The following is a 115,343-nucleotide window of genomic DNA, read 5'->3' as shown; positions in this document are numbered from 1 at the left end:
TTGAGCACGCCACGGCTGCGCTTCCATTTCATCGGGCCAGAACTCTTTTTGTCTGGTAATTAATCCGTCAGTCACAGTATGAAAAGTAACAGCCCGTGCTTTTTGTACGCCATCCGTAATGGAGACATCTGTTACCACGGTATCGCCTTCGCAAACAACAGAGTGGATATCAAACTGCCAGCGACCATTGGCCGGATAATAACTGTTGATGGCGGTAAAATTTTCACGCCCTAAAGTCAACTCACCCGATTGCGGCCAATAGCCTTCAAAATCAGGGCTTAACCGCTCTGCCGCTTTGGCAAAGTCGTTAGATTGCATCGCTTGCCAGAAGGCAAGTACCACTTGTTTTGAGTTCATTATGTTTCTGCCGGAAAAATTTATTGAATAGGGTAACTTCGGAAAATGCTGATCATGCTCAGCGTGGGTTAAAATCCTGACGGTAAACGCATATTTCTCTTTGCTGGTCCAGTTTCTTAATCTGTCTATTTTCTATATAGGGGATATTTAGCTTATTTATAACCGACTGTGACTGATTGTTTTCCACCAGATGCCAAACCTCGATTGCCGTCATATCAAGCTGACTACGGCAAAACTCGATAAGCCCGTGAGCGGCCTCGGTTGCAAATCCTTTTCCCCAGAACTCTACTCCAAGCCAGTAACCTAGAACACCGCAGCCATCCGGCTGCATCACCATACCAACGGCACCGATAACCTCATCGCTGCCCTTCTTTGTAATCCCGTACACTACTTCTTTTCTGTCGGAAAACAGTGAAGCGTGGCTGCTGATCCAGTCTGTTGCCACCGACTCTTCGTAAGGGTATGGGATATTAGCGGTCATATCAGAAACCCGCTTATCCCCTGCTAACTCAGCAACGCGTTTGCTGTCACTTAAATAGAAAGGCCTTAGTAGCAACCTTTCAGTTTCTATTTTCTCTTGCTTCATTTAAGTTTCAAACCAATCTATTACCTATTGATTTACAAAATAAATTACAGAGAAAAAGAAATCAAATGCATATACTCAACTTGTGGCTGATACTGTGGTGCACAATGGCTTAATTTCCATAAACCTGAAAAGCAGCTCGCATTAACTGCATATGAATGGGCACCAGATCCTGATGCCGCTGGCGGTATCCACCACCAACCACACAGGCTATGGGAAGCTGAGTGTTTTTTGCCAGCTCAAACATAAAAACATCACGTTGAAAAATACCTTCTGTAGAGATATGCAGGTAGCCAAGTTCATCCTCTTTATGGATATCAACGCCGGCGTCATAAAGGATCATATCCGGCTGATAAAGGTTAACCGCTATCTCAACAACAGAACGGAATGTCTGCAAAAACTCGTTATCTCCGGTTTCTCTTGCTAAAGGTACATCCAGATCCGAATCCGGCTTTCGGGCCGGAAAGTTTTTATCACAATAAAAAGAGAGCGTGGTAATATCCGGCTCATTTTTGCACAGTGTTGCCGTACCATCGCCATGATGAACATCACTATCGACAATCAATACCCGTTCAATGCCTTCCAGGGTTAATGCCCGCTTAGCCGCTAATACCAGATCATTGATCAGACAAAAGCCGCTGCCAAAATCGTAATGAGCATGGTGATAACCGCCACTCAGATGTATGGCCACACCATATTTCACAGCCTGATGAACGGTTTCACAACTACCGCCTGCGGATGTCAGTGTCCGTTTTATCAGTTGTTCACTCCACGGAAAACCAATCCGCCGCATTTTAACGGCCGCAAGTTCCCCCTTAATCAACAAACGAAGGTACTCTTCACAATGTACTGTTTTTACTTCGTTCTCTGAAAGCGGCTCAGGCTGAACATATCCGAAATTCCCGTTCCAGCCGCTACAGCTTTCCCTCTCCTGTTCAATAGCCTGATACAGCATACGATACTTATTGATCGGGTAACGATGCCCGTCAGGAAGCGGCAGTTGAGAATATATCGGGTGATAAATCAGCGGAATCATACGGGTCACTTTTTCCATTACATGCTGTCATGCTATCAGCAAAGAGAAAAACCGCCCATAAAAAACAGGAGCTACCCTAGGGGCAACTCCTGCTAAATTGAGTAGTGGCAAGCTTATTTATACTTTAAAGAAAGCCAACTCATTCTTCTGGGTTTCTGCCAATTGTGACAACTCAGCAGAGGCTTGCAACGTTTCATCAATACCGCCTACATTCTTCTGTACCAGATCGAAGGCTAGTGTGGTGTTCTGAGATATGTCTTCAGTTACGCTGAACTGCTCCTGAGAAGCCGTTGCCACCAGCGTATTAATCTCAGAAATAGATTCAACAGCACGGGCAATATCTTCAAATGACGACTTAACATTATCAGCAAGCTGTACCGACTCTTCGATCAGCTCTACATTCTGAGTCATATTGTTCTGGGCACGTTCGGACTGCTTCTGCAGCTTCTCAATGCTCTCCTGAATGCTGACTGTCGACTCTTGTGTTTTCGACGCAAGACTACGCACTTCATCGGCTACCACAGCAAAGCCGCGGCCATGTTCACCGGCTCGGGCCGCTTCAATAGCAGCGTTTAGCGCCAACAGGTTAGTTTGCTCTGAAATAGAGTTAATCACTTCCGTAACAGAGCCAATCTCTAAAGCAAACTGACGCAGTTCATCAACAATAGTGGCACTCTCACTGACCGAGGTACTGATTGAGTCTGTCAGGCCAATATTGCGTTCAAGGGTCAGCTTACCGCTATCGACATTCTCCCTTGCTCCTTTCGCCTGCTCTTCCGCGGCAACGGCTTGCTGGCTTACTTCCTGAGAGGTAGAGGAAAGCTCATTAATGGCAGTAGAAATTTGTTCCATCTGCGATAACTCTTCCTGAGCATTCTGCTTAGTCGTGTTCATAATACCGTTAAGCTCCTGAGAAGCAGAGGTAACACTCTCAGAGATACCATGGGTATTTTTAATCAGCTCAGAAAGTTCGGAAGAGAGCTTAACCAGCGACAAGTAAATACCTGTCTCTTTTCCTGTCTGTTTCAGGTTCTGGGTAAAGTCGCCGTCAGCCATTTTCTCCATCAACTTGGCAATCTCATCCGGGGTACCACCAACCGGCTTAAGCACCAATTTATCCAGCACCAGCAACAAAATACCCAAAGCGACCAATAAGCTTAGCAGCCCGATGCCGCCGGAAGTCAGCAACTGATTGTTGGCACCCTCTTCAATAACTGAATCTCTGATAAAGGTAACGAACTTCCAGCCATTAACATCAAGCTGACTCCAGAAAGCCGTAAACTCGGCATCTTCTCCATTCACTACTGCGGTGTAGCTTAGTTCCGGAGAGGCTGCACTAAACTGCTTGTAAAGAGGGCGCTCGTTATAAATATTCTTACCCAAAAGATCTGAATAAGGCGAAGTCAGAATAGTACCGTCTTCAGCATACAGGAACATATCTTTCCGGTCAGAGAGGTTTCCAAGCAGGGCATCAAGATAAATAGAGGTGATAACGGCAACAGACCCATTCACTTTATAAGCGAGAACAACGATCTCTTTCTGAGTCACTACCGACGTAAAAGGTGCTATAACATAGAAAGTTTTACCGTCATTAAACACAGCTTTGTAATATGAGCGCCCCAAATCTTTCGGGTTAAAACCTTGTTTGACTCCATCCTTATCATAGGTATTACCTTCAATATCAAAAACATACGCACCTTCTATAAACTGCTTTTGGGTACGAAACAGCATCTGCAGTTATGCTGTCGCCGCAACAGAAAGGCCCTCAGGTGTCATATCCTTTTGTGTTACATCAATACCTGATAATACGCTTCGGTAACTATTAAACTTCTCTGTTAAATCAGCTTCAACGGTGGCGTTCTTTTCCATCAGAACCGTTTTGTTTAAGGCGATACTTTCACTCTGAAAGGAGAGAAATCCTATGGAAATTAACGTCGCGATGATAGCGAAGATAATCCCCCCTAAGGTTGCTGATATTCTTAATTTAAATTGGTTCATTATTTGCCCCGACACAAGGTAAAACAGGAAATAATTTTTCCTGATAAATCACTAATACGGTTGCTTAACAACATAGCTTCCGCGGTTTACATTAGCGTAAAAACGACTCTTTAATATGCCCAGTGTATTGAATCAATATACTTCCAGCACAGTCGCAACAAGCCACTGTGCTATTGATAACAAAAACCGGTTCCGGAATATTAATATAACTAAATTAGAGATAAATTGATCTAAACAAATTTTACACATTACTTACCGTAATCTGTTAACTATGGCCAGAATCAACCCACCTACTTTTTACAATAGTGCAAAGCGGCGGATGATACCATTGAGCTGAGAGAATAAGAATGAAATCATGCCATGGCGATGGCACAAAACTAAATAAGAGATGTAATGCACTGACTAACAGTGAGGTTCAAAAGAGTGCCAGTTTTTCTCCTTGGTGGTGATACTGGTAACAGTTTGAATACAGGGCTTATAGCGGGACTTTAGCTGAGATAATTGAACAATTTCGGTAAACCGGAAGGAAAACAGCCTTTCATTATATTGAGCGGCGAGGTACCACACTCCCTGATAGTTAATAAGTTTATAGGGCGCGACCTGCCGGTATTGTGTCGCCTTATAATAAAAAGAAACGCAGTTATTGTTATCAATACATTCAATCAATACCTCGAAAGAACGGCTCTGTTCCCCGATATCTTCAATAACAGGTGACTGAAACATAATTGCAGAAGAATTTTTGCTGGATAGTACGGTATGTTTCAGGTAACGGGTTTCCGGAAACAGGGTTCCCAGCCCCATACTTAATGCTATGGAAAAGAGGTCATTTACGTTCTGTTTGCCTAGTATCCTTGAAGGCAGCGAATAAGCTGAACCATTCCTTTCCAGAGGCAGGTAACCTAACCTTTCATTAAAATCGCGCTGAAGTGTTCTGATTGAAACATTGAACTCTAAAGCAAGCTCATCCAGAAACAGGTGCTCTCCCGTATTGAGACGAGTGAGGATAATGCCCAGCCTTTTGGCCAGTTTGTCGTGTTTATTCTTCATTTCCATATCGCACATAATAGAATATGCGCTCGACAGGATATGTCACTATTCATAAGGCAAATACCTTTTTCAGCCCAATCAGCTCACAAATTACAAATTACTCACCAGAGAAACGACACTTCCTGACATAACACTCCCCTATACTCTTCTGTCAACTTAGATTAATTACTCTAATAAGAACGGAAAAACCCGAATACAGCTGTCAGTTGCTCACCCGACAGGCTGGTAACTATCTGCTTTTTCTTGAGTTTGTCAATTATGCTATTTGGCTATTTTTAGGGAAGTACTATGAAACATCTTGGATTTAAACAGACTTTATTGCTGTCTATACTGCTGCTGACAACACTCTCTGTAGGTACGGTAAGCTACTTTTTTTATCAACAAAGCAGAGACTCTCTTACGGCTGAAATTGACTCCTCCACCCGTATGTACCTTCACCAGCGAGCTATAGAACTGCAAAATTACTTAAACGACAAAGTTCAGGCCGTCGCTAATCTTGGCAGATTATACAGTAAGCAGGATATCAGCGGAGATTTTACTCAACTAACCCACCGCTATGCAGCGGCAGTCAATACGCAAAGTTTTGTTATCGGGCTGGATAGCGGTAAAGGTTATTGGAACCAGACGTCCGACAACTGGCCAAACCATGTATTTAAAGGTGATGTCCGCAGCCAAAGCTGGTATCAGCTAGCAATGCAAAACAGCGGGGTTGCCGTTACCGATCCCTATGGTGATAACCCTAAATGGATGAGTATCGTTCATAAAATCAAAAACGGTATGATCGCAGCCGATTTTGAGCTTACCTTCTTTAACGAGCTAGTGAACACCTCTGATGATATTGAAGGTTCCATGGCCCTGATTATCTCGCAGGACTCGACCATTTTGGCAACCTCATCTCCGGCAATGAAACTGGATACTAAGCTGCGATCGTATTCCGGCTTTGGCAGCCTGCTTGCAGAATCAGTGAATTACAAAGAGTATAAGGTTGATTACCATATCGACGGTAAAGATAAGGTGCTCTACTCAAAGCAGTTTTCTATAGGCGGAAAAAATTGGTATTACCTGATTTCTCTCGATAAAAAGGTGGTGTTCGGCCAGCTTGAAAAGATGAAGAGTAACGCTATGTTACTGACCGCCGGTTTTACCCTTTTAAGTGTTATCGCCGCTTTTTTTATTATTCAGTTTTTGTTCAGGCCGGTTGTTGCTTTGCGGGATACCATTCAGGAGTTATCTAAAGGCAACGGCGACCTTACACAACGCCTTGAGGTCAACTCGAAGGATGAGCTGGGGCAGATTGCCGGAGGCGTTAACGGCTTTATCAGCCACCTGCAACAGCTTATGCTGGAAATAGAAGCTGCCACTATAAAACTTGAGCAGGACGTTACAGCACTGACAGGACAGACACAAAGCAATGCCGAGATCCTCAATCAACATGTTGTTGAAACTGAACAGATAGTCGCTGCCATTGAGGAGATGAACTCTACCGCAGAGACTGTCGCTCACCATGCAGCAGAAACGGCACAGTTCACCTCAGAAGCGGCAACCATGGGTGGAGAATCACTGCAGGTAGTAGGCGATGCCCAGTCCAAAGTGACTTCACTGCAAAGTGAAGTAGAGACCACAGCGAACAGCCTGCACCAGATGAGTGAAGAGACCAAAGGGATCAGCTCAATTCTTAATGTCATTGGTGAAATTGCCGAGCAAACCAATCTTTTGGCACTCAATGCCGCTATTGAAGCAGCAAGAGCCGGTGAACAGGGACGAGGCTTTGCTGTGGTCGCCGATGAGGTAAGAGCCCTTGCCAGCCGGACCCAGACCAGCACAGGTGAAATAGAACATGCTCTGGACAGCCTTCTGGCGGGCAGTAAGTCGGTAACTGATTCCATGGATATCACCAAAGAGACCTGCGACCAGACCTTCAAAAGCACAGAGACCGTTGGAGAACGCATTGACGGCCTGACCAATCATGTTGCTGAAATAAACGACCTCAGTACTCAGATTGCCACCGCGGCAGAAGAACAAAGCAGCGTTACTCAGGAAGTAAGCCGCAATATGTCTTCAATTAACGAGATGGTTAGCCAGCTTCATGTAAATGGCCAGGAAACTCAGACACAAACAGAAAGTATCGCAGTAATCAATAATCAGATCAGCAGCTTAGTAGGCAAGTTCCGCCTGAAATAACGCTTACCTCTCCCCGGCAGCCATCCCAAAAGGAGTTGGGTATGGCTGCCACTCTATGCTATCAATATGTCCGGATTAGTGATTAATCCAATGCTCACAGGCCAGCCCGGCTACCATCATCTCAATATCGAAAGGAACCGGCTGAGGCTGCTTAGTCAGAGACTGAGCATTAAGGGCGATTCTTTCCAGACTCAGGGTCTGTAGCGCAAGACCAAGATCCATAATCTCAATCGGGTTGCCGTCTCCTGCAGACAAGTTGACCAAATTGGCATCCGACAAAACAAATAGCTGCTTATCTTGTCCGGCAAAGGGATAGACAGTAACGTGAGGACGGATTTTCTCAGGTTCGCTACACAATTCAGCCAACTCCGGCAGGTTGATTTCACGCTGGAAATGCCCGGCATTGGCGATAATGGTTTTATCGCGCATCAACTCAAAGTGCTCTTTACGCAATGTATTATCTCGTCCGGTAATGGTCACTACCATATCGGCATCCGGCAGAGCCTCTTCAAGAGTTGAGGTATAAAAACCTTCCATATGCGCCTCTAAACGTGTCAGTACATTACTCTCAACCACGGTAACATGAGCCCCCATTCCACGCAGACGCTGGGCGGTGCCGGAACCACAGTAACCGTAACCGATTACCACCACCTTTTTGCCGTGCAGCATAACGTTGGTGGCACGCATAATTCCGTCGACCACTGAAGAGCCGACACCAAAGCGGTTTTCGATAATTCTCTTGGATAGAGTGTCGTTAATGATCAGCGTGCTCCACTGATCTGAGTTGAAATCCTCTCTCAGACGGTTAGCTCCGGTCGTCGTCTCCTCTGTTGCCCCGATTAACGACTGCTGCAAATGAGTAAACTCAGGGTTGGTAAATACCAGTTCATGCAGATCGGCACCATTATCGGCGATAATATCCGGATTAAAGCTCAGCACATTCTGACAATAGCGCATATGGTCTTCAAAGCTCTCATCGCGACGGGAGAAAACATGTACCCCGTAATCCTTCACCAGTGCCGCCGCGGTTTCATCCTGTGTAGAGCCGGGAGATCCCGTCAGAACCACCTTGGCACCACCTTTAGTCAGTGCCTCCATCCAGACACCTGTCTTAGCTTCTACGTGCAGGCAGATCCCTATGGTTAGTCCGGCAAAAGGTTTCTCCTTCTCCAGCCTTTCTGTCAGGCTGCGCATAATTGGCATATGGGCTCTCGCCCAGTCGATACGTTTGGTCCCTTCCAGCGCTAAGCTAATATCAGCCACATCATATGAGCCGCTTTCCGGAGAGTTGAAAGGTGTTTGTGTCATGGTTATTTCCTCTGCAAGGGTTTTCTGTTGCAGAAAGAATGCGTCAGGTGAGAGCAGGGAAAAACAGAGATAATCGCAAAGAGTGTTTCCCCACAAAAACGATAATGTGATTTATCTCTAAGCAAGGAGTCTATTACTTTGATTTATCTGGCTTCGAATAAGCACGGCTAAAAAGGGGCACATTATGCACACAAAAGAACAAAGTGTTTCCTGAAAAGAACAATCATGGAGTCTGCCTCGCATACTGGCTGAATCAGTGCGGTATAATCGGTGCCTATGCTGGAGGAGGAATTATGAAGAACCTTAACCTGAACCTGTTGGTCACCTTCTATACCGTAGTGAAGTACAACTCTTTTTCACAGGCTGCAGACGAGCTTGTTCTGTCTAAATCTGTGGTCAGTAAACAGATCAGGCAGCTGGAAAATGAACTTCAGTGTACCCTTATCCAGCGCACAACCCGAAGCCTTTCGCTGACTGAGCAGGGGCGCTATCTCTACCAAAGTTACGCCAGAATTATCGACGATATTAAGCATTGTCACGACGTTCTTGACCAGAGTAACGAAACCCTGAGCGGTACCCTGAAAATCCGCCTGCCTATTGTACTGGAACACGATATTGATTTGATGACCAGAGTAAGCCGTTTTGCCCGGCATTATCCGCATCTGGAGCTAGAAGTCACCTATGGCTACACCCTCGAAGATCTGCTCAAGGATGATATTGATGTCGCCTTTCATATCGGCGCTATCCCCGACAGCAGCTACAAATGCCGCAAGATAAAAGACTTAGGCACTCAGGTAGTTGCTTCTCCCGGCTATATCGCCACTCACGGGGAACCCAAACAGCCTTCTGAGCTGAAACAGCACCGCTGTATGAACTACCGCAGTTGTTTAACCAAAGATAAATGGCAGTTTAACTTTTCCGATAATTCTCAGGAGTTTATTGAACTGAAATCTACCATCCGATCCGACTCTGAATCTATGCTGATTGAGATGGCCCGCAACGATGTTGGTATCTCCTGCGCTCTCGACTTTCTGGTTGAGGAGTATATAGCGCGTGGTGAACTGGTCAGCCTGTTAGAGGAATATACCTGGTCGACAGAGCTTTATGTTGTCTATCCAAGTACAACGGTTTCTCCCCATAAAGTCAAAACCTTTATTGATCACTTGCTAAATAGCGAGAAATAAACTGTACAAAACTACACCGTAACAAAAATTAACCAGAGGCACGGAGCAAATACACTCTGTGCCTGACTGGATGCAAGTTTTTGCATTGACCTCAGGCCAGTCTGTTTTCGCAGAAAAGCATCTATCTTGATGACGACTTGAGCATACAAGTCCTGTTACACAATCTACTACCCCTGCATTAGTAAAAAATGATACGCTTCGCGTCCTGAAATTTTTTACTGCTAATTATTAATACAGAGCCATGACCCTTTTCACTGAACTATTTTCATCAACCCTGCCGGTTTTTGCCGCCATATTTCTGGCTGAGATGGGAGATAAAAGTCAGTTAGTCTGTATGGCATTAGCATCCAGGCACAAAACCCGTCCTGTTGCATTCGGTGCTATCGCTGCATTCGGTCTACTTAACCTGTTTGCTGTCACTCTGGGTAGCAACCTATCTCAACTGGTACCCCAACAGTGGGTTACTCTTGCAGCAGCGATACTGTTTATTGTATTCAGTTTGCATTCACTATTCGCAAACCATGAAGAAGAGAGTGCTGGTGATCTTTCCCAACCGATCAAAAAGAGAGGAATTCTGCTCACCACTTTTATAATGATTTTTTTGGCTGAGCTAGGCGATAAAACCCAACTTGCGGTATTCACTATGAGTAGCACCTATTCACCGGTATCGGTTTGGATTGGCTCAACATTGGCGTTGACGGCGACTTCATTACTGGGAATTTACGCTGGCAGGAAATGGCTGGCTAAAGTCAATATTCAGTTGTTACACAAAATCAGCGGCCTGTTTTTTATCGGGCTGGCTTTAGTTTTGCTATCAAAGATCAGCTTTATAGCCTGACCGGAAAAAGTAAGGCCACCAAAATGGCAGCCTTATCCAACTAACAAACCGTTCAGATGATTCCGTCTTTTAATCTATCAGCTTAGTCAGATCACCGTTGTACTCAACGAAGAAGCCAAAGCCAAAGGCGTCAAAGTTATTGTCCTTACCAATTTTCAGCAGATAACTCATACCTTCTCCCTGATAACCGTTTTTGCCGTAGATAATGTCCAGGTTGACTTCGGTGTAATCCTCTTTCGGCGTTTTCAGACGATCTTTCAGGGACAGTTCAGCTAAGTCTGTATCGTGGGCACTGGCAATAACACCCTGAACCCTCCAACCCGGCAGATTAAAGCCATCAAGGTTATAGCCTCCGACAGCAAAATAGGTGCGTTGACCGGCCCGGTCAAACGGGTTAAGTATGGCAACATCCCCCCATACAGCTGTGCCGCCGCCAGCACTGGAATTATCTTGTGTATCAAAGCCGGCAAAGCTTTCATCACCAATCTGGGTTATCCCGGTCAGAATGTCGAAGTTACCATGTTCAACACCGATAGCTGCTTCCCAGACATCGGTTTTATGGTCACTGTTAACCCCTTTACCCTTTTCAAATCCATACTTCACCATGTACTTAATACGGTGTTTCGCATCTTCTGAGGCTTCTCCCCAGCCTAATAGTGAATAAGGAATACCTGAGTAAATTTCGATAATACCGTTACTCAGATAATCTTCAGCGTAAGAGAGTGATGCGCTACTGGTGAAATAGTCGGTAACCGTATGAAAACCAATGTTATAAATCTCATCGTAACTACCGTCCAGATAATCACCTTTGAAGTTGTCTTTCAGGTCATCCTTAAAATCAACGGTTCCCTCGTTGTACTCACTGCTGAAACCGGTGAAGTAGTTAAACCATGGGTTAACCGAACCCCATGACCATTTGTAGTGCCCCTGAACAGAAGCCCCCTGATATACCTGATGCATACCGTAATAAATCTCATCGGGACGGTGCAGCAGATCATAAATAGTCGGGGTAAAGCGACCCGCGACCAACTGAACATGAGCATCTTCTTCCCCCACTTTCAGTCGTAGGTTCGCATTGCCGATTTTTCCGATAAAATTTTCATCGGCATCACGCATATAGTAGTAAGGGTTGTCAGCTCGTTGCGGAATCGTCTGCTGACCAACCACAGGTAAAGTGGCCGTTGCCGTTACAATATTCTCACCAGTCTGATCAAAGATACCAGCTCCCTGTGTCTCCAGCTCTATGGCGAAATGATCAAGTAACCAGCCCGAATGCCAGTTTACCCAGACGGAGGTTCCCGAATCTTTAATACTCATATCTCTTTTTACCTGAGCATCAACAGAGTCTGGTAGCAATCCCGAAATAGGTGCCAGATTAGAGTTCAGAGCCAATAACTCTTGTTTCTTAATCGGAATATTTGCCGTACTTTCACCGGAGATATCGTAGTAGTTTACTTTCCACTTCAAATCTACCGAAGAATCCTGAAAAAACTGTTCGACAGAAGCAAAAGCACTCTGATGTATTAATAATGTAGTTGCGAGAGCAAGAGGCGTTTTTCTAATCATGGTCATAGGTCCTGATTGTTATTTTCATCACAACGAAACGTTGCATTCCTTTTTAGTAAACATGAATCACATTTATATTATTACTTATCGTCATGTACAAAAAGTGAATGAGGTTCACATTAAGAAAGCAACCCTATCAAATACATGAATCAGTTTCACATTATGTGAGCTAGCTACAGATTTCTGTTAAAGAAGAAAGTTATTCAGCAATGAAAAAGGCCTGTTTTCACAGGCCTTAAAGGTAAGATAATCAATGAAGTAGGCTAGAACTACACTTAAAAGTAATCCTGAATTGAACGGCTGATATTCTGAATATAAATATCCCGGTAGTCAGCGACACTCTGCTCACCTTCCTGAAAGCAGATCTGCATAACGGAGCCAAACTGTACGCTCATTAACAGAATAAACTTCTTCAGTTTCTCTCTGTCTTTCGGTTCTGCTACCTGAATTAGCTTCTTATAAATTCTGTCTGTATTTACCTGGCAATCAATCATTGCCAGCTTGTTCAGTTTGGGATCAATAGACTCAAACCAGATTTGACGAAGAGCTGACTCCCTGACATGCAACTGATGAATATCATCAAAGTTTCTCGCCAGCATCACTGCCATAGAATCGACACTTTCAAGATGGGCAAGGTTGTCATCCAGAATGGTATGAATTTGTTCCATGTAATGTTCAGCTAAAGCAATAATAATGGACTGTTTATTTTTGAAGTACTGATAGATTGATCCAGGAGAAGTATTTGCTCTGTGGGCAACTTCAGACACTTTCAGGTTATTAATACCTTTCTCCTCTATAAGTTCTTTCACCACTTGCAGAATAGCCGATACCCGCTCCTTGCTCCGCGCCTGGCTGGGGTTTCTTCGATTTGTTACCTGAGATAAGTCCATATTTGTAATGCTTCTTTTCCGGCTGTCTGAAAACACGTATTCTACTCCCTTGATTGATCTTGGCAAAGCTGCAAAAGATACATTCGTGAACCGTAATCTCCCATAAACCTCACACTCTCAGTTAACTCTGTACCCAGAAACTGGCTCTTCAGCGGTAAACCAAAACTGGCCAGTTGATCTCCGAATAAGCGGTACTCCTCCTGAGTGACGGGGTGTAAAACATGATTCGCGACCACACCGTGCAACACGCCCCTGTCTTTAATACGGATAGGAATATGCTCATTAATCAGGCTGCCGAACTGACGGATATTCTGGAACTGCTCCCTCGACTGAATAAGGTACTCGCACTCCGCATTAAGCATTGGCAGGCGAACCCGTTCAAGCTCACCATTACATGGCTGTTGTGCCTGAAACAGTCCCATTAAGGCTTCGGTCTGTTCAGCATTTATTACTAACCAACCTTCTCCCTGCGGAGTTTCAAGCCGGTAAAACCGGCCAAACTGAAGTAGCTTCCGGTGCTTCTTATAGAAAGCCACCTGCCGTGCAATGACCTGCTGTTCAAACTTGGTCAGTTTAGTCAGATCCAACTGATAACCCAGATTGGCAAAAGCCGCCACATTAAAACGAGTTTCGATAGGGATCTGACGAAGTGCCTGATGAGAAGGACGTCCGGAAACATGAGCACTCATGGTGGAAGGCGGCATAAAATATGAAAAGCCCTTCTGAATCGCTACCCGTGCATGGGCATCAGTGTTATCACTGATCCATGTCTGAGGCATAAAGTAACTCATACCCAAATCAAACCGGTTACCACCACTTGAGCAGTTTTCAAACAAAATATCCGGAAAACTCTGCTGAAGACGAAACAATAAGCGATACAAACCAAGAACATAGCTGTGATAGAGGCTGTGTTGCTGATCCCTGCCCCGAGCCGGTGCATAGACATCACTCAGGTTTCGGTTGTGATCCCATTTAACATAACTGGCCTTAGTGCGGCGGAACAGGTCACTCAATTGTTGATACAGGTAATCGACAACCTCCGGATTGGAGAGATCAAGAACCAGCTGATTACGTCCAAGAGAGGCGACCCGTCCCGGAACTGTCATCGCCCATTCAGGGTGCTGTTTATACAACTGGCTAACAGGAGAGATCATTTCCGGCTCAACCCAGATACCAAACTCCAGCCCTTGCTGACGGATTTTATTTGCCAGCCTTTCTACTCCACCAGTTAGTTTAGTTGCGTGATCGAACCAATCCCCCAGACTGCTACTGTCATCATCCCGCTTGCCAAACCAACCATCATCCAGAACAAATAGCTCAACACCCAGATTCTTCGCCTTACGGGCAAGGGTCTGTAACTTACTGCTATCGAAATCAAAGTAAGTTGCCTCCCAGTTGTTTACCTGAACAGGTCTTGGACACTCTTTCCAGCGCGGCTGAACAACATGATGGTTTACACAATGATGTAAATTACGGCTCATTGCGTTCAGTCCGGAGCCACTGTAAGTCATTACCGCCTCTGGTGCCGAGAAGCACTCCCCCGGTTTAAGCGGCCAGTTGAAATCAAAATCGGAGATGCCCATACTCACTCTTAGTTGCTCGTACGGGGAGCGTTCTAGCTGGGTTTTAAAATTGCCGCTGTATAGCAGGCCAAAGCCGTAACAGCTTCCGTGAAACTCATCGCATTGTTGTGAAACAAGCGCCAGATAAGGGGCATGCTGACTACTACTGACTCCGCGCTTGCTATCCAGAACCAGTAAACCTTTACTGACAGGCTCGCGCTGCACATCACCTTCTGCTATCCATTTTCCGGTAAGGTGCACAACCTCGTGCGCCTGCTGTAAATCCAGATCCAGATTAAAGCTCATCGCCTTGTTCAGCGTCACGTCTGTATCACTTTCATTGTGTACTTCAATGCGACGGCTAATAACATTTGAATCAGAAAAACAGGTGTAATGCAGATCCAGATAAATATCGTGAACCGCCTCCTTCAGGCGGATAATCAGGCTGATATCACCATCTTCTGTGCTATGTGTGGCGGGTAGCCCCTCTGGTTGCGGTTTCTCATCAAGGATTTTATGGGAGTGATAAAGAAAATCGGACACCGTACTGCCGTCAGAACTGAAAGTCAGATGCAGACTGGCATCACGATAATCTCCTTTACCGTTAGTGCTTACCTCAAGCTTCTGAGTCTCTAATGTATAACGGGGATCCTGCTGAGAATATGCCGTTGTTGAACCCAGTAAAGCCTGATACTGGTGATCCAGAACATCCAGATTGCTACGGTGAGACAGCCTTTCGCCGAAGTAAAGATTTAGCAGATGACCAAAATCCGACACCTTCAGAATGTAGCTTGTGGATTCAGTCTGAAGATGAAACAGCTTATTATTGTCGCAGTAATGAATCATCCCTTCACAATGGCTCCGTTAGTAGTTGTTTATCAGTCGCCCCCAGCTCAGAGCTTTCACTCTGAATCATGGATTTCACTTCCTGCTCATCATACTTACGCATAATAAATACCCCACAGAAAGCCAGACAGCCGGCTACCGCCGCAGAGATAGTAACCCCCGTTATGGTGGGCTCCGGTGAGTCGCTACCGGCAAAAGAACCAATAATGATAATGGAAGGGAATAACAGGGCAGTAAATGAAGTGGCCGCTTTATAGGCAAACATATTAGCGCCAAAGAACATCGCCTCACGGTATTGACCCGTCCGCGCTCCGTCAGCCAGCGCCAGATCGGCCACAATTACGTTAGGAATGATGCCCATAATCGCTAACGGAAACGGCATAATCGCCAGTAAACACCAGCCAAAAAGCTCGGGATCAGGAACCGAGGTACATAAAGTAAAGGCGGATAACAACACGCCCTGAATTAATAACGCCAGCCGGAATAGAGATTTTTTAGAATAACTACGGGACAACCGAACCACCACGGGATACAGGGCAAAACTGGCGGCAAAGAGTAGTATCATTACCAGAGAGGCCGTCGACTCCTCTAGCCCCATTAACATGGTGACATAGTAGATTGCACCGACTTCCAGAAAGAAGCGGGCCATAAATGCCAAGCCGTTACTAATAGTAAAGTTTCTGAAGTTACGGCATTTCATCGCCCCTTTAAGGGACGCCAGCATATTCTCATTCTGGTTTATATGTCCGCGACAATCTCTCTTCTCATCAATAATCAGAATCGGTATCAGCATGGCAGCAATACCAAGAACGGAAAAGAGAGAAACGGATAACTGAATAGCCTCCACAGCTGTGTAGCCCATTGACTGCAATGTATCCTTGATTACCCAGATAGTCTGTCCCAGTGCAAAAGCCAGTGCCCACGACACTGAACAGAAGGTTGAAATCATCACTCGCTGATGATCACTTCTGCCAAGCTCTGGGATCAGGGACATATAGGGCACGACATACATGGTGACATTTACTGTCACGATAACGCAGCAAACCACCAGCCAGAGAATATTGAGTGGTGATGCTGTATCTGAAGGTGGAAAGAATATTGCAGCCGACATCAGGCCGGTCGGAACAAAGCTCAGCATCATAAAGAAACGCCTACGTCCAAAACGGCTGGTTGAGCGGTCGCTGAGGCTGGCAATTATCGGATCCGTTACTGCATCAAGTATCCTGTTTAGGGCATACACTAACCCGACAACCGTGACTCCCATAAATACCGGAGAACGACTGATAAATTCCGGAATAGCACTACCCGCTTCTGTCGCAGGCGGATAGTAAAAGTAGGTAATCAGTATGGTGTAAGAGAAAGTAGCCAGACACCAGCCAAAATTTCCCAGCGAAAAGAGCATTAGTTTCCATTTAGAGTTCATCTTATTGTCCTTTATCCGTTGCTCTTTTTCTTGTCATAGGTTTCTGAAGCAGAAGCCTCTGCAATGCCCGACAGTTCAAGCCATCGATAAATATCCTGATAAACCTCTGTGCGGTTTTGCTCTAAAAGCAGCTCATGCCTTGCTTCAGGGTAGAGTTTGACAACAACACTGTTCAGCCCGGCGCGACTAAGGGCACTTGTAAGCGCCTCTGCTCCTTTCCCCATTCGGGAAACAGGGTCGGCATCACCGGAAGCAACGAGGACAGGCAGCTCCTGAGGAATAAGTTTCAGATGAGATAGTTTACTTGACCATGCCAGTGCAGACATAAAATCAACCCAGAATTGAGCAGAGCTACGTCCTCCACAGAAAGGATCCCGGATGTATTTATCTACCTCTGAATCAACCCGGTTTAACCAGTCATACCGGGTTCTCGGCTTAGAAACCCTTAGATTAAAACTGCCGAAGCTCAGTAGTTCCATCAGCCATGAAGGGTGCCTCTTGCCGAACAGTGTCACTTGAGCGGAAGCAATTGCTGACGCCAGCCTGAACAGAGGAGGTTGCCGGTAATCAGAGCCACACAAAATCAGGCCGGACAGTTTTTTTCCGTGCAGAATGGCGTAATGGCGGGCAGCAAAAGAACCCATGCTGTGACCAAGCAGCACTACCGGGCAGGCGTATTGCTCAAGGGAAAAGTCGACCACATTGTCCAGATCACCGAGTAGCTTTATCCAGCCCTGTTCATCATCAAAATGCCCAAGGTGAGAAGTCTCTTCCCCATGGCCTCTGTGGTTCAGTCCCAGTACAACAATATCTTTACTGTTGCAGAACTGAGCAAAAGGATCATACCTGTCGATATGCTCTCCCATTCCATGGCTCAGTACCACCACCAGACGCGGTTGTTGATGCCTGATGCGCCAATGTCGCAGGGCAATCTCTCTGCCAAAACTACCGGCGATCTTCTCTATTGTCTTCATAGCACACTGTCCGAACTTTTGTGAATACACACTCATTTTTAAATGTGAATATAATTCACCTTTTGACTTTCCTGCAACCTCTCTCGCACAATAATGTGAATCGAATTCACATTATTAATACGCAAGGTAGTGACTATGGATCGTTCCAGTACTGTTTTTGGTAATCCGCAAAAGAGTTCAACAATAAACAAAGCAGTAAAAACCAAGGCCAGATACAGAAAAAAGTTTGGCGACGACAGCCTGATAAACTATCCGCTCTCCGCTAAAGCCAACCCGACGCTCCATTCTCACCTTGGAATTGAGAACATAACTATAGAAAACGACAGTTCACATCAGTGGAATCCAAAAGGGATTCTTGTCGGTAATATCCGCATGGGATATGGCCACTACCGCATCTCAATGGCTATCGCCTCTGTTGCTCATCATCTGGGTTACCAGCCTTACTGGTTTGATCTCAATGCTTATCAGGAAACTACCGGCGGTAAAGTCATTGCTCACCTGAACAAGCTCTACTCCCTCGGTTCCCGCCTATCGCAGAAAATCCCTCTGTTTAATAAGCTCTATTGGGAAAAACTCAACAGCGAAGGCTTCCGTAAACTCAGTTATAACGCCGTGGACCAAAAGGTCGCTGAGCTAATGACACCTGTTTATGGCAACCTGCCAAAAGAGATGCCATTTATCGCCACTCATACCTGGCCGGCTCAGGCTGCGGTTCATGCCGGACTGAAAAATGTTATCAATATTGTTCCGGATAACTGGCCTATGGCGCTGCATCTGGCCGAAGGAGCAACACATCTGGTGCAGACACCATCAAGTTATTTCGGCTACCGTATGCTAAAAGGAATGAGTGATAACAAGAAAAACGCTCCAATGCCTGCCGCAGATATTCATTGCGCCGGCCATTTTATCGATCATGAGTTACTAGCAGATCTTGCCGAAGACTGCCGTAAACGTGTCAGCAGGGCAAATGGTCATGAATCCATCAGAGTTCTTCTGACCGTTGGTGGTGCCGGAGCTCAGTTTGGCATCTATAAACAGATCATTTGCCAGATGATGCCTCTGGTTAAAGAGAACAAAGTCTGCCTGTTGATCAATGTTGGTGACTACAAAGAGATCTGGCAGTCATTGTGTAAAGAGATACCGGAGCTGGAACAAGTCTCAAACTGCTTTGATAATAATTGGCAGGGAACGGAAGAGTTTGCCGAAATGGCACGGGACAGTGACATCAGCGGTATTTACGCCTTCCATAATCAGGATATTTACAGTGCGGTATACACTACCAATCTGTTAATGCGGGCAACGGACATTATGGTGACAAAACCAAGTGAACTGGCATTCTATCCAGTCCCCAAGCTGTTGATTAAGCGCGTCGGTGGTCATGAAGCCTATGGAGCTTTAAGGGCTTCAGAGCTGGGCGACGGCACTATTGAGTTCGAGACCGTTGAAGAGGTTGTGCAGATGCTTCATCTGATGCTCGATGACCCGAGCATAGTGGAACAGATGTGCAAAAGCATTCTTGATGCCCAGTCCATCGGTATCTACGACGGTGCTTATAATGCTGTAAAAATGGCAGTTAGCGACCAATAGCGACTATAACTATTGGCCTGAATACTCAGATATCACACCTTAAACTGCTGGAGCTTTCCTGACAGGTGCTGGCTGATTTCATCCAGTGACTGGCAGGTCGCCAGTGTTCTCGATAGCTGAATTGAGGTGTGATTAGAGAGCTCATGTACCTGAGAGATTCTCTGGTTCAATTGTTCTGTCACGCCTCTCTGCTCATTAGCGGAGCCGGTGATCTGGGCATTCATATCAATCACTGTATGCATGGCATTGGTGATAGCACTGAGAGCTTCACTCGCCTGATTTGAGCCTTCAAGAGTTTCATTGCTGACCTCTCTGCTTGACTCCATAACGGTTACTGCTTTATCCGTCATTGAGAGCATTTCATCTATGATATCCCGGATATCAGATGTGCTGCTCTCTACCTTAGCTGCTAGTGCTCGTACTTCATCTGCAACTACGGCAAAACCACGACCGTGCTCTCCGGCTCTTGCTGCTTCAATGGCGGCATTAAGTGCCAGCAGGTTGGTCTGCTCAGAAACGGACTGAATCACGTCCACCACAGAATTTACCGATGTCGATTTATCACTAAGCTGGCCGATAACCTGCACCGCATTTTCTACTTCATCCACCAGGTGAGTAACCGAGTTGACCGCTTCACCAACCACTTTCTGACCAGACTGAGTATGTTGATTCACCTCAAGTGACGCTCCCTCTGCCAGATTGGCATTCTCAGCCACATCCTGCGAGGTGGCATTCATCTCACTCACCGCGGTAGCGATTTGTTCAACTTCACTCTGCTGACTTCGCATTGCCTGATCGCCTTCCTGCATTGCCATCAGCGTTTCACCGGATAAACGGCGAAGCTGCTCCGTTGACTCAGAAATATCCTCTATCAGATGCTGTATCCTGCTGACAAACTGGTTAAACGCCATAGCGATTAATGCCATTTCATCCTTACCGGATACTTCCAGCCTCTGGGTCAGGTCCCCTTCCCCTTCACCGATGTTTTTCATCAGCTTAACAGTTTTATTGATAGGGAGAACAATCACTTTAACAATAATAAAAGTGATGATCAGGGCAGAAAATGCCAAGGCAACCAGGGAGTAAACTATTAGCTTTTCCTGCCAGATGATATTCTGAGATGACTGATGAGCCAGAGCCTGTATCGACTCACTGCTGGCGCTGCTCGACTCACTAATATCCACCTGAAGCTTCAGGTAGCTGTTCAGGGCATCAACCTGACTGGCTTCACTACCAATTCGCTCAGCAAACTTATCCAGCGCTTCTGAAGAAGCCATAATGTTGAGCAAAGCCTCCCGTTTAAGGCGCTCGTCAATATCGCCGACTTCGTCGCTTACTTCCTCAAGAATCGCCAGAGCTTCTTCGTCATATACCTCTTCCGATAACTCATCAATGGTTTCCATCAGTTCACCTAATGTGGCACTGATATCTTCCACTTTTTTACTGATAAGTTTATTACGCTGATTGGCGGTTTTAATACCATCCACTATCTGTAGCATATCTGTATTGATATCAGCCAGTTGTTGACTGCCGCTGTTAGCGCCTTCACTGGCCAACTGAGCACTCTCGGCACTGTCTGTTGCACCAAGAACCACCTGCTCAAAGTCCTTAGTTAACGTAGAGAAGGAAAGCTTAGCGGCAATTCCCACACCGATAAGGGTGATAAACAGAAAGAGACCAATGGCTATCAGTTTTGTTCTTATCAGCATAAGCCCTCCTTGCTCTGGTTAGCTGTAACAATCACTTGCATTACTTCGCCGCTTCCGCCTCATAAAGCTGAACCGCCGCATTCATCTCCTTCAGCAGTGGTAAGTTAAGGCGTGCAATCTGCCCTACCTGCTCTGAACTCATTCCGGCACTACTATGGGCAGCCCCTTCTGCCACCAATGGCTGGAACTCCTGCCATAAGCCGTTAACCACATCTAATTGCTGGCGAATATGCTCCGGTTTAGTTCCGGGCAGATCCAACGTATCGTCACCATCTTTGAGGCCTTTCAGGGTACGATCGAACAGGGAGTAGGTTTCCAGCAGGTTCAGTTTGTTATCTTCGACCTGATAGCCCAAGGCAATCAAAAAGTACTCTTTGCTCATTTTCTGCGACAACATACGCTGCTTACCCGACAAGTTAAGGGTGGCAGCCAGCCCCGGTGCGGATTTCAGACCGGTTTTTTTCGCGTCTTTTTCATATAAACCTACCGCTTTGTTCATCTGCTTCAACAACGGCAGATTCTGTTTGGCAATGCTATCAAGCTGTTGTTCATTCACAGTTTTCGATGCAATGATCTGTTTCACTACCGGATAAAAGCCCGCCCAAATCTCATCCACTTTAGTTAACTGGCGCAAAATACGTTTGCTTTCTGTAGCAGGTAAACCAAGTGAGTTATCTCCGTCTCTCAATCCTTTCAGGGTTTTATCAAACAGAGACGAAGTGGCAGCCAGATTTTTAAGGTTGTTTTCTGCCTCAACCCCTAAAGCAACCAGTGCCACTTCCTTAGACATTTTCTGCGACAACATGCGTTGTTTACCGGAAAGGTTAAGTACCACACCATACTCGGCTGGCGTTGGTGCCGCGTAGGCTGTGGAAATAGTGACTCCCAGAAACGGGACTAAAAGACATAGTTTGCTGACAAAAGACATTATTTTCATAATCTAACCCTGACATTTGGTATATAAATTCCATTTTGAGTATAGAAGTCAGTCGGTTACTTGCATCGCAGATATGAAAAGAACTCCCTATGAAACAGCTAGCTGGTTCACATTTACAGGGATAAAAGGTGAGAAAACAAAACAACTCAGGAAAGAGACCTAAATTAGAGCTTGTAGTAAGTTGTTCCGGGCAAGACACAAGTGCCACTAAACGGTGGCACTTAAGTCTGATGGATAAGCAAAACTAGCTCTGAAACTGTTTTATCAGCCTTTGCAGGCCGTTAAGGTTAACGACCAACTCTTCTGTCCGGCTGACAGATTCACGGGATGAGCTAAGAGTATCGTTCGCCAGCACACGTATATTAGAGACATTACGGCTCACTTCCTGTGTCACGCTGGCCTGCTCTTCAACCGCTACCGCTATCTGGTGGCTATTGTCTGTTACTGCATTCAGTCTTGATGAGATGTTGTTCAGGACTTCTCCGGTTTCATTCGCTCTGGTTAAACACTGCTGCGATAAACTCTCTCCTTTACCCATGATTTCAACAGCATCACCAGCACTGCTTTGCAGCTCTGCAATCATCTGCTGAATCTCATCAGTAGAAGAACGTGTTTTGTTCGCCAGAGAACGAACTTCATCTGCCACTACGGCAAATCCGCGTCCTGCTTCGCCGGCTCGTGCCGCTTCGATAGCCGCATTGAGAGCCAACAAGTTGGTCTGTTCGGAGATATTGCCGATAACATCCAGAATACTCTCTATTTTCTGGCTGCTTTCTGACAACTGGTTAATGACACGTCCGGAGTTAACCAGCTCAACGGAAAGCTGATCAATTACCTCGATAGTTTCTGAAATACTGGCCAGTCCTTTTTCAGACTCCTGTTGAGCCTCATCGGTAACACTGGTGGCTGAGCTGGCGCTGTCGGCCACTTCTCTGATGGAGTGTGATAACTCTTCTACCGCCGTAGCAACCTGTTCAGTATTAGCGAACTGTTCTTCAAGACTCCGTTCAACCCCCTGCATCGACTTAAACTCTTTATCAGCAGAGGCTGCAATACACTCTGCTGTCTCCCCGGTTCTGCCGGCAACCGCTCTTAGCTCAGCCTTTTTCATTATCAGGGCTAACTCTACCGTTGAAAAATCATCAAAGTGGCCGGTGTAGATTTTTTCCATCAATGGATTCGAATAGCTCTGTTCAGCCAGTTGCCGGATATGTCTGAACCGACCCGCCTGCTTAACAGACACAAACAAAAGTGTCCCTCCGGATATAAGGCCGGCAACAGATAGATAGGAAGAAAGCGAAGGCATCATTATTGAGGCAGCAAAAGCCAGCAGCATAACAGCGCAAAGAATAAAGGAGAGTTTGAGATAAGGTATACGAAATGAACTGGCTTTCGATCCCGAGTTTAATTTCTGGTAAGTCTGTTCAGCCCTTTCAATTTGTTCTTTACTCGGCTTACTGCGTACCGATTGATACTCGGTGGTACTACCGTCTTGTGCCTTAATCGGGGTGACAAAGGCTGAGACCCAGTAATGTCCCCCCTCTTTACAACGGTTTTTTACCAACCCCATCCAGCTCTGACCGGATTTAAGGTACTGCCACATCTGAGCAAAAGCAGCTTTAGGCATTTCAGGATGACGGACCACATTATGTGGATTGCCCAGCAAATCCTCTTCTGTGAATTCAGATACATCACAAAAATGAGAATTAGCATAAGTGACTATACTGTCGGGATCCGTTGTGGAAATCAGGTTCAGGTGCTCTGAATAGTTTTTTCCATGCATATCAGTTTTGCTCATCTCTTCCTCCGTTGGCAAACCCAAGGCAAACAAGCTAACTGACAATTTTGTAATTATTATGACGCCAGTATATGTGGTTAAAATTAATACCACAAGGATATAAAAGTCATACATAATATTTCGCTACGTTATATTAGTAACATATTAATAACGCGAACTTTTAATTCTGAATACAAGATAAAAGCAGAAGAAAATGATGCTTAAACGATTAAGAGCCTCTGGATGCAAGACCAGAAATCGATTAAGATTTCAATTAGTACATCAATGTTTTCTAATAATGAATTTCTATGCATTATAAACAAGAAGAGTCGGTAAGAATCGCTATCGAGGACATCCAGTTTGGTATGTTCGTTACTGCGATCGAGAAAAACTCCCTTGTTGTACTAAGCAATCCAGGCAGAGTGACCCAGCAAAAAGGGGTCGATCAACTGATAGCAAGCGGTGTGAAGTTTATCTGGGTAGATAAAAAACTCTCCTCGAGAAAATGCACCATCACACCAGCGATGGAAAAACCAGTTGAGCAGGAATTAACTCCGCCACCTTCTACAAAAAGCCCTCTGCGTAAAAAGCCTAAAGATAAAAAATACCGGGCAGAGAAGCTGATCAACGAAGCAAAAGGGCTGGCTTCTAAGATTCTTCAGGATACCTTTGAAGGTAACCCTATTGATGTAGGCCGGTTAGATAGCTGGGCTGAAGATGTTATTGAGACGGTGCTAATCAACCCGGATGCGATTAAATTTGTTTCTGCTCTCAGAAATAAAGATACCTATCTATTGGAGCACTCAGTCAATGTAGCCTGCCTTCTGGTTACGTTCGGCGAATACCTCAAACTTGACAGAGAGATATTAAAGCAGCTAGCCATTGGCGGCATGTTGCATGATATCGGCAAAACAAAGGTTAAAAGTAAAGTACTCAACAAACCGGGGAAACTCTCTGCTGAAGAATTTGAACATATGAAGCTACATCAGGTTTACGCTTCTGAAATAATTCATCATGTACCCGGGATTACCGAGATAAGTAAAATGGTCTGTCTGATGCACCATGAAAAGCTGGATGGTAAGGGCTACCCACTGGGGTTAAGCGCAGAAGAAATTCCTCTCTATGGCCGGATGAGCAGTATTGTCGATATTTATGACGCCCTGACGGCAGAGCGCTGTTATAAAAGCGGCCTTAGCCCCTCTGATGCCTTTAAGATCCTTCTTAGCATGACGCCTAACCAACTGGATCAGGAACTGGTGTATAAGTTTATTAACTGTATCAGTATTTATCCGGTCGGCTCTCTGGTTCAGCTTAGTGACGGTAAAGTCGGGCTGGTTGAGACGGCGAATAAAAAACAGCCATTAAGCCCGGAAGTAAAATGCTTCTACTCCAATAAATATAACCGCTTTATTGAAGTAACTTCAGTACAGCTGAATCATTCTGATCTGACAATAGAACAAGCCATTGCTCCTGCTTCTCTGGGGATTGATATCTCTCAATATTATTAACTTAAACCAAATAACAAGATGCGCCATAAAGACGCATCTCAAAACAACTGAACCTAACCGACAACTGTTTAAGTGAACAAATAGCTATAGGCAAAACCTGCACCAATCGCCATTCCCAGAATCACCACCAGAAAAGCAGCAATCATCTGATTTTTGAAGATGGCTTTTAGCAAAATAACTTCTGTCAGGCTGGCTCCTGCACTGCCTATTATCAGCGCCATCACCGATCCCAGAGCCATACCCTTCTGAACAAGAGCTGCACTTAAAGGAATGACTGCCTCGGCCCTGATATAGAGCGGAATACCAATCACCGCCGCAACAGGAATGGCATACCAATGTCCTTCACCGGCGTACTTAGCGATTAACTCGGTAGGGATAAAACCATAGATAAACGAACCCAGTGAAATACCCAGTAACAGATAAGGGAATACCTGCTTAAAGTCTTTCCATGTTGACTGCCATACTTTTAGCCAACGGCTGATTGGTTTGGGTTGTTCTAATACCATGGCTGCAGCACCTGCAGAGTTACAGCAACTGATTTCCGCTTCCGCCTTAACTTCAACTGACTCACTAGCAGAAGTACAGCTAACCGTTGCCGGCTCACCACAACTGGTTTTCTTTTCTTCAGGCTTGCTGCCGGAGCAGGAGGAACCACAGGCAGAAGAGTCAGCTTGCGTGTACGCTTCCGGTTTTACATAACGTTCAAAACCGAGCATTTCCAGCACCACGCCCCCGATAACGGAAACAGACAAAGCAACAGCAAAATAGAACAGTGCGACTTTCCAGCCGAAGGTTACAACAAACAAGCCTATAATAACTGGATTTAGTAATGGACTGGCGAACAAGAAAACCATCATAGGGCCAAAACCGGCGCGGGCTCTTAGTAAGCCTTTCAGGAAAGGAATTGTCGAACAAGAGCAAAACGGCGTAATGGATCCAAGAAGGGCAGCAATTATATAGCCTTTGCCATTTTTCGAGCTCAGTATGGATTGAATTTTTTCCGGTGTAATAAACTCTTGCAACATTCCCACAAAGTAGCTGATTAGCAGAAACAGCAGTGTCAGTTCAGCCGCTAAAAAGGCAAACATATTTAATGTTTCTTTCGCCATAGAGAGAATTTCAGGACTCATAATTTACCTCGTTAAATATTTCTATATTTTTCGAATTATAGAAACTTGCGAGATAAGATCAACCATTATTTCGATAAATATCGAAATGATTTTTTAGTTATTTAATTTCAATAAGATAGCCTAATTTGCAGTCACACTGCATTTCCATTAACATCTGCTTAGTCAACCTAAGGTGAGTAGCAAATGAATATTAAGCAAGTGGCAAAAGCACTGAAAGAGCTCGGTCACCCGACCAGGCTAAGCATCTATAAGTGTGTGGTTAAAGCCGGATTTCAGGGCATAGCCGTAGGCGGTGTACAACAAGCACTCAATATTCCCGGTTCTACCCTTTCACACCATATTTCCGGCCTTGCATCTGCCGGTCTTATTTCTCAACGCCGCGAAGGCAGAACGCTTTTTTGTGTGGCCAACTATGAATGTCTTGAACAGGTTATCGGCTTTTTGCAGGATGAATGTTGCGCTGATGAAACTCAAATTGCCAAATAAGGCAGCCCCCGAAAAAGTTTAACTTAATTACACTTTGTCTATACTAAACAGAGTGCTTAGTTAAAACAGACATCTCATTTAATAAAACCGTCAATATACCTAACTGGTCTTATGTTTAATTTCAGATATTTATAATATACTTACCAAGCATTTACCATATTAATAATAATAGTAATAACGTCGTTGGATTCTTAACCACCTCTGAACTGTCACACGAGGAAGATTATGAATTTAACAATCCGAGCCAAGCTCATTCTTATGGTCAGCAGCGCATTGCTCATCTTAGGTGCCTTTTTTGTTGCCGACCTGTTTTTTACCGAAAAAGTAGTCCTCCAAACAGCCAGAGAAAACGTCAATAAGCAAGTATCTCAACTACAGGACAATAACCTTCGCGGTCAGGTTGATACCGTCACCTACTCAATCGCCAACTTATATCAACAAACTCAATTTCAGAATATCAAGGCAACCCTTGCTGATGAGATCAACGTTTTTGCTGATACTGTAGAGAAGATCTATCAATCCTCAGACTTTTTTGAGCAGTCCGAGTCGGCAGTTTTTGCCTTTATTAATAACTATCGCTGGAATAACGGACGCTACCTGTTTGCTTATGATGCTGACTCCATTGTCTACCGTGCCAATGGCGCAAATACGGATATTATCGGAACCAGTGCCGCCGACGCTGAAGATGTAAAAGGCATTTATTATGCTCAGGATATCGTCAGTTCAGCTAAACAGGATAAGGTCGGTTTCTCCAGCTACTACTTTAAAAACCCGGCTACCGGGCAAATTGAAGAAAAACTGACTGCCTCTGTCTTTTTTGCTCCTATGAATCTGGTTATTGCCACAGGTGAGTACCTCACCACTCTTAAACAGGACAAATTGGATGCCGCTCTGGATGCGGTTAAAGCGTCCCATTATGGTAAGAATGGCTATTTCTGGATACAGGATAAAGACGGTGTCATCCTTACTCACCCTAAGAATGAGATCATTGGCCAGACACTGGGCACCACCAGCAAAATTGCCGCTGCTATCAGTGGTAAAGAGGACGCAGTAGTACTGACTCAGTATGAGAATCCGGCCACTAAAAAAACCGAAAACAAAATCAACTACGCCAGAAACATCTTCCCTGACTGGGGATGGACCATTGTGACCGGTGCTTACGAAAGTGACATTATGTCCATTGAAGAGAGCCTGATCAGTTCCACCACCAAAATTTTTGATGAGAAGGTCTATCAGGGCATCGGTATAGGCATAGCCATTATTGTTTTATCTCTGGCTATCACTATCTGGGTAATTAACCGGTTGGTAAACGGACTGGTCGAGCTGAAGCAAAAAATTGACACTCTTTCTACAGGAGAAGCGGATCTCACCTCCAGAGTTGAAATCAAAAATCAGGATGAGCTGGGCGATATCGGTAACTCTGTAAATGACTTTATTATCTACCTGCAGTCCATGATCAAAGAAGTAACGGCGGCCAGTACCCATATTACTGATAGTATTCAGGAGCTGAGTAAGCAATCAGAAACAAGCAATCAGGCACTAATCGCCCACTCAGCGGAGACTGAGCAGGTGGTTACCGCCATCACTGAGATGAGCGCTACCGCTGAAACCGTCGCCCAGAGTGCGGCGGATACCGCTAAAAATACCCAGCAAGCCAATCTTGAAGCCAGCGCTTCTAAAGAGAGTGTCACACAGGCCAGCCTGAGTATGTCTACCCTTATGAGTGAGGTAGATAATGCAGCAAATAACATCCACACCATGAATGACAACACCAAAGAAATTGTTAATGTGTTGGGTGTGATTGGTGATATTGCAGAACAGACAAACCTACTGGCACTAAACGCCGCCATTGAAGCAGCAAGAGCCGGCGAACAAGGGAGAGGGTTTGCTGTAGTAGCCGATGAAGTTCGTGCGCTGGCATCCCGTACTCAAAGCAGCACTCAGGAAATTAATGAACTGCTGGAACGCTTACAGAAAGATGCCGCTCAGGCCGTATCAGCCATGGATGAAACCAAACAGAGTTGTGAACAAACGGCTGAAAATGCCGATCGGGTAGCGGAAGGTCTGGACTCTATGAGTGACTCTATTACGCAGATTAATGATCTCAGCACCCAGATTGCCACCGCTTCAGAAGAGCAAAGCTCGGTAACCGAAGAGGTAAACCGCAACATGACCAACATCCGGGAGATGGTGCTCAACCTGACAGACAACGGTAAAGCGACGCTGGACAGTACCCAAAATCTTGCCGCAGCGAATGACCAATTAAGCTCGCTGGTCGGAAAATTTAAGGTCTAAGTTGAAGCTTTGGCCCGTAACTATCAGTAAATAAAGCCCTGTTAAGGGCTTTATTTATTGGCGCACCACTTTAAACAAAAAGAAGCAAATAAAGCAGTAAGCCAAACAAAACAAAGAAACCAAGCAAAATTACAGTTCACTAATTAGCTCAAACATCACAGTAACCAATAGTTCTTTCACTGTATTTCATAAAAATGCGAGATCACCCTTGAATCTATTCAGTACGCTGTTCGCTTTTTAACCAACTTTCAACTATAACTAATGCCAGTGATACCTATAAAGGAGTATACGAATGAATCATTATGATGATGTCTGTTGCTTAATCACCGGAGAAGAAGCGGCTAAGGGGAGCTATCTTTGTAAAAACTGTAATATCGTGGTTGATATTGATGAAGAAGTCGGCAAGTTACCTACATGCCCATGCTGTGAACAGCAGGTCTTTTACCCTCAGGCTACACATAAAGCCGAGTCACTTGGAGAGCAAGGCTTTATCAATTAATCAGGACAAGGATGATGTTAGATTGTCGATCAATATCTAAAGGAGTATCTAACATCTTTACCCCCGCTGATATCTAATGCTCTATTTCTGCTATTAACTCCCTATTGTAAATACGGCTAAGCAGCTGACCTGCATCTTCAACGCCGCCATGTAACCAGAGTTCTAGCTGATCTGAATCGAACAACAGAGGCATTCTGTGATGGTACTGAGCATATTGACGGTTAGGTTGTGTGGTAAGGGTTACCAGATGACCGCTCTGCTCAAGGGCAATACCAGCCATAAAAAGGGGCTGACTCTCTGGATCTGAAAACAGGTACTTATCTTTTTTCCCCTTTTCCCCTTTCCATTCATACCAACCATTGACAGGGACAATTACCCTCTGGTGGCGAAAAGCAGATTTGAATGTCGGCTTACTGGCAACACTTTCTGCCTGAGCATTAATAATCACCTTTTTAGCCCATTCCGGCTTTATCCCCCAAAGCAGTTCCAACTGGGTAAGTGAGTACCCTTCCGTTCCGATAACCGAAACGTGTTGTGTCGGCCTGAGATCACGGTTAGTCCTTGGATAAAACGTAATTCCCAGTGTCGCACTGACCGCCTGAGCCAGTGGGTCATCAATTACATTTAACCGTCCACACATCACATTAACCTCCCTGTTCACCTCTAAAGAAAGTGTAGTCCAACAGAGCCACCTCTCCAGAGCAATCAGCTACTCAAACTGTATAAGGTTGATGGTTTTTTCATATACGGGAAAGGCCGACAATGCTCAGGAATCTTCTGCCGTTCAGAAGGAATAAGACTATGCTTATAGTAAGGTTCAGCAATGAGGGAAAAACGATGAGCTACCAACATATATTAGTCGCCGTAGACCTGACTGAAGAGAGCCGGATCCTTGTTGAGAAAGCAACTGCTCTGGCAAAAGCACTCAATAGTGAACTTTCTTTGATTCATGTAGAGCAGCGCTTTGGTGAGATCTATCCCGGGCAGGTTACCAATGCAGAAATTATCTCCCATGCATCAGAAAAAGCGATTAAACAGTCCCATCAGGTATTACAAGTTTTTATCGATAACAGTGACTATCCCATCAAGATGAGTCTTGTCGGTGCCGGGGATATTGTTGATGAACTGGAGGATGCTGTACGACTTCACCATGTCGATCTGATTGTATGTGGCCATCATCAGGACTTCTGGCATAGCATTCTTTCTTCAGCCAAGCAGATCCTTAAGTCCAGTCCAATCGATATTCTGATTGTCCCGTTGCCCTAATATCCGTTGAGCATAAGCATTAGGTGGCGCTATCTGCGCCGCCTTCTCGAATTACAAAACAACTTAGGCTAGAATAAAAATTACTGGCATATGCTATTTATTTTTTCTTTAAGTTATTGGCATATGCCAATAATGATCGTATAGTAGCCCCACTGACCTCAGGAGAGAACATGGCACGACCTAAGAAATGCCGCCGGATATGCGGACGCCCTGCACACAGCTGTTTTAAGCCCAATGGCGTTCCCATGAATAAACTTGAAAAAGTAGAACTTCTCTCTGAAGAATTTGAAGCGCTCCGTCTGGCTGACTATCAAAATCTCAGTCAGCAGCAGGCCGCTGATCAAATGGGGGTTTCAAGGCAGACCTTTGGCAACATAGTCAGCAAAGCAAGATACAAGCTGGCCAAAAGTCTGGTGGAAGGAAATGCACTTGTTCTTGAAGAGAAGGAGTCAGAACAATGATCTATGCGATCCCACACTCACGAAACTGTGTCGCAAACCACTTTATGAAAGCGGCAAATTTTTCATTTTACGATGAAGATAACTCACTTATTCATAATATGCACAATCCGGCCGGAGCAGGTAACTCATCCTGTCAGGACAAAAAAGCGCTTATTTCTGCTATCCAGAATATGAATACCGACGCCATTATCGTCAGAAATATTGGCGAACGTGCCCTCGGAAAGCTGCTTAAAGCAGGTATTCGTGTCTATCAACTAGATAGCCAGACACCAGTGACAGAAGCCCTGTCAGGCCCGATGACGGAACTGACACAAGCATCTCAGGGGAGACCCTCCCACAAACATGACAAGAAAGGCGGCTGCTCTGGTGGCTGTGGAAGTGATCACGGCGCAGCTCACCAATGTTGTGGTTCGAAACATCAACATGCTCACGGAAAGCCTTCCGGGTTACATCAGGGCAAAACTATGCGCAGAGCTTTCACTGGGATATCATCAGTAAAGCCCTTTAACACAAACAGGTAGATATTATGACAACACTGCTCATTACCTTTGGCATCTTTATGATCGTTATTTTGCTTATGGCAATCGGCGTCATTCTGAATAAAAAAACCATCAAAGGCAGTTGTGGTGGTTTAAGCAATGTAGGGGTTGATAAAGCGTGCAACTGTGAAGAGACCTGCGATGAACATAAGCTTTATCAGATCTCTGAACCGGGAGAGCAGGACAAATAGTCATATAACCCAAAATATCAACGCGCTAAAGAACACCATCCCTTTAGCGCGTCATTTTCTTCACAAATACCACCACAAACAGCGCCATAGTAAAGCTGCCCAGAAAGGCCTCAAAAGCGGCAATCAGACGGGCAATGCCCGAAGGTGATATATCTCCGTAGCCTAGCGTGGTAAAGGTCACTACACTAAAGTAAACCGCGTTTAGAAACTCAAGGGCGAAGCCGGCAAAGCCAGTTGTTATATCAGGATAAATCGGGTTCTGTGCAGCGGTTCCTAAAAAGAAATAAGCTAGTGCGCAGATAAAAATAAAGGCGAGGGAAAATATCACCACTCTGAGGGGCGACTCTCCGTAACCACAAAAAATATCGACCGCTTTGGATATCCAGCGTTTGTAACTGGTTCTGGGCATTTGGTAGCGACGGTATGTCATCTCTTTTTTAAAGAAGTATCCGGCCGTTTCAAACAACCCCTGTCGCTCACACTGTTTGCGGATATTTCTCGCGACTTCTTCCGCCTCCTGACACAAAGAAATAGACTCTTCCCTGTGCCACTTACTCATGGCCTGCAGTGCCTTACGTTCCTGCTTAAACATATTGCCCCAATCTATGGTTTCTAACCGGGCATTAGTAAGATCGGCACCAAGTAAGTTGCAGTTATCCAGTTTGGCGCAGTGAAGATTGGCGCACACCAGTTTTGTTTTCATTAAAGAAGAGCCACGCAGATCCAAAGCAAAGAAGTGAGCGTCTGTCAGATCGGCACGGTAGAAGTCGGCATTACGGCATTTATAACCAACCCGGCTGCCCCTGTGCACTAAATCTATATCCTGTAGTTTGGTTCTGGCCAATTGAAAGCCATCCAGTGGCTTGCCGTCACGGGCCCACTGCTCTATCTGCTCTTTAATATCATCCTTGCTCTTATCAATCGCTGGATCGTGCCAGTAACAGAGACCAGATTCAGCGGCAGGCTCCTGACACTGCCAGCCATCTTCATTACAAAATGTACAAGTATGCTCTCTGCTCTCTGACATGGGCTACTCCTTCTGCGATACCACTGCACAGTCGCATGTCTGCCCAGAAAATTCGGGGTCAATACTTGAAAAGGCTGAAGATATATTTATGCGACTATTAACTCAATTTTAAGTTTAGAACTAACATCACTGTTTTTTATCTCATTATTGATACTTTAATTAATAAGATTTTCAGACAAATAAAAACCCCGGCAACATCAGCTGCCGGGGTTTCAGTTATGTTCTTATTATGCTGTTACAGGCTCTGCCGCTATTGTTTTTACCCTGCCAATCAAAGGCTTGCCTACCGGAAGCACTTCACGGCCGAACTCATTATTCAGTACCTGAGCCATAGCAAAGTAGATAGCACTTGCTCCGCAGAAAATACCTTCAAATCCAGCAATATGACCGATGTATTCGTCACCGGTAAAGTCACGGATAGCCAGCAGAGCAAACAGAATTGTCAGAGAGGCAAATACTACCTGCTTAGCCGTCGGATAGCACAGTGAACCGATAAACATAAAGCCGGTAAATACGCCCCAAAGTGCCAGATACCATCCCATAAACGGTGCAGGGCTGGCGGCTAAGCCCATTTTCGGCATCACAATCAGACCAACCAGAGTCAACCAGAACAGTCCGTATGAAGTAAAAGCGGTAGTACCGAAAGTATCGCCACGCTTGAAGCACATAATGCCGACAATTACCTGACTCAGGCCGCCATAGAAAATCCCCATCGCAAGGATCATTGAATCGACCGGAAAATATCCTGCGTTGTGAATGTTCAGAAGAATGGTAGTCATTCCAAACCCCATTAGACCTAACGGAGCCGGATTGGCAAGTTTAGTTGACATAGTAGCGACCTTACTCAAATTTAGTTTAAAAACTACAGATAAATTTTAACGAGCGCATGCTAATCGATTACCCACTCAGTTTCAATACCATCAGTTACTATTCACCATGTTTTTTATTGCAATATAAGGTTTACCGTTAAACAAAGGATAAAAAAAAAAACCAGCCCGCAGGCCTGTCTCTTGATCACAAGTCCTGCTCAAGAGACAGAGCGAGTTCGTAGCCTTCAAGGATGGCTTGTAGTTTGAGCCATCCTTCCCAGAGCGTCTTAACTGACGCTCTTCCATTTCTTTTGCTGTCTTTCCAACCGCCAAGTCTTGCGAGGTGTTCATAAGCCCATTTTGCTGTTGGAACCTCCTTTGGAAGTGGTGTCTTTACTCTTTTCAGCCAAAGCAACTTCCATGCTCTTGAGGACAAGATTTTCTCACAACTAACGTCTTCGATTTGCTCATTGGCAAATTTCAATTGGAAAATTCTTACTGCTAAAAACGCATAAATTGTTGCTAACCTATCTAAGTTATCTTTACTTTGTAACCGAAGCTCTTCAACTCCTGTCCCTTCAGTTTTCCAGACCTTGTGATACTCCTCAATCAACCAGCGTTTTTCGTAGTAACCAATAATTTTTAATGCATCTTCTGCACTATTAACTGGCTCATTAGTTAAAATATGCCAATTGAGCCTCTTTTCTCCATCACCGATTTCGGAGCAGCCAACATAGTTGAGAGAAATAGGAGCTCCTTTTTTGTTTGAGGGTGTTTTTAAAGTCACTGCTGCATATTTTACATCCAGAGTGACTTCACGAGCTTTCCGGCCACCCCTTTGAGCTATTTGGATTTGACGTTGCTTCACACTTTGAAGTTCTGATGCAAAGTGATAAAGCTTGTCTGAGCCTTCTTCTATATGACGGCTCATCATCGACCGCACAACAAAACGTTGCTGATTCGCCATTTTATAAATGAGGTAATCGTAGATATCGGCCTCGCGATCGCAAACTGATATTACGTTAACCATCGAGGTACCTAAACGGGCTGCCATATTGCGTGATGCTCTTTCCCATTTATAACCTTCTTTTTCTTCATAAGGTCGTTTCAACCCCTTACGACGGATACCTCGAGTCTTGATATCTCTCGTCCATCGTTGTTGTTCAACTAACCCAATAACGTCGAGAGTTTCAGGAGCAAACAGCAAAATACTATGGGCAAACAACCCCCTATAACGATTACCTTGGTTTACATGTCCTAAGTCCGCTCTAATAGAGCGATGTTTGTAGCTTAAGGTAGTTGTATCTTCTAACGCGAGAAGGAGAGGGTAACGATGAACTTGATCTGCAGTTGCTTTAAAGCCTGCTTCGGCAATATCGTCTGATGAGACATTGTCGTTCCGAATAAATCGGTAAGCGCCCTCCATACTTGCTGGAGAATGAGATGATTTCACTACCGATTTACCTGGATGCTGAGCTAAGTCTGATGCCATTTTTACAAGTCTAGCCGTTCTTCTTGGGTCTCCAAGTTTAGCATGACCAAATTGCTCTTCAGCCCAATCACTATTGCTTTTAATCATCTCAAAACCCTCAACTAAGTCCGTTAAAGATCTGATCGTGAACCAAGAATTAAGTTCAAAAAAAATCCCTCACATTATGCGAGGGACTTCTGTATAAAAGACAGGCCCGCAGGCTGGTTCTGTAATAGGACTTACTTGTGAGAGTTATTCCCACTCAATGGTGGCTGGCGGTTTACCGGAAATATCGTAAACAACCCGGGAAATACCATCTACTTCATTGATAATGCGGTTAGAGACTTTACCAAGGAAGTCATAAGGTAAATGTGCCCAGTGAGCGGTCATAAAGTCGATGGTCTCTACAGCACGTAGTGAAACAACCCAGTCATACTTGCGGCCGTCGCCCATAACACCTACCGACCGTACCGGCAGAAATACAGTAAAGGCCTGAGAAACCTTATGGTACAGATCAGCGTTATGCAGCTCTTCGATAAAGATAGCGTCTGCACGACGAAGTAAATCACAATACTCTTTCTTGATTTCACCAAGAACCCTTACACCCAGACCCGGCCCCGGGAATGGATGACGGTAAAGCATATTGTATGGAAGACCAAGTTCCAGACCAATCTTACGTACTTCATCTTTAAACAGTTCGCGTAGCGGTTCCACCAGCCCCATTGCCATATCATCAGGCAGGCCACCTACATTGTGGTGCGATTTAATCACATGAGCTTTACCGGTTTTCGATGCCGCTGATTCAATCACATCCGGATAAATGGTGCCCTGAGCCAGCCATTTTGCGTTCTCCAGTTTCTTCGACTCTTCATCGAACACGTCGATAAACACATGACCGATGGTCTTACGCTTAACCTCTGGATCGCTCTGCCCTTTCAGGGCATCAAGAAAACGCTGCTCCGCTTCAACATGAACGATATTCAGGCCGAAATGATCGCCGAACATCTCCATAACTTGCTGGGCTTCATTCAGACGCAGAAGGCCATTATCCACAAATACACAAGTCAGCTTATCGCCTATTGCTTTGTGTACCAGCATAGCAACAACAGAAGAGTCCACACCACCGGAGAGGCCAAGGATCACTTCATCATCGCCTACCTGTTCTTTAATGCGGGCAACAGCATCATCGATGATGGACTGAGAAGTCCATAGCTTCTCGCATCCACAGATATTCAGTACAAAGTTCTCCAGCATTCGCATGCCCTGACGGGTATGAGTTACTTCCGGGTGGAACTGAACACCGTAGAACTTTTTCTCTTCATTGGCCATTGCCGCATATGGGCAGGTATCTGTTTTGGCAATTTTGACAAAGTCGCCTGGGATCTCGACAACTTTATCACCGTGGCTCATCCAGACATCCAACAACGGATTTCCGTCTTCAGCAATAGCATCTTCTATATTACGGAACAGTTCACATTCGCCGACCACTTCGACCTGAGCATAACCAAACTCACGCTCATTGGAACCGGCAACCTTTCCGCCCAACTGCTCAGACATGGTCTGCATGCCGTAACAGACACCGAATACTGGTACACCGGCATCAAATACATATTGAGGTGCTCGTGGCGAGTTTTCTTCCGTTACACTTTCCGGGCCACCGGACAGAATAATTCCGTTAGGGTTGAAATCACGGATATCGGCTTCATCAACATCCCAGCTCCAAAGCTCACAGTAAACACCGATTTCACGTATACGACGTGCGATTAACTGGGTGTACTGAGAACCGAAGTCTAAAATCAAAATTCGTTGGTCATGAATATCTTTTGTCATTTTTTCTCTCTCGAAAACATCCGTAGTGAGTCTTAAGGCTCACTTCTACAATTAGCCCAAGCGGTAGTTTGGCGCTTCTTTGGTAATCTGCACATCATGTACGTGAGACTCTTTCATACCGGCACCGGAGATTCGTACAAACTCTGCCTTAGTACGCATCTCTTCAACGGTAGCGCTACCTGTCAGTCCCATACTTGATCTCAATCCACCCATCTGCTGATGAACAATCTCTTTCAGGCGGCCTTTATAAGCAATACGACCTTCAATACCTTCCGGTACCAGTTTGTCTGCTGCATTGTCGCTCTGGAAGTAACGGTCTGAAGAACCCTGAGACATAGCACCCAGAGAGCCCATACCACGGTAAGATTTGTAAGAACGACCCTGATACAAGATCACTTCACCCGGCGCTTCTTCTGTACCGGCAAACATTGAACCAACCATTACACATGACGCACCAGCGACAATAGCTTTACAGATATCGCCGGAGAAGCGGATACCGCCATCGGCAATAACCGGAATACCGTGTTGGTCTGCAACCTCTACTGCATCAGAAATAGCGGTAATCTGAGGAACACCAACACCCGTTACGATGCGGGTTGTACAAATCGAGCCCGGGCCAATACCCACTTTTACCGCACTAACACCAGCTTCGATAAGCGCTTTCGCACCAGCACCAGTTGCTACATTACCACCAATAATATCTAAATCAGGATAAGCAGCTCTCGTTTCACGGATACGGGTAAGAACCCCTTCAGAGTGACCATGAGAAGAGTCAATCAGCAGAACATCAACACCAGCTTCAACCAATGCAGCAACCCGCTCTTCATTACCGGCACCGGCACCAACCGCTGCCCCGACACGAAGGCGGCCCTGAGCATCTTTACAGGCATTAGGCTTACGTTCAGCTTTATGGAAATCTTTGGCGGTAATCATACCTTTTAACTGAAATGCATCATTCACTACCAGTACTTTTTCCACTCTGGCTCTGTGCATCTCTTCCTGAACCACTTCCGGGCTGGCACCTTCTTTTACTGTTGCCAGTCTCGCTTTCGGTGTCATTACCTTATCCACGGTTTTAGACAGGTCAGTTACAAAACGAACATCACGGCCGGTGATAATACCAACCAGTTCATTGTTCTCAGCAACAACAGGGTATCCGGCAAAGCCGTTCTTTTCTGTCAGGGCAAGTACATCAGCAATGGTCGCTGTTGGCTTAACGGTAACAGGGTGAGAAACCACACCGGCTTCAAAGATCTTAACCCGGCGAACCTGCTCAGCCTGCTGCTCAATAGACATGTTTTTATGAATAAAACCTATGCCGCCTTCCTGTGCCAGAGCAATTGCAAGACGGGCTTCCGTTACGGTATCCATAGACGCTGACAACATAGGAATGTTCAGCTCAATGTTTTTGGTTAACTTGGTACGCAGATCTGCGGTATTAGGAAGTACTGTCGAATGTGCAGGGACGAGTAAAACGTCGTCAAAAGTAAGGGCTTCTTTTGCGATTCGTAGCATTGCAATATCTCTCAACAAATGGTTAAAACAAAAATTCATCCCTGTTTAACTGCTAAAGGATGAATCTTCTGAATGAATCTAATTAAATATTGCAGACGGATTATACGCAGGACGCAATCGGTTAGCTACACATTTTTTTAATTTTAATTTGCATTTCACCCCTTGATATGTATTATATTGCCGCTAATTTCCATACTCACGTCCCAGTGGTTCCCCTCGTGTCGCATACATCCTACTCCATGCAACGAAACGAAAATATTTTTACCGTATCCAGACTCAATGCCGAAGTGCGTCTTTTGCTTGAGAATGAAATGGGTATTGTCTGGCTGGTCGGAGAGCTTTCCAACTTCTCTGCGCCGGTATCCGGCCACTGGTACTTCTCACTTAAAGACAACCGGGCACAAGTAAAGTGTGCCATGTTTCGAGGGAACAACCGCCGGGTCACCTTTAAACCTGCTAACGGTAATCAGGTTTTAGTTAAAGCTCGTCTCTCTTTATATGAACCACGGGGCGACTATCAGCTTATTGTTGAAAGTATGCAGCCTGAGGGAGACGGAAAACTTCAGCAGCAGTTTGATGCACTCAAGATGCAACTGGCAGCAGAAGGCTTATTCGCCCAGTCAGCGAAAAAAAGTCTGCCGGAAAACCCAACTACTGTCGGTGTGGTAACCTCTAAAACTGGTGCGGCACTTTACGATATTCTTGACGTATTAAAACGACGAGACCCAAGCCTGCCGGTGATTGTCTACCCGACTATGGTACAAGGTGATTCAGCTGCCATTGAAATTGCTCAGGCTATCGGCAGAGCCAACACCAGAAATGAGTGTGACGTTTTGATCGTAGGACGTGGCGGCGGTTCTCTGGAAGATCTCTGGTGTTTTAACAATGAAATTGTTGCCAGAACCATTGCCGCAAGCTCCATCCCTGTTATCAGTGCCGTCGGCCACGAAATCGATGTGACTATTGCTGACTTTGTTTCTGATGTGAGAGCGCCGACCCCATCTGCTGCCGCAGAGTTAGTTAGCCGTGATCAAAGCAGTAAAGTGCAGGCTCTCCTGAACAGCAAGTCGCGGCTTCAGAGTTCAGTAAAAGCCTATCTGTCCGAACATCAGCTGCATATGCGCCAGCTTACTCACCAGCTCGACAGGCAACACCCAAGCTATCGTCTGCAAAGACAGAGCCAACAGCTAGATGATCTGGAATCCAGACTAATCAAGCATATGCAAAGTATGCAGAGCGAACGGCAATTAAACCTGCAACAACTCAACCACAAGCTTCAGTTACATTCTCCGGATCAGCTTATTCAGGGTCAGCAACATTATATTGCCCGCCTGCAGCAGAAGATGCTGGACGCAATGGATAAGAAACTACTGACAGAGAGACACAAACTGGCACTAGCAGCTGAAACTCTCGATGCCGTCAGCCCGCTGGCAACCTTAAAACGCGGTTACTCGATTACCCGCACTGACCAAGGCAAAATAGTGAAACATGCAGATCAAGTCACTACAGGTGACCGTCTGATCACCCAGTTAGATTCCGGTACCCTTCATTCAACGGTAGATTAATCCGCAGCATAAAACTCTATTCGTACCCGTGATTTAGACTTTAATTCGTTGCAGTGATTACAGAAGTAACTGGCTGCGCCGCAGGCCTGAAGTTTTTCAAGTAACTGGTCGCACTCAGGACAGAAAGCGATCTTTTTATATTTTGTATTGCAGTCAGAACAAAGGTAACCATCCCGGTCCCATTCCAGCTCAGTAGTACACTGAGGACATAAATTTTGTGTAGACATCTTAACTCCCGAAACCCGAAACAAAACGCCATTATAACCTAATGTATGGCTCTCTAAACTCCTTTACTTGTCAGCTTAAATAGCTTTAGGATCATAGGTAACCTTTCCGTTACAACGGCAGAAAAAGTTATTATTGCAAAAGGACACCCATGATCCTTTTACTCTTTTTGGTTTACTATGATCTTTATAAGATCATCTGCTTTATCTATTTTGATCAGCGATCTGCCCTATTAAGAATATTTATATCACCACAACCCGAAAGCATAAGTTACATATCCTGTTTTTGGATTTTAGACAGTTTATTTATCTATAAACGCAAGTCAAAAACCACAGATCTCAGTATTCTATAAAATCGATCTTATTTTTTAAAAATGCAAATACAATCTATGTAAATTGCTGTTATGTTTCCGCAGATAGAAAAAACCCCGGAGTTTATCGCTAACTCTCCGGGGTAATATTCAAATCATCAGTAAAAGCATTACTTTTTACGATTCTTCATCATACTCATCACACGTTTGCGTTTACGCTCTTGTGACAATGTCAGCTTGCTGCCTTTGCCCTCAAACGGGTTTTCGCTACTCTGGAACTGAATACGGATAGGCGTACCCATAATCTCCAGAGAACGACGGTAGTAGTTCATCAGGTAGCGCTTATAAGAGTCAGGCAGTTCATTAACCTGATTACCGTGAATAACAACGATTGGCGGGTTATAACCACCTGCGTGAGCATACTTAAGCTTAACCCTGCGGCCTCTTACCAGAGGCGGTTGATGGTCATCTGTCGCCATCTTCATAATCCGGGTCAGTACAGAGGTTCCTACACGGGTAGTTGCAGACTTATAAGCTTCCTGCACAGACTCAAACAGATGACCAACACCAGTACCGTGCAGTGCTGAAATAAAGTGAATTCTGGCAAAGTCGACAAAGCCCAGTCTTCTGTCCAGCTCTTTCTTAACATGCTCTTTTACATCGGTATCCAGACCGTCCCACTTGTTAACCGCCAGAACGATTGAGCGACCGGCATTCAGGGCAAAGCCTAACAGGCTCAGATCCTGATCAGAAATATTTTCACGGGCATCGATAACCAGCAGAACGACGTTGGCATCTTCGACCGCTTTAAGAGTTTTAACGACCGAGAACTTCTCTACCGTTTCATTGATACGCTTACGGCGACGCACACCAGCGGTATCAATCAGTACATATTCACGGCCATCTCTTTCCATCGGAATATAGATAGAGTCGCGCGTAGTACCCGGCATATCGTAAACGACAACACGTTCTTCACCCAGAATACGGTTTGTCAGGGTTGACTTACCTACGTTCGGGCGACCAATGATTGCCAGCTTGATAGGTTGTTCCTGCAGGCGCTTAAACTCTTCCTCAGCTTCTTCCTCTGAGTAGTCCAGCTTCTCTTCCTCTGCATCTTCAAACTCAGTAAGATCTTCAATCTCACCTTTAGCCTGTTCTGCAAGTTGTTCCGCAAACGGGTTAAGAGCACGATCAATAAGTGCGCCTACGCCACGTCCGTGAGCTGCAGCAATCTGGTACATATTCTCCATACCAAGTTGCCAGAACTCCGCGCTGGCAGCGTCAGCATCGACACCATCCACTTTATTGACCACCAGCATGGCTGGCTTTTCAATTTTACGCAGGTGCATAGCAATGGCTTCATCGGCAACTGTCAGTCCGGCTCTGCCGTCTACCATAAACAGCACAACATCCGCTTCATCGATTGCCGCCAGAGACTGAGCTGCCATCTTGGTTTCCACGCCCTCTTCTGTACCGTCAATACCGCCGGTATCGATGACAATAAACTCATGTTCACCAAGTTTAGCCTGACCATATTTACGGTCCCGCGTCAGGCCGGGAAAATCCGCAACCAGAGCATCTCTCGTACGTGTCAAGCGGTTAAACAGTGTTGATTTACCTACGTTAGGACGCCCTACCAGAGCAACAACAGGAATCATAACAACCTCTAAAGTTCTTTTACTTATGTAGTTATAGGTAAACAGACACTATTAATCTACTTACCTATAACCACATTTATTATTTACATTTCAATTTCAATAAAACGGCTCCTGACCGCTAAGTCAGGAGCCGAACGTGAATTCTATCACAGTTTTATCTGCAAGTAACTTCTGCCGGATTCATTTCACTCCAGTCAGAAATTCAGCCGTTTTATTACTTCTCAACTTTCAGTTTGCGTACATCGCCATCACGCGTTGTAACCACATAACCGTCATCAAGCACTAACGGTGCTACTGCAAAGCCGCTGCTATCCAGTAGCTGCTGAGCGACAAACTCGCCACTCTCTTTATCAAGCCAGTGCAGATAACCTTCTGCGTCACCAACCACGATATAATTGTCAATCAGTACCGGTGATGTCAGCAGACGGTTTTCCAGTTGTTTGTTCTGCCATAGCTCAGTACCGCTTCTGACATCAACCGCAACCAGGTAATCTTTATCGGTCACAAGGTAAAGTTTTGCACCATCTGTCGCCATATCCAGTGCAGAGGAGTAACTTCTCTTCCACGCCGGAGAGCCCGAACGCAGATCAATGGCTGTTAACTGTCCGTTGATACCTACCGTGTACAACATGCTGCCAAGTACAACAGGAGAAGAGTCTACATCGATAAGACGATCAATCTCTGTTGAGCCCTTTGGTGTACCTACTGCCTGCTGCCAAATCAACTGTCCGCGAGAAACTACCGCTGCAGCCAGTCTTCCGTTCGCCGTTCCCCAGAACACGCCACCGGAAACCGTTACCGGTGCGCTGCCGCCGCGAAGCGTCAGGTTAGGAACTTCAGTACTGATGCTCCATGCTTCTTCGCCCGTTTCAGCATTAAGGGCGACCAGAATACCGCGGCTGGTGTGAACCATGACGAGGTTAGCATCCGTTGCAGGCTTTGCTAACACCTCTCCGGCAACTTCACTGCGCCAGACCAGTTCGCCCGATTCAGCATCAAGGGCAAACATGTCACCATTTTCTGAACCGACAAACACTTTACCGTAAGAAGCGTTCAGGCCTCCTGACAAGCGGGCAGGATCATCTTGTTCAAGATCGGTACGCCAAAGCATTTTACCACTCTCAGGATCAAGAGCTTTAACTTCCCCATCCCGGCTGGCAATAAAGATTTTCTCGTAGGCAATAACAGGCTGAAGCTTAGAGAAGTAATGACCCACACCATCACCAATGGAAGCGCTCCACTGCTTTTCTGGAGTGAACTGGCTGTTAACCTGAGGAACAGGCGCCATAATTACCGTATCTTCTTCGCTGGAACAGCCTGCAAGGGCTGCCAGAATCATGGTTCCGGCTAAAACCCGGCCAAGTACTTTTTTCATTACTCAGCCCTTACTTAGCCAGATCATCCAGTTTCATCTGAATCGCTGAGCTTGCATCACCTGCTTGTTGAGCTTCAACATAAGCGCTGTATGCAGCCTCTTTATCGCCTTTTTGCAGAAGAATATCGCCTTTTAGTTCAGCAACTCTGCCCTGCCATGCCGCCGAAGAGATAGCAGCAAGTTGTTCCAGCGCTTTATCTGCCTCCCCCTGCTGAGCAGAGATACGGGCAATACGGAAATCAACCAGAGGTTTCACGGTTTCATCTTTTGTATTGGCTTTTGCCCAGTTCAGTTGAGTCATTGCGGCGTCAATATTACCAGCATCTACCTGAACTTTTGCTAATTGCATAGCAGCCAGCACAGCATATTCCGTTGAAGCGTTGGCATCGATAAAGCTCTGAACCTCAGTAACTGCATTACTGCCTGATTCCGCTAGCAAAGTAATTGCCTGCGTGTAGCTATCAGATGCTGCATTTTTTTCAGCAATCACAGAGTCCTGATAGTAATTCCAGCCCAGAATACCACCCAGACCGAGAACGCCACCTAAAATAACGGCCTTACCATTTTCCTTCCACCACTCTTTAATGGCTTCAACTTGTTGTTCTTCGCTATCGTACAGTTCCACGTCCTGTCCTCTTAAATCAAATTCTTCAGTTGAGATGCGACTTCAGCCTGAGCCACTGTCTGTTGCTCTCCGCCAGCAAGGTCTTTAACCACTACTGTACCCTCTGCAACCTCATTTTCACCCAATACCAGAGCGACTGCTGCGCCGACCTTGTCTGCACGTTTAAATTGTTTCTTAAAGCTACCGCCACCAAAGTGAGTCATTACCCGCAGACCAGGAACTGACTCGCGTAACTGCTCTGCCAGTTTCATGCCTGACATCATGGTGCCTTCGCCGGCCGTGACCAGATAAACATCAACCGCACGACGTACATCATTCAGGCCAAGAGTATCCAGTAGCAGTACCAAACGCTCCAGCCCCATTGCAAAACCGACTGCCGGAGTCGCTTTACCGCCTAGTTGCTCTACCAGACCGTCATAACGGCCACCACCACATACTGTGCCCTGAGCGCCCAGGCTTTCAGTGATCCACTCAAATACGGTTCTGTTGTAGTAGTCCAGACCACGTACCAGACGCTCATTAACCTGATATTCGATTCCGGCAGCGTCAAGAAGTTCACACAGACCGGCAAAATGCTGTTTTGACTCTTCATCAAGGAAAGCAGAAAGCTTAGGTGCATCACCTAAAATCGCCTGTACATCTGGGTTTTTCGTATCCAGAACCCGTAATGGGTTGGTGTACATTCTGCGCTTGCAATCTTCATCAAGTACTTCTTCGTGTTGCTCAAGATAGGCCACAAGAGCATCACGGTAATTGGCACGGGCTTCCAGAGAACCGATCGAGTTCAGTTCCAGACGTACATGGTCACTGATACCCAGTTCACGCCATAAACGCGCCGTCATCATGATCATTTCTGCATCGACATCAGGTCCGTTCAGGCCAAATACCTCGGCACCGACCTGGTGAAATTGACGATAACGACCTTTCTGAGGTCTTTCATGACGGAACATTGGCCCCATATACCAGAGTCGTTGTTCCTGATTGTACAATAAACCGTTTTCGATACCTGAGCGCACACAACCCGCAGTCCCTTCAGGACGAAGAGTCAGGCTGTCACCATTGCGGTCTTCAAAGGTATACATCTCTTTCTCGACAACATCAGTGACTTCACCGATAGCACGACTAAATAGATGAGTCTGCTCAACGATCGGCATGCGTACTTCACTATATCCATACGCACTGATTACTTTCTTTACTGTACCTTCCACTTTTTGCCAAAGTGGAGAATCCGTTGGAAGGCAGTCGTTCATGCCCCGTATTGCTTGAATTGTTTTTGCCACAGTCTTTTACCGTATCGTTAAGATTCTTTATTTTCAGTTATCTGATTGACGTCAATACGGTTCTCCGTATTCAGCATTGATGCTTTCGCCCGGATTTTTGCTTCCAGTTGATCAATCAGATTATCATTATCAAACCGCTCTTTCTGACGATTACCGTCATCATAATAAGCACTTTTTCTGTTACCACCGGCAACACCCAGATGCGACACTTCGGCCTCGCCGGGGCCATTTACCACACAACCTATGATAGATACATCCATCGGGGTGATAATGTCTTCCAGACGCTGCTCCAGCTCATTAACTGTCCCTATAACATCAAACTCCTGACGGGAGCAGGTAGGACAGGCAATAAAATTAATCCCTCTTGAGCGTATACGCAGAGATTTCAGGATATCAAAGCCCACTTTAATCTCTTCAACAGGATCCGCAGCAAGGGAGACCCGAAGCGTATCACCAATACCTTCTGCCAGAAGCATACCCAGACCAACTGCCGATTTAACCGATCCGGCTCTGGCACCACCAGCTTCGGTAATACCCAGGTGCAGAGGCTGCTTAATCTGTTTGGCCAGTAAGCGATATGAGTCCACAGCCAGAAATACATCAGAGGCCTTAACACTCACCTTAAACTGATCAAAGTTCAGACGATCCAGAATATCCACATGGCGCATAGCAGACTCCACCAGAGCTTCAGGTGTCGGTTCACCGAATTTTTCCTGAATGTCTTTTTCCAGTGAGCCACCGTTAACACCGATACGGATAGGGATGTTTTTGTCCCGCGCACAATCAACTACAGAACGGATTCTGGATTCGTTGCCGATATTACCCGGGTTAATACGCAGACAGTCCACACCATATTCCGCCACTTTTAGCGCAATGCGGTAGTCAAAATGAATATCTGCTACCAGAGGAATGGATGTTTGCTGCTTAATCTGTCTGAAGGCCTCTGCGGCATCCATGGTCGGCACAGAAACGCGCACAATATCAGCTCCGACTTTTTCAAGAGCGCGGATTTGTGCCACTGTGGCATCTACATCCGTTGTGCGGGTATTTGTCATCGACTGCACTGCAATCGGTGCACCGTCACCAATAGGTACGTCGCCCACGTAGATTCTGGACGACGGGCGACGTTTAATAGGGGATTCGTGTTGCATATTTTGCTTCTAAGGTAGAGTGAATCTGGCTACTTTGCCTGAAGTATACCCAGAAAGGTCAACAGGTTCACCTGCAAATGTCATTGATACACCTTCTGGCGCACCAAGAATAATACTGAACGGAGCCTCACCAAGTAACTCAAACTCGCGACCCGCTTTCTTAACACCAGTCGCCAGCGTTGCACCGGTAGCATCTTTAACCTGAATCCAGCAGTCGGCACTAAAGCTCATTGTCAGTGGCGATACCACGCTATCTGTTGTCGGGGTTGAAGCTTGCTCTGTTACAGGTGCTTCTGCTTCTGTCACTGTTTCTGTCACAACTTCAACCACTTCTGGCTGTGGTTCCACTTCTGCTGTGATTTCTTTTTCCGCTACCGGGGTAACTTCTTCTGTTGTCTCTGTCGGGCTCTCTTCCGCTAACACAGCTTCTTCAACCTGATCAGCATCCTGAGAAATGGTCTCTTGCTCCGCAACGGGATCGCTAACAACAGCCGGAGAAGCCGGCTCTTCTGTCAGGTTAATCTCGACACTCCCTTCATCAAGGGTTTCATTCAGCGTGTCTTGCTGATTCTGATACCACCAGATGGAAGAGATACCGATAATAACCGCGAAGATCGCCCAGGTGAGCTTCATTATGCGGCTGTCATTCTTTTCCCGTTTGGTTTTACGCGAAAAGCTCTGCATCTCCTGCTCGGTATGCTGAGCTTCATTGGTATGATTCAGGGCAGACAGAACCAGCTTTTCATCCAGAGAGACGGCTTTAGCGTAGGAACGTAAATAGCCACGGGTAAAAGTAGCGACCTGATCAAACTCATAATTGTTGTTGTCGATACTTTCAATTATGGAGAGGCGCAGCCTTAAGCGGTCAGCAATCTCTTTTTGAGACAAGCCTAGTTTTTCACGCTTTTCCCGCAGTAAGTCGCCTGCCTGAACAACTGGTTGCTGTGGCTGTTCCGTTTCTGTGTTGTGGTTTTCTGTTTCAGAACTCATACGTAATGTACTTCTAATCTTGTGTTGAGCCCGGGTACAATCTTTCCAGAATAGCGCTGTATTTCTCAGCCATTGCTGAACGGTTTAATTGCCCTGCAATCTCTATCAGCAACATCAAACTCTGTTTCTGATACCCGAACTTCGAGTGAATTTTAATTAATCTGTCTTTGGCCTCAGCCAACTGTCCCATTTCAAACTCTAGTCTGGCCAGCTTATACATCACCAATATCTGATGAGGCTGATAATCCAGACTGCGTTTAAAATAGTATGCAGCTTGTTCTTTATCATCACTTTTAAGTGAACAGAAAGCGGCATTTTGATAACTTTTTGCGACCTGATAATAGTCAGGCTGTTTAATAGCACGGTTAAACAATTCATCGGCTTGTTTATAGTTGCCGAGTTTACATAAGAATACACCGTAATTATTAAGAACATCGCCATTTGACGGTGATTGCCGTAATGCTTTTTTATAATGCTTTTCAGCCAGCTCATTCTCACCAACCAGCTGATAATAATAAGCGATTGAATTCAAAGAGCGATAGTAGTTTGGTGCATATTTTAAGGCTATCTCAAGGTTTTCTCTCGCTTTTAGCCAATTTTCCCTGAATAAGTAGTTTAACCCCAGAGAAATCCTCGCGTCAGCCGCCCTTATATCATTACTTTCTAATTCAGGACTTGATACACAAGCGCTTAACAGAGCAGCAGCGCAACCCAATATTACCCGTATATTCATAAAATAAAACCCTTGTTTGACGGCAAGGGTTTTATTAAAAAATCATCCAATTAGCTCAATCTATTTAACTCAGATTGATTTCACCTCAATAGGTTCCCCTTGCGGCTTCTGTTTTGTCCGTTTTGTTCGGTCAATCACATCACCAACTAACTGGCCACATGCTGCATCAATATCGTCACCACGGGTCTTTCGTACGGTTACTGTGTTGTCGTACTGCATAAGCGTTTTCATAAAACGGTCGATGCGTGAGTTACTTGGCTTCTTGTATGGTGAGCCAGGGTACGGGTTAAACGGAATCAAATTTATCTTACAAGGGGTATCTTTAAGCAGTTCTGCGAGCTGCCTTGCATGGTCCATATCGTCGTTTACATGATCCAGCAGAACATATTCGATGGTCACTTTACCGCGGTTAGCATTAGAAGAGGCAATATAACGGTGAATTGATTCCAGCAGTGTCTCAATATTCCAGCGATCATTAATCGGCATTATCTGACGGCGAAGCTCATCGTTCGGTGCGTGCAGTGAGATAGCCAAAGCGACATCAATATTGCCGGTCATTTGATCCAAACCAGATACCACACCAGACGTGGATACCGTTACACGTCTTTTAGACAGACCAAAGCCTAAGTCATCCAACATGATTTCCAGTGCCGGCAACAGGTTCTTCATGTTAAGCAGAGGTTCACCCATGCCCATCATTACCACATTGGTAATAGGACGACGGCCGGTCTCTTTTTCCAGGCCAATTTCACGGGCAGCACGCCAGACCTGACCAATAATCTCTGACACTTTAAGGTTACGGTTAAATCCCTGCTGGGCAGTAGAACAGAACTTACACTCAAGGGCACAGCCTACCTGTGAAGAGACACACAAGGTCGCTCTGTCATCTTCAGGAATATAAACCGTTTCCACATCCTGATCACCAACACGCATCGCCCACTTGATAGTGCCGTCTGAAGAGTGTTGCGCTTCTGAAACATGCGGAGCACGGATTTCAGCCACATTCAGCAGCTTTTCACGTAGCTTTTTATTTATATTGGTCATTTTCTCGAAATCATCGATGCCGAAGTGATAGATCCACTTCATCACCTGATCTGCACGGAAAGCTTTCTCACCCAGCTCTTCCGCGAAATAACGGCGAAGACCTTGGCGATCAAAATCCATTAAATTGACTTTTGCAGTAGTCATATGACCTCTTAACGACAGAAATACAAATAAGGGCGCGAATTGTACAGGGTTTGCCCAGCTACAACAAGAGAATTGAGCCAGATCACACTACAGAAAGCAAGCAGGAATGGGAGGATAGGAAAGATAAAAAAGGGCGGGAAATTCCCGCCCATTTGCTATGTTATTCAGATCTCGGACAAATTTCTGACTCAGGGAAGAAAAATTCAATTTCTCTTGCCGCAGAAGCCGGGCTGTCTGAGCCGTGAACAGAGTTAAATCTCATGCTCAGGGCATAATCGGATCGAATCGTGCCACAAGCCGCTTCTTCAGGGTTAGTTTTTCCCATCAGCTCCCGGTAGGCATCAATTGCATTCTCACCTTCCAGCACCTGAACCATAACCGGCCCTGAAGTCATAAACGCCTTCAGATCAGCAAAGAAAGGCTTACCTTCGTGTTCAGCATAAAAGCCACTTGCCTGCTCATCGGTCAGATGAAGCATTTTAGCTGCAATTACCTTAAAGCCTGCTTTTTCAATACGATTATAGATTTCACCAATTAAGTTTCTTTTTACTGCGTCAGGCTTCACAATGGAAAACGTTCTTTCTAGTGCCATATAATATCCCTTTTTACTACTTTACTCGGGCAACTCATCTTGAATCGCCATTTTTATTATTTTGCCTGTTCTACCAGAAGGCGGGCCAGAGTTTTCACCCCCATACCCGTTGCACCGGCAGACCACTTGTCATTAGCAGTCTTACGATAAGTGCCGGCACAGTCAAAGTGTAACCACCCTTTTTTGTGCTCTTTCACAAAATAGGAAAGAAATGCCGCTGCTGTACTGGCACCCGGAGAGTAATCACCGCTGCTGATGTTGGATAAATCAGCAAAACTGGACGGCAACATACCCCGGTGGAAGTCCGCCAGCGGAAGTGGCCATAGCCCCTCTTTTTCTTCCGCGGCACTGGTTAGTGCCTGATGAGAAAGTTCATCATCAAAGCTAAGCAGAGCATGGAAATCATTGCCCAGCGCATTTTTTGCCGCGCCGGTTAGTGTGGCACAGTCGATGATCAGTTCAGGGTTCTGCTCACTGGCATAGATAAGACCGTCAGCCAGTACCAGACGACCTTCGGCATCGGTATTCATGATCTCTACGGTTTTGCCGTTCTTATAGGTAATAACATCACCCAGTTTCAGGGCACGACCAGACACCATGTTTTCCGCACAGCAAAGGATCAGCTTAACGCGCTTGTTCAGGCCACGCATAATTGCCAGCCCCAGACCACCGGTAATGGTTCCTGCACCACCCATGTCCGCCTTCATGGCAGTCATAAAGTTAGAAGGTTTAAGGCTGTAACCGCCGGAATCAAAGGTAATACCTTTACCGACCAGACAAGCAAATACCGGCGCATCCGCATCCCCCGTCGGGTTAAAATCCAGTTGCAGCATTGCCGAAGTACGCTCAGAACCACGACCTACCGCATAGATACCAGTCCAGCCTTCTGTCAGCAGATCTTTGTCTTTGACGATTTTATAGCTCACCTGCTCCGGTGCCAGAGATTTAATAAACTCGCCAGCCATGGTAGCCAGTTGTCGTGGGGCAACTTCTTCAGCAGGCTTGTTGATGATATTCCGTACCCAGTCACCGGCAACAATTCGCGCTTTCAGCTCTTTCTCGTCTGCTTGTTTCAGCTCTGCCCACTCTACATTCGGTGCCGCTTTTGCAGAGCGATAGCCCTGATAAAACGCCCAGATCTCTTCCAGCCCCCACTCTTTACCTGTCAGGGAGACAGATTTAATGCCGCTGCCATCCAGTTTTCTGGCTGCTTTCTGAATTGCACCAAGGTCATGGCTGGCATCAAGGTGAATAACAGCACCTGAATCGCTATAAGATAAAATGGCTTTTTCACCCCACTGAGCTGCAGCAGGCGTTTTAGAAATATGAACTAACATCTGTGTTGACATGGTTACTCCTTGTCTTCTGTTGCGACTTTCTGTCGCTTATCTTTCCGTCAGAGTTCTGCCCTGAGGTTTTTCGCTTCTGAACGATTTTGACTCTGAAAACAGCCAAGAGTTTCTCTGATTTACTGTCAGCTCTGATAATCTAAATCACTCAGGCATATACAAAATAGAAGGGCAATTGCCCTTCTATCAAATGAACCCTTTATCTCAATCCTGATTGGATGATTAATCAACTTCATCCAGCCAGCAGAGAAGAATGGCTTCTAAGATTTTTTCATTTGATCGCTGAGGATCGTCATCAAACTCTTCCAGTTCTGTGATCCACTTATGCATATCGGTAAATCGCACCGTTTTAGGGTCAAGATCTGGATATAAATCACATAACTCTATGGCTATGTCACGGGAATCTGTCCATTTCATACTGGCTATCCTCTAAATCTTTTTAGATTAATGATCTTCTGCAGCGTGGTTAAGGGTGTACTTAGGGATCTCAACCACCAAATCTTCATCGGCAACTTTTGCCTGACAACCCAGCCTTGATTCAGGCTCTAAACCCCAGGCTTTATCCAGCATGTCATCTTCCAGCTCATCACTCTCTTCAAGTGAATCAAAGCCTTCACGAACCACGACATGACAGGTAGTGCAGGCGCAGGATTTTTCACAGGCATGCTCAATGCCGATACCATTTTTCAGCGCAACATCCAGAACTGTTTCTCCCGACTCGGCTTCTAATACAGCGCCTTCCGGGCAAAGTTCTTCATGTGGCAATACAACTATTTTAGGCATATTTTTTCCTTAATCAGCAAAGGGCTATACATTATCAACAGACTGGCCGGATAACGCTTTACGAATCGATACGTCCATGCGGCGTGAAGCAAATTCCTGACTGGCTTTATCAGTCTCTTTTATACCCTGCTCAATGGCATCTGCGTTATCACCGTTGCGTAACTCGATAAGCGATTCAATGGCTTTCAGCAGTTGCTGACGCTCTTCATCGTTTAACAGTTCATCGCCGTCTGCCTGCATCGCTGCCAGCAGCCCTTCAATTACTCTGTCTGCTTCCACACGCTGCTCTGCAAGAGCACGTGCCAGCATATCTTCTTTGGCGTAGGTCATGGAATCTTTCAGCATTCCGGCTACTTCATCGTCACTTAAGCCGTAAGAAGGTTTCACCTGAATTTCTGCCTGCACACCTGTGCTCTTTTCCATTGCCGTCACGGACAACAAGCCGTCAGCATCCACTTGATAAGTTACCCTGATATGAGCAGCACCTGCCGCCATCGGCGGAATACCTTTAAGGGAGAATCGCGCTAAAGAGCGGCAATCGTCCACCAACTCACGTTCACCCTGAACTGTATGAACCAGCATACCTGTCTGGCCATCTTTAAAGGTGGTAAATTCCTGAGCTCTGGCGACAGGGATAGTGGTGTTTCTCGGAATGATTTTCTCAACCAGTCCGCCCATGGTTTCAATGCCAAGGGAAAGGGGAATCACATCCAGCAGCAGCATTTCTGAGTCAGGCTTATTACCCACCAGAACGTCCGCCTGAATCGCGGCTCCTATGGCAACCACCTCATCCGGGTTAATGCTGGTTAATGGTGTACGGCCGAAAAACTCGCCTACCATCTCTCTGACAAGAAGGGTACGGGTAGAACCACCGACCATAACCACTTCATTTACTTCGTCTGCGTCAACCCCGGCATCTTTCAGGGAGCGACGGCAAGAGAGCAGCGTCTTCTTTACCAGAGGGCGAATCAGCTCTTCAAACTGGCTACGGGTAAGCGTACCTGTCCAGCCAAGAACCGTAACTTCTGTACTCTCCTGCTTAGATAAGTTGATCTTCGCTTCTGTCGCCGCATCCAGTAAAGCCCTGTTCTGTTCATCAGAAAGTGGGCTATCAAGGCCGATTTCTGCTTGCAGATGGTCGGCGACCAGATGGTCAAAGTCATCACCGCCAAGGGCAGAGTCGCCACCGGTTGCCAGTACTTCAAATACACCTTTTGATAAGCGGAGAATCGAAATATCAAAGGTACCGCCACCCAGATCATAAACCGCAATCACCCCTTCCTGACCTGAATCCAGACCATAAGCGATAGCGGCAGCAGTGGGTTCATTAAGAAGGCGAAGTACTTTCAATCCGGCAAGAGTCGCCGCATCTTTGGTTCCGGCACGCTGGGCATCATCAAAATAAGCAGGAACGGTAATAACCACACCTTCTAAACTTCCGCCCAGACTCGCTTCGGCTCTTTCATTCAACGCTTTCAGAATATCTGCCGATACCTGAATCGGATTTTTAATACCCGCCGCGGTTTGCAGCAGGGGAAGGCCATTATCACTGGCTTTAAACTGATATGGCAGAGATGGGTAACGCTTCTGGATATCGTCCAAAGAACGGCCGATTAGACGCTTAACAGATATTACGGTATTAGCGGGATCTGACTGGGCATTCGCTCTAGCCAAGGCACCAACCTGATGCCCCTCTTCTGTGTAGTGAACAACTGAAGGTAGAATATTGTTGCCGCTTTCATCAGAAAGGGGAGAAGCGGTACCGCTACGGACAGAGGCAACTAATGAATTAGTTGTTCCAAGGTCGATACCTACTGCAAGCTTTTGTTCATGCGGTGCAGGACTTAGTCCCGGCTCCGAAATTTGAAGTAACATTGGGCTTCCTATATTTTAATCAAGCAACCTCAACCGAACAGTCGATCTTCAGTTTGTTCTATCTCTTGCTTAAGCTTTTCTATAAATTTTAGTTTTCTGACCTGCTCTGCGGCAGCTTCCCACATAGCGTCTTGCAGTTGCTGCTGAACTTCAAGCAGATGTTGTTTATAAAGCTTATTTACTTTAGCGTCAAAATCCAGCAGAGCCTCTTCGTCACTGATCTCTTCCAGCTCTTCACGCAGCTCCATCTGCTGCATCAAAAACATAGGATCCTGCAGTGTTTTCTGCTCACCACGTATATCCAGCCCGTTTAGCTGAAGAATATACTCAAGGCGGGAAACCGGCTGCTTCAACACCTGATAAGCGTCATTGATCTGCGCCGCTTTCTGAACCGACATTAACCGGTCACGCTCTGAGGCTGTGGAAAAGTTGTCAGGATGAAACTGCTTTTGCAGCTCTCTGAACTGAGTAGAAAGAAGGCTACCATCCAGTTCAAACTGGATTGGTAGCCCGAATAATTCAAAATGATTCATCAAGTTATGACCTAAATATCGATATCTGAATAAATTAACTGATTAACAGTAACTCAGACGGTAAAGCTTTCACCACAACCACACTCGTCTTTAACGTTCGGGTTATTAAACTGAAAACCTTCGTTTAATCCTTCTTTTACAAAGTCTAACTCGGTACCATCCAGATAAACCAGACTTTTAGGGTCAACTATCAACTTTATGTCACTGATATCAAAAACCTGATCTTCGTCATTCAGTTGATCGACAAACTCAAGTACATAAGCCATGCCGGAACAACCCGTTGTTTTCACACCAAGACGCAAGCCTATTCCTTTTCCTCTGTTATCCAGAAAAGTTTTTACTCTGCTTGCTGCCGCTTCTGTCATGGTGATGGCCATACTACAACCTTTTGCTTGTTATCTTTTTAATTAGAGAGGGAGGAAACCCTCCCCCGTAGCGAAAACGTGTTATTCCTGATGCTTCTTCTTATAGTCAGATACCGCTGCTTTAATAGCGTCTTCTGCCAGAATTGAGCAGTGAACCTTCACTGGTGGCAGTTCAAGCTCTTCAGCGATTTCAGAGTTTTTAATCGCTGCAGCTTCATCAACACTTTTACCTTTTACCCACTCAGTAACCAGCGAGCTTGAGGCGATTGCAGAACCACAACCGTAAGTCTTAAATTTCGCATCTTCGATAATGCCTTCCGGCGTTACTTTTATCTGAAGCTTCATCACGTCACCACATGCCGGTGCACCAACCATGCCACTACCAACACTTGGATCTTCTTTATCAAATGAACCTACGTTACGTGGGTTTTCGTAGTGATCGATCACTTTTTCACTGTAAGCCATAATTACTTCCTCGTTCCTCTATTCTTGTAACCTGAGATTAATGATGAGCCCACTCAACGGTGCTCAAATCAACCCCTTCCTTGTACATATCCCATAGAGGAGACATGTCTCTCAGTTTATTCACAGCAGCTATAATTTGTGTCACTGCATAATCAACTTCTTCTTCCGTGGTATAACGTCCGAATGAAAAGCGGATAGAACTGTGTGCCAGTTCGTCATCTAGTCCTAGAGCTCTCAGAACATACGAAGGCTCAAGGCTTGCTGATGTACAGGCTGAACCGGAAGAAACCGCCAGATCTTTCAGTGACATCAGCAGTGATTCACCCTCAACAAAAGCGAAACTGATGTTCAGGTTATTCGCCAGACGTTGCTCTAAGTCGCCGTTAATCGTTACAGCTTCCAGATCTTTCAGACCTTCCAGCATACGCTCGCGAAGAGCTTTGGCATGATCCAGATCTTTCTGCATATCTTGTTTGGCAACACGGGCAGCTTCACCCATACCAACAATCTGATGAGTGGCAAGAGTACCAGAGCGGAAACCACGCTCATGACCACCACCGTGCATCTGTGCTTCAAGACGGATACGTGGTTTACGGCGTACATAAAGTGCACCAATACCTTTAGGGCCATACATTTTGTGGCCGGAAAGTGAAATAAGGTCAACCTTCATTTCCTGCACATCGATAGGCAGTTTGCCTGCAGACTGTGCCGCATCTACATGGAAAACGACTTTACGTTCACGGCACAGCTCGCCAATGGCAGAGATATCCTGAATAACACCGATTTCGTTGTTCACATGCATGATAGAAACAAGGATGGTGTCATCACGCATCTCTTGCTGAAGCTTATTCAGGTCAATCAGACCATTTGCTTCTGGTGCCATATAAGTGACTTCGTAACCTTCACGCTCTAATTGGCGGCAGGTATCTAAAACGGCTTTGTGTTCCGTTTTACTGGTAATGATGTGTTTACCTTTCTTACCATAAAAGTGAGCAACACCTTTAATCGCCAGGTTATCTGACTCTGTTGCACCTGAGGTAAAAATGATTTCTCTTGGATCTGCGTTTAGCAGATCAGCAATCTGCTCACGAGCGGTATCAACTGCTTCTTCAGCTTGCCAGCCATAACGGTGAGAACGGGAGGCAGGGTTACCAAACGTCCCATCCATGGTCATAAATTGAACCATTTTTTCAGCAACACGTTCATCTACCGGGCAGGTAGCCGAATAGTCAAAATATATAGGCAGTTTCATCTATTACTCCAATGTAAAAACATTGCCGCTATGAGCGAGCATTTGTACTGATGGGTGCAGTACTTGTTATTGTTTGAGAAAACCCATGGTTAACCACCAGTTCTAGTTCCTGACGGTCAGAAATTTCCAGTACTTCATTATCATTCATCAACTGACCCAGAGTGATGTTATTCAGAAAATCACTGATTCGGGTGCTTAGATCGCGCCAGAGGGTATGGGTTAAACAACGCGTTCCCCCCTGACAGTCGCCTTTGCCTGAACATTTTGTCGCATCTACCGACTCATCGACGGCGGCAATGATAGTACCAATAGAAATATTAAATGCGTCTTGTCCCAACCGGTATCCGCCACCGGGACCACGGACGCTGTCTACCAAACTGGCTTTACGCAGCTTGGAAAATAGCTGCTCCAGATAAGAGAGCGAAATTCCCTGCCGCTCAGAAATATCTGCCAATGGCACCGGGCTTGATTGCGAGTGAAGCGCAACGTCAAGCATTGCTGTTACAGCATATCTTCCTTTAGATGTCAGTCTCATATCACACTCTATCCACGTGTTTACATGAATAAAGTTTTTCATACCTGACTAAACTGGTCAAGTATTTATTTGACTAAAATAGTCAGGTATTTAACCTTTTTGTAAAAATGGTTATTTACCAGACTTATTCTGCTTTTCTATGGACGATAAAATGCCCCTGAGAATATTAATTTCGCCTATTTCCGGACGGGCGCGACTAAATAGTCGTCTCAGCTTTGTCATCACCATGTTTGGCTTATCCTGCGAGATAAACTGGGTATCGGTAATCACTTTTTCAAGGTGCTGATAGAACATCTCTAGTTCTTTGTGACGTGGGTAGACTTCTTCTTTCTCTTCAAACTCAGCCTGCTGCAGATTCAGGTGCGCCACTCTTACTTCATAGGCAAGAGTCTGTACCGCCATTGCAAGATTCAGCGAGCTATATTCAGGGTTAGCCGGAATACATACATGGAAATGACACTTCTGCAGCTCTTCATTAGTCAGGCCGGTTCTCTCCCTGCCAAACACTAATGCTACCGGATGCTGGCTGCTCTCCTGAGCAAACTTTTCACCACACTCTCTCGGCTCCAGCATAGGCCATTCAAGGGTACGTGAACGGGCACTGGAACCAACCACTAACGCACAATCACTGATGGCCTCTTCCAGAGTAGAAACAATAGTGGCATTTTCTGCAATATCTGCAGCGCCGGCAGCAAGAGCAAGGGTTTGTTCGTCTACTTCACATTGAGGGTCAACCAGAACAAGTTGAGAAAGCCCCATCACCTTCATGGCACGGGCAGCAGAACCAATATTTCCTGAATGAGAGGTTCCGACCAGAATGATTTTTACATTGTTGAGCATGGGTTAATAAACCGAAAATTAAAAACCGACGAATGTTAACATAGCAGACTACAAGGCGCGAGAAGCTTAACTAAGTAACCTGAGGTCAGATCGAAAACGATTAAATCATCCTGAACAAAAATTAACCGCTTCACTTTTTTCTATTTCCTGATATACTCGCCGCCGCTTTCCGTTCTTTAACATCTTTTGGGTATTAATTTATGCATCCTATGCTAAATATTGCTATTCGCGCTGCGCGAAAAGCAGGCAATCATATTGCAAAATCACTAGAAACGACTGACAAAATTGAAGCTTCACAAAAGGGTACAAATGACTTTGTAACCAACGTAGACAAAGAAGCTGAAACAATCATCATCGATACCATCAAAGGTTCTTATCCTGAGCACACTATTGTGGCTGAAGAGAGCGGACTGACTGAAGGCAAAGACAGCGGTATTCAGTGGATTATCGACCCATTAGATGGAACGACTAACTTCCTGAAAGGCTTCCCACACTTCTCTGTATCTATTGCTGTTCGTATTAACGGTAAAACTGAAGTTGCCTGTGTTTACGATCCAATGCAGAACGAACTGTTTACTGCCCAGCGCGGCTCCGGTGCTCAGCTAAACAACGCAAGAATCCGTGTTAAACAACTTAAAGACCTGCAAGGTACTGTTCTTGCTACTGGTTTCCCGTTCAAGCAAAAGCAGCACTCTGAATCTTATATTAAGATCGTAGGCGCTCTGTTTACTGAATGTGCTGATTTCCGTCGTACTGGTTCTGCTGCTCTGGATCTTTGCTACCTTGCAGCCGGCCGTGTTGACGGTTACTTCGAGCTTGGCCTTAAGCCTTGGGATATGGCAGCAGGTGAACTGATTGCCCGCGAAGCCGGTGCTATCCTGACAGACTTCTCTGGCGGTACTAACTACATGGATTCCGGCAACATTGTTGGTTCAAGTGCACGTGGCGTTAAAGCCATCCTTAAGCACGTACGTGAAAACGGTAACTCTGCAATTCTGAAATAATCAGTTATAGCACTTCCGGTTAAGCCTCTGTCTCAGACAGAGGCTTTTTAGTTTCGGGTACTCAGCAGGCAATACTCTCGTTGTGGTAACCGATCGCTAACTCGGCTTCCACACGCTGCTGATACTCAAGCAGTACCGGATACTTCTGTATATATTCCGTTAATCTGGTCGGCATATCCTTGCTGTTGATGCATATGATCATAACGTAAGCAAAAAAGTCGTACCGACTAAATTGCTCCCCGCAGATAAACCGGTTTGCCGATAAATGATCACTTAACGCTTGTAGGTCTTTATCTCCCTCAAGTAAAATCTGTTGTGTCGTAAAACGCCCCAGCCCCTGAGTATATAAATTTTTTCTCACCAAATTTCTGGCATAACGGCCAATCAAAGCCCGTAAAGGCCACTTATACCCTTTGAAAAATGCCGGCTCCAGCCGTTGCCATTCTGCCTCAGGGATCCAGCGACAATAGACCAATATCCAGTTCAGGTGCTGTTCAAGCATCATCTGCCATGCCCTGCCCTGTGCATGCTGCTGCTCTGTCAGCCCCTGCTGAATATTATGCTGTTTAAGCAACTGCTCGATAATCAGTTCAGAGTCACCCAGTACCTCTCCATCCTGTTCAATATAAGGTATTTTCTTGTAGGGTCCCTGATTCGGCAGGGCGAACTTTACGGTATAGGGAATCTTGTAATAGCTAAGAAACAGCTCCAGCTTAGCACAAAACGGGCTGGCATTGATGCCGTCAAACTGCTTTTTGGATTGCCTTAAAATAATCATTGTTTCTCCATAAACCAGATCTAATCCATCACTATCCTATAAGAGCAGCTGCCACTAAAGCTATATATTTGATAATTAATTGATAGTTTCGCCTCATATCCGCTCTTAAAATAGCGGCATAAAAAAACCGCAGCCTAAGCTACGGTTCTCAGTTTAGTTTGCAGGTTTACCAGTTAAGGCATCTCGTCAAACTCTGCGCCTTCTTTCTCAATCTGAGGTGGCATCAGGTGCTCACGCTGGATACCCAGTTTCAGAGCCAGAGCCGAAGCAACATAGATTGAAGAGTATGTACCAACGGTAATACCTAACAGAAGTGCAGTAGCGAAACCGTGGATCAAAGCACCACCCTGTGTAAACAGGGCAATAACCACGAACAGGGTTGTCGCTGAGGTAATCAGGGTACGGCTTAGTGTCTGAGTGATTGAACTGTTCATCACTTCAGCCGAGTCACCTTTACGCATCTTACGGAAGTTTTCACGGATACGGTCAAATACAACAATGGTATCGTTGAGTGAGTAACCTACCACCGTCAGCAGTGCTGCGACAATGGTCAGGTCAACCTCAATCTGCATCAGTGAGAATACACCAAGGGTAATAATAACGTCGTGGGTAAGTGCTAATACCGCACCCGCCGCAAGACGCCATTCAAAACGCATAGATACGTAAATCAGGATACAGATCAGTGAGACCAGAATGGCCAGGCCACCCGCTTCTGTCAGTTCATCACCCACATTCGGGCCGACAAACTCAATCCGGCGCATCTCTACCGCTTCACCTGTGCCCTGCTCCAGTGCTGTCAGGATTTGGTTACCCAGTTTTTCACCCTGAGCATCTTCACGCGGACGCAGACGAACCATCACTTCACGGGCAGAACCAAAGTTCTGAACCGTTGCATCACCAAAGCCTTTTTCCTGCAGGGCACCACGGATTTTTTCCAGATCGGCCGGCTGCTCAAAACCTACTTCGATTAACGTACCGCCGGTAAAGTCCAGTCCCCAGTTCAACCACTTGGTGGACAAGGTAAAGATTGCAGTAGCAATCATAATTACCGACAAAACAGACGCTAATTTAGACCAACGCATAAAGTCGATCGTTTTGTCTGCTTTCATTATCTGAAACATAACTTTTCCTTAGATCGACAGTTTCTTAATGCGCTTACCACCGTAGATCAGGTTCACAACAGCGCGTGTCCCGACAATAGCAGTAAACATTGAGGTCAAGATACCAATTGACAGAGTAACGGCGAAACCTTTAATGGCACCGGTACCGACAGCAAACAGAATGATGGCTGTAATCAATGTGGTAATGTTCGCATCGGCAATGGTACTAAATGCGTTAGCATAGCCCTGATGGATTGCCTGCTGAGGATTACGCCCTTCGCGCAGCTCTTCACGCACGCGCTCAAATATAAGCACGTTGGCATCCACCGCCATACCGACAGTAAGAACGATACCTGCGATACCCGGCAAGGTCATAGTTGCCCCCGGGATCATAGACATTACACCGACAATCAAGATCAGGTTGGCCGCCAGTGCAAGGTTTGCGATAAAGCCAAACTTGCGGTAGTAGACCAGCATAAACAGCATTACCGCTACCATACCTGCAATACAAGCCTGAATACCCATGTCGATATTCTGCTGACCCATTGAAGGACCGATAGTACGCTCTTCAACAATGGAGATCGGCGCAATCAGAGCACCGGCACGAAGTAGCAGTGCGAGGTTGTGCGCTTCTGCCACAGAGTCGATACCGGTAATGCGGAAGTTACGGCCAAGGGCAGTTTGAATTGTCGCCTGGTTAATCACTTCTTCATTTTTAGACAGGATAACCTTGCCTTCAGGAGTCTTACGGCCACTGTCTTTGTACTCAGCAAAAACCGTTGCCATCAGCTTACCGACATTCTTTTTAGAGAATGCCGACATCTTACTGCCGCCTTCACTATCCAGAGAGATATTTACCTGAGGGCGACCATATTCATCCATGCTTGAGCTGGCATCAGTAATGCTGGCACCACCAAGGATAACGCGCTTCTTCAGAACAACCGGACGACCGTCACGATCAAACTTCAGCTCACTGCCGGCAGGTACACGACCATTTGCCGCCGCAGCTAGATCAGCTTTTTCATCCACAGCACGGAATTCAAGTGTTGCCGTTGCACCAAGAATTTCTTTAGCGCGGGCAGTATCCTGAACACCCGGTAGCTCAACCACAATACGGCTGGCACCCTGACGCTGTACTAACGGCTCAGCAACACCAAGTTCGTTAACACGGTTTCTAAGGATAGTAATGTTCTGTTCAACAGCGTAGTTACGCACTTCTGCCAGACGCGCTTCAGAGAAGGTCGCTGTCAGAATAAAACGTCCGTCAGAATCACTGTCAGTGAAAATCATGTCAGGATGTTTCTGGGAAAGGCTGGTTTTCGCCTGAGCCAGTTGCTCAGCGTTGCGAAGAACCACTTCTACGCCATCTTTGCCTTGCTTACGAATGGCACGATAGCGAATCTTATCTTCACGAAGCTCTGAACGGAAGGCTTCTTCCTGCTGCTCCTGAAGCTTAAGCATCGCAGCATCCATATCCACTTCCATCAGGAAGTGAACACCACCACGAAGATCAAGACCCAGCTTCATTGGTGCTGCACCAATGCTTTCCAGCCAGTCAGGGGTAGCCGGCGCCAAGTTCAAAGCAACAACAGTATCTTTGCCAAGCGCTTCACTGATGATATCGCGCGCACTTATCTGCGTGTCAGTATCATTAAAACGTACGAGAATCGATCCATTTTCTAAAGCAATGGATTTATGAGAAAGGCTCTTTTTATCAAGAGCATCAGTGACAGAATCCAGCGTTGACATATCAACAGCGGCGCCACGCGCCCCTGTAATTTGAATAGCCGGATCTTCACCGTAGATATTCGGAAGTGCGTAGAGCGCACTGATGGCGATTGCAAAAATCACCATCAGATACTTCCATAAAGGATATCGGTTTAGCACAGCGAGGACCCTTGAGCTGTATTATAGAGATTTAAGCGTACCTTTAGGCAGTACAGCAGTAACGTAATCTTTTTTGATTGTTACTTCGTTGTTGTCGTTAAGAGCAATAACGATATAGTCGTTGTCTTCAGCGATTTTGCTGATCTTACCAACCAGACCACCGCCAGTCAGAACTTCGTCGCCTTTGCTCATAGAAGCCATCAGGTTTTTATGCTCTTTAGCGCGCTTAGACTGCGGACGGAAAATCATAAAGTAGAAAATAACACCAAACATACCAAGCATGATTAGCATTTCGAAACCACCACCCTGTGGTGCGCCTTCCGCGGCTGCGTGAGCTTGAGAAATGAATAAACTCATTCAGAAACTTCCTCTATTAAGGTTTATGTAATTAATTAAACTTGGGGAACAACAGCATTTTTTCAAGTGCCTGAATCCCAAATCTTTTAAAAGAAAACGAGTTCCGCGGGCGGAGACTCGTTTTCTGCAATGGCTTATTTATTGAGTGGCGGGACTTCACGATCCCTGCGAGCATAAAACTCTTCAACAAACTGATCGAATCTCTCTTCGTCAATCGCCTTGCGGATACTCTCCATCAGGCGCTGATAATAACGCAAGTTATGGATGGTGTTCAGCCTTGCACCTAAGATTTCGTTACAGCGATCTAAATGATGCAGATAGGACTTCGAGTAATTTTGACAAGTGTAACAGTCACAGTGCGGATCCAGAGGGCCTGTATCGGTTTTATGTTTCGCATTACGGATCTTGATCACACCACCAGTTACGAAAAGGTGACCGTTACGGGCATTACGGGTTGGCATCACGCAGTCAAACATATCGATACCACGACGAACACCTTCAACTAAGTCTTCCGGCTTACCAACACCCATCAGGTAACGTGGCTTATCTTCCGGCAGTTGCGGGCAAGTATGCTCAAGAATACGGTGCATATCTTCTTTAGGTTCACCTACCGCCAGACCACCTACTGCATAACCGTCAAAGCCGATATCAGTCAGGCCTGCTGCAGATACATCACGCAGATCTTCATATACGCTACCCTGAACGATACCGAACAGTGCGTTCGGGTTTTCCAGTTTATTGAAGTGGTCACGACTACGCTTAGCCCAGCGCAGAGACATCTCCATCGACTTTTTCGCTTCGTCGTGAGTGGCCGGATACGGAGTACACTCATCGAAAATCATTACGATATCAGAGCCCAGATCTTTCTGAATCTCCATCGACTTTTCCGCGTCCATAAAGATTTTGTCACCGTTAACAGGGTTACGGAAGTGAACACCTTCTTCGGTAATCTTACGGATATCACCCAGACTAAATACCTGAAAACCGCCTGAATCCGTCAGGATAGGGCCCTGCCAGTTCATAAAGTCATGCAAATCACCATGCATCTTCATGATCTCCTGACCCGGGCGCAGCCAAAGGTGGAAAGTGTTACCCAGCAGGATTTCTGCTCCGGTACCTTTCACCTCTTCCGGCGTCATACCTTTAACAGTGCCATAAGTACCAACAGGCATAAATGCTGGTGTCTGCACAGTGCCACGCTCAAAAGTCAGCTGACCACGACGAGCGTTACCTTGTTTTTTAAATAGTTCGTATTTCACGAAGCCTCCGTATGCCAGAGAAACAGTCTGGCGTTCAGTTACCGGACGGCATAATTCCATCCGGAAGAAAATTCTTTATTGCTATATCAGAGCTCATTTAGCCCAAGCTTTGTTCTGCTTTGCTGCTATTCAGTCACTGTTTTTTTGCTAATAAACATAGCATCGCCGTAGCTGAAGAAACGATACTTCTCCTGTACCGCATGCTGATAGGCCGCCATGACATTATCGTAACCGGCAAAAGCACTTACCAGCATAATCAGCGTAGACTCCGGAAGGTGGAAGTTAGTGATCAGGCAGTCGATTAGCTGATACTCATAACCCGGATAAATAAAGATCTCAGTGTCATCGAAGAAAGGCACCAGCTCTGTACCATTTTTTAGCGCGCTCTGAGCCGCACTTTCCAGAGAGCGGACTGACGTCGTTCCTACAGCAATCACTCTGCCGCCACGGGCTTTGGTTTTGTGGATAGCGTCAATAACATCCTGAGTTACTTCCACATACTCTGCATGCATGTGGTGATCATGAATATTATCTACACGAACCGGCTGGAAGGTACCCGCACCAACATGCAAAGTAACATAAGCAAACTCTGCACCTTTTGCTTTTATGGCCGCCATCAGTTCATCATCGAAATGCAAACCGGCAGTAGGCGCAGCAACAGCACCCGGTTTTTCATTATAAACCGTCTGATAACGCTCTTTATCTGCATCTTCATCAGGGCGATCAATATAAGGCGGCAACGGCATATGACCGATGTCGTTTAAAATATCCAGCACCACTTTGTCAGACTTGAAACGAATCTCGAATAGCGCATCATGGCGGGCAACCATCTCTGCCTGATACTGATCTTGTTCGCCAAGCAGCAGTTCAGCGCCCGGTTTCGGTGCTTTCGATGAACGGACATGAGCCAGAACAGAGTGCTCATCCAGCATTCTTTCCACCAGCACTTCAATTTTTCCACCAGTCGCTTTACGGCCAAACATACGCGCAGGAATTACCCGGGTGTTGTTAAACACCAGAAGATCACCCTCATTTACCAGACTTAACACATCTTTAAAGGTACCATCGGCAACCTCTCCGCTATTGCCGTTTAGCTGCAACAGTCGGCTGGCGCTTCGCTCAGCTTTCGGATAACGAGCGATCAGCTCATCAGGGAGTTCAAAGTTAAAATCGGAAACTTGCATAGGTATGATCTTTTGCTCTAATGACTAAATTTTTTGCAGTGGGCTAGTATAGGCTGCACGCCAGAGATAGCAAGGATTGTTACCGCCTAATTGCACATTTTTTCACCTACAGTCTGCAAAGCAATTATCTTGTTAAGATTACTGAACATTTTTAACAATTATTGCGTGCGAATATCACTCAAAATACTGCTTTAGCTCTCAGTTATCCGGCCAGATTCTGCCTATAGTTAAGTTAGACAACCAAAAGGAGGTCGAGGATGATCAAAGTTGAAGACATGATGACCCGCAACCCTCATACCTTGTTGCGTTCTCATTCACTTTCTGATGCCAAACACCTGATGGAAAACCACGATATCCGTCATGTGCCCGTGGTCGATACCGATAATAAATTGCTGGGTGTCGTCACTCAGAGAGATGTTCTCTCCGCGCAAGAGTCCAGCCTGCAAAAAATCTCTGAAGAGCAGTCTCACACCCTGACTACCCCGCTCGATATTGCCATGCGAAAAAACGTTATGACGGTTGATCCTCAGGCAGGGTTAAAAGAGAGCGCCACCTATATGCAAAAACATAAGGTTGGCTGTTTACCTGTGGTAGCTGACGGACATCTGGTCGGCATCATTACTGATAGCGACTTTGTCATGATTGCTATTCATCTTCTGGAGCTACAGGAAGAAGTTGAGCCGGATTTAGGTGATCTTGAGGATGCAGAAACTTTTGAAGAGTACGATGACGAGTATTAAATACTGTTGAGCTGAGAGTAAAAATAGTCACCACCAGCACTAATATAAACGGCTAAAGAAAAGAGCAGCCAAAGCTGCTCTTAGAGGTAACTGCTTTTATCAACTCACTCAGAACTGTTCTTCTTCTGTTGAGCCGGTAAGTGCGGTAACCGATGAGTTGCCGCCCTGAATGGTGTTGGTCATCTTATCAAAGTAACCAGTTCCCACTTCCTGCTGGTGAGCCACAAAGGTATAGCCTTTTTCTGCCGCTTCAAACTCAGGACGCTGAACCTTTTCAACATAGTGACGCATACCTTCACCCTGTGCATAGGCATGAGCAAGTTCAAACATGTTAAACCACATGTTATGGATGCCCGCCAGAGTAATAAACTGATACTTGTACCCCATATCTGACAGCTCCTGCTGGAACTTAGCGATGGTTTCAGCATCCAGGTTCTTATCCCAGTTGAATGAAGGTGAACAGTTATACGCCAGCAACTGATCCGGATGCTCTGCCAGAATCGCTTCGGCAAACTTTCTTGCCTCATCCAGATCAGGCTTAGCGGTTTCACACCAGACCAAATCAGCATACGGAGCATATGCCAGACCACGGGCGATTGCCTGATCAATACCGGCACGAACACGGTAGAAACCTTCCGAAGTGCGCTCACCGACAATAAAGTCTTTATCATACGGGTCAACGTCAGAGGTCAGCAGGTCTGCCGCATTGGCATCGGTACGGGCAATTACCAGAGTGGTTGTTCCTGCAACGTCTGCTGCCAGACGTGCGGCAGAAAGTTTCTGTACAGCTTCCTGAGTAGGAACAAGTACCTTACCGCCCATATGACCACACTTCTTAACGGAAGCAAGCTGATCTTCAAAGTGCACACCAGCAGCACCGGCATCGATCATGGACTTCATTAGCTCATAAGCATTCAAAACGCCACCAAAACCGGCCTCGGCATCAGCAACAATCGGCAGGAAGTAATCAATACCACCTTCATCTTCCGGAGACTTGCCGTTAGACCACTGAATCTGATCAGCACGACGGAACGAGTTATTAATACGCTTAACAACAGCCGGAACAGAATCGACCGGATACAGCGACTGATCAGGATACATACTTGAAGCTGTATTATTATCCGCAGCTACCTGCCAGCCAGACAGATAAATAGCTTCAATACCGGCTTTAGCCTGTTGCACTGCCTGCCCGCCTGTCAGGGCACCAAGGCAGTTTACATAGCCCTTTTTCGCCGAGCCGTTAACCAGGCTCCATAGCTGCTCAGCACCACGCTGGGCAATGGTGTTTTCCGGTACTACCGAACCACGTAAATCCACTACTTCTGCAGCTGTGTAAGTGCGCTTTACGTTTTTCCAGCGTGGATTCTCTGCCCAGTCTTTTTCCAGCGCTTCGATCTGTTGTTGGCGTGTTAATCTCATCGTTCTATCCCTCTTGATTATGTGCTTGCGCACTTCGTCCTGCATTCCTTGCCTGATATAGCCTAAGGAGCCATGTTTATTTCACGTTGTTCAATCTAATTGTTATATCTCTTACTCTAAGAACTCATAACCGGGTACAGTCAGGAAGTTCACAAGTTCATCACTGGTGGTCAGTCTGGCCATAAGTTCTGCTGCCTCTTCAAATCTTCCCGATTCAAATCGTTCAGAACCTAACTCCTGTTTAACCACTTCAAATTCTTCTTTCAGGTACTGCTCAAACAGAGGCTTAGTTACCGTTTCTCCGTTATCGAGCGCTTTGCCATGCTTGATCCATTGCCAGATAGAAGCCCGGGAGATCTCTGCCGTTGCGGCATCTTCCATCAGGCCGTAGATAGGTACGCAGCCATTACCTGAGATCCACGCTTCTATATACTGAAGTGTCACCCTGATATTGTGTCGCATTCCCTGCTCTGTTCTTTCTCCCTCACAAGGCGCCAGAAGTTCAGCGGCGCTAATCGGCGCATCCTGCTCACGGCGGATATCAAGCTGATTTGTTCTCTCTTTAAGCGCTTCATCAAATACCGCTTTGGCTGTGTCAGCCAGCCCGGGATGTGCAACCCAGGTACCGTCATGGCCGTTACTCACTTCCAATGATTTATCATGATGAATTTTATTCAGAACCTGTTGGTTGGTTACCGGATCTTTGGCCGGAATAAATGCCGCCATTCCGCCCATGGCAAAAGCACCACGCTTATGACAGGTTCTTACCAGAAGCCGTGAGTAAGCATTAAGGAAGGGCTTATCCATGGTGACCGCCTGACGATCCGGCAGAATGCGATCCGGGTAATTCTTAAGTGTTTTGATATAGCTGAAAATATAGTCCCAGCGTCCGCAGTTCAGGCCGACAATATGCTCTTTCAGGTTGAACAGGATTTCATGCATCTGAAATACAGCCGGAAGGGTTTCTATCAGAACCGTCGCTTTGATGGTTCCGGTATCCAGACCGAAGTAGTCTTCAGTGGCGTGGAATACTTCACTCCACCATTTAGCTTCCTGATGGTCCTGCAGTTTTGGCAGGTAAAAATAAGGGCCGCTGCCTTTTTTCAGTAAGGCTTTGTAGTTATTGAAAAAGTAGAGTGCAAAATCAAACAGCGCGCCCGGAATGATTGTGCCGTTAAAGGTGACATGCTTCTCTTTCAGGTGCAGTCCACGAACACGACAAATCAATACGGCCGGATCGGCAGCGAGCTGGTAATGTTTACCGTTATCCGGATTGGTATATTCAATGGTCTGGTTAACGGCATCACGTAGGTTTATCTGGCCGTCCAGAACTTTACTCCAGGCCGGAGACATAGAGTCTTCAAAGTCAGCCATAAAGACTTTTACATTGGCATTCAGGGCATTGATGACCATTTTTCTGTCAGTAGGACCGGTAATTTCAACTCTGCGATCCTGAAGATCAGTTGGTATTCCCTGAATTTTCCAGCTTCCTTCCCTGATGCCTTCTGTTTCAGGCAGAAAGTCAGGAAGTTGACCGGCATCGATCGCCTGTTGGCGGGTTTCCCTTGCCTCAAGCAGCTCGTCAATACGTCCGGCATAACGGGAGCAGAGGTAAGCAAGGAATTCTTGGGCTTCCTTGGTGATAATTTCCTGATGTTCGGCTGTTACTTGACCAACAATATCCAGTTGAGCAGAAAGAGAGTCCGTTTTCGGCGGTTGTTTTGTATCCATCAGCATAGTTCTTCCTTAAAATTACATTTGTAACTTAAATACCACATGCAATAGCAACAACAAGATAAATAAGTAGGGTTATTTCTGTTGGTCTCTGTTTTAAATCAATCCCGATTTACATGAGTATCTTAGTTGGTTTTTCAGACTAGTGTATCCGACATAAGTCTTAGCAATCCTTTGTTTTTAAGTTACTTCATTACACCTCCCCGCTAAAGAGCAAAAATTAAAAAACGTCAAAAACAGTATCTTTAACTGTTTCAAACATTCGATTGAAAAATGTTTAATTTTTTACCTAAATTACGTTGTAAAATTACAAATGTGTAATTTTGTAATTTCATACACTTGTTTGAAAAAGGCTCAAATATCTATAGATTTCATTTAATTAATGAAAGGCTAATGTTTAGCCCTAACATTAAATCTTATTAACAAGATGTGATGCAGCACATTCTTCTTGTTAGTTGTGAATGAAAGCTACATAAAAAGAGAGAAATTTTGGAGTTGTAAAATTTTACATGTCAAAAAGTACAATCATCTAAAAAGCTCTCCTTTTATAGAGAGCCTTTTTCAGATCAACCTTCTATAAAAGTTCAGAAACGACTTCTGCGAGTTGTTCGAAAGTCTCATAACGGGAGGAACTCGGTCTCCAGACCAAGCCGATATCCCGGTACGCTTTCTGACCCGGAGGATCCACAACAATTAAGTTCTGGTTATCCAGCAAGCCATGCTCAATCGCCATCTGTGGAATAAATGTTGTACCTAAGCCATTCGCTACCATCTGTACTAAGGTGTGCAAACTGGTTGCCGTGAACGGGTTTATCTTCTCACGCTCTGTCAGCTTACAGGCCGATACGGCATGCTCCGTCAGACAGTGCTCGTTCTCAAGCAGAAATACAGACTCATCGGGTAAATCGTCGTATCTGATTGGAACCCGAATTGTGTCAGCCTGATTTCTGCTGATAACCATTCTGAAAGGGTCCTGCCCGACTACTTTGCTGTGCATATTGCCGATATCAACAGGTAACGCCAGAATCAACACATCCAGATCACCGTGTTTTAACGCCTGAAGCAAATTTGTCGTGGTATCTTCCCGTAACAGAAGATCGAGTTGTGGAAAACTCTGGTTCAGCTCCTGAACCAGATCACATAGGAGAAAGGGGGCAATGGTAGGGATGCAGCCCACTTTCAGTCGTCCCTGCATAGTATCTCCCTGGCAGATCCTGCCAAGCTCCATCAGATCCTGACCTTTTGCAAGCAGCTCTCTGCCGTGCGAGACAATCAGTTCTCCTGCCGGAGTAAACACAAGGGGACTTTTTTTGTCCTTCTTTTCATATAAAGGACAACCAATCATTTCTTCCAGATTCTGAATCCCTTTACTCAGGGTTGACTGACTAACAAAACAGCGCTGAGCGGCGTCGTTAAAGTGTCTTGTTTCATATAGAGTAATGAGATAATGTAACTGTTTAAGACTTGGCCATTTATTCATGATAACTATATATTCTTACTGGGTATTCAGTCAATAAGGTAAGGATGTACCTTATCGCTTTTTTCGATTAAATCAATCTATTTAATTCGCTTTTTTACATGGTCAAAAATGTACTATAGTTTGTTTGTTGAAACACGGATTGAAACCAAAAATGGTTTACAAAATTCTATAATAGGAGCAAAAAAATGGTATTAGTTGGTCGTCAAGCCCCTGATTTTACTGCTGCAGCAGTATTAGGTAATGGTGAGATCGTTGATAGCTTTAACTTCGCAGAGTTCACTAAAGGCAAAAAAGCAGTTGTATTCTTTTATCCGCTAGACTTCACCTTCGTTTGCCCATCAGAGCTAATCGCTTTTGACAAGCGTTTTGAAGATTTCCAGGAAAAAGGCGTTGAAGTAATCGGTGTATCTATCGATTCTCAGTTTTCACACAACGCATGGCGTAACACTGCGATCGAAGACGGCGGTATCGGTCAGGTGAAATACCCTCTGATTGCTGACGTTAAGCACGAAATCTGCAAAGCGTACGATGTAGAGCACCCAGAAGCAGGTGTTGCATTCCGTGGTTCTTTCCTAATTGATGAAGATGGTCTGGTGCGTCACCAGGTAGTTAACGACCTTCCTCTTGGCCGTAACATTGATGAAATGCTACGTATGGTAGACGCACTGAACTTCCACCAGAAAAATGGTGAAGTGTGCCCGGCACAGTGGGAAGAAGGTAAAGCTGGTATGGATGCATCTCCAAAAGGTGTTGCAGCCTTCCTGTCTGAACACGAAGACGATCTGAAATAAATTACTTGTCGGCCTGCGCTCAACAGGTTGATGGTTGGACAAAATATAAAGCGGAAAACGCACGCCAATCAGTTATAAAGTAATATGTTAGCCAAAATCAAAGCCCGGTCTCCGGGCTTTTTCTTTTTTGTTCTACAGCCCTTCCCTTCAAGCTGCTATCATCTCTCTTCGGTCATCTATTCTGCGGTAACCTTATGAATATTCAGCTAGAAGTCTGTATCGATAATATCGAGTCACTATCCAGTGCTATATGCGGCGGAGCAAGCCGGATTGAACTCTGTTCATCTCTTGCCCTTGGCGGCCTGACACCCAGTGCCGGCTTTATCAAACAAGTCATTGCTGCCTCTTCGGTTCCTGTCTACGTTATGATTCGTCCGCGTCAGGGGGACTTTCTCTATAGCAGTGCTGAGATAGAGTGCATGCTTGAAGATATCTATATCGCCAAAAAGGCAGGTGCTCACGGTATTGTTTTTGGCGTATTAAAGTCGAATGGTGAAATAGATATTGATTCTGCCCAAACCTTAATGGCAGCAGCAAAAGGGATGGGTACCACATTTCACCGGGCAATTGATATGTGTTCTGACTATCAGAATGCTATCGAAGTTGTCTCGCAATTAGGTTGTGAGCGAATACTTACTTCAGGATTAGAGAAGGATGCTTATAGCGGCAGAAAAACCATAGCTGAAATGGTTAAACAAGCCGCCGGCCGGTTTTCCATTATGGCTGGTGCCGGAGTTAATGCTGCGAATGTACAACAGATCGTTGCAGAAACAGGTGTTCAAGAAGTTCATCTTTCCGGAAAATCTGTCCGCCCCAGTTATATGCAGTCACAGAATATAAGTGCCAAAATGGGAAGCGACGATACCGACGACCTGCTGATCCCTGTTACCAGCGAAGAAAAGATCCGACAGCTTGCTATGTGTCTCAAATCAACACCTTAACTTCGGATTGATTACCTATATAGCCTAAACTTGTGATATCAGAAGTTACCGGAGTCGGTGTATGGCAAAGCTGGATAAAAAGATATACGAAACAGAACTGAAGAACCTGCAGATCGAGTTAGTGAAGCTTCAGGAGTGGGTAAAGTATAAAGGTTTACGTGTTGTGGTTCTGTTTGAAGGAAGAGACGCAGCAGGCAAAGGCGGAACCATCAAGCGTATTACCGAGAAGTTAAATCCACGGGTATGCCGCATTGCCGCTCTGCCGGCTCCTACGGAAAAAGAGAAAACCCAGTGGTATTTCCAGCGCTATGTTGCCCACCTTCCCTCCGCTGGTGAAATCGTTCTGTTCGACCGTAGCTGGTATAACCGTGCTGGCGTTGAAAAAGTGATGGGCTTTTGCAGCGAAGAGGAGTACGAAGAGTTTTTACGCTCCTGTCCCGAGTTCGAACGTATGCTGATCCGCTCCGGTATTATCCTGATCAAATACTGGTTTTCTGTCTCTGATGAAGAGCAGGAGAAGCGCTTTATGGAACGCATTAATACACCGATAAAGCGTTGGAAGTTCAGCCCTATGGATCTGGAGTCACGAAGCCGCTGGGCAGAATATTCTCAGGCGAAAGATCAGATGTTTAACTATACGGATACCAAGCAGTCTCCCTGGTGGGTTGTCGCCTCTGACGATAAAAAGCGGGCAAGGCTCAACTGCATTAGTCACCTGCTCTCCTGTATTGACTATCAGGAAGTCGAACATCCAAAAATTGAGCTGCCGGAAATTAATAAAGAGGGCTATATTCGCGCGCCTATTGAAGAACAGTCTCACGTACCAGACAAGTTCTGACTTTTTCTCTATCGCTAAAAAACGATTGACTTTACTCTTTACGGCTCTTACATTAATCGTCAAAAGACGATAGAGAAACATAATGACCCAGTGCAATGTAGATAACCAGCAGCTGTTTGATGTAAGTGCTGCCCAATTGGAAGCAGAGAAGAAACTGGCGGCAACGGCAAAAGCATTGGCTCACCCTGCCCGTATACGCATTCTGAAGATTCTTTCCGACCTTGAAAAAGCAGGAGGTTGCCTGAACAGTGACCTGGTTTCTCAGCTTGGTTTGGCACAGTCTACAGTTTCCGAGCATTTACGTATTCTGAAACAGGCAGAACTGATTAGTGCAGAACCTATTCCGCCAAAGGTGTGTTACCGAATCAGGCGGCAGAATATCGCAGGTTTCTCGAACCTTCTTTTAAATAACTTTAACTAGAAGCTATAGAGGCTGATGCTTATCAGCCTTTTTTACAATTAAACAAATCGTCTTTCGACGATTAGCGATAATAAATCACTCAGAGGAAATTATGTCAGATATTGCATTAGAACAGCCAAAACAGCTCGGCTTTCTGGATCGCTTTTTAACCTTGTGGATCTTTCTCGCCATGGCTGTCGGCGTGGCGCTCGGAGTCGCTTTTCCCCAGTCAATTGAGTCCATGAACAGTTCGATGACCATTGGCAACACCAATATCTTACTGGCATTTGGCCTTATTCTGATGATGTATCCTCCTCTGGCTAAAGTTGACTACAGCCTATTAGGCAAGGTATTTAACGACAAAAAAGCGGTCACCCTTTCTCTGACCCTTAACTGGATTATCGGCCCGGTACTGATGTTTGCTCTTGCGGTTATCTTTCTTGCTGATCAGCCTGAGTTAATGACCGGCGTTATCCTTATCGGCTTAGCCCGCTGCATTGCTATGGTTCTGGTCTGGAACGATATTGGTGGTGGTAACAGAGAATATGCGGCAGCGCTTGTCGCCCTGAATAGCCTGTTTCAAATTGCGACTTACAGTGTTCTGGCCTGGTTATTTATCACTGTACTGCCCCCTTACTTTGGAGTTAAGGGGCAGCTTATTGATATCTCCATTATTGATATCGCAGAGAGTGTTTTGATCTACCTTGGTATTCCTTTTCTGGCTGGTTTTCTGAGCCGGAAAATCCTGATTAGCAAAAAAGGAGAGCAGTGGTACACAGATAGCTTTATTCCTGCCATCTCCCCAATCACACTTATTGCCCTGCTGGCAACCATTGTGCTGATGTTTAGCCTGAAAGGAGAAATGATCATAGAGTTGCCAATGCAGGTGGTGCGGGTAGCCATTCCTCTTGGTATCTATTTTGTTCTGATGTTCTTTACCAGCTTTTATATGGCGAAAAGAATGGGTATCCCATTCGATAAGAATGCATCTGTTGCCTATACCGCAACCGGTAATAATTTTGAACTGGCCATCGCTGTGGCTATTGCTGTTTTCGGCCTGAACTCACCACAAGCTTTTGCTGGTGTTATCGGCCCGCTAATTGAAGTTCCGGTACTTATTGCGTTGGTTAACTTCACCCTGAAAAGAAAGTACTCACTTCAGAAGCAACAATAAATAAGTTGCCACAAAAAAGGAGCTGAAATCAGCTCCTTTTATCTCTATATCCTCAGCCTGATTAGCTCAGGTATTTATCAATGTCTTCTTCATCCAGATGGCGCACATCTTTGCCCTTAACAAAGTAGATAATGTACTCACAAATATTCTGACAACGATCTCCGACCCTCTCAATAGCACGGGCAGACCACATGATTTGCAGTATGGTAGGAATATTTTTCGGATCTTCCATCATATAGGTCATCAACTGGCGGATAACCGCTTCATATTCCGCATCAAGTTTATTATCTAACTTATACACATTGGCCGCCGCATCAACATCCATACGGGCAAATGAGTCCAGAACCTGATGCAACATCTCAATGGCCTGCCGGCATAAAGGCTCAAGGGAAACGTGGAATTTCTGCTCTTTGGTGGAAGGCGTTTCAATGGCAACACGGGCAATCCGGGTGGCAACATCACCGATTCGCTCCAAATCTGTGATGGTTTTAATAATGGCCATCACTAAACGTAGATCTTTCGCCGTCGGCTGACGTTTGGCAATAATACGGGTACAGGCTTCATCGATAGAAACCTCAAGGGCATTCACTTTATGGTCATCTTTGACCACCTTCTTAGCCAGCTCAATATCTTCTTTATTCAGTGCCTGCATGGCAAAAGAGAGTTGCTGCTCAACCAGACCTCCCATGGTCAAAACATGAGTCCGGATAGACTCTAGTTCGACGTTAAACTGACCGGAGATATGACGACCAAAATGCATAGCGACCCTTATCTGTTGCGTTAACCGTAACGGCCGGTAATGTAATCTTCCGTCCGTTTCTTAACTGGTGAGGTAAAAATGGAATCCGTATCGTTGTACTCGACTAGCTTACCTAAATGGACAAAAGCTGTATAGTCACTCACCCGGGCAGCCTGCTGCATATTATGGGTAACAATCACTACTGTGTACTTGTTTTTAAGCTCATTGACCAGCTCTTCAATAGTCAATGTCGAGATAGGATCAAGGGCGGAAGTAGGCTCATCCAGCAATAATACTTCGGGTTCAATGGCGATGGCACGAGCTATCACCAGACGTTGCTGCTGACCACCAGACAGGCCAAAAGCGCTATCATGCAGTCTGTCTTTAACCTCATCCCACAGCGCAGCGGCTTTTAAGGATTTCTCTACCGCATCATCAAGCACTCTGGCATTCTTCACTCCCTGCAGGCGAAGGCCAAAGATAACATTCTCGTAGATAGACTTAGGGAAAGGGTTCGGCCTCTGAAAGACCATCCCGACACGGCGCCGTAATGTCGCTACATCGACATCGCTATGGTAAATGCTCTTACCGTTCAGGCTGACCTGACCCTCTATACGGCACCCTTCAACGAGATCATTCATGCGGTTAATACAACGTAGCAAGGTTGACTTACCACAGCCAGACGGGCCGATAAATGAGGTCACCTTGCCTTTGGGTATTCTCATGGAAATATCCACCAGCGCCTGACTGTTGTTGTAGAACAGATTGAGGTTATCTATGGCAATTGCAGTATTGTCATCAGACAAACTATGAACGTCTAGCGGCGGTTCATAACCCAGTGTAGAGCTGACAGAGTACATACTTAATCTTGTCCCAGAGAGCGGTATTTCTCTCGTAAGTTGTTTCGGATATTAATCGCGGTCAGGTTTAACCCTACAACAACCATCACCAACAGAAAAGAGGTAGCGTAAACCAGCGGGCGCGCGGCCTCAGTATTGGGAGCCTGAAACCCGACATCATAAATATGATAACCAAGGTGCATAAATTTACGCTCCAGATGGATAAAGGGAAAATTTCCGTCAACCGGCAGACTGGGAGCCAGCTTAGCCACCCCCACCAGCATTAGCGGAGCTACCTCTCCGGCGGCTCTGGCAATCGCTAATATCAAACCAGTTAAAATGGCCGGGCTGGCCATAGGGATTACGATGCGCCATAGGGTTTCAAACTGGGTTGCCCCCAGAGCATAGGAACCATTACGAACCGACGATGGAATTCTGCTTAGCCCCTCTTCCGTTGAGACAATCACAACCGGAAGCGTGAGTAAGGCTAAGGTCAATGCCGACCAAAGAATACCTGGCGTACCAAATGTCGGCGCCGGCAGCTTATCAGCATAAAACAGCTCATCTATCGAACCGCCAATGTGATACACAAAAAAACCGAGTCCGAAAACACCATAAACAATGGAAGGAACACCAGCCAGATTAATCACGGCAACCCGTATCATACGGGTCAGCATGTTACTGGCGGCGTACTCGTGTAGATAAATAGCAGCGATAACCCCGAGAGGCGTTACGATAACGGACATCATAATCACCAGAAAAACCGTGCCGAATATGGCCGGAAATATCCCCCCCTCTGAGTTGGCTTCCCTTGGTTCATCAAGAATAAACTTAGTTACCTGAGTTAACCAGTGCACCAGCTTTTCAGCAAAACTCATATCATTGGGATACCAGGCATCGAGAACATACTCCATCGAAATCGGACTCTGCTGGCCGGTCATATCCTCAACCAGAATATAATCTCCCCTCAACCGCTGCCGTAGCAGATCCAATTTAGATTCTGCTTCTGATAACAGGGATGAAAGGGCTTGTTTCTTTTCAGAATACTCTTCAATAAACCCTGCGGTTAGTTCACCATTAAGCTCTGCCTTCTGCTTTTCCAACCTCAGTTGATTTAACTTCCAGCCTATCTGACGGATATCCTGATTGGAGATCCTCTCTATTTCTATACGCAGTGTCTCAGCAAAGTCGATAGCATGACGGATATGAGTTTGAAGATCGCTGGAATAACGGCCATTTTCCGTTACATATGCGAGAGGCTTACCAAAAAAGTCTCCATTTTGAGTCCGTTCAAACACCGCCCACTCTTTTGGGTAGCCAAGATGAGTCACCTCATCCTGCAGAAGGGAAATAAAATCGAGGGAGTAGAGCTCGCGATTAGCAATTTTTATATTTAACCGCTCTACCCGGGCAGGTTTTTCGACATTACCTGTCAGGCTCCGATTCTGGGCAGAAATATATTCTGCCGGCACTGAATCACGTTGGTAGACCTGACCGACAATGCGTTTGCCATTAGTGTCCTGCCACATGGATAGTTGGGTCGGCCAGAAGTAGGTTAACCCTTTCCAGCCAATCAGTAACAGAAGGCCAAACACAGAGATCAGGCTGATGCTTACCGCACCTCCCGTTAACCATACCCATGGTTTCCCTGATACCAGCCACTGTTTTATAAACTTCACGTTAAAACCTACATTGAGCTATATTTTTCTTTTAGTCTCTGCCTGACGATCTCTGCCAGAGAGTTTACAAAGAAGGTAAAAATAAACAGTAAAAGAGCCGCCAGAAACAGCAGACGATAATGTGTGCCGCCAACTTCTGACTCAGGCATTTCTACCGCAATGGTCGCCGCCAGACTTCTCATACCATCAAAAATATTAAGATCCATTATCGGCGTATTTCCCGTCGCCATCAGAACGATCATGGTCTCACCAACCGCCCTGCCCAAGCCAATCATTACCGCAGAGAATATTCCCGGGCTGGCTGTTAGCAGAACCACATATATCAAGGTCTGCCACTGAGTCGCCCCCAAAGCAAGGGAACCATCAGACAGATGCTTAGGTACAGAAAAAATAGCATCTTCTGCAATGGTAAATATGGTGGGAATAACAGCAAAGCCCATCGCCATACCGACAATCAGGGCATTTCTCTGGTCATAATCCAGCCCGTATTCAGAAAGGAATATTCGCACATCGCCGTTAAACAACCACTGCTCCAGCACAGTAGAGGAGTTAAGGCTGATCAAAATAATAATCAGAAAAACAGGGACTAATGCAATGGAATGCCAGCCACCGGGTAGCCGTCTGCCGGACACATTTGACAACAGACTCCAGATCAACCCAACCAGCAAGGCTGAGAACGGCAGAAGGATCATCATACTGACCACCCCGGTCAGGTTATTCTCAATAATAGGTGCCAGCCAGATGCCGGCGAGAAATCCGATAATAACCGTAGGCAGTGCTTCCATCAGCTCTACCGCTGGCTTAACGGCACTTCTCATAGGTGAAGACATAAAATAGGCGGTGTAAATGGCGCCCATAATAGCGATAGGTACTGAGAAAAGCATGGTATAGAAGGTGGCCTTTAAGGTACCGAAGGCGATAGGGATCAGACTAAACTTAGCTTCAAAATCATCGCTGGCCGATGTGGACTGCCAGACAAACTCCGGCTCAGGATAGTTCTCATACCAGACTTTTCTCCACAGAGAGTTAAAGGAGACTTCCGGGTGAGCATTCTCTATCTGAAAAACCTGTAATGACTGTTTACCCGCCGTGATTAAATATCTTTCATTACCCGACAGCCCCGCAGCTAATGGAGCAGCATCTATTGCTGTTTCAGAAAACAGCTCTCTTTCACTTGTAGTGTAGAAACTCTTTAGCTCGCCATTGTGGTGCAGGCTATAAAACCCCTTGCGGAACGGATCCATAATCAAACGACTGACGGGGCTATTTAGCTGAAAACTGCGGATTTGGGTAAGGTGGCGCTGACCGCTCTTAAGCACATCAAACCACTGAGAAACTGTATTGTCGGAATAAGAGACCATCAAAGACTGGGCACCGGCGAGCAGCGCGATATCTGCAACACTCTTCTCATCGCCATCCCGTACTAGATCGACTATCTCACGTACCCTGAACTTATCCGCCTTTCTGTTCATCACAATCAGATCATTTCCGGACAGTACGAATAACTGACGACCGTCAGGCGATAACAACAGTTTGTCTGTCTGCTGCGGAAAGCCGGGTAAGGTGACCGCTTTATGCTTCCAGACCGAGGTACTGCTTTCCGGTAAAAGCTGCTCTGCTTCAACGGCATACGCCTTTCCTGACGCCGTGACGCCGACAAATATCCCTTTACTCTCAGAAATAGCAAAGCTCAGTTGAACAATGGCTTCTCTTTGCGGATCCAGCAGGATTGTCTGCCCGCCATAAAAACGCTCCAGCTCAGGAGTCAGGACTCTGCCCTGTGCGGTAAAGTTAGCCTGAAAGGATGGCTTAACTGCAACGACTTCACCCTGATTATTGCCATAGGCATACCAGCCGTGAGCTTTGTCTCCGGCAGCAAAGCTAGTGGGCTCATTCATCACCTGACGAGCCAGCACTGTCTGTGCACTGTCGCCTTTAAAGCTGAGATAGCGAACCAGACCTTTATCATCAAACAGATAAGCATTTTCGCCATACTCCCCCACACTTACGGCGACAATATCTTCCCCAGCGGCAAAGTTATATTGCCCTGTACTTTCAACATATCCGTCAGAAAACAGAGGGGTAACGATCATTAAAAGATAGACAAACAGCAGCAAGATCGCCGCCAGCACACCTACCCCACCACCTGTGACAGTAATTCGGGCTATGCGATCTTTTAAAAAACGTTTTTTATCCCTCTCTTTAAGGGAAAAACCGGATGCGGACATCTAAAGGGGGCCTCTGTATATTTGTCGCCAATAATATTTCGTTTGCATGACAGTTAGATTACACTAAATTTATAAACACTTGAAAATAGTGGGGCAAAATTCACACGTAGGCTTCTGTGAAATATTTTTGTAACAGAAAACACCTACCTTTCACTCTTCCCTGTCAGGGAAACTCCTCAAGTAGTGGCTAACATCGTCGGAAGGTAATATGAGCGCAGAAAAGCTGTATATAGATAAAGAACTAAGCTGGTTATCATTTAATGAACGTGTATTGCAGGAAGCGGCCGATAAAAATGTTCCGCTTATTGAGCGTATCCGCTTTCTGGGAATTTACTCAAACAACCTTGATGAGTTTTATAAGGTCAGATTTGCTGATGTTAAACGACGCATTTTAATCTCAAAAGAGAGTGGCGGTAACGACGACGCCAAGATTCTGTTATCGAAAATGCAGACAAAAGCCGCTCAGTTGGAAAATGACTTCGATGAACTCTACGGTGAGCTGCTGCTTGAAATGGCACGGCGGCGTATTTTTCTGGTTAATGAAAGCCAGTTAAATGAAGAGCAGCAAAAGTGGGTAACCCAATACTTCAGAAAAGAGGTTCTGCCCCATATTACTCCGCTACTGATTAACGATGATATTGATGTACTGCAGTTTCTGAAGGATGAGTACGCTTATCTTGCCGTTGAACTAAAAAAGAAGAAGAAAAAGGAGACCTCTCAGTATGCCCTGCTGGAGATCCCGACCGATCAGCTGCCTCGCTTTGTGATGGTTCCGGAGCAGAAGGGCAAGAGACGTAAAACCATTATTTTGCTGGATAACATTATCCGTTACTGTCTGGATGATATTTTCAGAGGCTTCTTTGAGTATGAGTCACTGGCCTGTTACTCCATGAAAATGACCCGGGATGCAGAGTACGACTTAGGCTTTGAGGTGGAACATAGCTTGCTGGAACAGATGTCTGAGGGAGTTTCCCAGCGTCTGACAGCCATGCCGGTACGCTTTGTTTATGAGAGAGAGATGCCGAAAGATATGCTCTCTTTCCTGTGTAATACGCTGCAGATTTCCAACTACGATAACCTGATTGCCGGTGGACGTTACCACAACTTTAAAGACTTTATCGGCTTTCCTAATGTGGGACGCGATTACCTTGAAAACAAACCTCTGCCACCACTGACCTGTGCCGACTTCGATAACTACGACAACAGCTTTGATGCCATCAAAGCGCAGGACATACTGCTTTATTACCCTTATCACACCTTCGATCATATTACTGAGCTGGTGCGGCAGGCCTCGTTTGATCCAAAAGTACGCAGCATAAAAATAAACATCTACCGGGTAGCGAAAAACTCCAAGTTGATGAACTCTCTGATCGACGCGGTACATAGTGGTAAAGAGGTAACCGTAGTGGTTGAACTGCAGGCAAGGTTTGACGAAGAGGCCAACATCGAATGGTCTAAGGTACTGACTGAAGCCGGGGTTCATGTTCAGTTTGGTGCCCCGGGTCTTAAGATCCACTCTAAACTGCTGCTGATATCCCGCCGGGAAGGCGATGAGATTGTCCGCTACGCCCATATAGGCACAGGCAACTTTCACGAAAAAACCGCCCGTATTTATACCGACTTCACCTTGCTGACCGCCGATCCTGAGATCACTAACGAAGTGAGAAATGTATTTGGTTATATCGAGAACCCGTACCGGCCGGTTAAGTTTAATCAGTTAATTGTCTCTCCGCGAAACTCCCGCAGTCGTTTGTACAGATTGATCGATAATGAAATTGCCAATGCCAAAGAGGGAAAAAAAGCCGGAATCACATTGAAAATCAATAACCTTGTTGATAAAGGCATGATCAACAAGCTCTATGGCGCCAGTGCCGCAGGGGTTAAAATCAAGATGATTATCCGCGGTATGTGTTCCCTTGTTCCCGATGTAAAAATGATCAGCGATAATATTGAGATCATCAGTATTGTTGACCGTTTTCTTGAGCATCCACGAGTGATTATCTGCGAAAATGGCGGTGATCCGTCCGTATACATCTCTTCAGCAGACTGGATGACAAGAAACATCGATTACCGTATTGAGGTAGCGGTTCCGGTACGGGATGAAAGACTTAAACAGCGAATCATGGATATAATTAATATCCACTTTACCGATACCGTAAAAGCACGCTGGATCGATAAAGAGATGAGTAACACTTATGTGCCTCGTGGCAATAGAAAGAAAATCCGTTCGCAGGTCGCAATCTATGACTACATCAAACAGGTAGAGAAAAAGACCCGGGCAAACAACCAAGCAGTTAAAGAAAAAAATGAATGAGAAAATCGGCTTAGAATCACGCAAAATCGCTGCCATTGACCTCGGCTCTAACAGCTTCCATATGGTGGTCGCCAATGTTGTCGGTGAGGATCTGCATATTGTCAGCCGTCATAAACAGCGGGTTCGTCTGGCATCAGGTCTGGATAAGAGCCGTATTCTCAGTGAAGAGGCGATACAGCGTGGGCTGGACTGTTTAGCTATGTTTGCTGAACGGCTACAGGGATTTGAACCCGGTGACGTAAGAATTGCCGCAACTCATACGCTACGTCAGGCCAGAAATGCCATCTTTTTTATCCGCAGGGCCAGAGAGATCCTGCCGTTTCCGGTGGAGATTATTCCCGGAACAGAAGAAGCGCGTCTTATCTATCTGGGTGTGGCTCATACCCAACCGGAATCTGAATCTAAACTGGTGATTGATATTGGTGGCGGTAGTACCGAAATAATCATCGGAGACGGCTTTGACGCCGAACTGGTCAACAGTACGCTGATGGGCTGCGTCAGCTTTACCGAACGTTATTTTCCCAATGGCGAACTCAGCCGTGAAAACTTTGCCAGAGCAGAGATCGCCAGCCAGCAGCAGTTTGAGTCCTTGATTCAGAGCTATAAAAGAAAAGGCTGGCAACTGGCTCTTGGCTCATCCGGAACGATAAAAGCGGTACGCGAAGCGCTGGTTGGAATGGGCTATGAAGATGGCATTATCACGGCCAAACGCATGGCAAAACTGATCGAGCTTATCTGTCAGGCTGACAACTTAGCCGACCTAAAACTTGAAGGGTTAAACGATGAGAGAAAACCCGTTTTCCCTGCCGGTGTCGCCATTCTGGACGCTTTAATTAAGGGGCTGGATATCAGAGAAATGCACTTTTCCGATGGTGCTCTCAGGGAAGGCTTACTTTATGAGATGGAAGAACGCTTTGAGCGAACCGATATCCGTATGCGCACCACGGAAAATCTGGCCAGAAAACATCTGGTGGATCTCAGCCATGCCGATAAGGTACGCAAACAGGCATCCGGCTTTTTAAAACAACTTATCACGGATAAAGAGTTTAAGAACAATGAAGAACTGACCTCCCTGCTTGGCTGGAGTGCCCTGCTGCACGAAGTCGGCCTGAGTATCAGTTATCAAGGGTGTCACCGCCATGCCGCTTATATTCTGCGTTACACCAATATGCCCGGCTTTAACGCTGAGCAGCAGCTTGTGCTCTCCACTCTGGTGCGCTTCCACCGTAAATCACTGAAACTTCAGGAAATGGAAGAGTTTACTCAGTTTAAGAAAAAGCATGTTATCCAGTTAATTCGTATTTTAAGGTTGTCAGTACTGCTCAACGGGCAACGCAATGACGACCCATTACCAGAATTAAAACTGAGAGTGAAACAGGAAGATCACTGGAAACTGATCTGCAAAGAGGCGGACTGGCTGGAAAACAATAAGTTGTTACAAGCCGATCTGGAAACTGAATGCGAGTTCTGGAAAAAAGCGGGCTGGAAACTGGAGTTTTAAGCTCTACACTCATTAAAAAGTCGGTTATAAACCGACTTTTTTCAGCTCTTCTGCCGCAAGGTCCGGAGAAATTGGCAGGTAACCCTCTTTCTCAACGACTTCCTGACCTTCCTCAGAGAAGATAAAGCGGACAAACTCTCTCTCAATCTGTGACATTGGCTTGGCCGGGTGTTTGTTTACATATACATAGAGAAAACGCGACAGAGGATATTCTCCGGAAAGAATGTTCTCTTTGGTCGGAGCAACATATTCTTCCCCTTCCCTGCTGACAGGCAGCACCTTTACACCAGACACCTGATAGCCGACACCGGAATAGCCGATAGCATTGATAGAAGAGGCTACCGCCTGAACCACTGAGGCAGAACCGGGTAATTCATTGACATATGGCTTAAAATCACCACCACACAGAGCCGTTTTCTTAAAGTAGCCATAAGTACCTGAAACGGAATTTCGTCCGAACAGCTGTATCCGCCGCTTTGCCCAGTTACCCTCGACTCCCAGAGAATTCCAGCTGTCAGTGGCAAAATTGGCTCCGCAGCGCATGGTATTAGAGAACACACTATCAATCTGTTGAAAATCCATACCTCTAACAGGATTGTTTTTATGTACAAACAGTCCGATCGCATCAATAGCAACCTTAAGTTCAACAGGGCGGTAACCGTGTTCACGCTCAAAGGCTTCCAGCTCTTTAATCCTCATAGGCCGGCTCATAGGGCCAAACTGCGCCGTTCCCTCCGTTAATGCCGGTGTTGCTGTAGAAGAGCCTGACGCCTGAACCTGTATATTGACATTAGGATAGTAGGCACTGAATTTTTCACTCCAGATAGACATCATACTTGCCAGAGTATCTGAGCCTATGGAAGTCAGGTTACCGGAAAGCCCCGCTACCCGCTTATAGTCGGATAAGGCTTCAGCAGATGTTGAAGAGCTCAGGGAGATGAGTAAGGCAAGAATATAGTGTTTTTTTAGACTCTTCACACAACTACCTGACAATCATACGTTTAGGCAGTACAAAGGAGAACTGGCTTCCGACGCCCACTTCACTGCTGATTTCAAGCATGGAGTCGTGGTGACTCAGGGCATGTTTTACAATAGCCAGCCCCAAGCCACTGCCTCCCGTTTCCCGGGAGCGGGCTTTATCTACCCGGTAGAATCGTTCAGTAAGCCTGTGCAGATGCTGCCCTTCAATACCGTCACCGCTATCTTCAACATCAAGGTGAGCACCTCGAACTGTCTCATACCAGCGTACATGAATGTCAGCACCTGCCGGTGTGTATTTTACTGCGTTATAGACAAGGTTAGAGATGGCACTTCGTAGCTGGTCTTCATCGGCAAACACCTTAAGCTTCTCATCAACATCAAAATGCAGCTTATGTTTGTTATCTCCACTCAGGGTATTGGCTTCTTTTTCCAGCACCTCCAGCATATTAGGTACATTGACCACTTCATCGAGCTCATGCATGGGAGCGGCTTCAATTTTGGATAGGGTCAACAGCTGCTCGACCAATGAATTCATGCGGTTAAGCTGTTCTGTCATCACGCCATGAGCTTTCGGCCACATTGGCCCCTGCAACATATCAGGGTCTTCCGTCATCTCCAGATAGCCCTGTAGCACCGTCATAGGCGTTCGCAGCTCATGGGATACATTAGCAAAGAAGTTTCTTCTCATTCCTTCCAGCTGCTTTAACTGGGTTACATCACGTACCACCATAAGATGCTCGCCTTCGGTATAAGGCACAATACGAAGTTCCAGCATCCGCTCAATATTCAGGGGAGAGCGCATCTCCAACGGTTCGGAAAAGTCGTTACGGTTGATATATTTTATAAAGTCTGGCGTACGGATAAGGTTAGAAATAGGCTGTCCAGAATCATCGGGCCAGCGGAAGCCAAGCAGATGCTGAGCCAGCTTGTTGCACCAGACAATATTGCCTTCGCTGCGGAATACTACAACGGCATCAGGCAGGGATTCAGCACCGTTACGGAAACGGCGGATCAGGTTGGTCAGCTCTTTGCGTTTGCGCCTTTGTCTCTGGCCCAAGCGGTATATACCGTTAAACAGCCCTTCCCAGCTTCCTGTCCCTGACGGGGGTGTCAGACGTTTCTCATCCCATAACCAGGAAGACAAGCGAATCTGATTGTTCAGGTGCCATAAAAGCTGAATAGCCGTGGCAGCTAACAGCAACCACGGCATGTATCCGAATAACCAACCGATCATTACCCAGGGGGTATAAAAAAAGGCTAATGACCAGATCAGTTTTTTCCAGGTTAATTTCTCTATCATGCAGCTCTTCGCAGTGACTTTGATTAAGCTTTAGTTGAGAAGCGGTATCCTGCTCCGCGTACGGTCTGGATCAGTTTATCGTGACCGGCACCTTCAAGGGCTTTACGTAAGCGGCGGATATGAACATCCACAGTACGATCCTCGACATAAACATTAGTGCCCCAGACATTATTTAACAGCTGCTCACGGCTATAGACCCTTTCCTGATGAGTCATAAAGAAGTGCAGCATCTTAAACTCGGTCGGTCCCATATCCAGCGGAGAGTCGTCAGCCGTAACACGGTGTGAGACAGGATCTAGTTTCAGTCCATGGACGTCGATAACATCTTCAAGTGCCGTAGGAGAGACACGGCGGATAACCGCTTTTAGTCGGGCCACCAGCTCTTTCGGCGAGAACGGCTTAGTAATATAGTCATCGGCCCCCACTTCCAGACCGCGGACTTTATCTTCTTCTTCGCCACGGGCTGTCAGCATCACCACCGGAATATTGCGGGTGATATCGTCCCGTTTCAGGTGCTTAATCAGGTTAATACCTGAGCCCCCCGGTAACATCCAGTCAAGCAATATCAGATCAGGGTAAGGCTCACACAGCTTGTTAAGTGCCATGTCATAATCCTCTGCCTCGACTACCTGGTATCCCTTCTGCTCCAGAACAAAACAGAGCATTTCACGAATAGGAGCTTCATCTTCAACAACCAGAATCCTTCTCGACATAATTGAATAACCTATAAGTTTTTGTCAACGCTATGCATTATCTTTACTAAGTATGACACTTTTGTGACCTTTGCAAACTATTTTTCATATAAGTGTCGCACCAATTTCACATCCATGGGAGTTACTGATTTAAAACAGAACTGGTAAGATACATTCCCTTCATTTCATAGTAGAGAAATATAATGTGGTTTAAAAATTGTCTGGCTTATCGCTTTAACCGCGAGATAGATTTCGATGCCGAAAAACTGGAAAAACAACTGGAAGAGTTCCGTTTTAAACCATGCGGCAGTCAGGACAGAAGTAAGTTTGGCTGGACTAACGCCATGGGCAAATTTGGTGACACTCTGACACATGTAAGTGAAGGACGTATTCTTGTTTGTGCTAAGAAAGAAGAGAAGATCCTGCCTGCGTCTGTTATCAAAGACTCAATGAGCGAAAAAGTCGAAGCTATGGAGCTTGAGGAAGGACGTCCGCTAAAGAAAAAAGAGAAAGACAATATCAAAGATGACATTGTGATCGATCTTCTTCCGCGTGCGTTCAGCAGAAAGCAGTTTACTTATCTTATGATACTTCCTGCCGAGGGGTTGATCCTTGTTGATGCAGGCAGCTACAAAAAAGCAGAAGATGTTCTTGCCCTGCTACGCAAAACCATGGGTAGCCTGCCGGTCGTCCCTGCTATTCCGCAAGCACCGGTAGAAAACACACTGACAGAGTGGGTTAAAAGCGGAGAAACACCAGATTCTCTGACCATTCTTCATGAAGCTGAACTGCAATCACTACAGGAAGAAGGCGGTGTTATCCGTTGTAAGAAGCTTGAGCTAAGTTCAGAAGATATTATTAATCACCTTGAAGCCAATAAAATAGTGACCAAACTTGCTCTTAATTGGCAGGACAGAATTGATTTTGTACTGGCTGAAGATGCCAGTATTAAACGACTTAAGTTCAGCGATGAGCTTAAAGATCAAAATGAAGATATTCCACGTGAAGATCAGGCAACAAGATTCGATGCTGACTTCTCGCTGATGAGCTCTGAACTGGCCAGTTTCTTACCTCACTTATACGAGTTGCTAGGCGGCCTGCCTGAGCAGAATGCATAAAGTATTCGTATAACAGCCATTCCAATAAAAGCAATTTGCATAAAGGAATTCGCATTTTGCAATGCAAACTAACAAGAAGCGGCCTAACAAGCCGCTTCTTCTGTTCTTCTATCTCTTATTTTCCGTTTCTTCTATTTCCCTTTTACAGTAGAATTCGCGCTCCGGAACCCACGCAAAGCTGATCCTGTCATCAGATGCAGCCGGTTCCTCTGTTGTGCTATCTGGTAGCACATCACTGACTTGTAATCAGACTAGAGAATTAAAGCAATGTTTAAACCCGAACTACTGTCACCTGCTGGCAGCCTGAAGAATATGCGTTACGCTTTTGCCTATGGTGCAGATGCCGTATACGCCGGACAACCACGTTACAGCCTGCGCGTGCGTAACAATGAGTTTAACCACGAGAACCTGAAAATAGGTATTGATGAAGCTCATGCACAAGGCAAAAAGCTCTATGTTGTCTGTAATATTCAGCCGCATAACTCAAAGCTGAAAACCTTTATCCGCGATCTTAAGCCTGTGGTTGATATGTGCCCTGACGCCCTGATCATGTCTGATCCCGGCCTGATTATGATGGTAAGAGAAGCTTTCCCTGATATGGCTATTCACCTGTCTGTTCAGGCGAATGCTGTTAACTGGGCGACAGTGAAGTTCTGGGCCTCTCAGGGTGTTGAGCGCGTTATTCTTTCCCGCGAACTTTCCCTTGAAGAGATCGAAGAGATAAGAGAACACTGCCCTGAGACTGAGCTGGAAATCTTTGTTCACGGCGCATTGTGTATGGCCTACTCAGGCCGCTGTCTGCTTTCTGGCTACATCAACAAGCGTGACCCTAATCAGGGTACCTGCACCAATGCATGCCGCTGGGAGTATAAGGTAGAAAAAGCGCAAGAGAGCGATTCAGGCCAGATTGTTGAGATTCAGGAAGCCGAACCGCGTCCTGACAACACCCTTGGACTAGGAAAGCCGACAGACGAAGTGGTTCTGCTTTCTGAAAGCCACCGTCCGGAAGAGAAGATGGCCGCGTTTGAAGATGAACACGGTACATACATTATGAACTCAAAAGATCTTCGTGCCGTTCAGCATGTAGACAGGCTGACTAAAATGGGTGTCCACTCCCTGAAAATTGAAGGCCGTACCAAGTCATTCTATTACTGTGCCCGTACGGCGCAGGTTTACCGTAAAGCCATTGATGATGCCGTAGAAGGCAAGCCGTTTGATGAGAGCCTGCTCGGTACACTGGAAAGCCTTGCACACCGTGGCTATACCGAAGGCTTCCTGCGTCGTCATACTCACGATGCCTATCAAAACTATGATTACGGCTACTCTGTATCCGATACGCAGCAGTTTGTTGGCGAATTTACCGGAAAACGTCGCGGCGACCTTGCTGAAGTAGAAGTGAAAAACAAATTCCTTGTCGGTGATCAGCTTGAGTTGATGACACCTCAGGGAAATATCACCTTTACCCTTACTGAGATGGAGAACCGTAAGTCAGAAAAGATTGAAGATGCCAAAGGAAACGGTCACTTTGTCTTTATTCCGGTTCCGGAGGAAATCGAGCTCGATTACGCCCTGCTCATGCGCAACTTCACATCCGGAGAAGATACCCGTAATCCGGTTAAAAAATAAGCGTCGGCTTTTTTGATATAAATACAACGAGATAGAAAGGCTTACTGAGGTAAGCCTTTTTTGTTTGTTAAAAACGGTTAAATCCACTATTGAAAATCCGGTATCAATTATGCATATTTACTGACATGTCAATAAAACGGCAACTTTTTACCCAGTATGATGGGAAGAGATATAAGGACGATAATAACGAAGTTGTCAGGTGGTGCCTTATGAGTAACTTATACAAAATAGAATCTTATTGTGAAACAAGCGTAAAGCGCATAGAAGAAAGCATTAAAAGCTCTGGCGGCCAGTGTGTTGTCAGGGGGAGGGCGATTATTACCAATCACATTTTTGACAACAATCAGTCAAATCAGGTGATGCATCTTATATCGCGAATCACTGATGAGCTAAGTGACGACGATATTAATTGTTGGTCAGAATCAGCATTGATTGCCGCATAACAGACCAGACAGCAACTCCTTTTATATTTGAGTCACTCCCTCTTACGATGAACAATCAAGCTTATGTAGCCCGGGCACATAAGCTTGTGCTACACTTCGCGCCTCCCGGGTTTACAGATAAATCTGAAGCTCCGGACAGGCAAGATATCGTACACTTTTAGGTAACTCTGACATGGCTCTACTTATCCAAAATAGCTGCATTAACTGTGACATGTGTGAACCCGAATGTCCCAATAGTGCTATTTCCATGGGCTCGGAAATCTATGAGATAGATCCTGACCTGTGTACTGAATGTAAAGGTCACTATGACGCTCCTACCTGTCAGTCTGTCTGCCCGATAACAAAATGTATTATTACGGACCCGCAGAGAACAGAAACAGAAGAAGAGCTGCTGGAAAAATTCGTTATTATTCAGGGACTGGCATAATCACTTCACGCCCTTACAGCGGGTATCTGGCCGTTTAAAGTTCAAGCCACAAAGTGTTTTCACGCTTTGTTCACTCACTCTATTTTAGTCTTTATCAATAACAAATAAGGATCTTTTCCTTTCTATTATTGCTGAGAACTAAAGTATGACCTCCATTTGCTACTGGAAGAAAAAACTGTCTGTTTTGTATCCGGTTATCGCTTCCTTTTTGCTTTTTTCCACTATCTTGCTGGTTTCCAGACTGGGACTGATGCTCTGGCTGAATGAGAGAATCATTAGCTCACCGTGGTGGGCCACCATGCTGTTAAGCGGACTGCGCATTGATATTTCCTCTCTTTGCTATCTGCTGATTCTTCCCTCTTTTCTGACAGTACTATTTTCAGGAACCTCCGCCTTTGGACGGTTCTGGCTTATGTTCTACCGTATCTGGGTGGTGCTTGGGCTCTGGCTTGTCGTCTATATGGAGATGGCTACCCCCTCTTTTATCGCTGAATATGATGTCCGCCCTAACCGTTTGTTTATCGAGTATCTAATCTATCCGAAAGAAGTATTCAGTATGCTCTGGACAGGCTATAAAACAGAGCTGTTTATAGGTGCTCTGGGTAGCTTTGTTACCCTCTACTTTGGCTGGAAGTTTACCGGCAGAATTGTCCACCAGCTTTCGTTCCCTAAATGGTACTGGCGCCCGTTAATTGCCCTTCTGGTCGTAGCTTGTGGCGTGATGGGCGCCCGCTCAACATTTCAGCACCGCCCTTTAAATCCGGCGATGGTGGCTTTTTCTACCGATCCTCTAGTGAATGATCTGGTGCTCAACTCCTCTTACTCAATGATCTTTGCCGCTAAAGGCATGGCAAGTGAAGAAGATGCTTTTAGCTACTACCCCAATATGGCTGAAGATAAAATTATTCGTCTGGTCAGAGAGTCAGCCAATATACCAAACCACTCTTCGGCTGACCCGAAGGCACCAACTCTGAGCAACCATCAGGCCAGCTATAAAGGAAAACCTAAAAATCTGGTTATTCTGTTGCAGGAAAGTCTGGGGGCTCGCTATGTCGGCGCTTTAGGCGGAATGCCATTAACGCCTAATCTGGATAAGCTGATCAATGAAGGCTGGTCTCTGGACAATATTTACGCGACAGGTACCCGCTCTGTGAGAGGCATTGAAGCTGTGACTACCGGTTTTTCTCCAACCCCTTCCCGCTCTGTGGTTAAACTGACTAAAAGTCAGAATAACTTTTTCTCCATCGCCGATGTTCTTAAACAAAATGGATACACTACCCAGTTTATCTATGGCGGAGAAAGTCATTTCGACAATATGAAATCTTTCTTTTTAGGTAATGGCTTTACCGATATTCAAGATTTACCTACTTTCGATAATCCTGAATTTGTCGGTTCATGGGGGGCATCTGATGAAGATCTTTACCGCAAAGCTAACCAGCAGTTCAACAAGCTTTATGCACAAGGTAAACCTTTCTTCAGCCTTGTATTTACCTCTTCGAACCACAGTCCGTTTGAATACCCTAAGGGGAAGATAGAGCCTTATAACCAGCCTGATGCCAGCCGGGAAAATACCGCTAAATACTCTGATTATGCTCTGGGCAAGTTTATCGAACAAGCTAAGCAATCCGCTTACTGGAAAGATACGGTATTTCTTATCGTTGCCGACCATGACTCAAGAGCTTACGGCGATCAGCTTGTGCCGGTTGAGCATTTTAAAATACCTGCAGTATTTATCGGTGAAGGTATTAAGCCAAAGCGGGATCCGCGTCTGGCCAGCCAGTTAGACCTTCCTCAAACCATGCTATCACTGATAGGGATTAGTTCAGAAAACCCAATGATTGGCTTTGATCTGACCAGAGCCATCCCTGAGCACAAGCTAAGAGCCATGATGCAGTTCAATAAAAACTTTGCCTGGATGAGTAGTGACAATAACGTTGTTGTTATGCAACCGGGCAAGGCGCCTAAAGGTTTTTACTACAATTCTGACGATAACTCCCTGAAAGAGAAATCACAAAGTAAAGCACTGACAGAAATCGCTAATGCCAATGCTCTATGGGGCAGCCTGGCCTACAAAAAAGGCTACTATGCACCTACCGGACAAGAAAAGTATGCTGTTTATAAACCTTCTGTAACCGCAGACTAAAGCCCGGCTATGAACTCTATTAAAGCTTCACTCATTACCTATCGCCCACAGCGCTATTTTCTGATAGCGCTGACTTGTCTGCTTATTTGTTTGTTGTTACTACAACTTTTCGCTCCACCAGTTGATTACCAAACGCCTTTGTCGGACTTACCCGGCTTTATACTAACCAGTTTCTCCCTGATGGCAGGAAAGCCACTCTTTCCTGTCACCATATTTGCAGGTTTTGGCTTTGCTTATCTTGTTAAGTCCAGACAGAACTGGGGGATCACCTCTGTTCAGTTTATTCTGCTGCTCTGTATCGCTTTCGTCTGCAAGTCAGCCATAAAAATGGTCACAGAAGAGCCAAGACCTTATACCGCATGGCTCACTGAGTCAGGCATAGTGGAAAGCCCGGCCAGCTTCTATCAGTTGGATGAGTTAAATAAACTCAAGCTCATCCGGCAGTCTGAAAATATATTCGGCTTCTGGCGGACGGAAAACTGGAAAGACGGAACAAACTATGCCCTTCCCTCCGGTCACACCATCTTTGCCGCGCTGTTTGTTGCCTTCTGGGGCGGATTGCTACTGCAATACCGATATTACCTGCTGACTTCCCTTGTCGTTCTGTGGGGAGTGGCTGTGGCAGGGAGTCGTCTCTATCTGGGGATGCACAGTTATGCCGATCTTTATACCTCTATCAGCCTTATTTACCTGTTTTCTGTTATTTTGCCACTAAGCCATCGCCTTATATCCAGACTGGCACCGGCTCACCTCTCCGGATAACCTTTTTACTTCAACCAGCCAGCATAAGTTTCTCTGGCTGGCTGACAGATTTATCACTACTATTAGCTTGTTCCTTTGTTTTAAGCAGAATTTTCACATTTTTTTCACGCTATCTATGTAGATTAACTCGGATTAATAATGCAGGGTGAGCCGGATGAGACGCATACTTATCATCGAAGACAACCGAAATATTGCCGGAATACTGTTTGATTACTTTGAGGATGACAATGTCTGTCTTGATTATGCCGACAACGGCGAGCTGGGACTGAAGCTGGCTCAGGAAAACAATTTTGATATCATTCTGCTTGACTTAATGCTGCCAAAATTGAACGGCCTTGAGGTGTGCGAAATACTGCGTGACTCAGGAAACAAAACGCCTGTTATTATGCTCACCGCACTGGATAGTAAACAGGATATGCTGGATGGTTTCCGCCACGGTGCTGATGATTATGTCACCAAGCCTTTTGACCTCACAATTCTGGAAGCGAGAATGTCAGCCTTGATTAATCGTTACCGGGAAAACGTCGCCAAATCAACGCTTAAGTTCGGCTCACTCACTATAGATCAACAAGCACGAACGGCTTCACGTTACGGCAAGCAAATTACTCTTAACCCAACGACCTACAAGATTCTGGAACTGTTGTGTATCAAAGCACCCGCAGTCCTGAGCCGGCAGGAACTTATCTCTGCTTTATGGCAAGAAGAGAAGGAGTGTGATTCCGTGCTGCGAACTCATATCTATCAACTGAGAAGTCAGCTGGATAAACCTTTCCCTGACCCCATGTTAATTACTGTACCCAAAATAGGTTTTCGTCTGGAGGAGGTATAATGTCCCCCTTCTCCTACAACACCCAAAGCCTGTCAGGACGACTCACTTTTCTATTTGTCGCTATCGCTATAGCAACTTCATTTCTTGTTTATCTTGTGTTTATGCAGACACTTGACTGGTCTGAAGACAGAGTCGGTGAGCGTAGGATCGTACTGTACAAAGAAGCGGCCGTTGCCCGCTTTCAGTCGGGAGAAACAGGTCAGTTTAAGTTAGATGAAATCACAACAGCATATAACGATCTCAGCCAGCTCCCGCCGGAATATCAGAATGCAGTTCAGGGGAAAAAATACTTGGTTGCAGAAGTCGGCACTCATCCTGAAGCACAAATGGTTTATCTGGATCAATACACCGATCCCCGAACACAACAAAGCCAGCCATTTGTTGTCCTGATGGAGTTTGGCATTCTTGAGTTAAATCAAGATGATATTCTGTATGGCGCCTCTGTAATTCTTGGTTTGCTGCTCACTCTACTGCTTATCTTTAAAAAACTACTGAACATGCTTTCCCAAAGGCTTATCGATCCATTAAACAGTATCGAGAAGCAACTCAGCCATCATATCCAGGGTGCAGACGAGCCCTTCAGCATTGCAGCAGGCTCAGCAGAAGAGTTTCAACACTTAGTGATAGAACTTAATAGGTACAGGGACGAGAACAAAAGGTTATTACAGAGAGAACAAGCTTTTGCCCGTTATGCCAGCCATGAGCTCAGAACGCCGCTTACTGTGATACAAGGTTCTAATAACCTGCTTAGTCTTAAAGTAAAAGATAGTTTTGTTCAGAAACAGTCCGGCAGGATTGATGAAGCAACACAGCAGATGAAAACCATGGTGGATGCGCTCCTCTCAATAGTACGCTATGAAAATAGCCGGTCGGATATTGCTCAAAGAGCGCTTACCGAGCAGGAAATAAGAGAGATAGCCGAGAGCAATTTAAGCCACTACCCTGACAAAAATTTATCCCTTGTTATCCACTCCTCCGGCTCTCCACTGATATACGCAACTCAGGCGGTAATCCGTATACTTGTCGGCAACCTTATCCGTAATGCGATTGAAGCAACGCAGGACTCAGACATTGAAATCAGCCTAAGTAAGCATGCACTTACTATCAAAGATAAGGGTGCAGGTCTGGAACATTATAAACCGGACGGGCACGGCTTAGGTCTGGCGATTGTCGAAGAGCTCTGCCGCAAATACCAATGGCAGTTTCAGTTAACAAACAACGACAAAGATGTCGGTTGCGTAGCCGAAGTAAGGTTTTGTTCTACGAAGAAGTAAAGGAGCTCTGCAAACAGCTATCGCTCCGCCACAAGCAAAAAAAGAGCACCTAAAGGTGCTCTTTTTTATTCATGCTCAACCTGTTATTGCAACTTAAACTGCTTAACAATATCAGATAGCTGTTGATTACTTGTGGCCAGATTTCTGGTGCTATCCATTGTCTGACTACTATTACCTGTCAGCTCATCCACCATGCTCTGAATAGCAACCATATTGCGGTTAACTTCTTCAGTAACCGAACTCTGCTGCTCTGCTGCAGTAGCAATCTCCAGCCCTAAGTCATTAATCTTCACGACAGAGTTCGCCATTAGATCCAGACTCTGATTGACGTTTTCTGTGGTCTCTGCCGTTTGCTGACAACGGGCTTTAGTATCATCCATCGCCTTAACAACCACTCTGGTTCCTTCATTAAGATTGGCCAGCATGGTGTTGATTTCAGAAGTACTCTGCTGAGTTCTTGCCGCCAGCGCCCTTACTTCATCCGCCACAACAGCAAAGCCTCTGCCCTGCTCACCAGCACGGGCAGCTTCGATAGCCGCATTCAGAGCCAACAGGTTAGTCTGATCAGCAATTTCGCCAATCACGGTAAGAACAGAGCCGATCTTCTGTGAGTCTTCATTCATGGTCTGAATATTCTCAGCCATAACTTCAACTTCATTGATCAAATCAGCAACGCTGCTCACGGCGCCATTCACAACCGATTTTGACTCAACAGCTTCATCACTAGTGATACGGGTAAACTCTGCGGTTTGCGAAGCACTCTGCGCAACACTGTCTGCAGTCGAGCTCATCTCATTAATTGCTGTTACAACCTGACTGGTTTCCATTGCATGAGATGCTAATACAGTATCGTTGCTCTCTGTCTGAGATTTTAGTACCTCGATATCTGCAGAGATCTGCTGTGTGGAACGAGACACTTCTAACATCATGTTTTGCAGATTACCAATAAAGGTATTTACTGCCTGTGCAATCTGCCCTAAATCGTCCTGACTATTCACTTCCAGTCTGCGGGTAAGATCACCATTCCCCTGAGAGAGATCAACAATGGTTGCTTTCAGTGCCAGTATCGGACGATAAGCAACATTGAGTATCACAATAAGAATGGTCAACAATACCACCAACAACGCTGAGGCGGTCAACAAAGCCGTTTCCAGAGCTTCACTTACTTTGGCATAGGCGATGGATTTATTTACGCCTACCAAAAGGTGCCAGCTTACATCGTTATCTAACTGTATAGTGCGGTAAAAGGCGATTTTTTCCACACCACCCAGTACATACTCGGTCTGACCGCGCTCTTCAGTCAGTAGAGCCTTAGTGAGTACATCAAGATCTGAGAAGTCTGACAATTTAGTTTCGCCCGGCACATCAACCTCTCCGTTGGAAGCGATGGTCAGACTAGAGTCATCATACAAGCCCATCATAGCCCCCGGGAACGGTGGCTCTTTTACCATTTCAGCCAGCAAACCCAGCTCAATGTCTGCCAGTAATACACCTTTAAGGTTTCCGGCATTATAAAAAGGAGCCGCAACACTCACCATCAGTTTGCCGCTTGACGCCCCTTTATAGATATCTGTAATGACAGGCTCACGTTTCTGTTTCGCCTGCTTATACCAGCCACGAACTCTTGGATCGTACTTTGCTAAATCACGTTTACCACTTTTATCCCCGTAAGAACGACCATCTTCGAAGCCAACTACGATGCCTGAAGCTGCAGAAGAGTGAGCTATCTGATTAACCATCAGAATTATTTCATCATCACTATGCGTAGCAGAAAAGTCCGGCGCATTTAATACAACCGCATTTTTAATGTTATGAATCCATGCCTGAATCGTATCTGAAGTACTATCAATTTTTAACATGGAGTAATCATCGACGTTCTTCTGAATAGTTTCAGAAATCTGCCGGTAAGAAAGATAGGTAGAAATAGTCAGAGCCACAACCAGTAACAGAGTTACAACGGCTATAATCCTGCCCTTAAAGCCCGATATGACATTCATTTAAGTTACCACTTAGTTTTATTTATATTCGCGATGAATATATCATTTATCTGATATATATATCACCAGTAACTTTATTAAATTTTTTAATGATCACACTAATATTGTTTCCATCACTTATTTAAACGTTTGCTTTTCATATTTATATATATACAAACATAATTCTTCTTAAGCCAAATAGAAAAGCCCTGATAAATTATCAGGGCTTTCAGAAAACATAAGGTTTTTTATTTAGATGTTAGTGTACGGATAAGTTTTGGTACATCCGTATTGTTTAGCACGCCCTCAAAATATTGTGAGCCCGGGCCTGCAGCAAAAAGCGGTACCATATTACTTGAATGGCCACCGGTACTTGAGTTCGCGCGTACCGCACGATCAATTGCGCCAGCCTGATAGTGCTCAGCAATCATTGAACCAATTTCCCAGCCAATCTTATATTGATACTTAAGCTTGCCTTTAGATGACAGTGAATTCTTGTTCAGCTCTTCCGCCTGAGCATCTGTCACTTCAAAGCCGGCATATTCCTTAAAGACAGACTTAATAGAATCAATAGTAAAGCTCTTACCATCTTCTGCTTTTACCAGTTTACCCGCCATATACTCAGGAGAGACAGAGATCTTCTTCAATGCAGGAATATCCATTGGTTCTGTTACTGACAAGCCCATGGTTTCATGGTCTGCCAGAACCACAACCAAAGTATCTTTACGATCTTTTGCCCAGTTCCAGGTCTGTTCAACAGTACGGTCAAACTCCATCATCTCTTTCCAGACACCAGTAACGTCGGCAGCATGAGCAGCATGGTCTATACGAGCACCTTCAACCATAAGGAAGAAACCATCTTTATCCTTTTTAAGGGTATCAATTGCCATCTCAGTCATCAGCTCAAGACTTGGCTCCTGACTGCCTACATCGTCACGATCTTGCTTATAATTCATATATGACTTGTGAAACAGGCCTAAAAGTTTATCAGCCCCTTTTGCAGCAGCGAGTTGATCTTTATCTTTTACAATCGTATAGCCTGCCTCTTCATACTTAGGTAACAAATCAACACCATCTTGCTTTTTAGGACCAAAATATTTCCAGCCGCCTCCCAGCAAAACATCATATCTGTTCTTAAGCATCTGACGTGCCGCTTCAGGCTGTCCCTGATAGCGATTGGCAACACTTGCAGTAAAAGCGGCAGGAGTAGCATCCGTTACTGTGTTTGTGGAGATCACACCGACTTTGCGACCTTTCTTCTGGAAATCATCCAGTATAGAGTCAACTTCATTGCCATCTTGATCAACACCAATTGCTGCATTGTTGGTTTTCACTGCGGTGGCAAGTGCTGTTCCTGCAGCCGCTGAATCTGTTACCTGTTTGTTTGCCGAATATGTTCTGACTAATGCAACATTTGGTAACGACTCAAGAAAGAGGGTTCCGGCTTTTCCGTACTCCATATGGCGGGCGATTTCTATCTGTCCTACGCCCATGCCGTCACCAATAAGTACTATGACATTCTTTGGTTTAACAGGGTCTGCTTTTATTTTATCGAAATCAGGCGCGGCGATAACAGCTTGTGAGCCAAGTAATGCCATTGATGTAGCTAATACGAGAGGTTTAATATTCATAGTTTTTATACTTTTCTTGGGGGGATATAAAAAACGCGCAATAGTTATTCACTTAATTGCACTGTTAAAGAAAAGTTATTCTTACAGATTAGTTCTATCTAATATGCAGCATAGCTCTCATATTTATGATAAGAACCAACAAAATATAAACACGCTAAGCATTAGAAAAATATAGAATAAAAGATTAATAATTATTAATAATCACTTAATATTTAATTAACCATAAGAAATTGAATAAAAAATCAGTTTTAATAATTTATTTTCCCAATAAAAAGGTGGCTTTTACGCCACCTTTTTTAACTACATATTTTACCAGTTCCAACCGTTTTCTAACCAGCTCCAGTATACTGGCGGATATGGTGCTTTTAGCGGCGGAGGACCAACTAAAGCGAATGACAAGATTAAGTTACTTACAATCAGGAACAGTACTGTGTAGAAAGTAATCTTTTGCAGGTTATTCAGCACGCGACCTGTTTCAGGTACTGATTTCACAAAATCAAATACTTTAGGCAGCATACACATCAGAAGGCCAACAACCAGTACTACAGCCGTTTGTAGCAGGTAGCCCCAGAAATACATATGTACTCCCATAAAGCGGCCTTCGGTTCCTTCAAATACGAACCAGTGGAAACTAGAGTGACGGATACTCATATAGATATCAATCGCTGCGATGACTAAAACAAAGCCGACAAACTGAGGTTTAGGTCCATATCTGATTACAAGACAAGAAACGAGCATAACCAAAAGAATTAGCTGTCGTGTAATTAAGCAACTGGCACACGGCATATCTCCCAGATAAACCTGCTCATAAAATGTCGCTGTAAATATGCCAAAGCCAAGAATAAGTGTGGCAATCGCAACTATGTTATAAAATTTATTTTCACTAATTTCAAAATTAAACATAATAAGCCTCCTTATACCGGACCATATATAAATGGATGTTTCCAGATATATGCGATGATGTAACCTACCAGGGTTAATAGTGAAATTACAAACCAGCGAATAGAACGCCCTTCTTTTTCAGGCTGTTTAATAAGCCACCAACAAACTAATGTCATAAAGACATAGATTAATGTATTCATAATAGTCTCCTATCAGGGATATGAGTTTTTGTTTCTGGAGCTATTATCTGGTGGTTATTAATCTGATTTTATGATGCAAGGCAATCGGGGTTACGAACAAACAATAAAAAAATATCTCTTATTCTTGACTGCTCTTTTCTACCCTTGCTCAACTCCCGTTGAACAAGGGCAAACAGGACTATTAGTCTAACTCTTTAGTGGTAGGTTTGGAAAGGTTTGGATTTTGTAAATACGTCTGAATATCCTGAATTTGACCTATCCCTTCTTTGTTAAGCTCTGAAAATCGTTGATAATTATACTCAGCACCTCTGGAATTATCAGCTTGTTCATCTGCAACACTTAACAAGTAATAATTGAGTGGACTAGGTGAGCTCTCAGCGGCGAAAAACAGATACGGATAAGCTTTTTCCACCTCTTTATTAAGCAACAAAGCCATCCCAAGAGTCGTGTTAGCGATATTACATCTTGGATTACGTTCAAATGCCTGTTCCGCCTGCTTAAGAGCCGTTACTTTGTTTACTTCATTACCATCACTAAGATACTTCATAGTTGAGATATAGGAGTTTAGTGAATCAAGAAGATAATACTGTCGTCCTTGTTCCTTAAGAGACTTTAGTTGCTGTTCAATAACTTTAAGCTCACTGGCCCCTTTTCCCTGATAAAACAGAGATATACCTTTAGCAATGACTTCCCAGTCCGAGTAATTTTTAATAGAGGTTATTCTGTGGTTGGAGATATTATAGTCATCCTTATGACTATTGATATACGTTTTCACTTCAAGAATAAGGTCACCAACAGAGGTAAAAAAGCTCTCTTTGCTAAATGACTTATCAAACTTATGTAACTGGAGCTTACCACCTTCATAAAACTGAAGAGTAAGGTTAATATCATACGTCTGATTATCTCTCTTCAGCCATGACTTTAAAATATAACCACGCTCCCTGAACTGCTCTTTATCTTTGTTACTTAGATGCTCTCCTCTATAGCCGATGATATTCTTTGAAGAGTTTAATCCAAAATAGACATATTCATAGACACTTTTTGCCATTGCGTATTCAGCATTATCATCCAGAGCAATCGCATTAAAGATCACTGGTGTAATCGCGTTGTAACGCTCCATTGTTTTCTTTTCAGTTTCAGTTTCAGGATCAAAGGTACTGATGATCAAATAAACAGCAATAAAAAAAGAAATAACTAAGCTAAATACACCAAAAGTAATTGTCTTTTTATTTTTTAATTTAACCTTAGGTTTACTGATTTCTGTCACTACTTTAATTTCAGTAACATCAATATCAAAAATATAACCTTGTTTAGGGATGGTTTTGATAATGGTATAAGGTCTTTTTTTATCGTGTAAGAAAGTTCTTAACAAGCTAATTACCTGACGAACAAGGTTATCTGATACCTCAGTTCTATCCCATACTGCCGAAGCAATCTCTTGCGTATTAACTACCTCTCCTTTATGTTCAATAAAAAATAGTAACATTCTGGACTGAAGCGGCTCAAGGTGATGCTCTTCCCCAGAAATTAATAAACTGTTTTCTGTAGCATTAAAGGTAATATTAGGTTCTGTATCAAGCTGATATATTTTGGATTGCGACATTATAAAAAGGTTCTGAATCAAAAGCGCTAATAACAATAATAAATGAGTTTTGTTTAAATTATCAAGAAGGGGAACGTATCAGTGATAAGCAGATCAATCAAAAACTCCGCTATCTACAAGGTTAGTGTTTTTATACCAGATTATTTCGCACTAAACCCCGCCTGACATTCTTGCAAAGTTTGCCAAAACGGGAAATTTCTTCAAAGTTCGGAACGTTGCCAGATTCAATTGAGTGCTGCCAGTACGTGAGTTCGCTATCTACTAATTCCAGAAGTTTCTTTGGGCAGCCGATACAATGCCCTTCAGGACCGCAGATAAAAGTATCAGACTCATAGAGTGGCAACTCCTGTTTTACTTGCTCAATCAGCTGCAACATCGCGGTTTTACAATCAGGCTTTTTACTCATACAAAATTTACAAACTATTTACTTAAAAATAAGTTTATCAGTTTTCAACAACAATTGCGCAACTCTACTTTTTGTTACCACGACAACATAGACAGTAACAGCTTGAAATATAAATATAAAAATATAATATCCACCTTTTATTACTTATCTTAAGAGATAGAATAGATGAAAAAGATTCTAATCAATGCATTGCTGCTTAACGCTATACTGCTAAGCCCAGTCAGTTTTGCTAAATGGGCGAACCCTGCAGACAAATATGCAGAATCCTATAAAAGCTTTTTAGCTGCTACCTGCCCTATACAAGCAGGCGATATCAAACATTTTGTTTACTTCGCCCGTGACAGAGAGAAGATCATTGGACACCCGTTTTTATCTCATACACAGTTTAAAGGTGCTCAAATCATGTATCCCTGGGCAGAGCTGGAGCCTGCAAAAGGTCAGTATGATTTTTCTGCTATAGAAGCGGATCTCTCGTATCTTGAGAGCAAAGGGAAGAAACTGTTTATCCAGCTTCAGGACGTGACTTTCAATCCGGAATATAAAGGTGTACCTGAATACTTACAGAGCAATGAGTATGCAGGCGGCACTATCGAGCAACGCACTGATAAAGGTATCGTTGAAGGCTGGGTGGCAAAAAGGTGGAACGCCAATGTGCAGAAACGCTTTGCTTTGTTACTTAATGCGATGGGAAAAGCATTCGATGGACGTATTGAAGGTATTAACTTACAAGAATCTGCTATTGGCGTAAGTAACAAGTACGATACGGATTTTTCTCCTGCGGTTTATGCTCAATCCCTTAAGAAAAACATGCTGACATTAAAAGAAGCTTTTCCTGATTCTGTCACTATGCAGTATGCCAACTTTATGCCGGGAGAATGGTTACCGTGGGAAGATGAAGGCTATCTCAAATCGATTTATCAATACGGTGAAGAGATAGGCGTAGGATTAGGCGCTCCCGATCTAATGGTACAAAGACGAGGACAACTTAATCATGCAATCACTATGATGCATGAAAGCAACTACTCAGTTCCATTAGGGATAGCGGTTCAGGATGGCAATTACATTGGTCAGACTAACTCTGATAAAGTAAAACAGCAGAGAAATAATATTGTTCCCCTGCTACACGCTTTCGCAAAAGAGTTTCTGAAAGTTAACTATATGTTCTGGGTTGATCAGCCACCCTACTTTACAGAAGACGTCCTTCCCTGTTTTAGCCAAGATTAAGCTGATATGGGCTATTTCGATAGCCCTTCAGTCTGCTTTCTTTGACTTCTTTAGTAACTAAACAAAATAGCGGCTACAGTTTCGTCCCTCTGACTTTGCTTTATAAAGAGCTTTATCTGCCTTGGAAAACAGTGTCTCAAACTCTTTTACTTCTTCAGCGCTGGAGGTATAGCCGATGCTGACAGAGCTATCTACTTTTTGATTTTCAAAATAGATTGGCATCGCTTCTACTTTCATTCTTATGTTTTCAGCAATATCACCCGCCTGTGAGATACTGGCATTTTTTAGTAGTACTACAAACTCCTCTCCGCCAATTCTGGCGACATAGTCACCTTTCCTGAGACAGAGTTTTATCTCATTTGCTATTTTATCAGCAATTTATCACCAAACTGATGACCATAGGTGTCATTGACTGTTTTAAAAAAATCAATGTCAATAACCAGTATACTGACTTGCTCATCTTCATTGAGGCGAAAATAGTTTTTGCTCATATTAAGAAAAGCACGACGATTCGATAGCCCGGTAAGAGAGTCCACTTCGGCGAGATTTTGCATCATTCGGGTTTGCGTCCGATGAAAGTCGACCCACTTAAAGCACGACAATATGAAAAATATAAAGCCTAAAGATTGAAACAAATCCTCAAGCAACTCCATACGCTCCGGCACCTCGATGAACTCATCAAGTACATCCAGTGCACTTCCGACCAGAAGAAGATAAACAGAAATCAACAGAGCAAAATAGACGGCCCGGGCCTTTCTTATATCCTCTATTTTCAGAAACAACACAAAGCAGACCAACATATGGGCTAACTCTATGCCCAGATCCCATACGCTATCTATCATAGCTGACGGATAGTAGCTTAGTTGATAACTGATAAGGGCTAGCAGTGGCACTATGAACAACAGCTGTCGTCTGTATCGATATAAAAACATCACACTAGCGTCTCTCTCAGAATAAGAATTGTCAGATTAGTCATATTCTACCATTTACTGATATTCATTTAACCAATAGTTCATACGGAAATTATATTGATTTTCATTTTCACGTCAGCCGAAGTTTGATTCAAAGCTCATAGTTACAAGATGTTAGCCAATAAAAAAAGAACTTATAAGCAAGAGCTTATACATTCAGATTTAATCACTTAACGGGTGAATATTAAACATTCTACATATGCACTATATGATTTAGTTAAAAGCTCACGCCAATTTTGAGATCTACGTACTGATATTTTGCTCAATAATTAGCCAAACACGTATTTTTCGTGTTATAAGGCATATGTATTTCGCTTCTGGTCATTTTTATGGGAGCACTTGTGGAGGAAAATGATGGTAAAGTGGTTTAAGTTTTTAGGTTTAAGTGCAATGCTTGTTTCAGCAAGTTATAGCTCAGCAAGTTTCGCACATCATGGTCAAAGCAACCCGGAAGCTGAACTGACTTATCCCGTAATGGCGGTACCTCTGCAACCAGAACTTAGGTTTGAGATGCAGATAGCTAAACTCAATCAGATCCTTTTTCAACAAGACCTGACTGAAGAAGATAAAGCGAAAGTTTATTACGAACGCGGACGTCTATATAGCAATATGGGTCTGCATGATCTAGCCCGTCTGGATTTCAACCAATCTCTCAAGATTAGTCCGGCACAACCAAAGATTTTTAACCGTCTGGGGGTGTACTTTACTCAGGTTGGAGAATTTGATGCAGCATTCAATGCTTTTAGTGCTGCTATAGAGTTGGCTCCCGAAGATTCAACACCAAAGAGAAACAAAGCTGTCGCTCTATACTACGCCGGCAGACTGGATTTAGCTCTGGAAGAGATGAAAGCGCATTTCAATGAAGATAAAAGTGACCCTTTTCGTGCACTCTGGCTTTTTATTGTTGAATGTGCAGTTGATGAAAAGTCAGCAATAGATAATCTTGAGATTGCCTATAAAAATAAAACCGACGACTGGAACTGGACATTAGTTGGTATTGCATTAGGGAAAATAGATCAGCAATCAGCTATAAATGAGGTTATTCGTGATACGGCAAATAATAGAGTTATGGCTCAAAAACTAACTGAAGTCTATTTCTATACTGCTAAACACCTAAAGTCTAAAGGTAAAGTATTTGATGCGATGGCTTTATATAAGTTAGCTATTTCACTTAACGTATATAACTACGTTGAGCATGGTTATTCGTTCTTAGAGCTAAATCGCATTTTTCAGGAATATAGAGCAGCTCAGAAGAAAGATAATAGAAACAATGAGTATGTAAGCCTTAACCAATAACCTACTCGGAAGCAAAATAAAAGAGTTCAAACTATAAATGTTGTTTGAACTCTTTTTTATTAGTTCGTTATAAGCGATTAGAACCTAAATCACTTTCGAAATACATTAATTATCATTACCATATGTTTCGTATTGATAGTTAACATCGACAACCGCTCTGTACCTGACATCACCTCTTGAAAGAGGAATTTCTTCAACTCTTACTTTGGCGCTATCTATAGAGATCCCGCCAGTAATGTCATCGGCAAATGTAGGTAACTTGTCTTTCAGCTGGCGATTGCTGGCGCTTTCAAGAGATTCATACATATTAAAACCTGCATTAAGCGCTTCAGATTTAGAGCTGAAAGTGTCTGTAGTCAAGCTAGCATCTCGATGTATTGTTTCGATAGAACCGGCAAATGCTCCAAAGGTTATTAAACAACCTGCTGTAATAGCAATTAACTTTTTCATAGTAGTTCCTTATACTGAATCCGTTATCAGGCATTAGAATAAATACTTAAATAATGCCTTTAGATCGTTCCGAATCTAACCCTCTTCATATATCAATACAACTAAATAACCATCCCCATGTAGGTATTATAATGAAGTAAAACTAAATTCTACACGTGTGATAAAATGCTCATTAATTATTCGCACTCTCAAATTAAAAGTAGCAGTTGTATGACAGACATCAAGAAAATGAAGTTGTAATATTTGAATATTACATATAAAAAAAACTGAATTATATATAATCTAAAAACTAATAGTAATAAGTTTCACATAATATGAATGAAATGATACTAATCAATGTTGCAAAATATTTATCTTTTTTTTTGAAAGAATTCAGTTGATCATAAAATAAGAGTGAATATTCTACTGAAAGTAGAATTTGTGGTTATTTTTTCTTTTAAATATAAGGAAAATAGTACAACTAATTGAGTTAATTGAAATACTACTGGAAATGAATTGAGGTTATCCTTAACCTATTACTAGAAGCTACTGATACAGCCTTTCAAGTATCCGTCTTCTTTTCTTTATTTTCGATAACTTAAGGCACACTAAAGCAAAAATTGCACATGTCGCCAGTAAAGCATACCACTCCATATCGTCCCCCATTTTTATATCGCGTTTAGCATTTCGACAAGAATAACTGATTATACTATCAATTACAGAATGTTTGAATAAAGATCACAGTTTATATTGTCCTAACTCAATTTATGTCATAAAGGCAAGCTAAGCTGAAAGCGACTAAACGCTTATAATGCGAACATTTTGTCTCTATGAGTGCTAACTTAAAGATTTGGCTACAGAAGAGCAGTATAAGGCCCTATTTAAGAGGTAGATGATGTAGGCAAGGTCTATACACCCTTGAATAACCAGAGCTTTTATCTCGCATCACAGGCCGCTTTTCCTAACAAAGAAGCTAAAATCTCCATGGATGGAGTGAATACCAGTCAATGTCGGGAACATTGATGGCACAACTGAACTACCGCTCTAAACGCAAAAAGCCTCAGCATTTCTGCTAAGGCTTAGTATAAGTGGCGGAGCGGACGGGACTCGAACCCGCGACCCCCGGCGTGACAGGCCGGTATTCTAACCAACTGAACTACCGCTCCACACTTTAAATTGTCACCAAACAAAGTCTTACCAAGTCGCTTTATTTAGTTTTGCCTTCAGATTTTTAAAATCTGAAAACAAGGAAACAAGCCTGGCGATGTCCTACTCTCACATGGGGAAGCCCCACACTACCATCGGCGCTATTGCGTTTCACTTCTGAGTTCGGCATGGGATCAGGTGGGTCCACAACGCTATGGTCGCCAAGCAAAATTTGTTATCAATTTGCTCGCAAATTCAAACGCACTTTAGTGCGGCCCTTTAGGGTGAGATTTGCTTGCAAATCGAATAATTTGAAAAGCTGCTTAAAAGTCTTACTACACATTCAATGTTCTATTTGAGTCCAAAACAAAACCCCTTGGGTGTTGTATGGTTAAGCCTCACGGGCAATTAGTACAGGTTAGCTCAACGCCTCACAACGCTTACACACCCTGCCTATCAACGTCGTAGTCTACGACAACCCTTTAGGATACTTAAAGTATCAGGGAGAACTCATCTCAAGGCTCGCTTCCCGCTTAGATGCTTTCAGCGGTTATCGATTCCGAACTTAGCTACCGGGCAATGCGTCTGGCGACACAACCCGAACACCAGAGGTTCGTCCACTCCGGTCCTCTCGTACTAGGAGCAGCCCCTTTCAATTCTCCAACGCCCACGGCAGATAGGGACCGAACTGTCTCACGACGTTCTAAACCCAGCTCGCGTACCACTTTAAATGGCGAACAGCCATACCCTTGGGACCGACTTCAGCCCCAGGATGTGATGAGCCGACATCGAGGTGCCAAACACCGCCGTCGATATGAACTCTTGGGCGGTATCAGCCTGTTATCCCCGGAGTACCTTTTATCCGTTGAGCGATGGCCCTTCCATTCAGAACCACCGGATCACTATGACCTGACCTGCTTTCGCACCTGCTCGAATTGTCATTCTCGCAGTCAAGCGGGCTTATGCCATTGCACTAACCACACGATGTCCAACCGTGTTTAGCCCACCTTCGTGCTCCTCCGTTACTCTTTGGGAGGAGACCGCCCCAGTCAAACTACCCACCAGGCACTGTCCTCACCCCGGATAACGGGGCTAAGTTAGAACATCAAACATACAAGGGTGGTATTTCAAGGATGGCTCCACTGTATCTGGCGACACAGTTTCAAAGCCTCCCACCTATCCTACACATGTAGGCTCAATGTTCAGTGCCAAGCTGTAGTAAAGGTTCACGGGGTCTTTCCGTCTAGCCGCGGGTACACTGCATCTTCACAGCGATTTCAATTTCACTGAGTCTCGGGTGGAGACAGCGTGGCCATCATTACGCCATTCGTGCAGGTCGGAACTTACCCGACAAGGAATTTCGCTACCTTAGGACCGTTATAGTTACGGCCGCCGTTTACCGGGGCTTCGATCAAGAGCTTCGACCTAAGTCTAACCCCATCAATTAACCTTCCGGCACCGGGCAGGCGTCACACCGTATACGTCATCTTACGATTTTGCACAGTGCTGTGTTTTTAATAAACAGTTGCAGCCACCTGGTATCTGCGACTTCCGATAGCTCCATCCGCAAGGGACTTCACCGTCAGAAGCGTACCTTCTCCCGAAGTTACGGTACCATTTTGCCTAGTTCCTTCACCCGAGTTCTCTCAAGCGCCTTGGTATTCTCTACCCGACCACCTGTGTCGGTTTGGGGTACGATTCCTTACAATCTGAAGCTTAGAGGCTTTTCCTGGAAGCATGGCATCAATGACTTCACTTCACGCCCTTGGGCGCTCGACATCGTGTCTCGGCCTTAAGATTTCCCGGATTTACCTAAGAAATCAGCCTACGCACTTGAACCTGGACAACCGTCGCCAGGCCCACCTAGCCTTCTCCGTCCCCCCATCGCAATTGTAAGAAGTACGGGAATATTAACCCGTTTCCCATCGACTACGCCTTTCGGCCTCGCCTTAGGGGTCGACTTACCCTGCCCCGATTAACGTTGGACAGGAACCCTTGGTCTTCCGGCGAGGGGGTTTTTCACCCCCTTTATCGTTACTCATGTCAGCATTCGCACTTCTGATACCTCCAGCAAACCTTACAGTTCACCTTCAACGGCTTACAGAACGCTCCCCTACCCAATATCTAAAAGATATTGCCGCAGCTTCGGTGTATAGCTTAGCCCCGTTACATCTTCCGCGCAGGCCGACTCGACCAGTGAGCTATTACGCTTTCTTTAAATGATGGCTGCTTCTAAGCCAACATCCTGGCTGTCTGAGCCTTCCCACATCGTTTCCCACTTAGCTATACTTTGGGACCTTAGCTGGCGGTCTGGGTTGTTTCCCTCTCCACGACGGACGTTAGCACCCGCCGTGTGTCTCCCGGATAGTACTTACTGGTATTCGGAGTTTGCAAAGGGTTGGTAAGTCGGGATGACCCCCTAGCCTTAACAGTGCTCTACCCCCAGTAGTATTCGTCCGAGGCGCTACCTAAATAGCTTTCGGGGAGAACCAGCTATCTCCAGGTTTGATTGGCCTTTCACCCCTAGCCACAAGTCATCCGCTAATTTTTCAACATTAGTCGGTTCGGTCCTCCAGTTGATGTTACTCAACCTTCAACCTGCCCATGGCTAGATCACCTGGTTTCGGGTCTATACCTAGCAACTCGACGCCCAGTTAAGACTCGGTTTCCCTACGGCTCCCCTAATCGGTTAACCTTGCTACTAAATATAAGTCGCTGACCCATTATACAAAAGGTACGCAGTCACACCACGAAGGTGCTCCTACTGCTTGTACGTACACGGTTTCAGGTTCTATTTCACTCCCCTCACAGGGGTTCTTTTCGCCTTTCCCTCACGGTACTGGTTCACTATCGGTCAGTCAGTAGTATTTAGCCTTGGAGGATGGTCCCCCCATATTCAGACAGGATATCACGTGTCCCGCCTTACTCGATTTCACTAATAATGACGTGTCGGTTACGGGGCTATCACCCTGTATCGCTGGACTTTCCAGACCATTCACCTGCATCATTAAAAGCTTAAGGGCTAATCCAATTTCGCTCGCCGCTACTTTCGGAATCTCGGTTGATTTCTACTCCTCCGGGTACTTAGATGTTTCAGTTCCCCGGGTTTGCCCTGTTAACCTATGTATTCAGTTAACAGTAACTGCTTATGCAGTTGGGTTTCCCCATTCGGAAATCGTAGACTCAAGTGGCTTTTACTGCCTAATCTACGCTTATCGCAAGTTAATACGTCCTTCATCGCCTCTGACTGCCAAGGCATCCACCGTGTACGCTTAGTCACTTAACCATACAACCCCAAGAGGTTTTTATGTATGGCAAACAACCAAGGTTTGTGTCTCTCATTATTTGAATGAGCGAGAGACATTTCGATTTTGCCGGACTCAAATATAAGCATCATTACTCAGTAATGTTGCTTCCAAGAACACTTGAATGTGTGTTGGTACCTAAATCTAAAAAAGACTTAGGATTTGAGAACTTTTAATTAGATAACAATCAATCAAATTGTTATCTGTCAGCTTTCCAAATTGTTAAAGAGCAATATCTGTAATAGACATTTTCTAAAGATTCTCAGCGACGAAAAACAAACCAACAATTAACAACCATTGGTTTGGAGTCTATCCAAAAACATTTAGAGAATGGTGGGCGATACCGGGCTCGAACCAGTGACCCCCTCCTTGTAAGGGAGGTGCTCTCCCAACTGAGCTAATCGCCCACTGTAGTTTTAATTCTTCGTGGAAAAGAATTTATCAAGAATGGTGGAGCTAAGCAGGATCGAACTGCTGACCTCCTGCGTGCAAGGCAGGCGCTCTCCCAGCTGAGCTATAGCCCCATCTTGAGATCACTTCTTAAAAAGAAATGGTGGGTCGTGCAGGATTCGAACCTGCGACCAATTGATTAAAAGTCAACTGCTCTACCAACTGAGCTAACGACCCAATGGTATCCCGTAGGGGAGTCGAACCCCTGTTACCGCCGTGAAAGGGCGGTGTCCTAGGCCTCTAGACGAACGGGACATAGGTATGTAAAAGTGTTGGGCACTTTCACAATAATACCCGCTATCAAGCAGGTATCTTTACTCTCTTCACTTTCTAAACCTAATCAATCTGTGTGAACACTCATCAATGCACAATCATCGTTTAAGGAGGTGATCCAGCCCCAGGTTCCCCTAGGGCTACCTTGTTACGACTTCACCCCAGTCATGAACCACAAAGTGGTAAGCGTCCCCCCGAAGGTTAAACTACCTACTTCTTTTGCAGCCCACTCCCATGGTGTGACGGGCGGTGTGTACAAGGCCCGGGAACGTATTCACCGTGGCATTCTGATCCACGATTACTAGCGATTCCGACTTCATGGAGTCGAGTTGCAGACTCCAATCCGGACTACGACGCACTTTTTGGGATTCGCTTACTCTCGCGAGTTCGCCGCCCTCTGTATACGCCATTGTAGCACGTGTGTAGCCCTACTCGTAAGGGCCATGATGACTTGACGTCGTCCCCACCTTCCTCCGGTTTATCACCGGCAGTCTCCTTGAAGTTCCCACCCGAAGTGCTGGCAATCAAGGATAAGGGTTGCGCTCGTTGCGGGACTTAACCCAACATTTCACAACACGAGCTGACGACAGCCATGCAGCACCTGTCTCAGAGTTCCCGAAGGCACCAAAGCATCTCTGCTAAGTTCTCTGGATGTCAAGAGTAGGTAAGGTTCTTCGCGTTGCATCGAATTAAACCACATGCTCCACCGCTTGTGCGGGCCCCCGTCAATTCATTTGAGTTTTAATCTTGCGACCGTACTCCCCAGGCGGTCTACTTAACGCGTTAGCTCCGAAAGCCACTCCTCAAGGGAACAACCTCCAAGTAGACATCGTTTACGGCGTGGACTACCAGGGTATCTAATCCTGTTTGCTCCCCACGCTTTCGCATCTGAGTGTCAGTATCTGTCCAGGGGGCCGCCTTCGCCACCGGTATTCCTTCAGATCTCTACGCATTTCACCGCTACACCTGAAATTCTACCCCCCTCTACAGTACTCTAGCTTGCCAGTTTCAAATGACCTTCCCGGGTTGAGCCCAGGGCTTTCACATCTGACTTAACAAACCACCTGCATGCGCTTTACGCCCAGTAATTCCGATTAACGCTCGCACCCTCCGTATTACCGCGGCTGCTGGCACGGAGTTAGCCGGTGCTTCTTCTGCAGCTAACGTCAAATAATAATGCTATTAACATTACTACCTTCCTCACTGCTGAAAGTGCTTTACAACCCGAAGGCCTTCTTCACACACGCGGCATGGCTGCATCAGGCTTGCGCCCATTGTGCAATATTCCCCACTGCTGCCTCCCGTAGGAGTCTGGACCGTGTCTCAGTTCCAGTGTGGCTGATCATCCTCTCAGACCAGCTAGAGATCGTCGCCTTGGTGAGCCATTACCTCACCAACTAGCTAATCTCACTTAGGCTTATCCAATCGCAGAAGGCCCGAAGGTCCCCTCTTTTCCCCCGTAGGGCGTATGCGGTATTAGCTATCGTTTCCAATAGTTATCCCCCTCGACTGGGCAAATTCCTAAGCATTACTCACCCGTCCGCCGCTCGACGTCCAACAAATCATCCGAAGAGTCAATGTTGCCGTTTCCGCTCGACTTGCATGTGTTAGGCCTGCCGCCAGCGTTCAATCTGAGCCATGATCAAACTCTTCAATTTAAGTTTTTGTTGGCTCAATGAATACTGAACATTACATAAGTAATGTTTGAATTGACTGTGCTGAGTCTTTCGACTCGTTGGTCACTTCGTATCATTGAAACCGAATTGAAACCGAAGTTTCTAATTTGATTATCATCAACGAGTGCCCACACAGATTGATAGGTTTAAATTGTTAAAGAGCTTTGCTTTAAGCGGCCATTTGGTCTCTCAAAGCGGACGGCCATTTTAGCGAGATAACCTTCTGTGTCAAACACTTTTTGCAATTTTATTTCACTTTAATTTAAGTGGATAAAACCGACCCGGTTATTGCCTTTCAGCCTTGTTATCAGTAGCACTTCTCAGTGAAGTTTGCCGTGACAACGGAGGCGCATTATAGGGAGAAAAATGATAAGCACAACCCCTATTTTTATTTTTTTTTCAAAAAACACATTGCATGAGCAAAAAACAGGCAAAACAGCAGAAAAGAGGGAGTTTCCCTCTTTTCCAGATACTATCTATAGATGCCTAACGGTTACTGATGGGCAATTATTCTGTCTTTATTGACCAACAGCTGAATCTTCTTATCTGGATTCACTTTACCTGCCAAGATAGCTTTAGCTAATGGGTTCTCCACACTCTGCTGGATTGCCCGCTTCAACGGCCTTGCACCATAAACAGGATCAAAACCAACTTTTGCGATCAACTCTAACGCTTTATCGGCGACTTCAAGTTCATAACCGTTTTCTGCCATGCGGTTTGCCAGTTTTTCCAACTGTATAGAGGCTATTAACTTAATATGCTCTTTGCCTAACGGATGGAACACCACGCTCTCATCAACCCGGTTTAAAAACTCTGGCCGGAAATGCTTGGTCACGACCTCCATCACTTCCCGCTTTATTCCGTTGTAGTCGAGAGTGGCAAAGTTTTCCTGAATATTAGTCGAACCAAGATTCGAGGTCATGATTACAACAGTATTGCGAAAATCTACCGTTCGGCCTTGTCCGTCAGTTAAACGACCATCATCCAGAACCTGTAACAAGATATTGAATACATCAGGATGCGCTTTCTCAACTTCATCCAGAAGAATCACAGAATACGGCTTTCTTCTAACCGCTTCAGTAAGGTAACCACCTTCTTCGTATCCAACGTATCCCGGAGGAGCACCAACTAACCGCGCAACAGAGTGCTTCTCCATAAACTCTGACATATCGATACGTACCATGGCATCTTCACTGTCAAACATAAAGTTGGCCAAGGTTTTACACAGCTCAGTTTTACCAACACCAGTTGGCCCAAGGAAAAGAAAAGAGCCTATCGGCTTATTAGGGTCGGATAACCCTGCTCTGCTACGGCGAATTGCATCGGCCACGACTTCTACTGCTTCCTGCTGGCCGACAACTCTCTTGTGCATTAC

97 protein-coding genes, 5 tRNA genes, 3 rRNA genes and 2 pseudogenes (2 of these 107 running past the window's edge) are annotated in these 115,343 nt (G+C 45.2%); 32 read left to right on the top strand and 75 right to left on the bottom strand.

Annotated features, from left to right (window positions below):
• The 6 genes from PK654_RS03365 to PK654_RS03340 all read right to left on the bottom strand — a co-directional run.
• On the bottom strand, positions 1-357 hold the 5' portion of the coding sequence (locus tag PK654_RS03365; RefSeq protein WP_271697662.1) for a nuclear transport factor 2 family protein. It extends 30 nt beyond the left edge of the window; the window shows 357 of its 387 coding nt (coding positions 1-357); it begins with the start codon at positions 355-357; its stop codon lies beyond the left edge, outside the window.
• A 58-nt stretch (positions 358-415) separates the two neighbouring features.
• Complete coding sequence (locus tag PK654_RS03360) at positions 416-943, bottom strand: GNAT family N-acetyltransferase (protein WP_271697661.1); 528 nt, start codon at positions 941-943, stop codon at positions 416-418.
• 109 nt (positions 944-1,052) lie between these two features.
• Positions 1,053-1,976, bottom strand: coding sequence for a histone deacetylase family protein (locus PK654_RS03355; RefSeq protein WP_271698771.1), 924 nt, complete (start codon positions 1,974-1,976; stop codon positions 1,053-1,055).
• A gap of 117 nt (positions 1,977-2,093) precedes the next feature.
• Positions 2,094-3,707: a methyl-accepting chemotaxis protein gene (locus tag PK654_RS03350; RefSeq protein ID WP_271697660.1), complete on the bottom strand. Its 1,614-nt coding sequence runs from the start codon at positions 3,705-3,707 to the stop codon at positions 2,094-2,096.
• 6 nt (positions 3,708-3,713) lie between these two features.
• Positions 3,714-3,974, bottom strand: a complete 261-nt coding sequence (locus tag PK654_RS03345) for a hypothetical protein (RefSeq protein ID WP_271697659.1) — start codon at positions 3,972-3,974, stop codon at positions 3,714-3,716.
• A 402-nt stretch (positions 3,975-4,376) separates the two neighbouring features.
• Complete coding sequence (locus PK654_RS03340; protein WP_271697658.1) at positions 4,377-5,027, bottom strand: helix-turn-helix transcriptional regulator; 651 nt, start codon at positions 5,025-5,027, stop codon at positions 4,377-4,379.
• A 282-nt stretch (positions 5,028-5,309) separates the two neighbouring features.
• Between PK654_RS03340 and PK654_RS03335 the strand changes: the two genes are divergently transcribed.
• Complete coding sequence (locus tag PK654_RS03335; protein ID WP_271697657.1) at positions 5,310-7,202, top strand: methyl-accepting chemotaxis protein; 1,893 nt, start codon at positions 5,310-5,312, stop codon at positions 7,200-7,202.
• Between the two features lie 75 nt (positions 7,203-7,277).
• Here the strand turns inward: PK654_RS03335 and PK654_RS03330 are convergent, their stop codons facing one another.
• Positions 7,278-8,510 carry an adenosylhomocysteinase gene (locus PK654_RS03330; RefSeq protein ID WP_271697656.1) on the bottom strand — a complete coding sequence of 411 codons (1,233 nt, stop codon included), beginning with the start codon at positions 8,508-8,510 and terminating at the stop codon, positions 7,278-7,280.
• A gap of 293 nt (positions 8,511-8,803) precedes the next feature.
• Between PK654_RS03330 and PK654_RS03325 the strand changes: the two genes are divergently transcribed.
• Positions 8,804-9,694, top strand: a complete 891-nt coding sequence (locus tag PK654_RS03325) for a LysR family transcriptional regulator (protein ID WP_271697655.1) — start codon at positions 8,804-8,806, stop codon at positions 9,692-9,694.
• A gap of 241 nt (positions 9,695-9,935) precedes the next feature.
• The gene (locus PK654_RS03320) at positions 9,936-10,532 is read left to right on the top strand and encodes a TMEM165/GDT1 family protein (protein WP_271697653.1); all 597 of its coding nucleotides are present in this window, start codon (positions 9,936-9,938) and stop codon (positions 10,530-10,532) included.
• A gap of 69 nt (positions 10,533-10,601) precedes the next feature.
• Here PK654_RS03320 and PK654_RS03315 read toward each other — a convergent pair whose 3' ends face one another.
• The 5 genes from PK654_RS03315 to PK654_RS03295 all read right to left on the bottom strand — a co-directional run bounded on the left by PK654_RS03315 (position 10,602) and on the right by PK654_RS03295 (position 17,793).
• Positions 10,602-12,098, bottom strand: coding sequence for a hypothetical protein (locus PK654_RS03315; RefSeq protein ID WP_271697651.1), 1,497 nt, complete (start codon positions 12,096-12,098; stop codon positions 10,602-10,604).
• A 275-nt stretch (positions 12,099-12,373) separates the two neighbouring features.
• On the bottom strand, positions 12,374-12,988 hold the full coding sequence (locus tag PK654_RS03310) for a TetR/AcrR family transcriptional regulator (RefSeq protein WP_271697650.1): 615 nt from the start codon (positions 12,986-12,988) through the stop codon (positions 12,374-12,376).
• Between the two features lie 41 nt (positions 12,989-13,029).
• Positions 13,030-15,396, bottom strand: a complete 2,367-nt coding sequence (locus tag PK654_RS03305) for an alpha-galactosidase (protein WP_271697648.1) — start codon at positions 15,394-15,396, stop codon at positions 13,030-13,032.
• A gap of 4 nt (positions 15,397-15,400) precedes the next feature.
• On the bottom strand, positions 15,401-16,819 hold the full coding sequence (locus PK654_RS03300; protein ID WP_271697647.1) for an MFS transporter: 1,419 nt from the start codon (positions 16,817-16,819) through the stop codon (positions 15,401-15,403).
• 11 nt (positions 16,820-16,830) lie between these two features.
• The gene (locus PK654_RS03295; protein ID WP_271697646.1) at positions 16,831-17,793 is read right to left on the bottom strand and encodes an alpha/beta fold hydrolase; all 963 of its coding nucleotides are present in this window, start codon (positions 17,791-17,793) and stop codon (positions 16,831-16,833) included.
• 135 nt (positions 17,794-17,928) lie between these two features.
• Here PK654_RS03295 and PK654_RS03290 point away from each other — a divergent pair, with 135 nt between their 5' ends.
• Positions 17,929-19,380 carry a DUF6937 domain-containing protein gene (locus tag PK654_RS03290; protein WP_271697644.1) on the top strand — a complete coding sequence of 484 codons (1,452 nt, stop codon included), beginning with the start codon at positions 17,929-17,931 and terminating at the stop codon, positions 19,378-19,380.
• A 32-nt stretch (positions 19,381-19,412) separates the two neighbouring features.
• Here PK654_RS03290 and PK654_RS03285 read toward each other — a convergent pair whose 3' ends face one another.
• The 3 genes from PK654_RS03285 to PK654_RS03275 all read right to left on the bottom strand — a co-directional run bounded on the left by PK654_RS03285 (position 19,413) and on the right by PK654_RS03275 (position 23,824).
• Positions 19,413-21,089 (bottom strand): methyl-accepting chemotaxis protein, encoded by a 1,677-nt coding sequence (locus PK654_RS03285; RefSeq protein ID WP_271697643.1) that lies wholly within the window; start codon positions 21,087-21,089, stop codon positions 19,413-19,415.
• A gap of 40 nt (positions 21,090-21,129) precedes the next feature.
• Positions 21,130-22,026 carry a type IV pili methyl-accepting chemotaxis transducer N-terminal domain-containing protein gene (locus PK654_RS03280; protein WP_271697642.1) on the bottom strand — a complete coding sequence of 299 codons (897 nt, stop codon included), beginning with the start codon at positions 22,024-22,026 and terminating at the stop codon, positions 21,130-21,132.
• Between the two features lie 244 nt (positions 22,027-22,270).
• Positions 22,271-23,824 carry a methyl-accepting chemotaxis protein gene (locus PK654_RS03275; protein ID WP_271697641.1) on the bottom strand — a complete coding sequence of 518 codons (1,554 nt, stop codon included), beginning with the start codon at positions 23,822-23,824 and terminating at the stop codon, positions 22,271-22,273.
• 287 nt (positions 23,825-24,111) lie between these two features.
• Here PK654_RS03275 and PK654_RS03270 point away from each other — a divergent pair, with 287 nt between their 5' ends.
• Complete coding sequence (locus PK654_RS03270) at positions 24,112-25,311, top strand: HD-GYP domain-containing protein (protein ID WP_271697640.1); 1,200 nt, start codon at positions 24,112-24,114, stop codon at positions 25,309-25,311.
• A gap of 68 nt (positions 25,312-25,379) precedes the next feature.
• Here PK654_RS03270 and PK654_RS03265 read toward each other — a convergent pair whose 3' ends face one another.
• On the bottom strand, positions 25,380-26,441 hold the full coding sequence (locus PK654_RS03265; RefSeq protein ID WP_271697639.1) for a permease: 1,062 nt from the start codon (positions 26,439-26,441) through the stop codon (positions 25,380-25,382).
• A gap of 183 nt (positions 26,442-26,624) precedes the next feature.
• On the opposite strand from PK654_RS03265, the gene PK654_RS03260 reads away from it, so the two are divergent.
• The 3 genes from PK654_RS03260 (at position 26,625) to PK654_RS03250 (ending at position 29,721) form a co-directional block, all read left to right on the top strand.
• Positions 26,625-26,927 (top strand): ArsR/SmtB family transcription factor, encoded by a 303-nt coding sequence (locus tag PK654_RS03260; RefSeq protein ID WP_271697638.1) that lies wholly within the window; start codon positions 26,625-26,627, stop codon positions 26,925-26,927.
• A gap of 225 nt (positions 26,928-27,152) precedes the next feature.
• A complete protein-coding gene (locus PK654_RS03255; protein WP_271697637.1) occupies positions 27,153-29,222 on the top strand; it encodes a methyl-accepting chemotaxis protein in 2,070 nt (689 codons plus the stop codon).
• A gap of 292 nt (positions 29,223-29,514) precedes the next feature.
• A complete protein-coding gene (locus tag PK654_RS03250) occupies positions 29,515-29,721 on the top strand; it encodes a hypothetical protein (protein ID WP_271697636.1) in 207 nt (68 codons plus the stop codon).
• Positions 29,722-29,794: 73 nt separating this feature from the next.
• Here PK654_RS03250 and PK654_RS03245 read toward each other — a convergent pair whose 3' ends face one another.
• The gene (locus PK654_RS03245) at positions 29,795-30,361 is read right to left on the bottom strand and encodes an SOS response-associated peptidase (protein WP_271697635.1); all 567 of its coding nucleotides are present in this window, start codon (positions 30,359-30,361) and stop codon (positions 29,795-29,797) included.
• A 197-nt stretch (positions 30,362-30,558) separates the two neighbouring features.
• Here PK654_RS03245 and PK654_RS03240 point away from each other — a divergent pair, with 197 nt between their 5' ends.
• The 4 genes from PK654_RS03240 (at position 30,559) to nqrM (ending at position 32,178) form a co-directional block, all read left to right on the top strand.
• Entirely contained in the window at positions 30,559-30,987 is a 429-nt protein-coding gene (locus PK654_RS03240; RefSeq protein ID WP_271697634.1) for a universal stress protein, read from the top strand.
• Between the two features lie 170 nt (positions 30,988-31,157).
• On the top strand, positions 31,158-31,448 hold the full coding sequence (locus PK654_RS03235) for a DUF134 domain-containing protein (protein WP_271697633.1): 291 nt from the start codon (positions 31,158-31,160) through the stop codon (positions 31,446-31,448).
• A complete protein-coding gene (locus tag PK654_RS03230) occupies positions 31,445-31,969 on the top strand; it encodes a NifB/NifX family molybdenum-iron cluster-binding protein (RefSeq protein WP_271697632.1) in 525 nt (174 codons plus the stop codon). Before PK654_RS03235 ends, PK654_RS03230 begins: the two co-directional genes overlap by 4 nt.
• Before the next feature lie 5 nt (positions 31,970-31,974).
• Positions 31,975-32,178, top strand: a complete 204-nt coding sequence (gene nqrM / locus PK654_RS03225) for a (Na+)-NQR maturation NqrM (protein ID WP_271697631.1) — start codon at positions 31,975-31,977, stop codon at positions 32,176-32,178.
• 43 nt (positions 32,179-32,221) lie between these two features.
• On the opposite strand, the gene PK654_RS03220 is transcribed toward nqrM, so the two are convergent.
• The 5 genes from PK654_RS03220 to guaB all read right to left on the bottom strand — a co-directional run bounded on the left by PK654_RS03220 (position 32,222) and on the right by guaB (position 38,830).
• A complete protein-coding gene (locus PK654_RS03220; RefSeq protein WP_271697630.1) occupies positions 32,222-33,205 on the bottom strand; it encodes an ion channel in 984 nt (327 codons plus the stop codon).
• A gap of 227 nt (positions 33,206-33,432) precedes the next feature.
• Positions 33,433-34,053: an acetate uptake transporter gene (locus tag PK654_RS03215; RefSeq protein ID WP_333909655.1), complete on the bottom strand. Its 621-nt coding sequence runs from the start codon at positions 34,051-34,053 to the stop codon at positions 33,433-33,435.
• A gap of 166 nt (positions 34,054-34,219) precedes the next feature.
• Positions 34,220-35,593: an IS4 family transposase gene (locus tag PK654_RS03210; protein WP_271695076.1), complete on the bottom strand. Its 1,374-nt coding sequence runs from the start codon at positions 35,591-35,593 to the stop codon at positions 34,220-34,222.
• A gap of 144 nt (positions 35,594-35,737) precedes the next feature.
• Complete coding sequence (guaA, locus tag PK654_RS03205) at positions 35,738-37,315, bottom strand: glutamine-hydrolyzing GMP synthase (RefSeq protein ID WP_271697627.1); 1,578 nt, start codon at positions 37,313-37,315, stop codon at positions 35,738-35,740.
• A gap of 51 nt (positions 37,316-37,366) precedes the next feature.
• Positions 37,367-38,830 carry an IMP dehydrogenase gene (gene guaB / locus PK654_RS03200; protein ID WP_271697626.1) on the bottom strand — a complete coding sequence of 488 codons (1,464 nt, stop codon included), beginning with the start codon at positions 38,828-38,830 and terminating at the stop codon, positions 37,367-37,369.
• A 239-nt stretch (positions 38,831-39,069) separates the two neighbouring features.
• Here guaB and xseA point away from each other — a divergent pair, with 239 nt between their 5' ends.
• A complete protein-coding gene (gene xseA / locus PK654_RS03195; RefSeq protein WP_271698768.1) occupies positions 39,070-40,395 on the top strand; it encodes an exodeoxyribonuclease VII large subunit in 1,326 nt (441 codons plus the stop codon).
• On the opposite strand, the gene PK654_RS03190 is transcribed toward xseA, so the two are convergent.
• From PK654_RS03190 to trmJ, 20 genes are all read right to left on the bottom strand, one after another.
• A complete protein-coding gene (locus PK654_RS03190; RefSeq protein WP_271697624.1) occupies positions 40,392-40,622 on the bottom strand; it encodes a zinc ribbon domain-containing protein in 231 nt (76 codons plus the stop codon). The genes xseA and PK654_RS03190 overlap by 4 nt on opposite strands.
• A gap of 478 nt (positions 40,623-41,100) precedes the next feature.
• Positions 41,101-42,588 carry a ribosome biogenesis GTPase Der gene (gene der / locus PK654_RS03185; protein ID WP_271697623.1) on the bottom strand — a complete coding sequence of 496 codons (1,488 nt, stop codon included), beginning with the start codon at positions 42,586-42,588 and terminating at the stop codon, positions 41,101-41,103.
• Positions 42,589-42,802: 214 nt separating this feature from the next.
• Entirely contained in the window at positions 42,803-43,963 is a 1,161-nt protein-coding gene (bamB, locus tag PK654_RS03180; protein ID WP_271697621.1) for an outer membrane protein assembly factor BamB, read from the bottom strand.
• 10 nt (positions 43,964-43,973) lie between these two features.
• Positions 43,974-44,588 carry a YfgM family protein gene (locus tag PK654_RS03175; protein WP_271697619.1) on the bottom strand — a complete coding sequence of 205 codons (615 nt, stop codon included), beginning with the start codon at positions 44,586-44,588 and terminating at the stop codon, positions 43,974-43,976.
• 11 nt (positions 44,589-44,599) lie between these two features.
• Positions 44,600-45,868, bottom strand: a complete 1,269-nt coding sequence (gene hisS, locus PK654_RS03170; RefSeq protein WP_271697618.1) for a histidine--tRNA ligase — start codon at positions 45,866-45,868, stop codon at positions 44,600-44,602.
• Positions 45,869-45,885: 17 nt separating this feature from the next.
• On the bottom strand, positions 45,886-47,019 hold the full coding sequence (gene ispG / locus PK654_RS03165; RefSeq protein WP_271697617.1) for a flavodoxin-dependent (E)-4-hydroxy-3-methylbut-2-enyl-diphosphate synthase: 1,134 nt from the start codon (positions 47,017-47,019) through the stop codon (positions 45,886-45,888).
• Positions 47,020-47,028: 9 nt separating this feature from the next.
• Positions 47,029-48,009, bottom strand: coding sequence for a cytoskeleton protein RodZ (gene rodZ / locus PK654_RS03160; RefSeq protein ID WP_271697616.1), 981 nt, complete (start codon positions 48,007-48,009; stop codon positions 47,029-47,031).
• A 13-nt stretch (positions 48,010-48,022) separates the two neighbouring features.
• Positions 48,023-48,742: a type IV pilus biogenesis/stability protein PilW gene (gene pilW, locus PK654_RS03155; protein ID WP_271697615.1), complete on the bottom strand. Its 720-nt coding sequence runs from the start codon at positions 48,740-48,742 to the stop codon at positions 48,023-48,025.
• Between the two features lie 69 nt (positions 48,743-48,811).
• Positions 48,812-49,930 (bottom strand): bifunctional tRNA (adenosine(37)-C2)-methyltransferase TrmG/ribosomal RNA large subunit methyltransferase RlmN, encoded by a 1,119-nt coding sequence (locus tag PK654_RS03150; RefSeq protein ID WP_271697614.1) that lies wholly within the window; start codon positions 49,928-49,930, stop codon positions 48,812-48,814.
• Positions 49,931-50,090: 160 nt separating this feature from the next.
• Positions 50,091-50,522 (bottom strand): nucleoside-diphosphate kinase, encoded by a 432-nt coding sequence (gene ndk / locus PK654_RS03145; protein ID WP_271697613.1) that lies wholly within the window; start codon positions 50,520-50,522, stop codon positions 50,091-50,093.
• A 56-nt stretch (positions 50,523-50,578) separates the two neighbouring features.
• On the bottom strand, positions 50,579-51,871 hold the full coding sequence (pepB, locus tag PK654_RS03140; RefSeq protein ID WP_271697612.1) for an aminopeptidase PepB: 1,293 nt from the start codon (positions 51,869-51,871) through the stop codon (positions 50,579-50,581).
• Positions 51,872-52,093: 222 nt separating this feature from the next.
• Positions 52,094-52,288, bottom strand: coding sequence for a Fe-S cluster assembly protein IscX (gene iscX, locus PK654_RS03135; protein ID WP_271697611.1), 195 nt, complete (start codon positions 52,286-52,288; stop codon positions 52,094-52,096).
• Between the two features lie 27 nt (positions 52,289-52,315).
• Positions 52,316-52,654 carry an ISC system 2Fe-2S type ferredoxin gene (fdx, locus tag PK654_RS03130; protein ID WP_271697610.1) on the bottom strand — a complete coding sequence of 113 codons (339 nt, stop codon included), beginning with the start codon at positions 52,652-52,654 and terminating at the stop codon, positions 52,316-52,318.
• A 24-nt stretch (positions 52,655-52,678) separates the two neighbouring features.
• Complete coding sequence (hscA, locus tag PK654_RS03125; RefSeq protein WP_271697608.1) at positions 52,679-54,529, bottom strand: Fe-S protein assembly chaperone HscA; 1,851 nt, start codon at positions 54,527-54,529, stop codon at positions 52,679-52,681.
• Between the two features lie 29 nt (positions 54,530-54,558).
• On the bottom strand, positions 54,559-55,062 hold the full coding sequence (hscB, locus tag PK654_RS03120; protein ID WP_271697607.1) for a co-chaperone HscB: 504 nt from the start codon (positions 55,060-55,062) through the stop codon (positions 54,559-54,561).
• Positions 55,063-55,115: 53 nt separating this feature from the next.
• Positions 55,116-55,439, bottom strand: a complete 324-nt coding sequence (gene iscA / locus PK654_RS03115; protein WP_271697606.1) for an iron-sulfur cluster assembly protein IscA — start codon at positions 55,437-55,439, stop codon at positions 55,116-55,118.
• 69 nt (positions 55,440-55,508) lie between these two features.
• Positions 55,509-55,892 (bottom strand): Fe-S cluster assembly scaffold IscU, encoded by a 384-nt coding sequence (gene iscU / locus PK654_RS03110; protein WP_068695583.1) that lies wholly within the window; start codon positions 55,890-55,892, stop codon positions 55,509-55,511.
• A gap of 37 nt (positions 55,893-55,929) precedes the next feature.
• On the bottom strand, positions 55,930-57,144 hold the full coding sequence (locus tag PK654_RS03105; protein WP_271697605.1) for an IscS subfamily cysteine desulfurase: 1,215 nt from the start codon (positions 57,142-57,144) through the stop codon (positions 55,930-55,932).
• Between the two features lie 28 nt (positions 57,145-57,172).
• Positions 57,173-57,679: a Fe-S cluster assembly transcriptional regulator IscR gene (gene iscR, locus PK654_RS03100; protein WP_271697604.1), complete on the bottom strand. Its 507-nt coding sequence runs from the start codon at positions 57,677-57,679 to the stop codon at positions 57,173-57,175.
• Positions 57,680-57,790: 111 nt separating this feature from the next.
• A complete protein-coding gene (gene trmJ / locus PK654_RS03095) occupies positions 57,791-58,519 on the bottom strand; it encodes a tRNA (cytosine(32)/uridine(32)-2'-O)-methyltransferase TrmJ (RefSeq protein ID WP_271697603.1) in 729 nt (242 codons plus the stop codon).
• 200 nt (positions 58,520-58,719) lie between these two features.
• Between trmJ and suhB the strand changes: the two genes are divergently transcribed.
• Positions 58,720-59,523, top strand: a complete 804-nt coding sequence (suhB, locus tag PK654_RS03090) for an inositol-1-monophosphatase (RefSeq protein WP_271697602.1) — start codon at positions 58,720-58,722, stop codon at positions 59,521-59,523.
• Positions 59,524-59,584: 61 nt separating this feature from the next.
• On the opposite strand, the gene PK654_RS03085 is transcribed toward suhB, so the two are convergent.
• The 6 genes from PK654_RS03085 to queA form a co-directional block, all read right to left on the bottom strand.
• Positions 59,585-60,301 carry a glutathione S-transferase family protein gene (locus tag PK654_RS03085; protein WP_271697601.1) on the bottom strand — a complete coding sequence of 239 codons (717 nt, stop codon included), beginning with the start codon at positions 60,299-60,301 and terminating at the stop codon, positions 59,585-59,587.
• A gap of 173 nt (positions 60,302-60,474) precedes the next feature.
• Positions 60,475-61,422, bottom strand: a complete 948-nt coding sequence (gene secF / locus PK654_RS03080; protein ID WP_271697600.1) for a protein translocase subunit SecF — start codon at positions 61,420-61,422, stop codon at positions 60,475-60,477.
• A 9-nt stretch (positions 61,423-61,431) separates the two neighbouring features.
• Entirely contained in the window at positions 61,432-63,288 is a 1,857-nt protein-coding gene (gene secD / locus PK654_RS03075; RefSeq protein ID WP_271697599.1) for a protein translocase subunit SecD, read from the bottom strand.
• 21 nt (positions 63,289-63,309) lie between these two features.
• Positions 63,310-63,645, bottom strand: coding sequence for a preprotein translocase subunit YajC (yajC, locus tag PK654_RS03070; RefSeq protein ID WP_271697598.1), 336 nt, complete (start codon positions 63,643-63,645; stop codon positions 63,310-63,312).
• Positions 63,646-63,779: 134 nt separating this feature from the next.
• Positions 63,780-64,964, bottom strand: coding sequence for a tRNA guanosine(34) transglycosylase Tgt (tgt, locus tag PK654_RS03065; RefSeq protein WP_271697597.1), 1,185 nt, complete (start codon positions 64,962-64,964; stop codon positions 63,780-63,782).
• 65 nt (positions 64,965-65,029) lie between these two features.
• Positions 65,030-66,088, bottom strand: a complete 1,059-nt coding sequence (gene queA / locus PK654_RS03060) for a tRNA preQ1(34) S-adenosylmethionine ribosyltransferase-isomerase QueA (protein WP_271697596.1) — start codon at positions 66,086-66,088, stop codon at positions 65,030-65,032.
• A gap of 257 nt (positions 66,089-66,345) precedes the next feature.
• Here queA and PK654_RS03055 point away from each other — a divergent pair, with 257 nt between their 5' ends.
• A complete protein-coding gene (locus PK654_RS03055; protein ID WP_271697595.1) occupies positions 66,346-66,828 on the top strand; it encodes a CBS domain-containing protein in 483 nt (160 codons plus the stop codon).
• Between the two features lie 108 nt (positions 66,829-66,936).
• Here PK654_RS03055 and aceA read toward each other — a convergent pair whose 3' ends face one another.
• The 3 genes from aceA to PK654_RS03040 all read right to left on the bottom strand — a co-directional run bounded on the left by aceA (position 66,937) and on the right by PK654_RS03040 (position 71,461).
• Complete coding sequence (aceA, locus tag PK654_RS03050) at positions 66,937-68,247, bottom strand: isocitrate lyase (protein ID WP_271697594.1); 1,311 nt, start codon at positions 68,245-68,247, stop codon at positions 66,937-66,939.
• A gap of 111 nt (positions 68,248-68,358) precedes the next feature.
• Positions 68,359-69,984 carry a malate synthase A gene (gene aceB / locus PK654_RS03045; RefSeq protein ID WP_271697593.1) on the bottom strand — a complete coding sequence of 542 codons (1,626 nt, stop codon included), beginning with the start codon at positions 69,982-69,984 and terminating at the stop codon, positions 68,359-68,361.
• Between the two features lie 571 nt (positions 69,985-70,555).
• A complete protein-coding gene (locus PK654_RS03040) occupies positions 70,556-71,461 on the bottom strand; it encodes a hydrogen peroxide-inducible genes activator (protein ID WP_271697592.1) in 906 nt (301 codons plus the stop codon).
• Between the two features lie 185 nt (positions 71,462-71,646).
• Between PK654_RS03040 and PK654_RS03035 the strand changes: the two genes are divergently transcribed.
• From PK654_RS03035 to arsB, 5 genes are all read left to right on the top strand, one after another.
• Positions 71,647-72,252, top strand: coding sequence for a peroxiredoxin C (locus PK654_RS03035; protein ID WP_271697591.1), 606 nt, complete (start codon positions 71,647-71,649; stop codon positions 72,250-72,252).
• Between the two features lie 194 nt (positions 72,253-72,446).
• Positions 72,447-73,193, top strand: a complete 747-nt coding sequence (locus tag PK654_RS03030) for a copper homeostasis protein CutC (RefSeq protein ID WP_271697590.1) — start codon at positions 72,447-72,449, stop codon at positions 73,191-73,193.
• Positions 73,194-73,254: 61 nt separating this feature from the next.
• Positions 73,255-74,031, top strand: a complete 777-nt coding sequence (gene ppk2, locus PK654_RS03025; RefSeq protein WP_271697589.1) for a polyphosphate kinase 2 — start codon at positions 73,255-73,257, stop codon at positions 74,029-74,031.
• Between the two features lie 79 nt (positions 74,032-74,110).
• Positions 74,111-74,452: an ArsR/SmtB family transcription factor gene (locus tag PK654_RS03020; RefSeq protein ID WP_443088733.1), complete on the top strand. Its 342-nt coding sequence runs from the start codon at positions 74,111-74,113 to the stop codon at positions 74,450-74,452.
• Positions 74,453-74,543: 91 nt separating this feature from the next.
• On the top strand, positions 74,544-75,605 hold the full coding sequence (gene arsB, locus PK654_RS03015) for an ACR3 family arsenite efflux transporter (protein WP_271697587.1): 1,062 nt from the start codon (positions 74,544-74,546) through the stop codon (positions 75,603-75,605).
• 61 nt (positions 75,606-75,666) lie between these two features.
• On the opposite strand, the gene phoU is transcribed toward arsB, so the two are convergent.
• Genes phoU through PK654_RS02995 form a run of 4 tightly spaced genes read right to left on the bottom strand, consistent with a single transcriptional unit; the run spans position 75,667 to position 81,090 of the window.
• A complete protein-coding gene (gene phoU, locus PK654_RS03010) occupies positions 75,667-76,365 on the bottom strand; it encodes a phosphate signaling complex protein PhoU (RefSeq protein WP_271697586.1) in 699 nt (232 codons plus the stop codon).
• A 20-nt stretch (positions 76,366-76,385) separates the two neighbouring features.
• A complete protein-coding gene (gene pstB / locus PK654_RS03005) occupies positions 76,386-77,204 on the bottom strand; it encodes a phosphate ABC transporter ATP-binding protein PstB (RefSeq protein WP_271697585.1) in 819 nt (272 codons plus the stop codon).
• Positions 77,205-77,206: 2 nt separating this feature from the next.
• Positions 77,207-78,853 carry a phosphate ABC transporter permease PstA gene (gene pstA / locus PK654_RS03000; protein ID WP_271698767.1) on the bottom strand — a complete coding sequence of 549 codons (1,647 nt, stop codon included), beginning with the start codon at positions 78,851-78,853 and terminating at the stop codon, positions 77,207-77,209.
• Between the two features lie 17 nt (positions 78,854-78,870).
• On the bottom strand, positions 78,871-81,090 hold the full coding sequence (locus PK654_RS02995; RefSeq protein WP_271697584.1) for an ABC transporter permease subunit: 2,220 nt from the start codon (positions 81,088-81,090) through the stop codon (positions 78,871-78,873).
• A gap of 208 nt (positions 81,091-81,298) precedes the next feature.
• Between PK654_RS02995 and ppk1 the strand changes: the two genes are divergently transcribed.
• Positions 81,299-83,404, top strand: a complete 2,106-nt coding sequence (gene ppk1, locus PK654_RS02990; RefSeq protein WP_271697583.1) for a polyphosphate kinase 1 — start codon at positions 81,299-81,301, stop codon at positions 83,402-83,404.
• Positions 83,397-84,905, top strand: coding sequence for an exopolyphosphatase (gene ppx / locus PK654_RS02985; protein ID WP_271697582.1), 1,509 nt, complete (start codon positions 83,397-83,399; stop codon positions 84,903-84,905). Before ppk1 ends, ppx begins: the two co-directional genes overlap by 8 nt.
• A 24-nt stretch (positions 84,906-84,929) precedes the next feature.
• Here the strand turns inward: ppx and PK654_RS02980 are convergent, their stop codons facing one another.
• The 3 genes from PK654_RS02980 to phoB are packed head-to-tail and all read right to left on the bottom strand — an operon-like array spanning position 84,930 to position 87,899.
• Positions 84,930-85,883 (bottom strand): PstS family phosphate ABC transporter substrate-binding protein, encoded by a 954-nt coding sequence (locus PK654_RS02980; protein WP_443088722.1) that lies wholly within the window; start codon positions 85,881-85,883, stop codon positions 84,930-84,932.
• A gap of 4 nt (positions 85,884-85,887) precedes the next feature.
• Positions 85,888-87,186 carry a phosphate regulon sensor histidine kinase PhoR gene (gene phoR, locus PK654_RS02975; protein WP_271697581.1) on the bottom strand — a complete coding sequence of 433 codons (1,299 nt, stop codon included), beginning with the start codon at positions 87,184-87,186 and terminating at the stop codon, positions 85,888-85,890.
• Between the two features lie 23 nt (positions 87,187-87,209).
• Positions 87,210-87,899 (bottom strand): phosphate regulon transcriptional regulator PhoB, encoded by a 690-nt coding sequence (gene phoB / locus PK654_RS02970; protein ID WP_271697580.1) that lies wholly within the window; start codon positions 87,897-87,899, stop codon positions 87,210-87,212.
• A 182-nt stretch (positions 87,900-88,081) separates the two neighbouring features.
• Between phoB and rdgC the strand changes: the two genes are divergently transcribed.
• The 8 genes from rdgC (at position 88,082) to PK654_RS02930 (ending at position 96,500) form a co-directional block, all read left to right on the top strand.
• Complete coding sequence (gene rdgC / locus PK654_RS02965; protein ID WP_271697579.1) at positions 88,082-88,996, top strand: recombination-associated protein RdgC; 915 nt, start codon at positions 88,082-88,084, stop codon at positions 88,994-88,996.
• 267 nt (positions 88,997-89,263) lie between these two features.
• Entirely contained in the window at positions 89,264-90,622 is a 1,359-nt protein-coding gene (gene trhP / locus PK654_RS02960) for a prephenate-dependent tRNA uridine(34) hydroxylase TrhP (protein ID WP_271697578.1), read from the top strand.
• A 209-nt stretch (positions 90,623-90,831) separates the two neighbouring features.
• Positions 90,832-91,065, top strand: coding sequence for a hypothetical protein (locus PK654_RS02955; RefSeq protein WP_271697577.1), 234 nt, complete (start codon positions 90,832-90,834; stop codon positions 91,063-91,065).
• A gap of 172 nt (positions 91,066-91,237) precedes the next feature.
• Positions 91,238-91,492 (top strand): YfhL family 4Fe-4S dicluster ferredoxin, encoded by a 255-nt coding sequence (locus PK654_RS02950; protein WP_271697576.1) that lies wholly within the window; start codon positions 91,238-91,240, stop codon positions 91,490-91,492.
• A 145-nt stretch (positions 91,493-91,637) separates the two neighbouring features.
• Entirely contained in the window at positions 91,638-93,635 is a 1,998-nt protein-coding gene (locus tag PK654_RS02945; RefSeq protein WP_271697575.1) for an LTA synthase family protein, read from the top strand.
• Between the two features lie 9 nt (positions 93,636-93,644).
• Positions 93,645-94,397 carry a phosphatase PAP2 family protein gene (locus PK654_RS02940; RefSeq protein ID WP_271697574.1) on the top strand — a complete coding sequence of 251 codons (753 nt, stop codon included), beginning with the start codon at positions 93,645-93,647 and terminating at the stop codon, positions 94,395-94,397.
• 154 nt (positions 94,398-94,551) lie between these two features.
• The gene (locus PK654_RS02935; RefSeq protein WP_271697573.1) at positions 94,552-95,226 is read left to right on the top strand and encodes a response regulator transcription factor; all 675 of its coding nucleotides are present in this window, start codon (positions 94,552-94,554) and stop codon (positions 95,224-95,226) included.
• The gene (locus PK654_RS02930) at positions 95,226-96,500 is read left to right on the top strand and encodes a sensor histidine kinase (protein WP_271697572.1); all 1,275 of its coding nucleotides are present in this window, start codon (positions 95,226-95,228) and stop codon (positions 96,498-96,500) included. The genes PK654_RS02935 and PK654_RS02930 overlap by 1 nt, the downstream gene beginning before the upstream one ends.
• Positions 96,501-96,583: 83 nt before the next feature.
• Here the strand turns inward: PK654_RS02930 and PK654_RS02925 are convergent, their stop codons facing one another.
• The 6 genes and pseudogenes from PK654_RS02925 to PK654_RS02900 all read right to left on the bottom strand — a co-directional run.
• Positions 96,584-98,497, bottom strand: coding sequence for a methyl-accepting chemotaxis protein (locus tag PK654_RS02925; RefSeq protein WP_271697571.1), 1,914 nt, complete (start codon positions 98,495-98,497; stop codon positions 96,584-96,586).
• A gap of 227 nt (positions 98,498-98,724) precedes the next feature.
• Positions 98,725-100,107, bottom strand: coding sequence for an alkaline phosphatase (locus PK654_RS02920; RefSeq protein WP_271697570.1), 1,383 nt, complete (start codon positions 100,105-100,107; stop codon positions 98,725-98,727).
• A 309-nt stretch (positions 100,108-100,416) separates the two neighbouring features.
• A complete protein-coding gene (locus PK654_RS02915; protein ID WP_271697569.1) occupies positions 100,417-101,010 on the bottom strand; it encodes a disulfide bond formation protein B in 594 nt (197 codons plus the stop codon).
• A gap of 11 nt (positions 101,011-101,021) precedes the next feature.
• The gene (locus PK654_RS02910; protein ID WP_271697568.1) at positions 101,022-101,189 is read right to left on the bottom strand and encodes a hypothetical protein; all 168 of its coding nucleotides are present in this window, start codon (positions 101,187-101,189) and stop codon (positions 101,022-101,024) included.
• Between the two features lie 181 nt (positions 101,190-101,370).
• Entirely contained in the window at positions 101,371-102,792 is a 1,422-nt protein-coding gene (locus PK654_RS02905) for a winged helix-turn-helix domain-containing protein (protein ID WP_271697567.1), read from the bottom strand.
• A gap of 130 nt (positions 102,793-102,922) precedes the next feature.
• A pseudogene (locus PK654_RS02900) lies at positions 102,923-103,192 on the bottom strand (hypothetical protein); the annotation flags it as partial.
• Positions 103,193-103,363: 171 nt separating this feature from the next.
• Here PK654_RS02900 and PK654_RS02895 point away from each other — a divergent pair.
• Positions 103,364-104,422, top strand: coding sequence for a hypothetical protein (locus PK654_RS02895; RefSeq protein ID WP_271697565.1), 1,059 nt, complete (start codon positions 103,364-103,366; stop codon positions 104,420-104,422).
• Positions 104,423-104,482: 60 nt separating this feature from the next.
• On the opposite strand, the pseudogene PK654_RS02890 reads toward PK654_RS02895, so the two are convergent.
• Positions 104,483-105,010: pseudogene (locus tag PK654_RS02890) on the bottom strand (GGDEF domain-containing protein); the annotation flags it as partial.
• 734 nt (positions 105,011-105,744) lie between these two features.
• Here PK654_RS02890 and nlpI point away from each other — a divergent pair.
• A complete protein-coding gene (gene nlpI, locus PK654_RS02885; protein ID WP_271697564.1) occupies positions 105,745-106,689 on the top strand; it encodes a lipoprotein NlpI in 945 nt (314 codons plus the stop codon).
• Between the two features lie 105 nt (positions 106,690-106,794).
• Here nlpI and PK654_RS02880 read toward each other — a convergent pair whose 3' ends face one another.
• The 10 genes from PK654_RS02880 to clpB all read right to left on the bottom strand — a co-directional run.
• Positions 106,795-107,139 (bottom strand): DUF3316 domain-containing protein, encoded by a 345-nt coding sequence (locus PK654_RS02880; protein WP_271697563.1) that lies wholly within the window; start codon positions 107,137-107,139, stop codon positions 106,795-106,797.
• Positions 107,140-108,207: 1,068 nt separating this feature from the next.
• Positions 108,208-108,284: transfer RNA gene (locus tag PK654_RS02875), tRNA-Asp, on the bottom strand.
• Between the two features lie 90 nt (positions 108,285-108,374).
• Positions 108,375-108,490 (bottom strand): 5S ribosomal RNA (gene rrf, locus PK654_RS02870).
• Positions 108,491-108,651: 161 nt separating this feature from the next.
• A 23S ribosomal RNA gene (locus PK654_RS02865) occupies positions 108,652-111,550 on the bottom strand.
• Between the two features lie 350 nt (positions 111,551-111,900).
• Positions 111,901-111,976, bottom strand: a tRNA-Val gene (locus PK654_RS02860).
• A 41-nt stretch (positions 111,977-112,017) separates the two neighbouring features.
• Positions 112,018-112,093 (bottom strand) — tRNA-Ala (locus tag PK654_RS02855).
• 27 nt (positions 112,094-112,120) lie between these two features.
• Positions 112,121-112,196, bottom strand: a tRNA-Lys gene (locus PK654_RS02850).
• A 2-nt stretch (positions 112,197-112,198) separates the two neighbouring features.
• A tRNA-Glu gene (locus PK654_RS02845) sits at positions 112,199-112,274 on the bottom strand.
• A 124-nt stretch (positions 112,275-112,398) separates the two neighbouring features.
• Positions 112,399-113,950 (bottom strand): 16S ribosomal RNA (locus tag PK654_RS02840).
• The 16S, 23S and 5S rRNA genes sit together here with 5 tRNA genes alongside, the layout of an rRNA operon.
• 511 nt (positions 113,951-114,461) lie before the next feature.
• Positions 114,462-115,343, bottom strand: the 3' portion of a protein-coding gene (gene clpB / locus PK654_RS02835; RefSeq protein ID WP_271697562.1) for an ATP-dependent chaperone ClpB. The gene runs 1,692 nt beyond the window's last position; 882 of the gene's 2,574 nt are visible here — the last part of the coding sequence; its start codon lies off the right edge, out of view; its stop codon occupies positions 114,462-114,464.

It is taken from the genome of Vibrio sp. SCSIO 43137, from assembly GCF_028201475.1.
GTDB lineage: Bacteria > Pseudomonadota > Gammaproteobacteria > Enterobacterales > Vibrionaceae > Vibrio.
Note: the sequence above shows the minus strand (reverse complement) of the source record. Positions and strands in the feature narration are given on the sequence as shown.

What these genes read in the sequence shown, in the direction of transcription:
- PK654_RS03360 (WP_271697661.1), bottom strand. Translation starts at nt 943, where the DNA reads ATGAAGCAAGAGAAAATAGAAACTGAAAGGTTGCTACTAAGGCCTTTC.
- PK654_RS03355 (WP_271698771.1), bottom strand. Translation starts at nt 1,976, where the DNA reads ATGATTCCGCTGATTTATCACCCGATATATTCTCAACTGCCGCTTCCT.
- PK654_RS03350 (WP_271697660.1), bottom strand. Translation starts at nt 3,707, where the DNA reads ATGCTGTTTCGTACCCAAAAGCAGTTTATAGAAGGTGCGTATGTTTTT.
- PK654_RS03345 (WP_271697659.1), bottom strand. Translation starts at nt 3,974, where the DNA reads ATGAACCAATTTAAATTAAGAATATCAGCAACCTTAGGGGGGATTATC.
- PK654_RS03340 (WP_271697658.1), bottom strand. Translation starts at nt 5,027, where the DNA reads ATGGAAATGAAGAATAAACACGACAAACTGGCCAAAAGGCTGGGCATT.
- PK654_RS03335 (WP_271697657.1), top strand. Translation starts at nt 5,310, where the DNA reads ATGAAACATCTTGGATTTAAACAGACTTTATTGCTGTCTATACTGCTG.
- PK654_RS03330 (WP_271697656.1), bottom strand. Translation starts at nt 8,510, where the DNA reads ATGACACAAACACCTTTCAACTCTCCGGAAAGCGGCTCATATGATGTG.
- PK654_RS03325 (WP_271697655.1), top strand. Translation starts at nt 8,804, where the DNA reads ATGAAGAACCTTAACCTGAACCTGTTGGTCACCTTCTATACCGTAGTG.
- PK654_RS03320 (WP_271697653.1), top strand. Translation starts at nt 9,936, where the DNA reads ATGACCCTTTTCACTGAACTATTTTCATCAACCCTGCCGGTTTTTGCC.
- PK654_RS03315 (WP_271697651.1), bottom strand. Translation starts at nt 12,098, where the DNA reads ATGATTAGAAAAACGCCTCTTGCTCTCGCAACTACATTATTAATACAT.
- PK654_RS03310 (WP_271697650.1), bottom strand. Translation starts at nt 12,988, where the DNA reads ATGGACTTATCTCAGGTAACAAATCGAAGAAACCCCAGCCAGGCGCGG.
- PK654_RS03305 (WP_271697648.1), bottom strand. Translation starts at nt 15,396, where the DNA reads ATGATTCATTACTGCGACAATAATAAGCTGTTTCATCTTCAGACTGAA.
- PK654_RS03300 (WP_271697647.1), bottom strand. Translation starts at nt 16,819, where the DNA reads ATGAACTCTAAATGGAAACTAATGCTCTTTTCGCTGGGAAATTTTGGC.
- PK654_RS03295 (WP_271697646.1), bottom strand. Translation starts at nt 17,793, where the DNA reads ATGAAGACAATAGAGAAGATCGCCGGTAGTTTTGGCAGAGAGATTGCC.
- PK654_RS03290 (WP_271697644.1), top strand. Translation starts at nt 17,929, where the DNA reads ATGGATCGTTCCAGTACTGTTTTTGGTAATCCGCAAAAGAGTTCAACA.
- PK654_RS03285 (WP_271697643.1), bottom strand. Translation starts at nt 21,089, where the DNA reads ATGCTGATAAGAACAAAACTGATAGCCATTGGTCTCTTTCTGTTTATC.
- PK654_RS03280 (WP_271697642.1), bottom strand. Translation starts at nt 22,026, where the DNA reads ATGAAAATAATGTCTTTTGTCAGCAAACTATGTCTTTTAGTCCCGTTT.
- PK654_RS03275 (WP_271697641.1), bottom strand. Translation starts at nt 23,824, where the DNA reads ATGAGCAAAACTGATATGCATGGAAAAAACTATTCAGAGCACCTGAAC.
- PK654_RS03270 (WP_271697640.1), top strand. Translation starts at nt 24,112, where the DNA reads ATGCATTATAAACAAGAAGAGTCGGTAAGAATCGCTATCGAGGACATC.
- PK654_RS03265 (WP_271697639.1), bottom strand. Translation starts at nt 26,441, where the DNA reads ATGAGTCCTGAAATTCTCTCTATGGCGAAAGAAACATTAAATATGTTT.
- PK654_RS03260 (WP_271697638.1), top strand. Translation starts at nt 26,625, where the DNA reads ATGAATATTAAGCAAGTGGCAAAAGCACTGAAAGAGCTCGGTCACCCG.
- PK654_RS03255 (WP_271697637.1), top strand. Translation starts at nt 27,153, where the DNA reads ATGAATTTAACAATCCGAGCCAAGCTCATTCTTATGGTCAGCAGCGCA.
- PK654_RS03250 (WP_271697636.1), top strand. Translation starts at nt 29,515, where the DNA reads ATGAATCATTATGATGATGTCTGTTGCTTAATCACCGGAGAAGAAGCG.
- PK654_RS03245 (WP_271697635.1), bottom strand. Translation starts at nt 30,361, where the DNA reads ATGTGTGGACGGTTAAATGTAATTGATGACCCACTGGCTCAGGCGGTC.
- PK654_RS03240 (WP_271697634.1), top strand. Translation starts at nt 30,559, where the DNA reads ATGAGCTACCAACATATATTAGTCGCCGTAGACCTGACTGAAGAGAGC.
- PK654_RS03235 (WP_271697633.1), top strand. Translation starts at nt 31,158, where the DNA reads ATGGCACGACCTAAGAAATGCCGCCGGATATGCGGACGCCCTGCACAC.
- PK654_RS03230 (WP_271697632.1), top strand. Translation starts at nt 31,445, where the DNA reads ATGATCTATGCGATCCCACACTCACGAAACTGTGTCGCAAACCACTTT.
- nqrM (WP_271697631.1), top strand. Translation starts at nt 31,975, where the DNA reads ATGACAACACTGCTCATTACCTTTGGCATCTTTATGATCGTTATTTTG.
- PK654_RS03220 (WP_271697630.1), bottom strand. Translation starts at nt 33,205, where the DNA reads ATGTCAGAGAGCAGAGAGCATACTTGTACATTTTGTAATGAAGATGGC.
- PK654_RS03210 (WP_271695076.1), bottom strand. Translation starts at nt 35,593, where the DNA reads ATGATTAAAAGCAATAGTGATTGGGCTGAAGAGCAATTTGGTCATGCT.
- guaA (WP_271697627.1), bottom strand. Translation starts at nt 37,315, where the DNA reads ATGACAAAAGATATTCATGACCAACGAATTTTGATTTTAGACTTCGGT.
- guaB (WP_271697626.1), bottom strand. Translation starts at nt 38,830, where the DNA reads ATGCTACGAATCGCAAAAGAAGCCCTTACTTTTGACGACGTTTTACTC.
- xseA (WP_271698768.1), top strand. Translation starts at nt 39,070, where the DNA reads ATGCAACGAAACGAAAATATTTTTACCGTATCCAGACTCAATGCCGAA.
- PK654_RS03190 (WP_271697624.1), bottom strand. Translation starts at nt 40,622, where the DNA reads ATGTCTACACAAAATTTATGTCCTCAGTGTACTACTGAGCTGGAATGG.
- der (WP_271697623.1), bottom strand. Translation starts at nt 42,588, where the DNA reads ATGATTCCTGTTGTTGCTCTGGTAGGGCGTCCTAACGTAGGTAAATCA.
- bamB (WP_271697621.1), bottom strand. Translation starts at nt 43,963, where the DNA reads ATGAAAAAAGTACTTGGCCGGGTTTTAGCCGGAACCATGATTCTGGCA.
- ispG (WP_271697617.1), bottom strand. Translation starts at nt 47,019, where the DNA reads ATGCAACACGAATCCCCTATTAAACGTCGCCCGTCGTCCAGAATCTAC.
- rodZ (WP_271697616.1), bottom strand. Translation starts at nt 48,009, where the DNA reads ATGAGTTCTGAAACAGAAAACCACAACACAGAAACGGAACAGCCACAG.
- pilW (WP_271697615.1), bottom strand. Translation starts at nt 48,742, where the DNA reads ATGAATATACGGGTAATATTGGGTTGCGCTGCTGCTCTGTTAAGCGCT.
- PK654_RS03150 (WP_271697614.1), bottom strand. Translation starts at nt 49,930, where the DNA reads ATGACTACTGCAAAAGTCAATTTAATGGATTTTGATCGCCAAGGTCTT.
- ndk (WP_271697613.1), bottom strand. Translation starts at nt 50,522, where the DNA reads ATGGCACTAGAAAGAACGTTTTCCATTGTGAAGCCTGACGCAGTAAAA.
- pepB (WP_271697612.1), bottom strand. Translation starts at nt 51,871, where the DNA reads ATGTCAACACAGATGTTAGTTCATATTTCTAAAACGCCTGCTGCAGCT.
- iscX (WP_271697611.1), bottom strand. Translation starts at nt 52,288, where the DNA reads ATGAAATGGACAGATTCCCGTGACATAGCCATAGAGTTATGTGATTTA.
- fdx (WP_271697610.1), bottom strand. Translation starts at nt 52,654, where the DNA reads ATGCCTAAAATAGTTGTATTGCCACATGAAGAACTTTGCCCGGAAGGC.
- hscA (WP_271697608.1), bottom strand. Translation starts at nt 54,529, where the DNA reads ATGTTACTTCAAATTTCGGAGCCGGGACTAAGTCCTGCACCGCATGAA.
- hscB (WP_271697607.1), bottom strand. Translation starts at nt 55,062, where the DNA reads ATGAATCATTTTGAATTATTCGGGCTACCAATCCAGTTTGAACTGGAT.
- iscA (WP_271697606.1), bottom strand. Translation starts at nt 55,439, where the DNA reads ATGGCCATCACCATGACAGAAGCGGCAGCAAGCAGAGTAAAAACTTTT.
- iscU (WP_068695583.1), bottom strand. Translation starts at nt 55,892, where the DNA reads ATGGCTTACAGTGAAAAAGTGATCGATCACTACGAAAACCCACGTAAC.
- PK654_RS03105 (WP_271697605.1), bottom strand. Translation starts at nt 57,144, where the DNA reads ATGAAACTGCCTATATATTTTGACTATTCGGCTACCTGCCCGGTAGAT.
- iscR (WP_271697604.1), bottom strand. Translation starts at nt 57,679, where the DNA reads ATGAGACTGACATCTAAAGGAAGATATGCTGTAACAGCAATGCTTGAC.
- trmJ (WP_271697603.1), bottom strand. Translation starts at nt 58,519, where the DNA reads ATGCTCAACAATGTAAAAATCATTCTGGTCGGAACCTCTCATTCAGGA.
- suhB (WP_271697602.1), top strand. Translation starts at nt 58,720, where the DNA reads ATGCATCCTATGCTAAATATTGCTATTCGCGCTGCGCGAAAAGCAGGC.
- PK654_RS03085 (WP_271697601.1), bottom strand. Translation starts at nt 60,301, where the DNA reads ATGATTATTTTAAGGCAATCCAAAAAGCAGTTTGACGGCATCAATGCC.
- secF (WP_271697600.1), bottom strand. Translation starts at nt 61,422, where the DNA reads ATGTTTCAGATAATGAAAGCAGACAAAACGATCGACTTTATGCGTTGG.
- yajC (WP_271697598.1), bottom strand. Translation starts at nt 63,645, where the DNA reads ATGAGTTTATTCATTTCTCAAGCTCACGCAGCCGCGGAAGGCGCACCA.
- tgt (WP_271697597.1), bottom strand. Translation starts at nt 64,964, where the DNA reads ATGGAATTATGCCGTCCGGTAACTGAACGCCAGACTGTTTCTCTGGCA.
- queA (WP_271697596.1), bottom strand. Translation starts at nt 66,088, where the DNA reads ATGCAAGTTTCCGATTTTAACTTTGAACTCCCTGATGAGCTGATCGCT.
- PK654_RS03055 (WP_271697595.1), top strand. Translation starts at nt 66,346, where the DNA reads ATGATCAAAGTTGAAGACATGATGACCCGCAACCCTCATACCTTGTTG.
- aceA (WP_271697594.1), bottom strand. Translation starts at nt 68,247, where the DNA reads ATGAGATTAACACGCCAACAACAGATCGAAGCGCTGGAAAAAGACTGG.
- aceB (WP_271697593.1), bottom strand. Translation starts at nt 69,984, where the DNA reads ATGCTGATGGATACAAAACAACCGCCGAAAACGGACTCTCTTTCTGCT.
- PK654_RS03040 (WP_271697592.1), bottom strand. Translation starts at nt 71,461, where the DNA reads ATGAATAAATGGCCAAGTCTTAAACAGTTACATTATCTCATTACTCTA.
- PK654_RS03035 (WP_271697591.1), top strand. Translation starts at nt 71,647, where the DNA reads ATGGTATTAGTTGGTCGTCAAGCCCCTGATTTTACTGCTGCAGCAGTA.
- PK654_RS03030 (WP_271697590.1), top strand. Translation starts at nt 72,447, where the DNA reads ATGAATATTCAGCTAGAAGTCTGTATCGATAATATCGAGTCACTATCC.
- ppk2 (WP_271697589.1), top strand. Translation starts at nt 73,255, where the DNA reads ATGGCAAAGCTGGATAAAAAGATATACGAAACAGAACTGAAGAACCTG.
- arsB (WP_271697587.1), top strand. Translation starts at nt 74,544, where the DNA reads ATGTCAGATATTGCATTAGAACAGCCAAAACAGCTCGGCTTTCTGGAT.
- phoU (WP_271697586.1), bottom strand. Translation starts at nt 76,365, where the DNA reads ATGCATTTTGGTCGTCATATCTCCGGTCAGTTTAACGTCGAACTAGAG.
- pstB (WP_271697585.1), bottom strand. Translation starts at nt 77,204, where the DNA reads ATGTACTCTGTCAGCTCTACACTGGGTTATGAACCGCCGCTAGACGTT.
- PK654_RS02995 (WP_271697584.1), bottom strand. Translation starts at nt 81,090, where the DNA reads ATGTCCGCATCCGGTTTTTCCCTTAAAGAGAGGGATAAAAAACGTTTT.
- ppk1 (WP_271697583.1), top strand. Translation starts at nt 81,299, where the DNA reads ATGAGCGCAGAAAAGCTGTATATAGATAAAGAACTAAGCTGGTTATCA.
- ppx (WP_271697582.1), top strand. Translation starts at nt 83,397, where the DNA reads ATGAATGAGAAAATCGGCTTAGAATCACGCAAAATCGCTGCCATTGAC.
- phoR (WP_271697581.1), bottom strand. Translation starts at nt 87,186, where the DNA reads ATGATAGAGAAATTAACCTGGAAAAAACTGATCTGGTCATTAGCCTTT.
- phoB (WP_271697580.1), bottom strand. Translation starts at nt 87,899, where the DNA reads ATGTCGAGAAGGATTCTGGTTGTTGAAGATGAAGCTCCTATTCGTGAA.
- rdgC (WP_271697579.1), top strand. Translation starts at nt 88,082, where the DNA reads ATGTGGTTTAAAAATTGTCTGGCTTATCGCTTTAACCGCGAGATAGAT.
- trhP (WP_271697578.1), top strand. Translation starts at nt 89,264, where the DNA reads ATGTTTAAACCCGAACTACTGTCACCTGCTGGCAGCCTGAAGAATATG.
- PK654_RS02955 (WP_271697577.1), top strand. Translation starts at nt 90,832, where the DNA reads ATGAGTAACTTATACAAAATAGAATCTTATTGTGAAACAAGCGTAAAG.
- PK654_RS02950 (WP_271697576.1), top strand. Translation starts at nt 91,238, where the DNA reads ATGGCTCTACTTATCCAAAATAGCTGCATTAACTGTGACATGTGTGAA.
- PK654_RS02945 (WP_271697575.1), top strand. Translation starts at nt 91,638, where the DNA reads ATGACCTCCATTTGCTACTGGAAGAAAAAACTGTCTGTTTTGTATCCG.
- PK654_RS02940 (WP_271697574.1), top strand. Translation starts at nt 93,645, where the DNA reads ATGAACTCTATTAAAGCTTCACTCATTACCTATCGCCCACAGCGCTAT.
- PK654_RS02935 (WP_271697573.1), top strand. Translation starts at nt 94,552, where the DNA reads ATGAGACGCATACTTATCATCGAAGACAACCGAAATATTGCCGGAATA.
- PK654_RS02930 (WP_271697572.1), top strand. Translation starts at nt 95,226, where the DNA reads ATGTCCCCCTTCTCCTACAACACCCAAAGCCTGTCAGGACGACTCACT.
- PK654_RS02925 (WP_271697571.1), bottom strand. Translation starts at nt 98,497, where the DNA reads ATGAATGTCATATCGGGCTTTAAGGGCAGGATTATAGCCGTTGTAACT.
- PK654_RS02920 (WP_271697570.1), bottom strand. Translation starts at nt 100,107, where the DNA reads ATGAATATTAAACCTCTCGTATTAGCTACATCAATGGCATTACTTGGC.
- PK654_RS02915 (WP_271697569.1), bottom strand. Translation starts at nt 101,010, where the DNA reads ATGTTTAATTTTGAAATTAGTGAAAATAAATTTTATAACATAGTTGCG.
- PK654_RS02910 (WP_271697568.1), bottom strand. Translation starts at nt 101,189, where the DNA reads ATGAATACATTAATCTATGTCTTTATGACATTAGTTTGTTGGTGGCTT.
- PK654_RS02905 (WP_271697567.1), bottom strand. Translation starts at nt 102,792, where the DNA reads ATGTCGCAATCCAAAATATATCAGCTTGATACAGAACCTAATATTACC.
- PK654_RS02895 (WP_271697565.1), top strand. Translation starts at nt 103,364, where the DNA reads ATGAAAAAGATTCTAATCAATGCATTGCTGCTTAACGCTATACTGCTA.
- nlpI (WP_271697564.1), top strand. Translation starts at nt 105,745, where the DNA reads ATGATGGTAAAGTGGTTTAAGTTTTTAGGTTTAAGTGCAATGCTTGTT.
- PK654_RS02880 (WP_271697563.1), bottom strand. Translation starts at nt 107,139, where the DNA reads ATGAAAAAGTTAATTGCTATTACAGCAGGTTGTTTAATAACCTTTGGA.